This is a genomic window from Paenibacillus sp. sgz302114, assembly GCF_056120345.1.
This window is the reverse complement of sequence record NZ_JBVYOI010000013.1, coordinates 1-115,343: the sequence shown is the minus strand read 5'-3', so window position 1 is coordinate 115,343 and position 115,343 is coordinate 1. Positions and strand designations below refer to the sequence as shown.

At 48.0% G+C, this 115,343-nt stretch carries 85 protein-coding genes and 1 tRNA gene (1 of these 86 running past the window's edge); 65 read left to right on the top strand and 21 right to left on the bottom strand.

Annotated features, from left to right (window positions below; translation table 11 throughout):
- Window positions 1–354, bottom strand: partial view of a helix-turn-helix domain-containing protein gene (locus AC0LWF_RS23520; RefSeq protein ID WP_474653974.1) — the 5' portion only. 36 nt of this gene lie to the left of the window's left edge; only the first 354 of its 390 coding nucleotides appear in the window; it begins with the start codon at window positions 352–354; the stop codon falls past the left edge of the window.
- Window positions 355–863: 509 nt separating this feature from the next.
- On the opposite strand from AC0LWF_RS23520, the gene AC0LWF_RS23515 reads away from it, so the two are divergent.
- The 10 genes from AC0LWF_RS23515 (at window position 864) to AC0LWF_RS23470 (ending at window position 16,081) form a co-directional block, all read left to right on the top strand.
- Entirely contained in the window at window positions 864–1,640 is a 777-nt protein-coding gene (locus AC0LWF_RS23515) for a hypothetical protein (RefSeq protein WP_474653973.1), read from the top strand.
- On the top strand, window positions 1,637–3,715 hold the full coding sequence (locus AC0LWF_RS23510) for a hypothetical protein (protein WP_474653972.1): 2,079 nt from the start codon (window positions 1,637–1,639) through the stop codon (window positions 3,713–3,715). The genes AC0LWF_RS23515 and AC0LWF_RS23510 overlap by 4 nt, the downstream gene beginning before the upstream one ends.
- Window positions 3,712–4,647 carry a TniB family NTP-binding protein gene (locus tag AC0LWF_RS23505; RefSeq protein WP_474653971.1) on the top strand — a complete coding sequence of 312 codons (936 nt, stop codon included), beginning with the start codon at window positions 3,712–3,714 and terminating at the stop codon, window positions 4,645–4,647. The genes AC0LWF_RS23510 and AC0LWF_RS23505 overlap by 4 nt, the downstream gene beginning before the upstream one ends.
- Before the next feature lie 55 nt (window positions 4,648–4,702).
- Window positions 4,703–6,505 carry a TniQ family protein gene (locus tag AC0LWF_RS23500; protein ID WP_474653970.1) on the top strand — a complete coding sequence of 601 codons (1,803 nt, stop codon included), beginning with the start codon at window positions 4,703–4,705 and terminating at the stop codon, window positions 6,503–6,505.
- Between the two features lie 16 nt (window positions 6,506–6,521).
- Window positions 6,522–8,021, top strand: a complete 1,500-nt coding sequence (locus tag AC0LWF_RS23495; protein WP_474653969.1) for a TniQ family protein — start codon at window positions 6,522–6,524, stop codon at window positions 8,019–8,021.
- A gap of 382 nt (window positions 8,022–8,403) precedes the next feature.
- Window positions 8,404–9,216: a hypothetical protein gene (locus AC0LWF_RS23490; RefSeq protein ID WP_474653968.1), complete on the top strand. Its 813-nt coding sequence runs from the start codon at window positions 8,404–8,406 to the stop codon at window positions 9,214–9,216.
- A gap of 164 nt (window positions 9,217–9,380) precedes the next feature.
- A complete protein-coding gene (locus AC0LWF_RS23485) occupies window positions 9,381–11,933 on the top strand; it encodes a hypothetical protein (protein WP_474653967.1) in 2,553 nt (850 codons plus the stop codon).
- Entirely contained in the window at window positions 11,930–12,853 is a 924-nt protein-coding gene (locus AC0LWF_RS23480) for a hypothetical protein (protein WP_474653966.1), read from the top strand. The genes AC0LWF_RS23485 and AC0LWF_RS23480 overlap by 4 nt, the downstream gene beginning before the upstream one ends.
- Before the next feature lie 58 nt (window positions 12,854–12,911).
- Entirely contained in the window at window positions 12,912–15,161 is a 2,250-nt protein-coding gene (locus AC0LWF_RS23475; RefSeq protein WP_474653965.1) for a protein kinase domain-containing protein, read from the top strand.
- Window positions 15,162–15,808: 647 nt separating this feature from the next.
- Window positions 15,809–16,081, top strand: coding sequence for an enolase C-terminal domain-like protein (locus AC0LWF_RS23470; protein ID WP_474653964.1), 273 nt, complete (start codon window positions 15,809–15,811; stop codon window positions 16,079–16,081).
- Between the two features lie 148 nt (window positions 16,082–16,229).
- Here the strand turns inward: AC0LWF_RS23470 and AC0LWF_RS23465 are convergent, their stop codons facing one another.
- The 5 genes from AC0LWF_RS23465 to AC0LWF_RS23445 form a co-directional block, all read right to left on the bottom strand.
- Complete coding sequence (locus AC0LWF_RS23465; protein ID WP_474653963.1) at window positions 16,230–17,336, bottom strand: Ger(x)C family spore germination protein; 1,107 nt, start codon at window positions 17,334–17,336, stop codon at window positions 16,230–16,232.
- Complete coding sequence (locus tag AC0LWF_RS23460) at window positions 17,333–18,442, bottom strand: GerAB/ArcD/ProY family transporter (protein ID WP_474653962.1); 1,110 nt, start codon at window positions 18,440–18,442, stop codon at window positions 17,333–17,335. The genes AC0LWF_RS23465 and AC0LWF_RS23460 overlap by 4 nt, the downstream gene beginning before the upstream one ends.
- Window positions 18,439–19,770: a spore germination protein gene (locus AC0LWF_RS23455; protein ID WP_474653961.1), complete on the bottom strand. Its 1,332-nt coding sequence runs from the start codon at window positions 19,768–19,770 to the stop codon at window positions 18,439–18,441. Before AC0LWF_RS23455 ends, AC0LWF_RS23460 begins: the two co-directional genes overlap by 4 nt.
- A gap of 130 nt (window positions 19,771–19,900) precedes the next feature.
- Window positions 19,901–20,038, bottom strand: a complete 138-nt coding sequence (locus AC0LWF_RS23450; protein WP_474653960.1) for a hypothetical protein — start codon at window positions 20,036–20,038, stop codon at window positions 19,901–19,903.
- Complete coding sequence (locus tag AC0LWF_RS23445; RefSeq protein ID WP_474653959.1) at window positions 20,038–20,181, bottom strand: hypothetical protein; 144 nt, start codon at window positions 20,179–20,181, stop codon at window positions 20,038–20,040. Before AC0LWF_RS23445 ends, AC0LWF_RS23450 begins: the two co-directional genes overlap by 1 nt.
- A gap of 657 nt (window positions 20,182–20,838) precedes the next feature.
- On the opposite strand from AC0LWF_RS23445, the gene AC0LWF_RS23440 reads away from it, so the two are divergent.
- Window positions 20,839–21,093 (top strand): IDEAL domain-containing protein, encoded by a 255-nt coding sequence (locus AC0LWF_RS23440; RefSeq protein ID WP_474653958.1) that lies wholly within the window; start codon window positions 20,839–20,841, stop codon window positions 21,091–21,093.
- A gap of 100 nt (window positions 21,094–21,193) precedes the next feature.
- Here AC0LWF_RS23440 and AC0LWF_RS23435 read toward each other — a convergent pair whose 3' ends face one another.
- Entirely contained in the window at window positions 21,194–22,081 is an 888-nt protein-coding gene (locus tag AC0LWF_RS23435; protein WP_474653957.1) for a LysR family transcriptional regulator, read from the bottom strand.
- Window positions 22,082–22,238: 157 nt separating this feature from the next.
- Window positions 22,239–23,495, bottom strand: a complete 1,257-nt coding sequence (locus AC0LWF_RS23430) for a helix-turn-helix domain-containing protein (RefSeq protein ID WP_474653956.1) — start codon at window positions 23,493–23,495, stop codon at window positions 22,239–22,241.
- 492 nt (window positions 23,496–23,987) lie between these two features.
- Between AC0LWF_RS23430 and AC0LWF_RS23425 the strand changes: the two genes are divergently transcribed.
- Window positions 23,988–29,798: a S8 family serine peptidase gene (locus AC0LWF_RS23425; RefSeq protein WP_474653955.1), complete on the top strand. Its 5,811-nt coding sequence runs from the start codon at window positions 23,988–23,990 to the stop codon at window positions 29,796–29,798.
- A gap of 62 nt (window positions 29,799–29,860) precedes the next feature.
- On the opposite strand, the gene AC0LWF_RS23420 is transcribed toward AC0LWF_RS23425, so the two are convergent.
- Complete coding sequence (locus tag AC0LWF_RS23420; protein WP_474653954.1) at window positions 29,861–32,086, bottom strand: helix-turn-helix domain-containing protein; 2,226 nt, start codon at window positions 32,084–32,086, stop codon at window positions 29,861–29,863.
- Between the two features lie 219 nt (window positions 32,087–32,305).
- Between AC0LWF_RS23420 and AC0LWF_RS23415 the strand changes: the two genes are divergently transcribed.
- From AC0LWF_RS23415 to AC0LWF_RS23365, 11 genes are all read left to right on the top strand, one after another.
- Window positions 32,306–33,262, top strand: coding sequence for an ABC transporter permease (locus tag AC0LWF_RS23415; protein WP_474653953.1), 957 nt, complete (start codon window positions 32,306–32,308; stop codon window positions 33,260–33,262).
- 13 nt (window positions 33,263–33,275) lie between these two features.
- Window positions 33,276–34,145: a carbohydrate ABC transporter permease gene (locus tag AC0LWF_RS23410; protein ID WP_474653952.1), complete on the top strand. Its 870-nt coding sequence runs from the start codon at window positions 33,276–33,278 to the stop codon at window positions 34,143–34,145.
- Between the two features lie 68 nt (window positions 34,146–34,213).
- Entirely contained in the window at window positions 34,214–35,857 is a 1,644-nt protein-coding gene (locus tag AC0LWF_RS23405; RefSeq protein WP_474653951.1) for an ABC transporter substrate-binding protein, read from the top strand.
- 66 nt (window positions 35,858–35,923) lie between these two features.
- Complete coding sequence (locus AC0LWF_RS23400) at window positions 35,924–37,213, top strand: Gfo/Idh/MocA family protein (RefSeq protein ID WP_474653950.1); 1,290 nt, start codon at window positions 35,924–35,926, stop codon at window positions 37,211–37,213.
- Between the two features lie 4 nt (window positions 37,214–37,217).
- Complete coding sequence (locus tag AC0LWF_RS23395; protein ID WP_474653949.1) at window positions 37,218–37,979, top strand: SDR family NAD(P)-dependent oxidoreductase; 762 nt, start codon at window positions 37,218–37,220, stop codon at window positions 37,977–37,979.
- A 43-nt stretch (window positions 37,980–38,022) separates the two neighbouring features.
- Window positions 38,023–38,919 (top strand): ROK family protein, encoded by an 897-nt coding sequence (locus tag AC0LWF_RS23390; RefSeq protein ID WP_474653948.1) that lies wholly within the window; start codon window positions 38,023–38,025, stop codon window positions 38,917–38,919.
- Window positions 38,920–38,934: 15 nt separating this feature from the next.
- On the top strand, window positions 38,935–39,666 hold the full coding sequence (locus AC0LWF_RS23385) for a sugar isomerase domain-containing protein (RefSeq protein WP_474653947.1): 732 nt from the start codon (window positions 38,935–38,937) through the stop codon (window positions 39,664–39,666).
- A 26-nt stretch (window positions 39,667–39,692) separates the two neighbouring features.
- Window positions 39,693–41,624 carry a DUF8034 domain-containing protein gene (locus AC0LWF_RS23380; RefSeq protein ID WP_474653946.1) on the top strand — a complete coding sequence of 644 codons (1,932 nt, stop codon included), beginning with the start codon at window positions 39,693–39,695 and terminating at the stop codon, window positions 41,622–41,624.
- 168 nt (window positions 41,625–41,792) lie between these two features.
- Window positions 41,793–42,731 (top strand): aldo/keto reductase family protein, encoded by a 939-nt coding sequence (locus AC0LWF_RS23375; protein ID WP_474653945.1) that lies wholly within the window; start codon window positions 41,793–41,795, stop codon window positions 42,729–42,731.
- Window positions 42,732–42,756: 25 nt separating this feature from the next.
- A complete protein-coding gene (locus AC0LWF_RS23370) occupies window positions 42,757–43,599 on the top strand; it encodes an NAD-dependent epimerase/dehydratase family protein (protein WP_474653944.1) in 843 nt (280 codons plus the stop codon).
- Between the two features lie 410 nt (window positions 43,600–44,009).
- On the top strand, window positions 44,010–45,191 hold the full coding sequence (locus tag AC0LWF_RS23365; RefSeq protein ID WP_474653943.1) for a GNAT family N-acetyltransferase: 1,182 nt from the start codon (window positions 44,010–44,012) through the stop codon (window positions 45,189–45,191).
- 458 nt (window positions 45,192–45,649) lie between these two features.
- Here AC0LWF_RS23365 and AC0LWF_RS23360 read toward each other — a convergent pair whose 3' ends face one another.
- Window positions 45,650–46,528, bottom strand: coding sequence for a helix-turn-helix domain-containing protein (locus AC0LWF_RS23360; protein WP_474653942.1), 879 nt, complete (start codon window positions 46,526–46,528; stop codon window positions 45,650–45,652).
- A 129-nt stretch (window positions 46,529–46,657) separates the two neighbouring features.
- Here AC0LWF_RS23360 and AC0LWF_RS23355 point away from each other — a divergent pair, with 129 nt between their 5' ends.
- From AC0LWF_RS23355 to AC0LWF_RS23310, 10 genes are all read left to right on the top strand, one after another.
- Complete coding sequence (locus AC0LWF_RS23355; protein WP_474653941.1) at window positions 46,658–47,635, top strand: Gfo/Idh/MocA family protein; 978 nt, start codon at window positions 46,658–46,660, stop codon at window positions 47,633–47,635.
- Between the two features lie 24 nt (window positions 47,636–47,659).
- A complete protein-coding gene (locus AC0LWF_RS23350; protein WP_474653940.1) occupies window positions 47,660–48,646 on the top strand; it encodes a Gfo/Idh/MocA family protein in 987 nt (328 codons plus the stop codon).
- A 581-nt stretch (window positions 48,647–49,227) separates the two neighbouring features.
- Window positions 49,228–50,991, top strand: a complete 1,764-nt coding sequence (locus tag AC0LWF_RS23345) for a sensor histidine kinase (RefSeq protein ID WP_474653939.1) — start codon at window positions 49,228–49,230, stop codon at window positions 50,989–50,991.
- The gene (locus AC0LWF_RS23340; RefSeq protein ID WP_474653938.1) at window positions 50,988–52,073 is read left to right on the top strand and encodes a response regulator; all 1,086 of its coding nucleotides are present in this window, start codon (window positions 50,988–50,990) and stop codon (window positions 52,071–52,073) included. Before AC0LWF_RS23345 ends, AC0LWF_RS23340 begins: the two co-directional genes overlap by 4 nt.
- Window positions 52,074–52,183: 110 nt before the next feature.
- Window positions 52,184–53,872: an extracellular solute-binding protein gene (locus AC0LWF_RS23335; protein ID WP_474653937.1), complete on the top strand. Its 1,689-nt coding sequence runs from the start codon at window positions 52,184–52,186 to the stop codon at window positions 53,870–53,872.
- Between the two features lie 79 nt (window positions 53,873–53,951).
- Window positions 53,952–54,842 (top strand): ABC transporter permease, encoded by an 891-nt coding sequence (locus tag AC0LWF_RS23330; RefSeq protein ID WP_474653936.1) that lies wholly within the window; start codon window positions 53,952–53,954, stop codon window positions 54,840–54,842.
- 20 nt (window positions 54,843–54,862) lie between these two features.
- The gene (locus AC0LWF_RS23325) at window positions 54,863–55,747 is read left to right on the top strand and encodes a carbohydrate ABC transporter permease (protein ID WP_474653935.1); all 885 of its coding nucleotides are present in this window, start codon (window positions 54,863–54,865) and stop codon (window positions 55,745–55,747) included.
- Between the two features lie 29 nt (window positions 55,748–55,776).
- On the top strand, window positions 55,777–58,413 hold the full coding sequence (locus AC0LWF_RS23320) for a GH116 family glycosyl-hydrolase (RefSeq protein WP_474653934.1): 2,637 nt from the start codon (window positions 55,777–55,779) through the stop codon (window positions 58,411–58,413).
- Window positions 58,414–58,438: 25 nt separating this feature from the next.
- Window positions 58,439–59,695: a Gfo/Idh/MocA family protein gene (locus tag AC0LWF_RS23315; RefSeq protein ID WP_474653933.1), complete on the top strand. Its 1,257-nt coding sequence runs from the start codon at window positions 58,439–58,441 to the stop codon at window positions 59,693–59,695.
- A gap of 15 nt (window positions 59,696–59,710) precedes the next feature.
- Window positions 59,711–60,622, top strand: coding sequence for an AraC family transcriptional regulator (locus AC0LWF_RS23310; RefSeq protein ID WP_474653932.1), 912 nt, complete (start codon window positions 59,711–59,713; stop codon window positions 60,620–60,622).
- Between the two features lie 510 nt (window positions 60,623–61,132).
- Here the strand turns inward: AC0LWF_RS23310 and AC0LWF_RS23305 are convergent.
- Window positions 61,133–62,908 carry a glycoside hydrolase family 35 protein gene (locus tag AC0LWF_RS23305; protein WP_474653931.1) on the bottom strand — a complete coding sequence of 592 codons (1,776 nt, stop codon included), beginning with the start codon at window positions 62,906–62,908 and terminating at the stop codon, window positions 61,133–61,135.
- Window positions 62,909–62,955: 47 nt separating this feature from the next.
- Window positions 62,956–63,765, bottom strand: a complete 810-nt coding sequence (locus tag AC0LWF_RS23300) for a sugar phosphate isomerase/epimerase family protein (RefSeq protein ID WP_474653930.1) — start codon at window positions 63,763–63,765, stop codon at window positions 62,956–62,958.
- A 207-nt stretch (window positions 63,766–63,972) separates the two neighbouring features.
- Here AC0LWF_RS23300 and AC0LWF_RS23295 point away from each other — a divergent pair, with 207 nt between their 5' ends.
- Together AC0LWF_RS23295 and AC0LWF_RS23290 are read left to right on the top strand one after the other, a co-directional pair.
- Window positions 63,973–64,476 carry a MarR family winged helix-turn-helix transcriptional regulator gene (locus AC0LWF_RS23295; protein WP_474653929.1) on the top strand — a complete coding sequence of 168 codons (504 nt, stop codon included), beginning with the start codon at window positions 63,973–63,975 and terminating at the stop codon, window positions 64,474–64,476.
- Window positions 64,477–64,513: 37 nt separating this feature from the next.
- Complete coding sequence (locus AC0LWF_RS23290; protein WP_474653928.1) at window positions 64,514–66,697, top strand: MMPL family transporter; 2,184 nt, start codon at window positions 64,514–64,516, stop codon at window positions 66,695–66,697.
- A gap of 527 nt (window positions 66,698–67,224) precedes the next feature.
- Here the strand turns inward: AC0LWF_RS23290 and AC0LWF_RS23285 are convergent.
- On the bottom strand, window positions 67,225–68,379 hold the full coding sequence (locus tag AC0LWF_RS23285) for a Gfo/Idh/MocA family protein (RefSeq protein WP_474653927.1): 1,155 nt from the start codon (window positions 68,377–68,379) through the stop codon (window positions 67,225–67,227).
- 160 nt (window positions 68,380–68,539) lie between these two features.
- Here AC0LWF_RS23285 and AC0LWF_RS23280 point away from each other — a divergent pair, with 160 nt between their 5' ends.
- The 3 genes from AC0LWF_RS23280 (at window position 68,540) to AC0LWF_RS23270 (ending at window position 72,582) form a co-directional block, all read left to right on the top strand.
- Window positions 68,540–69,436, top strand: a complete 897-nt coding sequence (locus AC0LWF_RS23280; RefSeq protein WP_474653926.1) for a helix-turn-helix transcriptional regulator — start codon at window positions 68,540–68,542, stop codon at window positions 69,434–69,436.
- A 283-nt stretch (window positions 69,437–69,719) separates the two neighbouring features.
- Window positions 69,720–71,300: an AMP-binding protein gene (locus tag AC0LWF_RS23275; protein ID WP_474653925.1), complete on the top strand. Its 1,581-nt coding sequence runs from the start codon at window positions 69,720–69,722 to the stop codon at window positions 71,298–71,300.
- Between the two features lie 28 nt (window positions 71,301–71,328).
- Complete coding sequence (locus AC0LWF_RS23270; protein ID WP_474653980.1) at window positions 71,329–72,582, top strand: FAD-binding protein; 1,254 nt, start codon at window positions 71,329–71,331, stop codon at window positions 72,580–72,582.
- A gap of 83 nt (window positions 72,583–72,665) precedes the next feature.
- Here the strand turns inward: AC0LWF_RS23270 and AC0LWF_RS23265 are convergent, their stop codons facing one another.
- Window positions 72,666–72,830 (bottom strand): hypothetical protein, encoded by a 165-nt coding sequence (locus AC0LWF_RS23265; protein ID WP_474653924.1) that lies wholly within the window; start codon window positions 72,828–72,830, stop codon window positions 72,666–72,668.
- Window positions 72,831–73,044: 214 nt separating this feature from the next.
- On the bottom strand, window positions 73,045–73,449 hold the full coding sequence (locus AC0LWF_RS23260; RefSeq protein WP_474653923.1) for a CBS domain-containing protein: 405 nt from the start codon (window positions 73,447–73,449) through the stop codon (window positions 73,045–73,047).
- A 230-nt stretch (window positions 73,450–73,679) separates the two neighbouring features.
- Here AC0LWF_RS23260 and AC0LWF_RS23255 point away from each other — a divergent pair, with 230 nt between their 5' ends.
- From AC0LWF_RS23255 to AC0LWF_RS23245, 3 genes are all read left to right on the top strand, one after another.
- Complete coding sequence (locus AC0LWF_RS23255) at window positions 73,680–74,483, top strand: alpha/beta fold hydrolase (RefSeq protein ID WP_474653922.1); 804 nt, start codon at window positions 73,680–73,682, stop codon at window positions 74,481–74,483.
- Window positions 74,484–74,943: 460 nt separating this feature from the next.
- The gene (locus AC0LWF_RS23250; RefSeq protein WP_474653921.1) at window positions 74,944–75,846 is read left to right on the top strand and encodes a phytanoyl-CoA dioxygenase family protein; all 903 of its coding nucleotides are present in this window, start codon (window positions 74,944–74,946) and stop codon (window positions 75,844–75,846) included.
- A gap of 161 nt (window positions 75,847–76,007) precedes the next feature.
- Entirely contained in the window at window positions 76,008–76,343 is a 336-nt protein-coding gene (locus AC0LWF_RS23245) for a YczF family membrane protein (RefSeq protein ID WP_474653920.1), read from the top strand.
- On the opposite strand, the gene AC0LWF_RS23240 is transcribed toward AC0LWF_RS23245, so the two are convergent.
- The 4 genes from AC0LWF_RS23240 to AC0LWF_RS23225 form a co-directional block, all read right to left on the bottom strand.
- Window positions 76,272–77,405, bottom strand: coding sequence for a GerAB/ArcD/ProY family transporter (locus AC0LWF_RS23240; protein ID WP_474653919.1), 1,134 nt, complete (start codon window positions 77,403–77,405; stop codon window positions 76,272–76,274). The two genes, AC0LWF_RS23245 and AC0LWF_RS23240, sit on opposite strands and share 72 nt — an antisense overlap.
- Window positions 77,406–77,426: 21 nt before the next feature.
- The gene (locus AC0LWF_RS23235; protein WP_474653918.1) at window positions 77,427–78,653 is read right to left on the bottom strand and encodes a Ger(x)C family spore germination protein; all 1,227 of its coding nucleotides are present in this window, start codon (window positions 78,651–78,653) and stop codon (window positions 77,427–77,429) included.
- A gap of 33 nt (window positions 78,654–78,686) precedes the next feature.
- Window positions 78,687–80,288 (bottom strand): spore germination protein, encoded by a 1,602-nt coding sequence (locus tag AC0LWF_RS23230; protein ID WP_474653917.1) that lies wholly within the window; start codon window positions 80,286–80,288, stop codon window positions 78,687–78,689.
- A gap of 176 nt (window positions 80,289–80,464) precedes the next feature.
- Window positions 80,465–81,724, bottom strand: coding sequence for a helix-turn-helix domain-containing protein (locus AC0LWF_RS23225; RefSeq protein WP_474653916.1), 1,260 nt, complete (start codon window positions 81,722–81,724; stop codon window positions 80,465–80,467).
- A 225-nt stretch (window positions 81,725–81,949) separates the two neighbouring features.
- Between AC0LWF_RS23225 and AC0LWF_RS23220 the strand changes: the two genes are divergently transcribed.
- From AC0LWF_RS23220 to AC0LWF_RS23160, 13 genes are all read left to right on the top strand, one after another.
- Window positions 81,950–90,292 (top strand): immunoglobulin-like domain-containing protein, encoded by an 8,343-nt coding sequence (locus AC0LWF_RS23220; RefSeq protein WP_474653915.1) that lies wholly within the window; start codon window positions 81,950–81,952, stop codon window positions 90,290–90,292.
- Between the two features lie 254 nt (window positions 90,293–90,546).
- Window positions 90,547–91,560, top strand: a complete 1,014-nt coding sequence (locus AC0LWF_RS23215; protein WP_474653914.1) for an aldose 1-epimerase — start codon at window positions 90,547–90,549, stop codon at window positions 91,558–91,560.
- Complete coding sequence (locus AC0LWF_RS23210; protein WP_474653913.1) at window positions 91,561–92,712, top strand: Gfo/Idh/MocA family protein; 1,152 nt, start codon at window positions 91,561–91,563, stop codon at window positions 92,710–92,712.
- Between the two features lie 56 nt (window positions 92,713–92,768).
- Window positions 92,769–93,671: a sugar phosphate isomerase/epimerase family protein gene (locus AC0LWF_RS23205; RefSeq protein ID WP_474653912.1), complete on the top strand. Its 903-nt coding sequence runs from the start codon at window positions 92,769–92,771 to the stop codon at window positions 93,669–93,671.
- A 105-nt stretch (window positions 93,672–93,776) separates the two neighbouring features.
- The gene (locus tag AC0LWF_RS23200) at window positions 93,777–94,802 is read left to right on the top strand and encodes a LacI family DNA-binding transcriptional regulator (RefSeq protein WP_474653911.1); all 1,026 of its coding nucleotides are present in this window, start codon (window positions 93,777–93,779) and stop codon (window positions 94,800–94,802) included.
- Between the two features lie 75 nt (window positions 94,803–94,877).
- Window positions 94,878–95,975, top strand: coding sequence for a fatty acid desaturase family protein (locus tag AC0LWF_RS23195; RefSeq protein ID WP_474653910.1), 1,098 nt, complete (start codon window positions 94,878–94,880; stop codon window positions 95,973–95,975).
- Window position 95,976: 1 nt separating this feature from the next.
- Window positions 95,977–96,288, top strand: a complete 312-nt coding sequence (locus AC0LWF_RS23190) for a MocE family 2Fe-2S type ferredoxin (RefSeq protein WP_474653909.1) — start codon at window positions 95,977–95,979, stop codon at window positions 96,286–96,288.
- 203 nt (window positions 96,289–96,491) lie between these two features.
- On the top strand, window positions 96,492–96,665 hold the full coding sequence (locus tag AC0LWF_RS23185) for an aspartyl-phosphate phosphatase Spo0E family protein (protein ID WP_143069339.1): 174 nt from the start codon (window positions 96,492–96,494) through the stop codon (window positions 96,663–96,665).
- A gap of 463 nt (window positions 96,666–97,128) precedes the next feature.
- The gene (locus AC0LWF_RS23180) at window positions 97,129–98,931 is read left to right on the top strand and encodes an ABC transporter substrate-binding protein (protein WP_474653908.1); all 1,803 of its coding nucleotides are present in this window, start codon (window positions 97,129–97,131) and stop codon (window positions 98,929–98,931) included.
- Window positions 98,932–99,018: 87 nt separating this feature from the next.
- Window positions 99,019–99,990 carry an ABC transporter permease gene (locus tag AC0LWF_RS23175; protein WP_474653907.1) on the top strand — a complete coding sequence of 324 codons (972 nt, stop codon included), beginning with the start codon at window positions 99,019–99,021 and terminating at the stop codon, window positions 99,988–99,990.
- On the top strand, window positions 99,987–100,964 hold the full coding sequence (locus tag AC0LWF_RS23170) for an ABC transporter permease (RefSeq protein ID WP_474653906.1): 978 nt from the start codon (window positions 99,987–99,989) through the stop codon (window positions 100,962–100,964). Before AC0LWF_RS23175 ends, AC0LWF_RS23170 begins: the two co-directional genes overlap by 4 nt.
- Window positions 100,931–101,992, top strand: a complete 1,062-nt coding sequence (locus tag AC0LWF_RS23165; RefSeq protein ID WP_474653905.1) for an ABC transporter ATP-binding protein — start codon at window positions 100,931–100,933, stop codon at window positions 101,990–101,992. Before AC0LWF_RS23170 ends, AC0LWF_RS23165 begins: the two co-directional genes overlap by 34 nt.
- Complete coding sequence (locus tag AC0LWF_RS23160) at window positions 101,989–102,966, top strand: ABC transporter ATP-binding protein (RefSeq protein ID WP_474653904.1); 978 nt, start codon at window positions 101,989–101,991, stop codon at window positions 102,964–102,966. The genes AC0LWF_RS23165 and AC0LWF_RS23160 overlap by 4 nt, the downstream gene beginning before the upstream one ends.
- A gap of 614 nt (window positions 102,967–103,580) precedes the next feature.
- On the opposite strand, the gene AC0LWF_RS23155 is transcribed toward AC0LWF_RS23160, so the two are convergent.
- Complete coding sequence (locus AC0LWF_RS23155; RefSeq protein ID WP_474653903.1) at window positions 103,581–104,648, bottom strand: SIS domain-containing protein; 1,068 nt, start codon at window positions 104,646–104,648, stop codon at window positions 103,581–103,583.
- A 168-nt stretch (window positions 104,649–104,816) separates the two neighbouring features.
- Here AC0LWF_RS23155 and AC0LWF_RS23150 point away from each other — a divergent pair, with 168 nt between their 5' ends.
- The 6 genes from AC0LWF_RS23150 (at window position 104,817) to AC0LWF_RS23125 (ending at window position 110,715) form a co-directional block, all read left to right on the top strand.
- Complete coding sequence (locus AC0LWF_RS23150; RefSeq protein WP_474653902.1) at window positions 104,817–105,689, top strand: class II fructose-bisphosphate aldolase; 873 nt, start codon at window positions 104,817–104,819, stop codon at window positions 105,687–105,689.
- Window positions 105,690–105,708: 19 nt separating this feature from the next.
- Entirely contained in the window at window positions 105,709–106,428 is a 720-nt protein-coding gene (locus AC0LWF_RS23145; RefSeq protein ID WP_474653901.1) for a DeoR/GlpR family DNA-binding transcription regulator, read from the top strand.
- Between the two features lie 28 nt (window positions 106,429–106,456).
- Window positions 106,457–107,707 carry a Gfo/Idh/MocA family protein gene (locus tag AC0LWF_RS23140; protein WP_474653900.1) on the top strand — a complete coding sequence of 417 codons (1,251 nt, stop codon included), beginning with the start codon at window positions 106,457–106,459 and terminating at the stop codon, window positions 107,705–107,707.
- 258 nt (window positions 107,708–107,965) lie between these two features.
- Window positions 107,966–109,015: a zinc-binding dehydrogenase gene (locus tag AC0LWF_RS23135; RefSeq protein ID WP_474653979.1), complete on the top strand. Its 1,050-nt coding sequence runs from the start codon at window positions 107,966–107,968 to the stop codon at window positions 109,013–109,015.
- Window positions 109,016–109,043: 28 nt separating this feature from the next.
- Complete coding sequence (locus tag AC0LWF_RS23130) at window positions 109,044–109,892, top strand: AraC family transcriptional regulator (RefSeq protein ID WP_474653899.1); 849 nt, start codon at window positions 109,044–109,046, stop codon at window positions 109,890–109,892.
- 34 nt (window positions 109,893–109,926) lie between these two features.
- Complete coding sequence (locus AC0LWF_RS23125) at window positions 109,927–110,715, top strand: TIM barrel protein (protein ID WP_474653898.1); 789 nt, start codon at window positions 109,927–109,929, stop codon at window positions 110,713–110,715.
- Window positions 110,716–110,797: 82 nt separating this feature from the next.
- Here AC0LWF_RS23125 and AC0LWF_RS23120 read toward each other — a convergent pair.
- Window positions 110,798–110,874 (bottom strand) — tRNA-Met (locus AC0LWF_RS23120).
- Window positions 110,875–111,092: 218 nt separating this feature from the next.
- Here AC0LWF_RS23120 and AC0LWF_RS23115 point away from each other — a divergent pair.
- From AC0LWF_RS23115 to AC0LWF_RS23100, 5 genes are all read left to right on the top strand, one after another.
- A complete protein-coding gene (locus AC0LWF_RS23115; RefSeq protein WP_474653897.1) occupies window positions 111,093–111,656 on the top strand; it encodes a GNAT family N-acetyltransferase in 564 nt (187 codons plus the stop codon).
- Window positions 111,657–111,729: 73 nt separating this feature from the next.
- Complete coding sequence (locus AC0LWF_RS23110) at window positions 111,730–112,212, top strand: P-loop nucleotide/nucleoside kinase family protein (protein ID WP_474653896.1); 483 nt, start codon at window positions 111,730–111,732, stop codon at window positions 112,210–112,212.
- A gap of 97 nt (window positions 112,213–112,309) precedes the next feature.
- Window positions 112,310–113,317, top strand: a complete 1,008-nt coding sequence (locus tag AC0LWF_RS23105) for a stalk domain-containing protein (RefSeq protein ID WP_474653895.1) — start codon at window positions 112,310–112,312, stop codon at window positions 113,315–113,317.
- A gap of 289 nt (window positions 113,318–113,606) precedes the next feature.
- Window positions 113,607–113,699, top strand: a complete 93-nt coding sequence (locus AC0LWF_RS28030) for a hypothetical protein (RefSeq protein ID WP_488656659.1) — start codon at window positions 113,607–113,609, stop codon at window positions 113,697–113,699.
- A 149-nt stretch (window positions 113,700–113,848) separates the two neighbouring features.
- Window positions 113,849–114,628: an SDR family oxidoreductase gene (locus AC0LWF_RS23100; RefSeq protein WP_474653894.1), complete on the top strand. Its 780-nt coding sequence runs from the start codon at window positions 113,849–113,851 to the stop codon at window positions 114,626–114,628.
- Window positions 114,629–115,343: the final 715 nt, after the last annotated feature.

Genomic DNA, 115,343 nt, shown 5'->3' with positions numbered 1-115,343 from the left:
GCTTTTTCGAGAAGTGGCAATTTTAAATATTTCAAGACACATTTCCCTATCATCAGTTGAAATGAGGAGGTCATTCAAATAAACATCTGTTGAGGATAACAGCATGTTTTCAAGATCAATTCTGTCTGGGACCGGGGATTGCTCTGACTTGCGAATGTCACTAATACCAAGGAGATAATCTGTTGAAACATCAAAAATAGTTGCAAGTTGTACAGTGCTTTTTAAATCGGGGGCATTGGTAGCTCGTTCCCAATTTGAAACTACTTGCCCAGAAATGTTTAATATTTCAGCGAGTTCTTGCTGATTCCAACCTTTTTCTTTTCTTAAACTTCTGATTCTTGTACCAAATTTCATTCATCACCACAACCTTTCAAGGTAGCCAGTAGATTAATAATTCGGCGCTATCCTGCAGCCTCTTAGGAAGACTAGGTGTTCATCATACCATACAACATGCTTGTTGGAGAGTTCTCCATACATGTTTGGGAGGGATCTACATATGTGTTGTAGCTATCTCCATGTATGTTGTAGCTATCTCCATCTCTCTTGGAGTATACCAGAATTGTTATTGCATATTCACTAATCAAATAACTAATAATCTAATTAATATACTAGTTAATATGCTAGTTAATATGCTAGTTAATATGTCTCCACAATGATTAAAGAATAACATTATTATAAAATAATTAATGATTGACATTGATACGAAGTGTTGCTATTCTATGTCTGAAATCAGACAGGAAATAAGGGGAAGTCGAATGCGGGGTGTGATTCAAGAAGAGAATCGGTGTTTTTGGATTATTATAGATACAAAATGTATCTTTATTTATCTAATAAAGTCAACTGATAGATTAGGAGGAATGAAGATGACTTCAAGTTTAGATTTAACTTGGGATAATCATGATTGGCTGCAAGAGGATTTAGATTATTCTCCGAAACGTAGAATAGATAACAAGGCTAGCTGGGAGAAACCGCATATTATCGGGAGTTTTAAAAGTAGAAAAATGAAGCGAGATGTTGAATACCATTCCTTGAATGAATGTTTATTTTACTATTTCATGGAGTTAGATCCAGAGGTCATACGCTATTATGTTCAGCCTGTTGAGGTTCCGATACCAATTGAAGTGACGAGAGCAGCGAAGAAGTTTTGGCTTCACGTGCCTGATGTTCTAGTATATAGAAATGGTTATGAACCATTGTTATACCAGATTAAAGAAGCGCCAGGGGACTTAGGCAAAAAATTTGAGACATGTAATAAATTTTGTGAACTCTTGGCTGAGCATAAAAAGTGGAAATATGATGTTATTCACCCCAAAGAACTGCCGCAGATCGTCCTGCGGAATATAGAGAAGCTTCAAGGCAGTCTTAGGGTAAGGCCAGAGTTTGACCTTATTAGGAAAGATGTATTGTTTAAACTAAATCTATGTGGCTCTACATCAATAGAAGAGTTATCAGGGAGTTTCTATCCTTCTCATTCACCAGCCGATATCAAGCCTTTTCTATTCCATCTAATAGCAATCGGGGAAGTTGAAACGGATTTGTTTAAGTTGATTTCAAGACATAGTGTTATACGGAGAAAAAGGCGTGAAGAGAAAGGAAGCTTAAGCTTACTGTATCAATCAGCGTTTGGTGATCAAGAATGAAAATTAACCTAAAACTAAATGAAGTGATTGATTTCATGGGGAGAAAAAATAAAATTGTTTCAATTAATGGGAGACATGTCGTCCTTCAGAGGGTTGAAGGGGATTCTGAAACTTACAGATATAGTCTGGAGAAGCTCATTTCTGATCCAAGCTTTAAAGGTGGGACAATGATAGCACGCACGGAAGAGAAGAAATATGAGTCATTACTTGAGAAATTAGAGGAACCTGAGAGGGTGGAAGTATCTAGGAAGTATGAGCTAATACGACCAGTTCTTCTGCTGAGTAGAATCAAGCAAAATGACACTAAAGCCTTACTTGAGTTTTCTGAGAAATATGCAAAGTTTTACGTGTACAAAAATGAGAATATACTAAAGCTTTCACAAGAAGAATTGATTGATAGAGTAGTAAAGAAAGGCAAAAGAGACGGGCGAAAAGTAGGTAAGTCGACACTTAAGCGATATTTAAAGGCTTACCGAGACGGAGAAAAGCAAGGTATACCCGTTGCCATCGAGTGCTTTGTTAAAGCTGCTGATAGTGACTACATAAAGCGCAAAGATACAACTGCAATTGAAATTTGCAGCCCGAGAAATCCAGATGTAGTGGTTGATGTCATTTATACCAAGTACCCTGAAGAGTATCATCCAATTATTAAAGAAACAATTGAGAATGACTTTTTGAATATTAGACGACATAAGCCAAGTGCCATTTTCCGAATTATTGAAGCGAAATGCACGAAGAGTGGATTAAAAGAAATTCCGGAAATCACAATTCGCTCTATGATTGATCAGTTAAGCGATAGAACCAAGGCAATATATAGAGATGGAAAGAAAGGTATGGAAGCATTTAGTACCATAGAACGTGGATATTCAGAAACAGCTGCGCAGTATCCTCTTCATATTGTACAAATTGACCACACGGAACTCGACATTATCGTTATTAATGAGAAGACCAAACTTCCGATAGGAAGACCTGTTATTACATTAGGAATTGATGTATTTACAAGAATGATATGGTGTATGCATTTATCTTTTGAGGCACCGTCAGCGAATAAGGTCAGGAAGGCTATTGAACAAGGAATATTTCCCAAGGAGGCTAAGATTCGTTACGGCACGACGAACGATTGGGCCATCTTCGGGATCCCCTCCATTATTTACTTAGATAATGGTTCAGACTTTACAAGTAATGCTGTGAAGAGAATGATTAATGAAACTCTGGAATCCGAAGTTCGCTATCGGCCAAGAAGAACTCCACATTATGGAGGGGTTATAGAGCGGCTAATGGGGTCCATTAATACCAAATTAATTCACAATCTTCCCGGATCTACTGGTTCAAATATTAAAGATAAAGGTGAGAGGGACCCAGCGCAAGAAGCGAAGCTCACTCTGGTTGAACTGGAGAAAATTATTGCAAAATACTTCGTTGATGTTTACCACTATGAACCCCACAAAGGACTGCCCAAAGATTGCAATGTTCCACTTCTCAAGTATGAGGATGGAGTAGAAGAGCAAGGAAATCCACCAATGATTGCCCCACATCTAAAGGAATATTACCACATCGAGCTTTTACCTACCGAAGAGAAGCCATACAGCAGAGATGGAATCACAAAGGATCATATACATTATAAGGCCGATCACTTGGACTACCTTATTAACAATCGTGAGACTAAGTACAAAGTGAAATACGATGACGATGATCTTACGCATATTTTTATTCAGTTGCCTGAATCTAAAGAGTATGTAGAAGTATTAGCTTCATATCCATCGTCAGAAGAAATTAAAGGCTTAAATCGATATACATGGAACAAAGTGAAAGAAATTTTGAAGGATGCAGGTAAACAGAAACGCCTAAACAGATTGGATCCTGAGCAAATAAAAAGAGCGAGAGCTGAATTGCAGGATATGATAGCTGCTTCATTCAAAACAAAAATGACAACAAGAAAGATGGTTGAACGGATAGGAGCTAAGGTGGACATAACTATTAATGGTACAATCCCTAAATCTATGGATAGTGATAATCTTGAGGATTTGCTCTTAGGAGCACAAGCCATATTTTCAGAAAGAGAGGGACTAGCATGAGTAGTGAGGATCTGTCGGTGGATTCTTTTGCATCTAGAGTAGCAAATCTAAGCGTTAATTATGAAAAGATGCAGCAGATATGGAATGTGTTAGATTCGATACGTACACAGAACAAGTTCAAACAGGGTACTTCAAAATATGGGCAACGTCATTTGTCCGTCATTGGTCCATCCGGTGTTGGTAAGTCACAAGGGTTGTTGAAATATAGGGATAATAATCCAGGATACACAGAGGTCAGCCAAGATGGTTCTAAGGAAATTGACATTATACCTGTTCTATATCTAGAACTTCCCGATCCCTTTACAATAAAGGAATTATACGAGCAAATCTCCTATGCATTAGGTTTCCCAGAACTGCCGCGAAGAATATCAATTGGTGAAGCTCAGAGACAAGCTTTTCATTTGTTGAAAGAGCAGAAGGTGGAGGTCCTAATTTTAGATGAGTTGGATTATATTTTAACCTCTAATGTCCCGAATAAAGCTGCTATGAATGCAATAAAGAAAATTGCGAATAAGGCTAATATTACCCTTGTATTAGCAGGAACTCCTGAAGCAGAATCACTTCTTAAAATTAATTTTCAGAATTATCGAAGATATCCAAAGTTATACATCAATAGGTTTGAAAAATGTAATGAAGAATGGTTTCAAGTCATGGATGAGATGGAAAAGTTCCTTAAACCCGAGAAGGTAATTGGACTTGGTGATCCTTCAACTAAATTACCTCAAATTTTACATTCTATGAGCTCCGGGTTACTGGGGGTAGTAACCCCAATAATTCAAGAAGTGTATAGTATTCTGGGGTTGTTTAATGGGGAAGGTAAGGATTTTACTTTTAAGGCGGAGACAATAGAAGTACTAAAACAAGCCTATAAAAATATTAATGGTGATTTACCAAAGAAAGAGTTTGAGAGAATGTTAGCAAAAGGCTATTAACTCAGACCTACCGGGGAATAATAGTAATACTATTATTCCCCGGTAGGTGGTTATTTTGACAGTTGCTATTCATATCGATGTTCTACCATCAAGAACAAAACTAATTAAAGGTGAGTCGTTGTTTAGCTTCCTATTAAGGACGGCAGAGAGTAATGGAATCTCGGTTGATTTGTTAATGAATGTGTTCCGAAGTAATAGCAAGTATTTGCTTCATTTTGGGGATTTTCATAGAGCAGATTGGTATCCAGAGAGTGTATTTGATATCGAGAAACTGATTAGTTATACCGGCATTAGTAGATATCATATTGGAGTAAGCAGTTTCACGAACATGCTGCGAATTTATAAACAAATTACAAAAGGTGAACAAGCCCGATTCGCGAAGGAAATGCTTCGAGACATCCTCTACTATTGTCCACAATGTTTAAAGGAGAAGCAGGGTTTTGCATTGATATGGAAAGTTGAAGGGGGCAATCATTGTCATAAGCATCAGTCAAAACTTCTAAATACATGCGGTCATTGCTATGAATCCATTAGATACAATCAAATTCAGAAGATGGATATTTGTCCACATTGTAATCTGAATTTATCAGATGTAATTCCAATATATGAGGGTTCAGATTCTCGAGAACAACTCCTAATTAATAACGTGAATCAGCTTATCCACTCTGGTGAGCCAATGTTTGATGCGCAAGATCTTGCTCAGAAGTTCTTATATCTTCTCAATAGTTCACAGTCGATTTATCAGGCGGAAACTGTTGAAAAAGCTTTGGAAGGATGTACTTTAATTCATCTATTACAATGCGGACGTGGGACAATTAAAGGTAAGAAAGCATTAAGTCTACGTTTTGTTTTAGATATGCTCTATAAGTTCAATTTGAATGTGTTTGATCTTCAGCAGCTAATCATGCCGGAAGCATTTATAAGTTCACTGATGAAAAATAATTCGGTTTCATGGACTCAAAACTCCTCATGTTTCGCTCCATGGTGCAAATCATTTGGGAAAAAAGGTAGTCTCTTACCTACTGCTTCTAAGCACGCCAAGAAAAAAGGACAAGTATTAACTTATTATGTTGTATGTAGTGAATGTTGCTGCGAGTACGCTTTTGACAGAGAAAGGAGTTTGGTTGAGAGAACAAACTTTATCTCAGCGTACGAAACAATTATGAAGCATGATATTCGCAACATGACTTGGCCAGAAAAAGAGAAATGCTTCTCAATAAAGAAAGAGCCTATTCGGAGAGCTATCGCTTATTTTACTGTACGTCAAATCGTTAAAGATGGCTTGCCTTGTTGGAACTGTAAAGTTGAAAAAGAGCTATTATTAAAATTCTCTGAGGCAATTAATAATGGAAACGATTTAGCGGAAATACGTTTTTGGCCTATTTGGAGTGTATATGAGCAGTATCTTCTACATCGATATCATCCAGAAATAATGAGAACACTATTGCAGTTTCGGACAGAGAAAGTAAGGACTGAGGCAAATACACTGGATGTTGAATTGGAAAATAGGATTAAGATTGTATGTGAGAATATGATTGAACAGGGAGTGTTGATTAATCTGCCAAGAGTAGCTGCAGCGGTAGATCTCTCCGTCGTTACGCTTTATAAACGGAGTGGTGTTCTGTGCGTGAAGGAGTATCAAAACATACAGCAGAGAAAGAAGAGGGAGCAGCTGCTGCAGGAGCTGAAGGCGAAGGCATTGGAGTATATTAATAATAGTTCTGACCATGTGTACTCGCAGAAATTATATAAGGCTATGGAGATACGATATGGTTACCTGAAGAAAATTGCTCCAGAACTTGTGGAATGGATTGAGGAGATAAGACTAGAACGAAATCACTGTCTATATGAAAAATAGTCTAAGGGGAACTACGATGATGCTTGAAAAATATCAGATCAGACCCAAGATTGAGGAAGGAGAGGGACTCACAAGTTATTTATTTCGAGTAGCTGATGAGAACGGGACAAAAATCACAACAATTATAAAAAAGGTAAAAATTAGAAAATATTTTCAAACTCCCATTAGAAGATACGCTCATCTAGACATTTTCCCCTATAAGCAAGTAGATGTGCCATATCTAAGTCAGCTCCTTGGCATGGAAGAACATGAAATGTTAAAGCATACCTATTATCCAATCATAGAAAAATTTACTGATAATCCACTTGAGAATATGGATAACTCATCCATGAGTTTAAGTTTATTACTGGAAACTGATACACGTAAATTCTGTACGAAGTGTATTTCTGAGAAGAAAGGCTTCCAGCTAATTTGGCAGGTAAAGGACATTGAGATATGTGATGTACATAAAATTAAGCTGCAAAATTACTGTTCACATTGTCATAAACTACAGCACTATATGAGGTATAAACTAAATCAACCAATATGTGACCACTGTTCAAATCTACTTTATAAAGTTAATGCATATGTCGAAGGTGAGGAATTAAATGAGGATGTAGTTGATTATCAAGAAAAACTCTATGCAATTTGGACTCAGTTAATGTCTCGTACGAAGATCCCTTCAGTTTTTAACTTGGAACTAAAAAAGTCCATTGCACTGAGGCTGCTATACATTGGCCAGATCTATGGTGAATTTTCCGAAAAAGAGTTTTGCATAAACAAAATTAGCTTTCTCAAGAAACATGAAATTTTACATTTAAGGAAATTGGTAAGAGGAGAGCAACCTGTTAAGAAAATATCAATAATTGGGCTTCTAGTTAGGTTCTTACTGGAAAGCAAAATGAGTTTAACATCGATTGCAGATCTACCTGTGAAAAATGAGTACTTAGAATCGCTCCTTGATAATAAGCCATTAGTAAAAATTGGGCCCTGTCTTACTCCGTGGTGTTCTGCAAGAGGCACAAAAGACGAAATGATCAGATTTAAGTATAAGAAGAGAGGTGTCTCAACACATAGCCATCATTCTTTATGTAGGACGTGTTTTATTACATATGGTTACGATAAAAAGACTATAAAATGGTGTGAGATAGGAAATAAGACAACCTTAATAACTGAGATTATCATGCCAAATATTCAGAGGGGCTCTTCTCGAACTAAAATAGCCGCTACCAATCAAGGAATATCAATAGTGAAAATTGATGAATTAATAGGATATTTATATGCTCAAGGGGTTATCCCTTATGATTATAATTTTCATACCAGCATAGCAGGACCTGACGATTTAGTAACTCAATTTGAAGAGTTATGGAAAAAAGTTGGTGGTTACAAAAAGCAAATGGCCCTTCAATCTAAAAAGCAATTTGGATGGACTCGCATTCAATTTTACTATTACTACTATTCTACTGATGTGCAGCTCTATTTATTTATCAAAAGAAAGAAGGCGCATAAAGGAACCACGAGTGCATGTACATCTTAGTAACAGGATAACTGAACTAATTTAGATATGTGATAAAAAGAGAATCGAAGCTTTACATTGAAGGAAATGTAAGAAGTTTTTGGTATTCCAATTGGAATCATTAATTCCTATAAGCTAACTAAGTCAACAAGATTCGAGGAATGCAAAGAATGAATACTTTTCTTTCGATAGTTTAAGACCAAAGAACCTAGGGATTTATTATGATGAGATAATTGCCAATATCAGTGCGAATCGAGTTTCGGTTGTACATGGAAATTTCAGGTTAAATGTAGCGGATATATATTCTGATGAAACAAAGTAGTGATATTGAACTATTCTATATCCTCCGTTTGAATTTTGTACTAAAATTATTTAGTTATTAAATTCATTTGGAGGTAGAATTATGGGTGTAATGAAAATCCTGAAAAAGTTTCACGACAGAAACCTCGATACTGTAGTAGTGCTTGCAGTATTGGTAGTACCTTTGTTAATACTACTATTTTATTTTTATCCACATTATCTTCCTTCTAGTAACAAATCAATTGCACTCATTGGCAACCTGAGGCAAGTAGGTGATTTTTTTGGTGGGACAGTAACTCCGTTAATAACAATCGCCAGTTTCTTTATAATTTACAAGGCCTATCGTTCTCAAGTTGAAGAACTTCAATTAACAAGAAGTACCTTTGAGATTCAGAATTTTGAGGTTACATTTTTTAATCTTGTGAATAATCTGAATGAAATTAGAAGTACTTTATCACTACCAGATGAAAACCAGCCTTTTGATTATCCAAGGGGTAATTTCTCAACAAGAACAAGAGAACGTAATGTTATAAAAAAAGGAAAAGAAGTATTTCAGATAATTGGAGATAGGTTCCTAACTGAAGAGTATAAAATGAACGCTTTTATGGACTTGGATGGTTTAGATCAATATTATAGTGCTTTACAAACAATACTACAGTACATCCTTGAAAAAGGGGGGGCTAAAGAGAAGAAAGAGTTTTATTATTCAATATTAACAACCTATATGAGTAATGATGAAAAAAGATTCTTATTTCTTAAGTTAGTTAAAACACATACTTCTGATAATGATGCAGTTAGGCTGTTAAATTTTGAATTCTTCTCACACGAAGCCCATTCCTATAAATATACTGACCAGAAAGATCTTTATACAAACTATAAAGAAATGAGAAAGATTTATTTGGATTTATTATTATAAGTTAATTCATTCCCATATAGAAATTAAGCAGCCACATTTGGCTGCTTTTTTGTTGGACTAATTGGTTTTCAACTTCTTCAGCCTATATTGAAGCAGTTACTTAATGCAGGGACTTTGGAAAAGTTTGTCGAATTAGTGGAAATAGATTTTTATGGAGGCGTCATATGCAGAAACGATGGTTTCTTGTACTTTCACAATGGAAAATATATTGGACAATTCGAAGCCTTACTAAACGTCTAATCTTCAAAATTGAGGCATTACGGTTTAAGTTTCTTAACGAGGTTCATGAGGAGAGAGATAGTACCAATACGTTGATGAGTCTATTTAAACTTTCTATATCTCAGCTACTTCTTGCATTAACTGTAGCTATCGCCTTACAGTTTTTAGATGAGTCAATGCTACCTCTATATGTAAAGCTACATGTTAAGATTCCTGAAGATGGATTGTATGGTACATTGTTCAGTGCTGTTAGTGCCATTGGTGGTGTTTTTATTGGTTTATATTATGCTGGGATAAGTGCAGTTGGGAATACCATATACTCAAAAGTTCCAAATGAGATCAGGAACCTCTTGGCGAAAGAGAAAATTGGATATGTTTATATGCGTTTTTTAGTATTTACTACTTTTATAAGTTTTTGTTTTATTACCTTAAGGGTGTTAGGGTACCCCAAAATTCATTTGGCAGTTCCAATTATTTGCGTTCTTACGGGTGTGGGTATTATAGGTTTTATAAAACTTGGTCAACGTACTTTTTATCTATTTGATCCTTCTAGTCTCGCGATAACTGTACTTTACGAAACAAATAATACCATTAAGAGAGTCTGTGCAGGTGGTTATCAATGGTCTGATAAATCATTCCAAGAGCATGCAGCCAGACAAGTGAAATTTAACTTGGAGTTGCTTCAGACTTTAGCAGCAATTACTTCAAAGGAACAACATTTATCTGGAAAACCATATATACAACTTATTCAAAAGCTTATTATTTTTATTACTGGCTATGAAAAAAGGAAAAAAAGTATCCCAACAAAAAGTGCTTGGTATTTGCGCAAATATAAACATAAACAATGGTATAGAAGTGCGGACCATGAAGTGACAATTGCCCTAAATACGAGTACAACTTTACAACCATTAACTGAGGTTGACAGATATTGGATTGAAAAAAAAGTGGTTCAACTAGTTGGGAATTGTATAAGAGAAACGATACTAAATGCTCAAACTGATGGTGAAATGAGTTTATTTAGTTATATTAATAATTACATCAATACGATTTCCCATGAAGGAGATTTTACTCGTAGCATAGTTCAGATTGAAAATGTAATGAGGATTATCCATCAAGAGATACCCAAGTTAGAAGTGGGAGCTGCAGAAGAAGAGGCAATTGATAACATTGCAATAATAGATACTGTAGTTTACATGCTTATCGATTCATTTTTGAAATACATAACTTATTTGGATGAACATTTCACAATGAATATTGAGAGAAGAGTTTCCAAAATTAAGTGGACTAGTAAAGTTGGGATCTATAATCAAGGTTTTCCCTCATTTATTATGGAAAGGCTTGAATGGTTACAAGCGAGTCTAGAGTATGAGTGTGAAATCGAAGGGAGAAGTATTAGTCCAGTCTGGTATGTTTCGGAATTAATTCGGCAGGTTTATGCAGAGAAGTTTAAGGAGGATATAGAAACTTTATTTGTGAAATGCTCGAATCTGTTTGAGAGTTGGATTCAACATACAGATTCATTAAATCAAATTCAATTAAGCTCTACAATTCTTAGTCGTGAATGGGAGTTTTGGAATAAAGTCGATTATCATCTTGTACATATTGAGGCAAGATGGGCGGAAATTAATCTTCATAAGAAGATAGATGGTCTGCATTGGCCTAGTATTAACATTGAAGATTTAAAACATAGAAAGGAGAAACGAAAGGAAGCAGCAGTAAAGCAGATGGCTTACCTAGCTAATTATCATAATTTTTATTCTCGATCTGATGAAATTCCAGATTTCGGTGGACAATTCCTTAATATTTGTGGTCAAGAGCTCCTAAATTATTTGTATAATTCTAAACTTGAAGAGTTTAAAGCAGTTTATGGAGAATATTTCTTCGGTTGTCTTTCTGCATTCGAGAAATTAAAGCTAAACACCGGTCAGAGTGTTTCGAGAGTCACACAAATGAAAATAGCATTTGCGCCCCTACTCGATTTATTAGAAATAAGCGGTTACATAAAGATTGTTGGTGAGTATCATCTAGACCCTTCTTGGTGGAAAGAAGTTATAAAAACCTGGGATGAATACTTAAAGAATCACGATCTCAATCACACAATAGATTTAATAGAAACAGCAATTAATATAAGTGAAATGCAATTTGAAATAGCCCACCGCAGCACCTTGCGATTATCGTGGCAGCGAGTCATCGCATCATTAGTAGATAAATTAGAAAGTAAAGAGATCTTTTTCGATAATAGAATTACAGCTGTGACACTAGTTAATCATTCAAGTCCATTGATCCGTTTAATAAGCAAAGATGATGTTCTTAGGTTTAGTGGATTTAGAGATGGTATTGGAATTTTTATTTACTACTATTTTATTAAGTATAAGGGTACTCCAAAATCACGACTAGAAAGTATTAATAGGAATTTTGAAGAAATAGATAGAATGCTTGTTAGGGAAGTTGAGTTTTATCGGGAAAACACTCAATCACAAAAGGATGAGCAGCCTTGAGCAATAATAAAGTTATTCGTAAAACTTTAAAAAAATTTCAGAGTCTTTATTTAAACCGTGAAAATGGCCTCCAACTTCATTTGTTCAAAGAAGATCTTCAATTAGGTATATTGCCCCTTGGTGGTAAAAGTAGTTATCATCCTGAATTTAATGTTCATTTTGAAGGAGAACAAAAAAATTATTCCAAAATAAAAATCATGCTTAATTCTTTAGGAAGATACAGTCAGTATGATTTTACAAGAACTGTATGTGAAGCAGTAGAAACTGTTGCAAACCATTTGGTTGCAGAGGGAGTAAGTTATTTTGAGTTACTGTTAGACAATAATGAGGAGAATCAATATTATCTTGAATCAGTAACATCTCAACGTTTATTTAGGATATCCTCGTTTTATATTCAAGTGGTTCCATTTGCCGATCGGATTTACCACGAAAAAAAAATAAATGTGATACATAAGCGTCACATCTGGAAGGTCGATTTTCCGCCAGCTTTGGATAGTAAGTTTAGGTACAAAAAAATGTTAAAGGGTCTAGAGAGATACAGTACCCCAGTACCAGATTTCTGGAATCAAGATATGCATTCATTCTCCAATAAATCATCATTTGATTTTACTTTATATCGTATGAATTCCGACATCCACATTCAAAAAATAACTCGAAGGTATGGTTGGGATATGCGCTCACAAAATAATAAGACAGAATTTTTTCAAGTTTATCAAAGATTAAAAATAGGCGCGGCCAAAGCAATTCTTAGAGAGCATATTCTTGATAAGTTAAACTCACTATTTGTGCAATTAGGATATGACTCTAAAATAATTGTCTCAGGTATTCCTACATCTGAGGAGATATTAGAAGTTCATCATCTGTTGCTGTCAGGTACGATTGATTTCAAAACTGCCCTTAAATCTGTAACATTATTATAAATTTTAAATAATAAATTAAGAGTAATTTCTAAGAGTTATCAACAGAGAGGTAGTTAAAATGATAAAACATATTAAAGAGATGATTGGAAAGAAAATAGCAAATTATACTATCGTTGGTCATTTAGGTTCAGGGGGAAATGCTGATGTATTTAAAGTTGTCGATTTAAAAGGTAATGTTTTTGCCATGAAGCTACTTGTGGTTACTACTAAGTATTTTGATAAGAAGTATGCTCGATTTAAAGACGAAGTTCATGTAGTTAGGGAGAACCAGGACATATTAAAAGGTATTATTCCAATATTGGATACATATCTTCCTGACAACCCAAACAAACTTGATAGACCGTGGTATGTAATGCCGATAGCTACACCTTTGTATAATTGCACCGAAAAGCTTAGTAATGTAAATAACATTATTTCATGTGTTTCTGAGCTCAGTGAAATTTTGTCTGAGCTTCATGATAGAGATATTGTGCATAGAGATATTAAACCAAGTAACATATATTTTTATATGGATTCTTGGGCATTCGGTGATTTTGGACTTGTTGATTATCCTGAGAAGAATGACCTTACGGAAAAAGGAGAATCAGTTGGACCGAAAAACACAATAGCACCTGAGATGAAGAGAGATGCTGTTAACTCTGATGGGAAGCCTGCGGACGTGTATTCATTATCTAAAACATTATGGATATTATTGACCGGAGTTAAGGATGGTTTTGATGGTCAATACTCGCATAAGATTGAGATGTTCGATTTAGATAAAAGGATAAATTCTAATGAGAATGGAAATAGGTGGTTTACTGTTACCTTGCATAAGCTTCTTGAAAAGGGCACATCTAATAATCCTAAGGAAAGACCTAATGCTGATGAGTTTAATGATACACTTCTTAAGTGGTTTAAGATTATTAGTGCTTATAATGAACGTAATGTTCTTGAATGGGAATTTTATCTCAGAGAGATTATTCCCTATACGTTACCCGAGACTATCTCGTGGACTAATGTTGATGATATTTACCATATCTTAAATTTGATATGTCACTCTAATTTGAATCACATGTTTTACCCAAGTGGTGGAGGTATGGATTTAAGGGCGTGCTCAATTTCAAACGAAGAAGGCTTTATTGAATTAGATGTAGGTTGGACAGTTAAACTAAAGCCTAAACGGTTAACCCTTAACACTTTTAAAGCTTCGTTTGAATGGAATTATTTCTATATAGAGACTGAAGAAATTGATATACCTGATGGAGTAGAAACTGAACCTGAATTATTTAATGTACAAATGATAGAAACGGATTCTGGAAACTATGTCAGATATAGTGAGGAGAGCGGCGCACAGGGTAGACTTATTGAACTACAAATTAAGGGAGGATTTGTTATATTTGCTAAAGGCTCTAAATATAACAGAGTATCTTCAACGTACGACGCTCGGCATAACAAAATGGGTCCGGAAATATTCAGAAAATTTATTGAGGGTGTAATTGATCAGTTAACGTTTGATGAAAAACATCCAGAAATAGCAAGGGAAAGGAAGGCGAATGAAAGACAGAGACGTGAGAGGGAGGAAGAGCTACGTCGACAAGAATATTTAGAAAAAGATAGACAATTTCAAAAGCTTTGGGATGAAAAAATTCAAGAAATTGTAGCTCCCAGTTTGTATAATATTGCAGACTCAAAACAAAAGCTTGAATTTTTTATTACATTACATTTGAGCAATAATGAAAAATATTATTACTTAGCTAAAGACTTGAAAATGGTACATTATGCTACTGGTTGGTTAGAGGAAATGGAAATAAAGCCTGATTACAATAAAGTTCTTTTATTTTCTGATTTTGAAAAAGTAGAGACTACAATAATTGAATTGGAAAAGCAGATTGAAGAATTAAAAAATAACTCTCTTGAGACACTGATTATATATAATTTCGATGTTACGTTAGTAAGAATTAAAAAACCAAGTCTGTTACTAACTAGGGATTCATTGAAATCCGCTATGATCGATCTAACATCGGGTGTTTTTTTAGGGATTGACGCCGAAGGTAAGATACATACTCTTCGGAAAGAAGAGTATTCATCCATAAAGTTGAAACAATTTCCCGTTATTAACATACAAAGTTATTTGGAGAAAATTGATTTGGATTCTAAGAAATTCGAATCGCTGTTCTTAAGTTTATTATCAGCCTGGTTCGAACATCTTAATTCTAAAACTGCTCAAAGAATTACAGATTTAGACTTAGAACTCCATGAGGAAATAGATTTTAATGAGCTTGCATTACTTACGAACATTGAGGAAGTGGTTAGAAAGTATCGTGAATAAAGATTTGTCGATAGTGGCATCTTGGGGCAACATTGTATACCAGACTTAGCTCAAGCATATCTCCAAGTATTCTCATATATCTGGCAATACTCCCATACTTGAGAACCCCCGATCGCAAAGCTGCTACTACCTGGCGTTACATGCCAAATCATCTAAACCAAGATCCAAAATTATATTAGTTAACCGGTTTGTCTGATGAATTAGTATCGAAAACGACGGAAAATATCGGATTAGATTATAGTTATGGGGAGAGCTATGATATAGAAATAGCCTTTATAAGTTCAATTTTATCTCATTTGACCTTATAACCCACAATTATATTATTATTTTGGCATAGCTAAGTCGGTCCTGATATTTAAGAAAACCTTGATATATGGATTATTTTTAGATGAATATAGAATATCCCTAGAGAACTCTCATCGGAGAGTTTTTTATTTCTAATAATGCGTATTTTTCAGGAGTAAGAGATGGAACAGGTGCATAATCGACGCGATTGATATATAGGATAATGTTTTTATGATAGGGTCTTGTGCATCTTCTGCAGCAGGCTAGCGGGCGGCCGAAATTCAAGAACGGCAGATCCTACTAGCGGCTCTGCCGTCTTATTATATCTACAGTTAATAGATATCAACACGAATGGCGGCTGGTTGAATTCGTCGAAGGAACGACTGCTGAAGGATGTAACGGAGATCGTAGAATCGGGCTTTACCGGGGTCAAAATCAAGGTAGGCAAGGCAGACCCGCGTGAAGATTACGACCGGTGCAAAGCAGTAAGGAAGGCGATCGGTGACGATGTGATCTTCATGTTTGATGTGAATCAGCAGTGGAACATCGGCGATCATGCTGGAGTATATCCCATGGATCCGTCATATCTTCGAGGAGCCGGCTACTGTGAAGGAAGGGCACTATGTGCTGCCTGAACTGCCGGGTGCGTCGACTACGATACTTCCAAGGTTCTTTGAGGAATATCGAGTGCGATAATCCATATTGCAATAAAAGGAGCTCCAGTAGGAGCTCCTTTTATATTATTTCTTTATTTGCTTGCCCAAATTACACTGAGTCCACTGCCTACTCCATGATCCCGCTCTTATCGATGCTGACTTTGATGCGGGGTTCGATATCGATCTCGGGATAGACGTTGTCCCACGAGATGGATTTCCAATAGCGGTTATGATGCGCTTTGATGTGAAGTCCGATGCCCAGGGCATCGCAATTCGCTTGCTGAAGTTGCTGGATGACTTCCTTCGCCCTTTCATTCAACAGCTTTTCCAATTCCGATGCAACCTTCTTCAGCATCTCCTCATCCGTGTGAACCATTTTGGGGATTTCAACCAGATTGCAAGTGAAATCGGCGCTGATGACAGCCTTGGCCGTACCCTTATCGGTCGTGACGGTTATGTCCCGCTTATTTCGGGACATAAACAGGGAAACATTGGCGTTAAGCGTATCGCTATATTCCGTGACGGTGAAGTACTCGGGATTGAATTTGGACAGCATGACGAAATTCGCGGATGCTTTGTCGTCCAACTCTCCGGTCATTCGCTTCCCGTGCATGAGCGCGAGTCCCTCTAGTTTTACCCGGTCTTTTCCCAGCGGATTAATGATCGGGAGCGCGGCGTCGGTACCGCGATTGATGAACAAAGAAGAAATGATGTATGGCGAAACTTTCGGAATCAAGCCGTTCTCTTCGCTGCTCTGAAGCAGCTCGTAGAGGTAATCGCTGACCATTAAGCGATCCGCGACTTTCATCTTCAAGATTAGCCCTGAGGAATCGTTTACGATAGCCATCTTGACATTGATCGGGCTGCGGGCTTCCCGGTAGTACGATTCCAGCGCAGGATAGAAGCCTTTCCTTGCGAATCGCTTATTGATTAGAATGATGCGAGCTTTGCCGAAGTCCAACTCCTGCGAAACCGTCTTCTTCATTTCCAGGTAGGCTTCATTGACGGTTCTGCCATCCGCAGAAATGCTTGGCGAGACGATGGAGGACTTGGATTGCTCGGCGGACTTAATGGTTGGAATGGTTATCGTGAAGCGAATGTTGCCGTTATCGAGCAAGTCAAAGGCTTCGGCTTGTTCGATTCGGATTTCCTTCAATTCACGGCTGTCCCAACAGCCGGTTAACCAAGGTAAGAGGAGGATCAACAGGAAGCTTCTTCTTGCCTGCGGCTTCATGCTCGAGCCCCTTTCTTGCCTGATAGCCATTTGTGCAGATAAACCATCATGAGCATCATCAAAGTAATCCCGATCGCCGCTGCCGGCACGTAAAGAGCGATGACGTCCTGCAGTTTCGTTAACTGCGAGACGGTCAGCTTCCAAGCTCCAACCCCAATTAAGACAAGGGCAATCACAAGCAGTGCCGGAAGTCGAACTCCTTTCCGGGCATTGGCCAGCGCAGTCACCGCGGACATGAACAGCAGCAGATAGGTGGATAAGGAAGTCATGATAAACAGAATCCAAATGGTCTGCACCATAAGATCCGTTCGCTCCATGATCTTGAAAGAGACGGTTTTGAACTGAAACAAAAGCGGTTCGCGGATGAAGCCGATCATCTCGGTACTGAAGATGACCGTCGTCGAGAACGCGCAGAGCATATAGACGATGGTGATCGCGATATTGGCGAGAATGGCAATGCGCAGGACGGATTTGGATGGCATCTGAATATGCGGGGACAGCACCATCAGAATGCCGATACCGGCATAGGACATCATCCCACTCCAAGCCCCGAGGCTGATTTTTGATAGGCCCATTGAAAAAACCGGCAATATGAAATCTAGATTTGCATCCTTGAGCGTGTAGCAGATTAGCGCGATGAACAGTGGGACGAACGCCATGGTGAATACGGCGAAGCGGGCGAAAACACGGACCGGATTCGAAACGAGAAAGGCGCATCCGCCGACGAGCAGCAGTGACAGTATCCAAGCGGGCGTATTCTCGTACGCCCAAAGATTGGAGATGAAGACCCAATTCGCAAGGGTTTCATAGCTTACGATTATGGAATATGCGGCAATGGCCAAATTGATTAATCCACCTAACCAGGGGCCAAGCCGCCGCCGCAGCATCTGGAATACGGTCATGCTCTTCTCCTGCTCGCTAAGCTTCCAAATAACAAGCAATAGAACCAAATTAAATAAACCGCAGAATAGGCAGGCAATCCAACCGTCCTGTCCGGCATCAGCATCGACCGCATGCGGAAGGGATAGGACACCTAGGCCGAACTGGGCTTGGAACAGCAAGCAGAATAGTTGAATGGGACCGATCGGGAGAGTCGCAGGTTTCATCGTTGGATGCTCCTAACCGGCAGACAGTAAGGAACGCCGAAAGGTTCCAAGGCAAGGGCATGGATCAGGATGCCGATAAACGCGAACGCGATACCATAAAAGCCTAGGACCGTTGCTCCGAAAATAAGGACAAACTGCGCAATCGTCGTGGCCGATCGGAGCTCCATAGACGGAATGGTAAATTTACTGATGGTCGTCAGCGCGATAACCACGATTAGAATATTGGACACGAACCCGATTTGAACGAGCGACTCGCTGATAATGATACCGCCGACGATACCCGTCATTTGGGCGAGCGCTGAGGGCAAACGCAGCGTGGCTTCGGCAATGAGCTGGAATATGAAAATCATCAGCATCGTTTCAAAGATCGGAGGGTAGGGAACGCTCTCAAGGGAACTTTTGATACTAAACGCCATTTTGAACGGCAGGACTTCATAATTAAAGCCGACAATCGAGATGTAAAGGCCGGGCAGAACGAGGCCGAACAGCAATCCCACAACCCTGACTATTCGCATGAGCAGTGATGACCACGTGCCTTGGATAAGGTCGTCCACCGTCAGCATGAAGGTATAGATAGAAACAGGGATAATAAGGCAGGAACTGCTCTGATCGCAAAGCACGCCGATCCTTCCGCGAGCCAACAGGGCTGAAGCGAAATCGACCCTTTCCGTACTGAAGATTTGCGGAAAGATGGAGAATTTGTTCTCTCGCAACAGCTTGCCAAGAAGACCAGGATGCAAGTCGTGCGTGGTCGACAAAGCGGAAAGGCGTTTAGCGGCTTCATCGACCATGCTTCTGTCGGCGGTTCCATCGAGCCATACCAAAGCAACCCGCCGATTCGCCTTCTTACCAAGCATAAAATAACGCACGCTTAGCTCTCCGGTGGACAGATGCTTGCGAATCAAATTCAAATTGCTCTGCAGATGCTCCACGAAACCATCCCGATTGCCGGCCAAGGAGCGTTCATTCTCAGGCTCTACGGGAGAGCGCCTGTATTGCTTGCTGACATCAAAGCTGTAGCAGCGATTCGCTTCTGCCTCGCAGATCAGGGCACGGCCTTGAATGAGATCGTCGACAGCCTTTTGAATGGAGGAACAACGATCTACTTTGGCTGAGGTAAGCATTTCTTCCAGACGCGGAGAGACATCTCCGTCCATCTTTTCGCGCTGCAGCTGCTTGAACAGGCTGAGTTCTATTTTGGCGGCCTCGCACATCGTATCCAAATAGATAAGCACGGCTTTGGTTTCGCCTATATTCAACTCGCGCACGACTAGATCATCGGTATGAAAAAGAGCCTCTTGAATCGAATCGATTGTAATGGTTGCCAATGGTCGCCACTCCTTCACGATGTTAAAATGCCCAATTATGGGAAATGCATGTGTGAAGAATGGATATCGTATTCACAAAACAAAAGAGGCGCTCATAGGCGCCTCTTTTCAGTAAAATATGAATTCAAGATTAGGCAGCTGTTCCAAAACTGTTTCCATCATTTTCATCGTCTTTTGGAATTGTGACTAAGTAGGCAGGAACCAGCAGCCCGACAAGTACAATAGCAAGCATACCGAAGAAGAAAAGGTAAATGGCCATCGTATCCATTATTGAACACCTCCATTCAAAGTTTGGCCGGTTGGATACGTCTCTTCAATGGATTCCATGTCTAGCGCACACTTCACAAGAACACCTAATACAACGATTGCTGTTACGTTAAATCCCATAATCATGAACAAAACATCCATCATTACCACTCCTTCTTATTGTATAAAAGTCATATAAATTTCAAATTTTAATTAACTATAATCGGTCCGATCTTAATGACTGCTAGCGGGCTTGCATTTTGCACACTTTTTCAAACATTGTTTTTTTGGCGCTTCGGATTTGTGTTCTTGGTCAACATAATTGGCTGATTTCCCATGAACTAACAGCATGCTTGCAGTTCTCTCTTGCTCTGATCAATTTCAACAACACACTTGTTCACTCCTTGTGTTCAAGTTATGAGTTGATTATAAATTGCCTGAGAGAACCTGTATTGTACTACAGAAATCTTGTTGTGAAAAAGTAAGAAAAACAATCGAAGAAAAATATGGCTCTGAATGAAAAAGGGGCAAGCTCCTTAAGGAGCCTGCCCCAGAACCTATGGCGGGACCTAAATTCATCGTTTAGGGTGAGCGAAAGAAACAATAACCAGCTTGATCTTGCCGAATTTGCGAATGAGCATTGGGGCGAGCGGCGCGCAGCATCGGCAGAATCCCAATCTTTATAATAGATTTTAATCTATAAAATATAACGGTTTATATATTATACATGATTTCGCTTCATCCCTATAATTAGATTCAAGTCGGGTGATAAGAATGTATATCAGCTGTTTTATTCAATTGAATGCTGGGGATGTATGCAGAGTGACTTCCGCCAATAACCAAATTTATAATGGGGAAATGGCTGTCTTTAAAGGTGTGGAGTATTATTTTCAGATGCCAGCCTTTGTATTTGAAAATACGAATTCGAACAAAATTATCGTTTCAAGTGAAGAAGGTTTCGAAGTGTTACCCTACAAAAGTAGTTTGCTGTACTTGATTGACTTGGCGTTAGATTTAAAGGATGAGAAATGGTTTGAGGAATTAGTTCATAAATTACAATATGAATCACAATATTAGTAGCACTTAAACAAAAGATGAGACGCAGAGATGAATCCCTGCGCCTCATTTTTCTATCTGATCTCGTTCATAACAGCTCGGCTCATGCGGTTTTTTCGTCTTACAAGCTCAGCTTGGAGAAATACTCGATAATAAACTCGCGAAACCTCTGGGCAGCAGCAGACATGTAATGTCTGTTCGACCATGCCAGTCTGAGGCGTACTTGAGCATCCCAATCGGAAATTCGGATACGATTATTACCGAGATCCATCCTCGTTCTCCAAGCCAGATCAGGCGAGAAAGCAACCCCGTGCCCCTGCTTCAGCAATAGCAGTACGGCATCGACTTCATCCACTTCTATCTTTGTTCTCGGTGTAAAGCCGGCATCACGAAGACAGATGCGATCGGTCATTTCACGGAACCAGAATATCGGCCGCAAACTAATAAAGGACTCATCTTTCAGTTCATTCAGCGATACAGATTCTCGGCCAGCCAGAGGATGCTTATCCGGTACAAGCAGATTAATGTCTTCGGTACGCAATTCCTGACATTCGATGTGCTCGCCAGCGACCTCTGCGAATGTGAGGCACATGTCGAGCTCGCCTCGTTCAAGCATCTGCTGCATGACTGCAATCGGCTCGACTACTTGGTGAAACTCCACATCCGGATGCTTGGCTAAAAATTCGCCCAGTATTTCCGGTAATAGGTTAGTCAGAGAAACGGCAAGCGTTATAACGCCGCGGTCAAGGCCAGCCATGTCGCGAATTTCCCGCTCGGCTTCCTCTAGCTCAATGAAGATGTTCTCTACCCTTTTCAAAAAAGCGTGTCCATATGCATTCAGACGAATATTACGGCCATTCCGATCGAAGAGTGGAACGCCGATTTGCTCTTCCAGTCGGGCAATCGTTTTACTAAGCGAAGGCTGAGCGATGCTTAACTGCTCGGCAGCTTTCGTCATTTGTTCAAGCTTCGCGGTGGCTAAAAAATATCGCAGCTGAAGTAACTCCACGTGATGATGCCCCCTATATATGAAATCGTTAAATCAATTATGTGTTATACATGTATTATTAACAAATAAAAGGAATGTGTTTCATAGCAGCAATCAAATAAAGAGGCAAGCAAACGGATGTGATCCTAATTGCTTGCCTTTGTTCATTGTTGGAGTACTATTTGGCTAGCAGAGCCGGAGTCTGACTCGACTTATTGATGAATAAGCTGGCCGTCTCCAGCGCCAACGCGGTCTGATTGGTAGCTACGTAGTAATTAAACAGCTCTTTCTCGTATCTATGCACAAAGAAGGCGTCCCCTTGCTTCTTCAGAATAGGCAGGGCGGTGCTTTGCAAATAGCTATAGTAATCCGTTTCGTTTTTTTTAAGTAAGAAGAAGAGCAGGTTAAATCTGGCTATAAGGAGGTCGTCATTCAATTCCTGAGAATGGTTCAATCCGTCAACCGCCAGCTTCAATAAGTCTTCATTGGCGAGCAGTTTGCCTTCCATAGATGATCGGACATATCCTTCGAGTGAAAAAAGCTGATTCGCTGACTTCGCTTCCGACATTTCCATGGCTTGCTGATAGCATTGGATTGCCCGCTCATAAGCTTTGTTTTCATGATACAGAAAACCTAGATTATTAAGGGCATGCATCTTTATGCTCGGTACGTTGCAGATATCGCATGACTTAATAATATTTTCAAATCGATTAATAATATCTTGGTAATTACGGTTGTCATCATACACGATTTGAAGGAGCATGAGCATTTCCGTATCCATGCTTTTTAGAAAGTTATGCGTATCTTTGAAGAACCGGAGCGCTTTCTCGCTGTAGTAATATGCCATCATGCGAGACTCAATCCAGTGATAGGAGAGCGCAAGGTAGTAGTAATATTCCGGATTGTTGTATTCCTCATCAATGATTAGGCTAAAAGCTTCAATAGCCTTGAGATATTGCTTGTTGTAGTAGGAGTACAGCCCTGTTATATGCCGAAGCAGGTTCTTTTCATAAGGCGGTAGCTGCGGTTCCAATCGTTCCATATCACGGATGATCTGATTGGCCTTGTTGAGCTTCCGGTGAACGAGGTAATATCTGCCCTGCAGCAGTTTGTAACGTATTTTGTAGTCGGAAATTTGAATTAACGCTTCATTTTCCAATTCTACCTTCAGCTTCTCCATATCCTCATGGAGCATCAAAATCATCGCGTCGTGCCAAGCATGCAGCCGTGTATTGATCGTTGTCAGATGATAAAGCTCCTGTTCGATATGAATGCCAAGCCGATCGGCTAGCATCGATATTACATCAGAAGATATGTCTGTCGAACCTCGTTCAAACTTACTGACATGCGTATCGGAGCAGATGCCTCTGCCGAGCTGATCTTGGGTCATGCCCGCTTTTTCGCGATAAAATCTGATGATTTTTCCTACATGCATCTATAGTCCCTCCATTATTTGATCGTAAAAAGAAGATTTCCCCCAAGTGAAAACATGTAAAGTGATTTCATAAGTTCGGAACTACCGTATTTTAGCATATAAAAGTTCAGTTTCTAACGGCTTGACCGCGAATATTCCCCCGATTTAACCGCGGATGGTTGCTCCATTACTATTAGTAAAAAGCTGGATATTCATACTAATTGTAAAGAGAATGGGGAGAAGCGGGATGATATTTCGAACAGACTTAAGCGAGTCGTGACGTATGAAGAACAACGTTGAACCGAATGCGGTCGCGGATGGAGCGGTTTCTGTCGAGGATTTATTAGTTTTTCTTATTGGAAAAATAATGAACAGAAAGCTGCATTCCTATTGGATGCGCTTATTTTTATGTGCCCAATTCCCCCCATTTACGCCTAGTAGTCTAGCGAGTACTCTAGTAGAATAGAGATCTTTCTATTTATAACTATTCCTTATTGGGACAGGAGACTCGCTATGAAACAAAGTAAATGGAACAAGTTAGTAGCTAAAGTAGCCGTCGGTAGTATGCTTCTATCTATGTCGTTTCCGGTATATGCATTCGCATCGGATGCACATGAGGATGCTAGTCGTATAATTAGCCAATTATCATTCGATCAGAAGAAAGCGCTTCAGCAATTAAAGCTTGAGCAGCCTGTTCTGTCACCAAACTTGAATTTGAAGAGCAATGCGCCTACGAGTGTCATCATTGAGTTCAAGCAAGCACCTGCTGAAATTGAAGTGTTGAAGCAAGCATCCGAGGGCGTGCACATCTCTTTGAGAGAGGCGGCTGAGTATGCTGAGGATAATCATGAGACATTTCAGAATTTCGTTAAGCAGCTTGGCGGTCAGAAAGGTAACAGCGAGGGGGCAGCACCCTTCACAGCCGGTCAAATCGAAATCACAAGAGAATACCGTCATGCATTCAACGGCGTAGCCATGACGCTGCCGGGCAGCGAGATCGAGAGTCTGCTGAAATCAGGCGTCGTGAAACATATTTACAAGGATAACACCATAAAGCTGGACCCGAAAGAGATGGAGGCGCCCACTGATGCGGTGCAGCCGTTAGATGCGCCATCCGCGGATAATACGATTCCGCTGAACGGGATTTATGACCTCCATGCGGCAGGTATTACCGGTAAAGGGATTAAAGTCGGCGTACTGGATACCGGGATCGACTACAATCACCCTGATTTGACGGACGCTTATAAAGGATACCGCGCTCAGGAAGGCGTTGATCCTAAGTCCATCGATCCAACAAGTGTCAAAGGCTGGGACGAAGTCGATAACGATGCCGATCCGATGGAAACAACGTATGCCGATTGGCAAGCTTCCGAAATGCCGGAGCATCAAGGTGATGGCAGCTACTATACGTATCATGGTACGCACGTATCGGGAACAATCGCGGCTCGCGAGAAGAACACGGAGACAGATGCGCCAGCTCTTGGAGTAGCGCCGGAAGCGGAGCTATATGTATACCGCGTATTGGGTCCGTACGGTAGCGGTGATGAGAGCGGGATATTGGCGGGTATCGATAAATCCGTCGCTGACGGCATGGATGTCATCAATCTTTCTCTCGGCGTGATGGTGAATGATCCGCTCATTCCGGAGTCTGTCGCGATTAATAACGCAACGCTGCTTGGTGTCGTCTGCGCAGTAGCAGCCGGCAACGCAGGCCCGAATGAGAAAACGATGAGTTCTCCGGGTACATCGCCGCTTGCCATCACGGTTGGCGCAAGTGATTTCGCTATGGCGATTGCAACGATGACCGGAAGTGCTGCTGATGCATCGGGTTCAGTTCCTCTCCATGATTTGAAAATCATGGCAGTCAACTATAACCCGCTTTCCAGCTTGTTAGGCACGGCGCTTCCCCTCGTCGATGTAGGCTTAGCAGATACAGCTGATTTTGAAGGCAAGGAACTTACGGGCAAAATCGCATTGATTAAGCGTGGTGAGCTAAGCCTTAGCGATAAAATCGCAAATGCGGCGAAAGCAGGCGCTGTTGCTGCAATTATGTACAATAACGTAGATGGTGATATTCCGTATGTGGGCGACGGTTCGGAATATATTCCGACGTTCCGCACGAGCCAAGAAGTTGGGGCAGCCTTGAAAGCATTGGTGGATCCAACGGTTACGTTCAGCTCCATCGGCAGCACCGAGACCGAGGGTGGCCATTTGGCTGATTTCAGCGGAAGAGGACCGGTTGATGGCAGTGATGACATTAAGCCGGACGTTGTTGGACCAGGTGTGAGTGTTTATTCTACCTATCCTGAGTATATTCGCAGTCCGGAAGCAGGCATTGATTACACGCATGCTTATGCGAGAATTTCCGGTACATCGATGGCGACGCCGCATGTAGCGGGTATTATTGCGCTTATGCTGCAGCATCATCGGGACCTATATCCGGATGAAGACAAGAAGCTGTTCACGCCGTTTGATGTTAGAGCTGCCCTAATGAATACGGCAGATGATTTGAATGGCGACTACTCTGTCTATCAAGTAGGAGCAGGCGAAGTGGATGTTCCTGAAGCGGTAAATGCGGACGTATCCTTCCAAGTGAAGAACTCGGCGTGGAGCCGGGATGAGAATGGAATGCCGATTCCAATTGATAACCCGTCAGGATTGATTAATTATGGCATTATGGCGCCAATCGAAGGCCAAATTATGCAAAATAGTAAGAAAATGACGATTACAAATAAAAGCGCAACGTCCAAAACCTTCATCGTGTCGAGCGAGTATTATGCAGGTGGAAATGTAAACGCAGTTGATAACAATGTGAGTATGAATGTGGACGGAGCAAGCACCGTTACGGTTGAAGCAGGCTCATCGGTTACAGTGAATGTGAACATTCTCTTGCCGGAGACAGCAGCGAAGGGCAGTTACGAAGGCTATGTTCATCTTATCGATGAGGGCAATGCCGAAGAGCATTATCAGCTTCCATTTGCCGTCCGCGTCGTGGAACCGGGTATCAATTCGATGTATCTGTTCAATCCGGCATTCATGTCGGAGTATCCGGCGGTTGCCCATCCTTTTCAAGATACACAGAAGTTTATGATGTTCAAGCTGAGCAGCCCGATGAGCACGATCGATGTGGTCGTAAAAGACAAGGGCGGAAATCCCATCGGAAGTTTCTATCCAGAAACATTGGATGCAACATTTGCTTTTATTAACATGGAACTCCCTCTCCAAGTAGGAGAATGGATGTACCCGTATGCAGGCGATCCGGCTGACCAACAGATTTCACCTCAGGCGGTGCTTCTAGAAGAAGGTGAATATTCAGTTGCCTTGGTTGCGAAGGATGCCCAGGGCCGCACCTTTACCAAGGAGCAAATGTTTATCATTGATAATACACGTCCTGAGTTGACGTACCTTGATAAACCACCTGGCGTCTATGAAGTAGATGACTCCATGTTTAAGTCGGAAGACTTTGATGGCAACAGCATTGAAGCTTTTTGGATTCATGCTAACCTGTATGATGAGGGAACTGCTAAGCTAGCTCCGCTAGGTATAACGCAATCCGCTAATCGCCTGCCCTACTATGAGAACACGATCTCAGACTCATATCAGGAGTTCAAAGTTGAAGCGAACGGTGATGTGAAGTTCGGCATCACAAGGGATGATTTGATCGATCCGGAAACGTTACAGGATAAGCCCATGACGCTTGCCCTGTTCCCGATTGATTTGGCGACGAACGGCTATCTGATCGCTGATTTCAAGCATTATGGCTTCATTAAAGCAGGCTCGCCTTATGTTGTGCCTGAGTATGACAAGGACAGAATCTATTTGGGCGACGAAGTCACGATGACGCTCAACCTGAAGAACGTCGAAGACCTTGTAGCAGGCAATTACGACGTGAGCTATTACCCGTTCATGCAATTCGAGAATGTGAAAGTAAATAGAAAATTTCAGAAAATGGCAGATGCTGCAGGGGCAACTGTCTCGGTGGATGAACCCATTATTCACGATGACGAAATGTGGAATAGCAAGAAAGTAGTGAACGTCGGTGCTTCCGTAGCCGGGAACGACTTTGCCGGATTTGACGGCGATATGCCTTTCCTTGATGTGACGTTCAAGCTGGTCGACGACGAGAACTACACAGGTCTCGATAAAATGAACATCGAACAAAATATCGAGAAATTTTACTACACGAAAGCTGGAGCAGTAGACCCTACAGAAATTCCGGTATTCAATCAAATCGATGGCTACCAGGTGATACCGAAACACTCCATGATGCAAGGCTCCGTATACCCTGAAGCGCTAATGACCTTCTATGATGATGGTCGCGGCGAATTGAACTATGAGAAGGACTATACAACCATCGGCGCTAAAGTGACCGCGTCGGTTGACGGCCATACGTATAATGGGGCGATAGAATCCAATGGCAATGTGAAGTTCGATCAAATCCCGGTCAGCAAGCACAAGACCGAATTCCGCGTCGAAATTCCAGGGTATTTAACAAGCGCAAGCTCGGTTAGACTGGGAAGAACAATGTATGACGAGTGGGTCGGAGAGAATGGCATGATGCCTCAAATGCTGAGCTTTGCCGGCGATGTGAACGGCGATGGCATGATTGATACAGTCGATATAGCTGCTATCAATGATCATCTCGGAACCACTGATGATCCGATCTTGCCGGAGGACTTGAATAAAGATGGCGTTGTAGATGAGACGGATCTGCACTTTGTAGAAAATAACTTACTGCGAGTTGCCGATCCATTAACACTAACAAAGGTTACTGACAGTAAAGCGCAATTGACGGTGAAGATGCCAGAAGGCGCTACGGGAGTAAGCCTGGAGAAATCGGTTGATGGTGGTTTCTCATGGACAGCTGCGGCTACAATCGAGCCGATCTCGCTTGAGGGTGGCAGCGTCACTGTGAAGGGACTTGTACCTGGTACATCCTACCAGTTTAGACTGCTTGTAACCGGCGGTCCGGAGACAAGAATCTCCGATTCGGTTGAGGTGAAGACATCGACGCCGCCGCAAGTTGGCAATCCGTCTGAGCCGGATAACACAGTACCGGATAATCCAGTATCGGAGAGCAATAAAGGTGTTGTTCTAACACCTGGCGCTGATCAGATTCATGTCGACACATCCGCTGATGGCAAGAAGCATGTAACGGTAGCTCCTGATGCAGCTGATCTTGCCAAGGCGTTTGAGACGCTTGGGAAAAACGAGGATAGCAAGCAAACGATTGTTATCCATATGGATCAAGCAGCTGACAGCATCCATTTTGATTTGCCGTCAGATGTACTTGCTGCCGCTGCAGCATCACATCCAGGTGCTGTCATTTCCTTCGAAGCAAACAACTCAAGCTTCAAGCTGCCGCTTCGCGCAGCGGACTTACAAGCTGCTGCGAAGAAGCTGGGGTCAGATCTCGAAGGCATGACCTTCACAATCTCGATGTCCTCGCCAACTGCCGAGCAGCAGAAGAGCATTGACGAAAGTGTCAAAGCGCACAATATGAACCTTATAAGTGTTGTCAGCTTTACTGTGTCGGTTAGTGCGAACGGCAAGTCTGAAGAGCTGACGAACTTCGGCAGCACGTACGTGACGAGAACGATTGCAGTTGACGGACAAGATAGCGGCAAGTCGTATATGGCTGTACTGATTGACCCGATTACGGGAGAGCTATCCTTCATCCCGGCAACCGTGTCGAACAAAGATGGCGAAGTAGAAGCTTCTATCTTTGCACCGCATGCAAGTCTCTACGGTATTGCCCAATTCGCACCGAAATCGTTTGCCGATGTGACCGATCACTGGGCGAAGAGCGAAATCGAATTGCTCGCTTCTAAACAGCTTATTAAAGGGGTATCCGCAAATAAATTCTCGCCAAGCAGTACGGTGACGCGTGCGGAATTTGCGGCATTGCTGGCAAGAGCGCTTGGTTTGGAAATGGCGGATACTACGACATCGTTCAAAGATGTAGCAGCGGACAAATGGTATGCAAGCGCCGTTCACGCTGTCGTAGAAGCAGGTTTCGTGAAGGGACGCAGCAAGGAGCAATTTGCCCCGAACGCTACAATTACTCGTGAGGAAATGGCGGTAATGCTAGCTGGCGCGCTTAAGTTTGCGGGCAAAGCGGAAGGTGAGCAAACACTGCTTACCTTCACAGATAAAGACAGCATCGCAAGCTGGGCACAGGCTGCCGTTGCACAAGCGGCAGGTGCCGGTATTCTTCAAGGCAATAAAGAAGGCAAGTTTGAGCCGCAAGCGAATGCAACCCGTGCTGAAGCAGCCGTGTCGCTGCTGCGCTGGTTAACGTACACCGGATTTATGACGAACTAGTAGAAAGAACAAAGGAAGGCCTGCTTCTCTGTCATGGAGAGGCAGGCCTTTTCATGTTTTCATCACGGCTCTGACGGTTTTTTGGTCATATTCAGCCGATACTCGGTCAGCGAGACGCCAAAATATTTTTTGAAAGACGTATAAAAGTAATTGGATTTCTCGATGCCGCATTGCTCTAGTATCTCATTGATCGGAAGAGCTGTCGTTTCCAGATAGGATCTGATCTTCTCCATTCTCGTCATCGTGATATACTCGGCGACAGATTTGCCAGTCGCATTCTTGAACAGTTTGCCTAAATAAATCGCTGAAATCGATAGCTTCTCAGCACAGCTATTCAGCGAGAGGTTCATATCGGGATATTGGGCGTGTATGAGTTCGGTAGCCGACTGAACGATTTCATGCTTTTTCGTATCTTTATTCGTATCCTTTAAGAGCGTAATCTCGTCGATCATCTCGCAAAATTGGTACTCGATCTGCTCCAGCGTCTCGAACGCCGAGATATGATTGAGAAATGCCAGCGTAACACTGTTGATCCGGGCGCTGGTATCGTCTTGCTGCTGCCGCTGAAGCGAATTGTAAATCGAGAATGCCAGATAAAGCGTAGATTTAATGATGTTATCGTACGTTGTTAGCGAGATTGCGTTCATGATATCTCTATAAATGCTTTTCGCGGTTTCACCGCTGCCCAGCCTTAGTGCATCCAGCAGCTGCTTTTCTTTGGAAGCAGGGAAGAAATAAGGACCTTCATCGATTTGCTTCAGAATGTCCGGCGTAATCAGGCTTTCGTGACCATAGGTTAAGCGGTACTTGGAAAGACTGAGCGTCTCTTCATAAATAAGCTTTAGCTGCTCGTAGGATTCGATCATATAGCCAAGCGTTCCAGAAACGGATATGTGAACATACTGCTTGATGCTGGCTTGTATATCGGTGATGATCGAGCGAAAACGCTCGTAGATTTGCTCTTGATCCAGCTCTGAATCATTCAAGGAGACAAGCACAGTCAATTGTTCGGAGTCATGGCTAATGACTTCGCACTTATACCGAGACGATGTAATTTCCTTGGATATATTCCCGGCGGAATACTTGAGCAGCGCCAGATCTTTCTCGCTGTACTTGCTGATGAGCGCTTGGTAATTATCGATTCGGAGTATAAACATAAACAGCTTATCGGTAAAGGAGATATCGAAATTCAGCTCCTTTGTCTTTGCTTTCACCTTCTCAAGCGTTGGCGGAGCAGAGGAAGAAAGCATCTGCTTCAGAAACTCGCTCTTCAGGACGGCCGCGCTATCCCGTTTCTGACTTTCCAGCATTGTCGTCTTGTCCTGCAGCACCGCAAACGGACGATAAAGCTTCTTGGATGCGAAGATCGCAACGATTAAGCCCAGAACGAGGAGCAGCAGACATAGGATAAGCGTGATCCAGCCGTTCCGCTGCACGCTGGAAAAGACGGCACTATAGGGCGTCAAGCTGACAAACTTCCACTTCAGCAACGATGAGGAAACATAGGAAACCACGTACTTCTTGCCGTCAACTTCATCAAAGAAGGTGCCGGATGGAGATACGGAGCTTGCGATTTCTTGCGCATAGGACTGTTTCGCGACAGGCTGCATGAACATGCCAGGCTTGGGGTGGCTAACGATAGTGCCGGTTTCGTCAAAGACGAGAATATCGCCGCTGCCTTTGCTTGCCTTCTCAGAATCAAGAGACGAAATCGTGAACCGCAGCCAGTCCGCATCGACGTTCAGTACAATGGCATTGATCAGTTTTCCGGATCTGTCGCTGGTGTCATTCAGAATATAGGTATATACGTTATGATTATTGATTTTGCGCGGGATCGGGTACAGCATGGGAGCTTTCTTCGCCTGTGCGTCGCGAATGAGCTTCAATGCCTCTTGATCCTCGAACTCGGAAGCATCGAAGAAGGTGCTCGGCGATGAGGAAATGACAGTTGCGATCTTGCTGTTATAAATATAAGTGGAGTAGATGTACGTATTTGGAATCGTTAAGGAGTCTAGCGTTCGTAATGCATTACCCGTAATGATAATATCCAAGTCGTTGCTGTTGGCAAACGCAATGATGTAATTGTTCAGCGAGAGCGATTGGACAAATTTCTTTGCCATAGTGTCCATATACACGGAGCTGTAGCTGATCTTGGAGAGCACATTCACATTCGTTTCCTTCAGTAAGGACATGGAAGAGCTCTTGTAATTGTAGAACAGAACGGATGCAAGGATCACGATTAATGCAGTGATACATACGACAAAGGACAAGAGCAGTTTTTTGTACAAGTAGGATCATCCTTATCGACAGATTGATACTTTAAATTGTGCCAAAATGGTGAGTGCATTACAATCGGTGATCAATTTTTCAAAGAAAAATCATTTTTTAGAGAGCGTCGCGGACCAGAAATCAGTGATATATCGCCAATTATTTGTTTTCAGCCGAAGCGCTCTGAACGTATGCTTAGCCTATCAAATCGCTGCTGCAGCAAGTGAAGGAGGAAGCTCATGCAAGGCGCTAAAGCAAGAGCAAGACGAACCAAGATTCCCATTGTAAGTGAGCTGATCAGGAACAAAACGTTCTATATGATGATGCTGCCGGGCTTACTGTTCATTATCGTTATGTATTACTTGCCGATGATTGGAATCGTCATTGCGTTTCAACAATTCAATCCTTTCAAAGGGATAAGCGGGAGCCCTTGGATCGGGTTTGACAATTTCAAGTTCTTGTTCGAGTCGGACACGGTCTTGAAAGTGACCTTCAATACAATCCTATACAATGTAGTGTTCCTAATCACCGGGATAGGGCTTGCGCTCATCATCGCCATTCTGATTAATAGTATCGGCAATCGTTTCCTAGCCGGCGCTTACAAGAGCATCCTGCTGCTGCCATACCTGCTGTCTTGGGTCGTTGCGGAATATCTGCTGTTCTCATTCCTCAGCATGGATAAAGGGATACTGAATCAACTGCTCAGCTCGCTTGGGATTGAACCGATACAGTGGTATTCGGAGGCAGGATATTGGAGATTCATATTGCCCGCCGCTTATATATGGAAGAACGTGGGGTACTTTGCGGTTATATTCGCCGCAGGGATCGCCGGTATCTCTTCTGAGTATTATGAGGCTGCTGAGCTTGATGGCGCAACAAAATTTCAACAGGCCATGCGAATTACGATCCCCATGCTTACACCGATTACATTAACGCTTGTTCTACTGCAAGCAGGCAAGATGTTCTACGGCGCATTCGGCGACTGGGGCTTGTTCTTCAATTTACCCATGCAATCCGGCGTACTGTATGGCGCAACCGATGTTATCGACACTTATATCTATCGCTCGCTCAAGCAAATGGGGGATTTCGGGATGTCATCCGCAGCAGGCTTGTACCAGTCCGTCGTAGGGTTCGTGCTTGTACTTGCATCGAACGCCATCATTCGCTTGTACGATCGTGACAGCGCGCTATTCTAGGGGGGGGGATACGGTGAAATCATTTTCAATAGGTAAAATTGTTCTGAATGCCGGATTTATGTTCTACTCGGCGCTCTGTATCATTCCGCTGCTCGTTGTAGTCTCGATCTCACTGTCGCAGGAGCAGTCGATTTTTCAAGAGGGCTACAGCATCATTCCCAAGTCATTCAGCTTTAAAGCCTATGAATACATCCTAATGGGGAATACACCGATTCTTCATGCTTATCTGGTGACGATTGCCGTGACGATCACCGGAACGCTGCTCCATTTGATTATCTCATCTATGTTTGCTTATACGCTCTCCAGAAATGAAGTGAAGTATCGTAATATCGTTTCATTTCTAGTCGTTTTCTGCCTGCTGTTCAACGGAGGTTTGGTTCCTTGGTACATCCTGCTTTCCAAGTATCTGCACATGAAAGATACCTTCTTGGCTCTCATCTTTCCGTACTTGGTGTCGTCAGTCAATGTACTGATCATGAGAAACTTCTTCAAAGGAATTCCGGATGAGATCGTCGAGTCGGCGCGAATTGACGGTTCAGGCGAATTCAATACCTTCTTGAAACTGGTTGTACCTCTCTCGACACCGGTGCTCGCTACCATTGCGCTCTTCGTCGGCGTGTTTTTCTGGAATGACTGGTTCACGGCTGCGATCATGGTGGAGAGCAACAAACTCTACACGCTGCAATTTCTTCTTCAGTCCATTATGAACAACATCGCTTACCTGCAAGGCAACTCGTTGGTTGAAGATGTAGCGGCCAATTTGCCTGACGAAACCGCGCGGATGGCGACCTGTGTGCTCGCCGTAGGACCGATTGTGATTGCCTATCCTTACCTGCAGCGATATTTCGTTAAGGGGCTCACCTTAGGAGCCGTTAAATCGTAAACCATCATGGCTATTCCAGGCTTATGCCTGTTACAGCATATATAACAAAAAAACGGAGGTCAAAGAGAATGAACAGAACAAAGAGCAAGATTGGCTTGGTTACGGCTGCATGTCTCATGTCTACGCTCCTTCTCTCAGGCTGCGGCGAATCAAGCAACGATGCCCCGGCTGCTAGCGCAACGAATGATTCTACACAAAAAAGCGATAATACGGCTGCAACGAACAATGCGGATTCCTCCGGCAATGCTTCGAGCAGCGCCAACGATGCAGCGGCAGAGCCGAAGCTTGATCATGTTGATCTCACCTATTATTTTGTTAACTCGCCACAAGCGGATATCGCTACCGTAGAAGCGGCGCTGAACAAGCTCGTAGAGCCGAAGATCAATGCTACGATCCATTTGAAGCTGGTGGATTGGGCCGCATACGATGAGAAGATGAAGCTCGTGAACGCTTCCGGCGAGCCATATGACCTTGCCTTTACGGCTACGTGGACGAATAACTTCTACCAGAACGTAGCGAACGGCGCGTTTGCTCCAATTGATGACCTCCTAGATAAATATGCGCCAGATACGAAAGCCGGCGTTCCGGACATGTTCTGGAAGACCGTGAAGGTCAAAGGCCAAACCTATGGCGTCCCTAACTTCCAGCAGGCAACTGCAGGCTACGGTTACCTCATTCAGAAGACGATCGCGGATAAGTATCAGCTAGACTGGAAATCCGTTAAGAGCTTGAAGGATCTGACTCCTTTCCTAGAAACGATCAAGGCAAACGAAAAAACGCTTATTCCGTTTGGCTACAACCAACCGCAGGATCCGTTCCTGCTCGCAACGCCGATGTTCGGCTTCGAATCGCTTGGCGATACGAAGACGCCTGGCTGGCTCTCTCTGCAGGACGGCAGCAAGGTCGTTAACCAGTATGAAACGCAGGAATTCAGCGATTACGTTCACATGATGAGGGACTGGTATTCAAAGGGGTACATGCGCAAAGACGCTGCAACGCTTAAGGACGGATCTGCCGATGCCAAAGCCGGCAAGAATGCAATCGCGATCGGTCAAATCGATATCGATACGCCGACTGCTGAAGCAGCAGGCCTGAAACCTGGCGGACGGATGAGCAACTTCAACAAAGATGTGCAGTCCTATGACATGCAATTCATTAAGCCGCTGTTGACGACAGACAAGGCTGCTGCGACGATCACGGCCATCTCTGCAAATTCGCCTAATAAAGAACGTGCCATGATGTTTATTAATCTGCTTAATACCGATCCGCAAATCTACAACACGATTGTATGGGGCGTTGAAGGCAAGCACTACAAGAAAGTGGCAGACAACCGGATTGAAACGCTTAAGGACGGCGGGTATCAGACGTTGTCGCCGTGGGAATTCGGGAACATGACCCAGACGCTTTACTTTGAAGGGGACCCGCAAGGCGCTGAAGTGAACGGCATCGGAACGAAGCTCTGGTCCGATCTGAACCGCAACGCTACCCCATCGAACGCACTTGGCTTCGTATTCGACTTTACGCCAGTGAAGACGGAGAAAGCCAACTGTGATGCAGTTATTGACGAGTTGTACTATGCGATCGCTTCCGGCTCCGTTGACCCGGATAAATATTTGCCGCAATTCATCGATCGGATGAAGAAAGCCGGCGCCGACAAAATCATCGCAGAGAAGCAGAAGCAATTGGATGAGTGGAGAGCGGCTAATCAATAACTGCTGGATTGCTTGAGGCTTTCTCTTCGGAGAAAGCCTTATTTACTAAAGAGGGAGCAGATGGTCATGAAGAAGATAACAGCAGCGCTAATCGGTGCAGGACAGAGAGGAGCGGGAGCTTATGCGCCTTACGCACTGGATTATCCCGAAGAACTTCAATTTGTTGCCGTCGCAGATATGGATGGTAGCCGAAGAGAAGCTTTCCAGAGAACGCATCATATTTCGGAAGAACATGGCTACGCGAGCTGGGAAGAGCTCCTCAGCAAACCCAAGTTGGCAGACGCTATCTTAATATGCACGCAAGATAAGATGCATTTTCAACCTGCGATCCAGGCACTAGAGAAGGGATACCATGTACTGCTAGAGAAGCCGATGTCTCCTGATCCATTAGAATGCATGCTAATGGGAGAATATGCGGAAAAGCACAATCGCGTTTTTTCGATTTGTCACGTTCTGCGGTATACGGATTTCTTCGCAACAATCAAACGGCTTATCGCTCAGGGGCGCATTGGAAGACTCGTAACGATTCAACATACGGAGAATGTGGAACACCGTCATCAGGCTCATAGCTTTGTTAGGGGCAATTGGAGAAATGCCGAAGAATCCAGCCCGATGATTCTCGCGAAAAGCTGTCACGATATGGATATTCTGTCTTGGCTCGTGGATGCGGAATGCACAAAAGTGTCTTCGTTTGGTTCTTTGACCCATTTCCATTCTGGGAATGCGCCGGAAGGTGCGCCTCAGCGATGCTTAGATGGTTGTCCGGTACAGGATACCTGTCCGTATTATGCGCCTAAGGTGTATTTCGATAGAGTGGGAGTGGAAAATGATATTTTCCGTTCCATTGTCAGCAGCAGCGATACAAGCGATGAAGGCATGATGAAAGCGTTGAAGGAAGGTCCATACGGTCGTTGTGTCTATCATTGCGATAATAATGTCGTGGACCATCAGGTCGTGAATTTGGAATTTGCTAATGAAGTTACTGTAGCCTTCACAATGACGGCCTTTACATTTGAAGGCGGCCGCTCGGTGAAAATCATGGGAACGCAGGGTCAAATCAGAGCAGATATGGAGAAGAACGTCATCGAATTGACAAGCTTCATTACGAGGGAGAAAGAGACCATTCATCTGAATGCAGACATAGCAGGACATGGCGGCGGGGATACCGGCATTATGCGGGATTTCGTGCGGCTGGTTCAGAGTGACGGGAAGGAGAAAGGACTCACGGAAGCAAGGACATCGGTACAAAGCCATTTGATGGCTTTTGCAGCGGAACAGTCTAGGCTTGAAAGCCGAGTAGTGACTCTTGCCGAGTATATGGATGAACTGAAGAGCGATATGAGCGAAAAGAGGTGAGGGAGTGGAGGATTTAAGAGGCAAAATTGCTCTGGTCACCGGCTCAACGAGCGGAATCGGCAAAGCAGCGGCGGTCGCGCTTGGGCGTTGCGGCGCGAAAGTAACGGTTCATGGTATGAGTGAGCAGCGCGGCTTGCGGGTTGTGGATGAGATTAAAGAGGCAGGCGGAGAGGCCATATTCGTGCGAAAAGATCTATCTCTTCGGGAGTCTCCTAAGCAGTTGATTAAAGAGACGTCGGAGAAATGGGGAGGATTGGATATTCTCATCAACAATGCGGCATTGATCTGTCAGAAGCCATTGGAAGAGATCGAGCATGAGGATTGGGATACTCTATTTACCGTGAACGTGAAGGCCCCATTCTTTCTAACTAAGGAAGCACTCCCATGGTTGAAGCGGAGCGGTGAAGGAGTCGTCATCAACATAAGTTCGATTAATCGGCTGGTGAACAGTCCCAATAATGTTGTCTACGATGCTATGAAAGCCGCTCTCAACCATATGTCGCGGGGATTATCTTTGGATCTGCGTGAGGCACGCATAAGGGTTAACGTGCTTATGCCCGGCGGAACAGCGACACCGCTCTTAAGCGAATGGCTGAAGAGGGCGAATCACACGGCGGATGATATTAACAAGCTCTTAAACGATGCAAAGAACGTAGCCACGCCGGAACAAATTGCAGACGCGATTGTCTTCTTTGCAAGTAAGCAATCGGCTTGGATCAATGGAGCGGAAGTCCCTGTCGATGGCGGATACTTTATTGGGGTGTGAACCGATACGCGAGTCTAAATCAAGGATGGGTCGGAGGCGACAAATGGACAGAATGGCCATCGGTGTCGATATCGGCGGGACGAACTTAAAGATGGGGCTTGTAAACAATCGAGGGCAAATCAGCGCCGAGCATTCGATTCCTTTGCCTCGCAATGAGGACAATCAAGCGGATATCGAATTCGTCTGCGAACTAATATCCGACTATATTGCGGTGCAGAGGAAGTCAACAAAGCAATTGGCAGGAGTGGGGATCGCCTCCCCGGGAATATTGGATACTAGACGGGGTATTGTGAACCACGCTATTAATCTGCGATGGCAACAAGTTCCGATAGTAGCAATGTTGCAGGAAAAACTGCAAATGCCCGTTCGACTAACTTGCGACGCGGCTGCGGGCGCTCAAGGGGAAAAATGGTTTGGAGCCGGTATCGGCTTGGACAGCTTTCTCTATCTTTGTTTGGGAACAGGCGTGGGAGGCAGTTTGATTGTCAACCAAAGCATGTTTGAAGGTGGATGGGGACCTGTCATGAATATCGGCCATACAAGCATTATCCCGGATGGCAAACCGTGCAAATGTGGCAATCGGGGCTGTCTGGAAACCTACGTATCTGCAACGGCAATGAAAGAAAGCACAGGAGTGGATGCCTATCACGTTTGTGATGCTGCTCGTCAAGGCGATTTAAATGCAAAGAAGCTGTTTCAAGATGCCGGAGAGCTGCTCGGAGTCAGTTTGGTCAATTGTATGCAGCTTTTTGGCATAGGAAACGTCGTTATTGGCGGCGGCTTTAGCCAAGCTGGCGATCTATTGCTCAATCCCATTCGGACGACCGTAATGAAGAGAGTATCTGCTTCTGGATCGCTGAACGTTCATATCGCTTTAGCTGAGAATCCAACGACTGCTGGTATTCTAGGCGCCGCAGCGCTGCTATTGAAACCCGAATAGGAGGTGGACTGAGAGATGTTGATAGACCAATATATTCGAACTGTGCAGAATCAGCTCGAACGCATTCTCGAAACACAGAAAGGAAAGATAACAGAAATCGCAGCTATAATTGCAAATTCCATTGCAGCAGGGGGGATCATGCATGTGTTCGGCAGCGGACACTCCCACATGATCGCGGAAGATGTGTTTCATCGCGCCGGCGGTCTCGCCTGCGTGAATGCGATGCTGGAACCTTCTCTCATGGAATTGAATATTGGAAGGGCTACTCTATTAGAAAGGTTGCCCGGCTATGCGGACGTTTTGCTGACTGGCTATGATTTACGCCCTGGCGAAGTCATCGTCGTCGTGTCAAATTCCGGCATAAACGCGGTTCCGATCGAAGTAGCACTGGCTTGCAAACAAAGAGGACTGTATGTCGTCGCATTGACTAATATGGATCATTCCAATAAGACGACGTCACGCCATGTAAGTGGGAAAAAATTGCATGAAGTAGCCGACATCATTCTCGACAATTGCGGTGTGTATGGGGATGCGGTTTTGCCGTATGATGACAGCGGGAGAAAGACGGGGGCAACATCGACGATCGGTGGCATAGCACTCATCCAGGCGCTTACAGTAGCGGTCGTTGATGAATTGCAATTAACCGGATATCATCCGCCCGTATTAATTAGCGCCAATCGAGATGGGGGCGATGGACATAATCGGGAGCTTATAGACCGCTATAGAAGTAGGATACGCTATCTTTAATGCGCTTCAACAAGGAGGAGCCTGCAATGGCTGAGAGCTTGCACACCGAAGCGATGCCGCGTATTGTGGCATCAACGAGAACTGCACCGCCTCAATGGGCGCTGCAGGAACAGCTTCTGTTTGATACGCTGAACGAAGCAGCGAAAGAATTTGTCGCACGTTATACGAGGCCTGATGGAACGCTCATCTGGTTTGACCGCTGGCCGGGCATGGATGGATCGGACGATCCCTATGAGGGGTTTATGAACTTGGCTCTTCTATATGTGCTTGGCGGGAGCGGGGAACTGCACGAGGTTTCCAGGCGCATATTTGATGGCATCACCTGGCAGTGGACGGAGTACGGTCAAATTCATCGCGATTTTGATAGCTATTACGATTGGATGCACCATGGAGAAGGCTATTTGTTCTTGTATTTTCTTGGATTAGCTGGTCCAGCTACGTTGAAGGACCGCCAGAGAGCGCAGAAGTTCTCTGCCATGTACACTGGCGAGGATCAAGAAGCGCCTAATTATGATAAAGAGCGGAAGCTCATCCGTTCACCGCTAAACGGAAGCAAGGGTCCAAGATTCGAAGTGACCGAAGAGGACTGGAGTACCCATCGAGGTATTCTGGATGACTATCTTGCGCCATATGAGGACATACCTGGCGTTGATTTCGCAAGCGGCAAGTGTGCTTGGTCTAACGACGAAGTGTATCGACGGCTGATTGCGATGATGAATGAGCGGATGAATCGGGGAGATGTTCCCCTAAACTTAAATGCAACGGGGTTGATTGCGCACGGCTACATAATGTCCGGTGACGAGAAGCTTCGAGAGTGGATCGTCGAGTACGTTCAAGCATGGCAGGAGCGTGCTGATCGCAACGGAGGCATCATTCCGGACAATGTTGGATTAACTGGTGAAATCGGCGAATATAACGGAGGCAAATGGTGGGGCGGCTACTATGGCTGGCGCTGGCCGCACGGTTTTATGACCATCATTGAGCCATTGACGAACGCATGCATGAATCTGGCGCTGATCACCGGCGACTTGAGTGGTCTCCGGTTGGCAAGAGAGCAGCTTGACCGCAATTGGGAACTTGGAAAGCTGCACGACGGCAAATATGTTGTACCCTACAAGCGTTTCGACAGCGGCTGGGCTGATTATCGTGAAGCGCAGCCCAAATATCCAATCTATTTGTGGTCGATGTCGATGGCAGACGAAGACTTGGAACGAGTTGAACGTATCCCGAGGAATCATGATTGGAATGAAGTAATTGTTCCTGGCTTCTCCGGAAGAGATCCGGGAACAGGCAGGGAAACGAAGCATTATATTGGCAATACGCAGCCTTGGTATCAATACATTCGTGGGTTAAATCCCGATTATCCGGAGCGAATCCTGAGCGCAAACTACGAAGTCATCGGCAATCAGCTTGCTAAGATGAGAGCGCCAGAAGGCGATCCTTGCAATTGGACAGAGCACTTTAATGAAGGGATTTACTCCGCCATTCATATTTGGCAAGAAATGTGCCCCGTATATTTCGAAGGTCTCGTACAGCTGACGCTTGGCGGTCCGATGCACATATCCCATGGAGGGCTTCAATACGGGCGAGTCCGGTACTTCGATTGTATTCGGAAGCGTCCGGGACTTCCGGAGGGAGTATCAGCTTTGGTCGAGAAGATTACAGATGAGTCCGTCACGATTCACCTTGTGAATACAAGTCTATTCGCTGCGCAGTCGCTGATTATTCAGGCTGGCGTGTTCGGCGAGCATCGGTTTACGTTAGGCGAGAGCGTACAGCAGGGCGAGGGAAGCTTCGGTAGTTTTGCAATATATGGAAAGCGGCTTCAAGTTGATTTACCCGAGGGGACAAGCATGAAGCTGCGGCTGTCCATGGATCGGTTCGTGAACCTGCCGACGTATTCGATGCCGTGGCCGGAAAGAGACAATCAGAGGATTCATGGCCGTATGGAAGGGTGAATAGCATACCACTCCTGTTAACCTTAGTAGTTAACTAAAGTATAGTAGGTATATGCTGTATAATTTAGTGATAATATATTCACTTCTTACGCTATTAATCCTACTTACATATAATAGTTAACGAGCCCAGAAGAGGGCAACTCGAGTAGTACGAGAGGGGAGCCGACCATGCAATTTCGGAGATTGGGAAAGAGTGGGGTTAAAGTCAGCGAGATTAGTCTAGGCAGTTGGCTGACTTATGGAGGATATGTCGAGCGGGAGAACGCGGTCAAATCCATTGAAACCGCCTATGGACTAGGCATCAATTTCTTCGATACAGCAAATGTTTACGAGCGGGGAGCGGCTGAGAAGCTCATGGGAGAAACGCTGCGGGCTTTCCCTCGCGAATCGTACGTGCTTGCGACCAAGGTGTTCGGGCAGATGGGCGACGGTCCTAACGACCGTGGACTTTCACGCAAGCACATCATGGAGCAATGTCATGCAAGCCTAAAGCGGTTGGGGGTCGACTATATCGATCTGTATTATTGCCACCGTTTTGATCCGCACACGCCCATGGAAGAAACTCTTCGCGCATTGGACGATCTGGTACGACAGGGCAAAGTGCTGTATGTTGGAGTCAGCGAATGGACGGCATCGCAGATGGCTGAAGCGCATGCGATTGCGGATCGTTACCTACTCGATCGCATAGTTGCCAATCAACCCGTTTACAATATGTTCAATCGCTATATCGAGAAGGAGGTCATTCCTTACGGGGAGCGTGGCGGGATCGGACAAGTCGTTTTCTCCCCACTCGCTCAAGGCTTATTGACGGGTAAGTATGTCTCTGTGCAGGATCTACCGGCAGATAGCCGGGCATCCAAACTAGATGGAATGCGAAAAGGTCTCACCGAGGAGAAAATCGCCAAGGTGCAGCAGCTGAGCGAAGCGGCGGCCGAGCTGAACTTGACAGTTGGACAGTTGGCCTTGGCATGGATTCTGCGGCAGACGAACGTAAGCAGTGCCCTGGTAGGCGCAAGCCGGCCCGAGCAAGTAGAAGAGAATGTGCAGGCAGCAGGCGTTGTGCTGAGTTCCGACATGATCGAGCGCATTGAAAGTATACTGGCATAACGGCCGATAAAGGAGAAGTTAGAACATGTCCAAAGTAGTCGTTACCGGCGGAAGCGGAATGCTGGGAGAATGGGCGGTAAAGCATTTTATCGAAGAAGGATATGAAGTGGTAAATGCTGATGTCAAGCATCCGAAACAAGCTTTGTGCAGAACGGTGATCGTTGATCTGTCCAATTTGGGCGAAGCGTACGGCGTTCTGGCAGGAGCCGATGCAGTTGTGCATCTGGCTGCCATTCCCGTCGCGTATTCGCATCCGAACGAAGTAACATTCCACAATAATGTGATGTCCACTTATAATGTGCTGGAAGCGGCGGCAGGTTTGGGGATTCGCAAAGCCGTCATTGCGTCGAGCGAATCATCTTACGGGTTAGTGTTCGCAAAGGAACGATTCAGTCCTCACTATGTCCCTGTGGATGAGGAGCATCCTCAGCTTCCTCAGGATAGCTATGGACTATCGAAGGTTGTGAACGAACAAACAGCAGATATGTTCCACAGGCGAACGGGAATGCAGATCGTCTCTTTCCGCCTTGGCAACGTTATTGCGCCAGACGCCTATAAAAGATTTCCGCAATTCATACACGATCCTGCTGAGCGCGATCGCATCTTATGGAGCTATATCGACACTAGGGACGCGGCGACAGCGTTCCAGCTTGCAATCGAGGCAGACGGGCTGGGCAGCGTAGCTCTCAATCTTGCAGCGGACGATACGAGCATGGACATCGCGAGTCGTGACTTGATGGCGGCTCGGTACCCGGACGTCGCGGAGTTTCGGCGGGCGTTCCAGGGGAATGAGACGCTTCTTTGCAATGAGAAGGCGAAGCGTCTGTTGAATTGGCAGCCCAAGCATGCTTGGCGTGATCAAATATAGATCTAGTTTATAAACCTTAATCACGGACATAATGATTCTGTTACCTACTGTAAGGGAGGTGAATCGTTCTTGTCGAATCAAAAATGCTACTATTCATTCGAAGATCCATCTGGCACTACGTTTGAATATCGAGCTACCAGTTTGCAGCAAGCGATGGTGATCAAGAAGAAGTTGGCCTTAGACTTGGGCATTTCCAAAGAGGATTTCGAGCTAACGAGCATAAGCAAAAAACGAAGTTTGGACGTTTAAGTAGCTGCCGCGTTAATGAACGCGGCTTTTTTATTGTCGTTATTGCTGATTACCTGCAAGTATGACAGTCTGTCTCGGCAGATGATATAATGCAGTGGTATCTTATAATCCACATTTATACATCTGTTTGTTGTATCTTCCACGAGAAGGAGGGGATATTTGTGACAAAGATTCAACCGCTGACGCTTGAGCATTTCGAGCAACGAATGGAATTACTTCTGTATGCGTTTCAGCAGCAGCAGCTGTCTGCGGATCGCCTCGAAAAGGAGCGTGAAGCCTATCAGCCAGGCGCTGAATGGGGACTTATTGATGAAGACGGTCGCTTGCTCTCGATACTGGCCATCAATCCGCTTCAAGTCTGGATTCAAGGGAAAGCATTCGCGATGGGGGGCATCGGTTGCGTAGCCTCTTGGCCGGATGCGAGGCGACAGGGCGGCGTTTCCAAGCTCATGCTTTATTCGCTGGAGAAGATGAAGGCGGATGGACAAACGGTGAGTATGCTCGCTCCGTTCTCCTTTCCTTTCTATCGGAAATACGGCTACGAGTTGACCATAGACCGCAAGGCGTATACGCTGCAGAAAGAGCAGCTGCCGCCTCGCGTGGATGTTCCTGGAAGAGTCAAGCTCGCACCGAAAAGGACTGAGCTGTTCAGCACGATGTATGAGCAATACGCATCTCGCTATAATGGACCTTTAATCCGGGACGAGAGCTGGTGGGAACGCTCGATCTGGACCAAGCCGGGCCATGCCGCCATCTATTATGGCGAGAATGATGAGCCGGAAGGCTATATCATCTATCAGATCGCGGGCCGAACAATGACAGTGCATGAGTGGGTGGAACTCACGGACGCGGCAAGGCAGGGATTATGGAGCTTCGTCGGCAATCACGATTCCATGATCGATAAGCTGACAATGACTATGCCAATGGACGACTCTCTTCATTTACTCATGGCAGATCCTAGATTCAAGCAAGAGATCATCCCGTTCTATATGTCTCGTATTGTGGATGCTGCCGGCTTCATTGCCAGTTACCCGATGAATCCGCATACGCGCGAGGAATCACTGCTGCTTAAGCTGCATGACACGCAAGCACCATGGAATGACGGATCGTTCCAATTGGAGATTGCTGCGGATGGAGCAGCCGGACTTGAGAGAGTGGACAACACAGCAGCCGGTCTGCCTTCGCTCGAATGCGAGATTGGCGCTCTGACGGCTCTGCTCGTGGGTCATTGGAGTATCGATGTGCTCGTTACCTCCGGCAAGCTAAGAGGGGAATCCGAAGCAATCGAGATGATGAGACGGAGAATTCCTAATCGCACTTCATATCTAATGGATGGATTTTAAATAAGCTCCTCAACGACGCAAACACATCTGATTAATCAGATGTGTTTTTTATTGAGAACGCAAGTCTATACATGAAATCGCATCACGCTCTATAATTGTCATAGCGCTTGTAATGCAGCATACCAATCCACATAGATTGGGCTGAGTAGATGATCCGAAAACCGCTTTCCTTTCAACGCCGATTAATGCTGGTTATCCTCTTGACCGTGCTGCTGCCGTCGAAGAGCTTGAGCAGTCTGCGATTCTGAAGGAAATAGGTTGTTATACGATACAAGGCTACTTATTCAGTAAGCCGCTTGAATCCATTCATGTTCCCGAATTCATTGCCAACTTTGAGCGAAGTCTGACCATTACTTAATAGGGTATAGCAAGCTATCATGCTATCTCAGGTGGGGCTTCTTGTTCAGAAAAAAAGACCTGAATTATCAAGCTACGCTGCATGATTCAGGTCTATTTCATTACTTCTCAGCATGCATCAGTTTTTTCAAATAGTGCTTCGGCGTGCAGCCTGTGAATCGCTTGAATAACTCATAGAAATGAGCCATATTCTCGATTCCGACTTCAGTGGCAATATCTCCGATAATCATGTTCTTCGTTATCAGAAGCTGCTCGGCTCTGCGTATGCGCTGCCTATTGACGTAATAGGTAAACGAAACGCCGACGCATTTCTTGAAAAACCTGGAGAAATAGGTATAGCTCATACCGGCGATTCGGCTAGCTTCTTCCATATCGATTTTGCCGCTCAGATGGCTTTCCACATAATCGAGTATCGGCTGCATCACCGCAGCGTCAACATGCTCGAAGGGCTGAAGCAGCTCACGCCCGTCATTGCGAAGAAGGGTGAGAAGCAGCTGCTTAACGTACATGCTCATCGCGATTTCATAGCCCTTGGTCTTGTTCATCATTTCATCGTGGATGTCAATGATGACCTGCCCGATTTTCTCCTTCACGCGAGGACTCTCGCTAAAGATGTAGTTCAAATCCTCCAGCGGTCTGACCATCTCGGAGAAATGGCGGTAATACCCCATCATCGCTTCGTCAAAATACGGCCCCAGATCCAGATGCAGCACAATATAGACAAGCGGTCCGTTATCAACCTTGTTGCTGAGATGAAGCTGCGAGGACCCGATGAGAACGACGTCTCCTGGAGAGAGGATGTACGTGTTGTCTGGCGTACGGATGTCTAGCAGCCCCTCCTGCACGACGATGAGCTCTACTTCTTTATGATAATGCCATTGACTTGCGAGCGGCTGTTTGGTCCGGAGATCTGTGAACTGCCAAACCTTCATGCACAAGCGCTCATTCTGATAATGAATCGGTTCTTGAAATGTTTCCACCTTAATCGCTCACCTATCTAGTAAGTGCAAATTTGGATATAAACGAGTCAAAACTCGGCATACATGAAGACTAAGAGAATCGTTATGATAGCTTTACTAGTATACACCAACTAAAGGGGCGAATGAGAGATGAAAGTAGCGGTTGTTGGCTGCGGCGGCATGGGACAGTACCATGCACAGAGCTATGCGAAGATGCCCGGAGTTGAACTCACCGGCGTCTGCGATGTTGATTATGAATTAGCCTTGGATGCTGCGAAGAAGGTGAATACGTCCGCATTCGGCTCGTTCGAGGAGATGGCCCAATCTGCCGAATTCGATGTGGTCAGCATTGCGGTGCCTTCCTACCTGCATAAGGAATTGGTCTTGAAGGCAGCCGCTGCGGGCAAGCATATCATCTGCGAGAAGCCAGTCGCGCTTTATCCGCAGGACGCACTAGAGATGATCCGATGCTGCGAGGATAATGGGGTTCGCTTATTCATCGGTCATGTTGTACGCTTCTTCCCGGAATATGCGCAGATCAAGCAGCAGATTGATGCCGGTCTCATCGGCAAGGTTGGAGTTGCCAATGCACGCCGTGTAGGGGGTCACCCAGGCGAAGCGAGAAGCTGGTTCAAGGAAGCGGATAAAAGCGGCGGCGTCATTGTCGATCTCATGGTGCATGACATTGATTTCATGCGATGGACACTCGGAGAAGCGAAGTCCGTGTATGCGATGGGGCATTGTAACGGAGAAATCGAATACGCGTTAGTTACGCTGGTGTTTGAGAGCGGCGCCGTTGCCAATTTGGAGGCATTCTGGGGCTACCCGGGTTCGTTCCGTTATGCGGCTGAATTTGCCGGCTCGGGAGGGTTGGTCAGCACGGACAGCATGAAGTCGCAGTCGTTGCAGATTCGCAAATCCGCCCAAGAGCAGAGCGGAGACAAGGTCGTGGAAATTCCGCAAAGCCCGGGCTTCACCGATCCTTACTATAAGGAGCTGCAGCATTTCCTGAGTTGTATCAAGACAGGCAGCGAACCAATTGTGACGGCACATGACGCGTACAAGGCGCTCGAAATTGCAGCAGCTGCGCGCGAATCCTTGGAGACGGGCAAAGTCGTATTACTGTGATGATGAAACGGGAGGGGCACTAGCATGACAACGTTAAAGGTAGGCATGATCAGCTTCGCGCACGGACATGCTTTCAGTTACTTCAATAGCTTGCAGCAGCTGCCGGATGTGCGGGTCGTCGGCATAGCCGATGACAACAAGAGCCGCGTGGCAGAAATTACGGAGCGTCATGGCATTCCGTACTATGCGGATTACAAGCAGCTACTCGCACAAGATTTCGATGCTGTCGTCATTTGCTCGGAGAATGTGCATCATGCCAAGCTGGTCATCGACGCGGCGAGAGCGAAGAAGCATGTACTCTGCGAGAAGCCGCTTGGCGTATCGGTGGAAGAGATGCAGCAGATGATCGACGTATGCAAGGAGAATGGCGTTCAGCTGATGACGGCCTTCCCATGTCGCTATTTGGCAGCTGTGGTCAGCGCGAAGGAAGCGATCGACCGCGGCGATATCGGCGAGATTGTTGCGATTAAAGGAACGAATCACGGCGGCAATCCGGGCGGATGGTTTGTCGATCCAAGTCTCTCTGGCGGCGGAGCGCTTCTGGATCACACGGTCCATGTCATGGATCTCATGAACTGGGTGCTGCAGTCGCCGGTCAAGGAAGTCTATGCTTATGCCGCGACTCTGTTCACGGAAGGCCTTGCGGTCGACGATGCCGGCATGCTTCACGTCAAGTTCGATAACGGCGTATTCGCCGTACTGGATACAAGCTGGTCCCGCCCGAAATCGTTCCCGACCTGGGGCGACGTTACGATGGAGATTGTCGGCACGAAGGGTGTTATTTCCGTAGACGGCCTCGCGCAGAAGAACGACCTGTTCAGCGACGCTACGGGCAAGGGTGTCTATTCCTTCTGGGGCGACGACATGGACTTCTACTTGGTCAAGGATTTCGTGAACGCCTTGCTGCAAGGCAAGCCGGTCCCGATTACCGGCGAAGATGGCCTGAAAGCCGCGCAGGTGGCGATAGCAGGTTATGAATCGAATAAGCTCGGACAGCCGGTGACGATGTAGAGAGAATTACCGTCAGGTTTTCCACAGCATTAGCAAGAGCCCCGTACATTGAGTACGGGGCTTTTGCTGTATGAACTGTGTATATCGCGCCAGCCATTCCCAACATATGGTTTTAGTGTTCAGCAATTGCTGCTTCGTGCTATATTGTAGGAAATGTTTCTCATATGTTGTAGCTGTGAAACAGTTAGCAATAAATCCACCGTAGACACCAACGCCTGAGCAGTCCCGCATGACATCGGAGATGACAAGAACATCTCCGCCGCTTCCGAACGTCAGCTGGCTACTATGTCCGAGGTCACGGAGACAGCAACCCGCTTAAACGGCATGTCAGGCGAGCTTCAGCAAGCAGTTGATAAATTCAAATTGTAATTATGATAAAGAGCAAAGGCTGGCCTTATCCTGCAGAGGATAAGGTCTTTTTTATGGTTCCAGGGTGAACATCTTCCATCACACAGGGTATAAAATCGTCCGAAATTACGCGCTAAAGCACACTTTCCTACGGATTCCCCTGTAACTTTACATTTTGGCGACCATTTGCGCTATAGTTATTGCTGGTGGACTGCAAGGAGGGCATCATGAGCATGAAGAACAAGTTTCGAGTCTCGGTGGCAAGTCTGTGGCCGAAGACATTAAAGAATAGATTATTCATCATCTTAGGCTTTAACGTTCTCATTCCGCTTCTTCTGGTTATCTTCATCTCTTACAAGAGCGTATATCCGCTGCTCGATCAGCGTATTCGGACGGGCATCCAGAACAACCTGAATTTATACCAGATGACGCTTGAGAATACACTCGCCAACATTAACAACGTCTCTCAAATCCTCGCGTATGACGGCAGGATCGGGAAGAAGCTTAGTCAGTTTCTTACGGAAAAGGACCTCTATAAGAAAACACAAATTAACAACGATATCCAGCAGGATCTTTCGATTATATCCAGCACGAATCCGACACTCGGACTGTTCTTCTATTATTTCGAAGATCAGAAGAAGATCCTTTATCAGAACTATACGGTAAACCCCGGCTTCTCCTTGAGAAAGCTTCCTCGGCTCGTCGAGCTGAACGGGATCACTTATTACGGGCCGCATTTGACGAATCGGCAGTACAGTAACGTTCAAGTGTTATCTGTCGCACGGAAGATTGTGATGCCGGATCAGAATAACGTCTACGTCTATCTCGAGACTGGCTATAAGCTGTGGGATAAAATCAATCAAACGGGCCATGAAGAGAGCATGAACGAGTACCGACTCATTGTCGATCAGGAGAACCGGGTTACATTCAGCGAGAATACGGCCGATTTTCCGATCGGGTCGATTCTGCGCGATAATTCGGCAGGCAAGCTCAAGGAAGCAAGAGGCTATTATGTGTTTGAGACAGCGAGCAATCAAGGCTGGAAAGCCGTCTATCTCATCTCGAAGGCTGCCTATCACAAAGAAGTGACACGCTGGATTGAACAGCTCGTGGTCATTCTAATCATCTCTATCCTGCTGTGCTCCTTATTCGCCTTGGCGATTTGGCGGATGGTTTATGTGCCCTTACGGAAGGTCAATCAAGATATGCGGCTTGTTGAGAATAGTGATTTTGACACGCCATTGTCGCGATTCTCGATTGTTGAATTTGATACGATGATGCGGCATTTCGATACGATGCGCGACCGGGTGAAGGAGCTGCTGGAAGAGAACGCCTTGAAAGAACAGCGCCGGGCTGATTTTGAAGTAGAGAAGCTGCTATACCAGATTAACCCGCATTTCATCCATAATACGCTCGATACGATTCAATGGCTGGCTCGCTTGAAGGGGCAAGAGGATATTGATACGGTCGCGACCTCGCTGAATAAATTGCTCTATTACAATCTTGGCAAGAAGGGACCGCAATCGACGATCGCGGAAGAGCTGGAAGCGCTGAAGGATTATTTGACCTTGCAGAAGATCCGCTACGATTTCGAGTTCAGCGTCACGATCGAAGTCGGGGAGGAGCTGCAGAACTGCTTGGTACCTCGGTTTATTTTGCAGCCGCTCGTGGAAAACTCTCTCTATCATGGCAATTTTGACAAGAACGGGCTGATTGAAGTTAAAGTGGAGCCGGATGGCGATAGGTTTATGATTATCCGTATCCGGGATAATGGACGAGGGATGACGCAAGAAACGATCGCGCGGCTGCTGGAGAAGCAATCGGAAGAACAGAATCGGATTGGGCTTGGAATCGGGGTCTACTATGTGAAGCGCGTATTCGATTCTCAATATGACGGACAAGCCGCATTTGACATGACAAGCGCGATAGGGGAAGGAACATGTATTACGCTTCGGCTACCTAGAATGCATGCAATGAAGAAAGGTGAAAGCTTATGATGCGCGTACTTATCGTTGATGATGATCGTTTGGCGCGGACAGGCTTAATGAACCTGCTCCCTTGGAATCCGTTCGGATTACAGGTAGTCGGTGAAGCGAGTAATGGGGAGAAGGCGCTGGAATTTCTGCAGGAGAATGAGGTTGATCTGCTCATAACGGATCTCGCGATGCCGGTCTTATCCGGGATCGATCTGATGCGGCAGGTTCGAGAGCTCTATCCGAACATGTTTATTGTGGTGCTGTCTTACCATCAGGATTTCGAATTGGTTCAGGAGGCGCTCCGTCTTGGGGCAATTGATTATATTGCCAAGATTCAGCTCGAGAAGGTGAAGCTGGAAGAGGTGCTGGAGCGGATTACGAAGCGGATTCAGTTTGAATTAAAGCAGCGTACTAACCATCCGAACGATCAAGGCGCCGCCCAGCAGCAGTCTGCATTGCCTGAAGAACTGGCATGGATCATGGCGGCAATGACGCCGCTCGACTGGCTTAGAGATCATAGCAAGCACGCCAAGCTGACCGAATATATGAGCCAGCACAAGCTGAAGCTCGAAGCAGTACAAGAAGCTAGAGAGAAGCTGCTCCACAAGCTGAATCCGATCCTTCCGGAAGAGCGGAAGGGGACCTCAGCTTCCATTCTTTCGCTGTCAGAATGGCACACGGATATCATCGCACTGCGAGCTTGGTTCCAAACTGAACAGAAGCTGTCGCAGTACTCGATTGAAATCATCGAGGCGATCCTTCGGGCAGCCCATTATATCCGGGAGCATCTGAGTGAGGATCTTCATCTGGATCAAGTGGCGCGCGAGGTCGGCGTAAGCCGGAGCTATTTTAGCGAATGCTTCAAAGAAATTATCGGGATCTCCTTTCAAAACTATCTGCGAAATGCAAGGCTGGAGTTTGCGCTGAAGCTGCTGGAAGAAACAACGCTTCCGATCTATGCGGTCTCTCAGAAGGCAGGCTATCCGAACGAAAAGTACTTCAGTAAAGTATTTCGTTCTTTATTTCACCTGCTGCCAAGTGAATATCGAGCCAAAGGTATAAAATCGTCCGATTTGATGAAATCGGTCTACCAATTGTCCTAAAAGGAACGAATCGAATAGCTACCTTCAAAGGACCGTTTTTGCTCTCGCAGAAGGTCCTTTTTACTATACGATAGTGCAAGAAAGCCAAACCAAACTATAGGGGGATTAAGATGAATTTGCGTTTGCGAAGTACGGCAATCATGTTAACAGCTTGTTTGGCACTAGCAACAGGGTGCGCTTCGAATAACAACAGCTCAAGCAGCAATGAGCAAAATGCAGCGGCGAACGCCTCGAATACGGCGAATGCGAGCGGGAATGCAGCTAATACTGCAGCACAAGACGCGCCTGCGGATCCGTTCGGTAAATACGCAGAGCCGGTAACGATCAATATCGGCAAGTCGATTGACCCGACTTCAGAGAAGACACTCCCTGCTGGCGACACAGTTGAGAACAATCAGTATACCCGTTATACGGAAGAGAAATTGAACATCAAGTTCAACCATGTATGGCAAGCACAGGGCGATGCTTATACGCAGAAGCAGAAGCTGGCGATTGCGAGCAATGACATTCCGGATGCGATGATTGTAAACTATGCGGATCTCGTGAAGCTGGTGGAAGCTGGCCAATTGGAGGACATGACTGAGGTTTACAAGAACTATGCTTCTCCGCAGATTAAGGAAATGTACGAATCTGCGAGCGAAATTGGTCTTAAGCAGGCAACGTTCGACGGCAAGCTGATGGCGATTCCGAACTCGCAAACGTTGGCGGACTCGATCTACATGCTGTGGATCCGTCAGGATTGGCTCGATAAGCTGGGGCTGCAGCCGCCGAAGACGGTGGATGAGCTTGCAGCGGTCGCGAAAGCGTTCATCGATAAAGATGCAAGCGGCAAAGGAACAGTCGGTATTACGGGAGATAAAGCATTGTTCGAAATGGACAACTCCGTCGGCGGATTGGATCCGATCTTCGCGTCATTCAAGTCCTACCCGCTCAACTGGGTGAAGGATAGCTCCGGTAATGTCATGTTTGGCGGCATTACGCCAGAGACGAAGGAAGCGCTGGGCAAGCTTCGCGATCTGTATGCGCAAGGCTTGATTGATAAGGAATTCGCGCTTCACACTGATCCACTGGAGCTTGTGAGAGGCGGTAAGTCGGGTATTTTCTTCGGACCATGGTGGATGGGCTACGACCCGCTGCCGGATACGATGAAGAATGATCCGAAAGCGAATTGGAAGCCTTATCTAGTGCCTCTTGATTCCGCAGGCACGTTCAATACGCATGTACAATCGCCGACAAGCGCTTACTTCGTTATGAAGAAAGGCTTTAAGCATCCTGAAGCACTCATGAAATATATTAATGTTCAAGTCGCAGCGGAAACGTATGCGGATCCGGATTCGTCGAAGCTTGATCCAGGTGTCGGCTTGCAGAACTGGCCAATGCGCAGCGTGACGACGTATGCAGATAACGTAGAACGCAACTCGAAGGCGATCAACGATGTGATTGGCGGCACTGCAGACGTATCGACACTAAACAGCAACCAAAAACCGCTATATGAAGATTGGCTGAAAACGAAAGACGCTCCGGCAACTGACTTCGGCGCGTGGGGCCCTGCATTCTCCTACATTGTCTCCGGTCAGGAGCTGTTCAAGCCAATGAACAAAGTATTCAGCTTGTTCTATGGTCAAACCAAATCCATGGAAACCAAATGGGCGAACTTGCTGAAATTGCAAAACGAAACGTATACCAAAATCATTATGGGCAGTGCCGACCTGAATGCTTTCGACGAGTTCGTTAAGAACTTCAAGGCGCAAGGCGGAGATGAGATTACGAAGGAAGTTACAGAAGCTCTCAAGGGATAGGAAGAACGAGCTGGCGATTAGCGCTGGGGGCTTAGCTCCTGGCGCTAATTGTTATAAACGAAGGAGTGGGAAAGCAAAGATGAAGAACAAGGCATTCATTACGAACTATTACCTGATGCTGATTCCCGGAATGATACTGCTTGTTATGTTCTCTCTCGTTCCGCTGTTCGGGGTTGCAATCGCTTTCGAGAACTTCAACTCCGGTCTTGGCATTTGGCACTCGGAATGGGTGGGACTCGACAACTTTAAGTATATGTTCCAGCTGTCCGACAGCCGTGTTATTTTTATGAATACCATTTATCTAGCAGTGATGAAGATTATCGCAAACTTAATTGTACCGCTCGTATTTGCCCTTTTGCTGAATGAGGTTCGTAAGATGGCATTTAAGCGTTTTGTACAGACGATCGTTTATTTGCCTCACTTCCTGTCTTGGGTCATTCTTGCCGGCATTGTGACAGACATGTTCTCTTATCATGGTATTGTGAATCAATTTTTCAGTGTGTTCGGCTTTAAACCTGTCCTGTTTCTGGCTGACAATACGTGGTTTCCCGGCATTCTCGTTGGGAGTGACGTGTGGAAGGAATTCGGCTTTAATACCATTATTTATTTAGCCGCGCTGACCGGCATTAATCCATCCCTTTATGAAGCAGCAGCGATCGATGGAGCCGGCAGAGCCAAACAGCTATGGCATGTAACGCTGCCCGGCATCAAACCGACAATTGTGCTGCTTGCAACGCTCAGCCTCGGTAATGTTTTGAATGCGGGCTTCGATCAAATATATAACATGTACAATCCGCTCGTGTACTCGTCTTCCGACATTATCGATACGTATGTGTACCGCGTAGGTCTCTTGAATGTGCAGTACGGATTGGCGACTGCGGTAGGCTTGCTCAAATCGGTCGTCAGCTTGCTGCTGATCGGCATTTCTTACGCATTAGCGTCCAAATTCGCGAATTACCGTATCTTCTAAATAAAGGAAGTGATTGAAACATGGTTAAAACACGCTCATTCGGCTCGATTTCCGCCGATACACTCATTTACCTGATTTTAGGCATCGTTATGATCTCTACGCTTTATCCGTTATGGTATACCGTTGCCGTATCCTTCAGCGACAGCAGCGCAGCGGCGGGGGGGCTCGTCAAATGGCATCCCGTTCATTTTAATCTGGCGGCTTACCATGAAATTATGAGCGATCGGAAGTTTTTTAAGGCGTTCCTGATTTCGATCGAAAGAGTTGTTCTCGGAACGTCGATTAGTTTTGTCATTACCTTATTGATGGCTTATCCGCTATCGAAAGAGAATGCAATATTTCCGGGACGCAATATCATTATGTGGTTTCTGGTCGCCATGATGCTGTTTAACAGCGGGCTCATCCCATGGTATATGACGATCAAATCGTACGGTATGCTAGATTCCATCTGGGCGCTTGTCTTGCCATACGCGGTTCCGGTCTTCAACATTATTCTCGTCATCAACTATTTCAGAGGGCTGCCGAAGGAGCTCGATGAAGCGGGGATGGTCGATGGAGCGGGAGCTTGGTATTTGCTTCTCAAGATCTACCTGCCGCTCGCGGTTCCCGTCATGGCAACAGTCACGTTGTTCAGCATCGTGTTCCATTGGAACGCCTTCTTCGACGGTCTAATTCTCATGAATAAGCCGGATCATTATCCATTGCAATCCTATGTGCAGCAGCTCGTCGTTAACATCAACACAGCGGAGCTTACAACCGATCAGCTGCAGAGTCTGTCACAGCTATCGAACAAAACATTGAATGCGGCGAAGATCGTAGTCACTATGGTGCCTGTACTCATCATTTACCCGTTCTTGCAGCGGTATTTTGTACATGGCATTACGCTCGGCTCTGTGAAAGAATAATGACTCAGTCAAAATAGGGAGAGTGTGAGATGGCAAGCTTTGTTTACCAAGGAGAGAAGACGAAAGAAATCGTGTTTCCGCTCGGCGGCATTGGAAGCGGCAGCATCGGCCTTGCCGGCAACGGCCGGCTCGTAGACTGGGAGATATTCAATCGGCCTAACAAACGGAGCGTCAACAGCTTTAGCCATTTTAGCGTAAAAGCAGAAGCTGGCGGGAAGCTGCTCGATGCCCGGGTGCTGAATGGAGACCTGCTGCCTTCGTATATGGGGGAGCGGCGCGTTGTTCCTCATAGCGGTTACGGATTTGGGCCGGAATCAACGACTATGGCAGGCGTACCGCATTTTCGCGACTGTGTGTTTACTGGGGAATTTCCGCTTGCGAAGCTGGAATTTACCGATGAGAGATTTCCCGGTGCGGCATCCATGCGTGCGTTTAATCCGTTTATCCCGCTAAATGATGCGGATTCCAGCATTCCTGGCGCTTTCTTCGAGATTGAGCTTAAGAATACGACGGATATTCGGATTACCTATACCGTAAACGCTTCGGTGGGTAACCCCCACTCGAGCCCGGTCAGATGGAACCGATACATTCGCGATAGTGGGAACGGGCTTCATCACATCCAGATGGGCACGGATGAATACGCTTCCGAAAGCCCGAAGCGAGGCGACATCAGCATCTCGACAGATGCGGCGGATGTCAGCTATCAGGAATATTGGTATCGCGGCACTTGGTGCGATAACCTCGAGATGTTCTGGCGGGATTTTACCGAAACCTCGAAATATAAGAATCGGACCTATGAGAATCAGGAGTTCAAGGGATCGGACCTTTGCTCACTCGCTGCTCATATCGAGATTGAGCCGGGGCAGACGAAATCCGTCCGATTCGTCATTACTTGGAATTACCCGAACTGCTTCAACTACTGGAGCACGGAAGTTTACGGAGCGAAGGACGATCCCTATTATCATCCCGAGCATCCGACCGTGTGGAGCAATTATTATGCTTCTTTGTTCGAGAATTCCGTGCAGAGCGGCGCATATTCGCTGAAGAATTGGGATCGTCTATATGGAGATACGCTGCTGTTCAAGGAGGCGCTATTCTCCTCCAGCATTCCAATTGAAGCCATTGATGCGATATCAGCGAATATCTCGACCTTGAAGACGGCTACCTGCTTGCGCCTTGCCGACGGTTCCTTCTACGGATTCGAGGGGACCATCGAGCATTCGGGCTGCTGTGAAGGTTCATGTACGCATGTTTGGAACTATGCTTATGCGCTGCCGTTCCTGTTCCCGAAGCTGGAGCGTTCCATGCGGGACTTGGATTACAAGTATAACATGCGTGAAGACGGCCGAATGTCGTTCCGCTTGATGCTGCCGCTCGGCAAGCCGAACTCCATGTTCGCTTGTGCGGATGGACAGTTCGGCGGCGTCGTGAAGGCTTACCGGGACTGGAAAATATCAGGGGATACGGATTGGCTGCGATCCAACTGGCCGTCTATACAGAAGTCGATCGAGTACGCATGGGCGGAGACGAATGAGCACAAGTGGGACCTCAATAAGGATGGCGTGCTTGAAGGTCGCCAGCATCATACGCTGGACCTTGAGCTGTTCGGGCCGAACGCTTGGCTGAACGGATTCTATCTCGCAGCGCTCAAGGCAGGCGCCGAGATGGCACGTTACCTTGGAGATACCGTGAAGGCGGAGGAATATGCAGGCTTGTTCGAGCAAGGGAAGAAATGGACGGATGAGCACCTATTCAACGGAGAGTATTACGTACAGCAAATTGATTTGACCGACAAGTCGATGGTTGAAGGGTATGAGGACCGAGTAGCCGACTACTACTGGAACGAGGAGTCGGGTGAAATGAAATACCAAATCGGGGATGGCTGCGGCGTTGATCAGGTCATCGCACAGTGGCATGCGAACCTGAGCGGTCTTGGTGAAATCTTCGATCAGGCACAAACGAAGCAGGCGCTGCAATCCATCTATGCGCATAACTACCGGGTCGTCGGCGATTATTTCAATGCATGGCGGCTGTTCAGCTTGAACGATGAAGCAGGGGTCATTATCTGTTCCTGGCCGAAGCCAGACTCCATGCCGAGAATTCCGCTGACGTACAATCAAGAAACGATGAACGGCTTTGAATATCAAGCGGCGATTCATATGATTCAGGAAGGCATGGTACGGGAGGGCATGGAGATCGTCCGCGCTATTCGTGCTCGCTACGATGGGGAGCGGCGCAATCCGTGGAACGAATTCGAATGCGGCAGCCATTACGCAAGGTCGATGGCGAGCTACGCGCTTCTGCCGGCATTCAGCGGCTTTGAGTACGACATGGTGGAAGGGATGATCGGGTTTAATCCGGTTCAAACGTCCGAGAATGGCCATTTTACCGCATTTTGGTCGCTCGATTCAGGCTGGGGAACGGTAACGATTACGCCTCAGAATGTTGAACTGCAAGTACTCTACGGCACGCTGCCTATTCGCACGCTGCGCCTGCCTTTCTTGGAGGGGGACTCCGTGCTGGCTGCAACTCTCGCAGGCGATTTGATTCCGGTTACTCAAGCAGCAAACGGCGACTGTTCGTTGGCCACGCCGGTCGTGCTGACTCCGCATTCTTCGTTGTCGATCTTTTTATCCAATGTGTTAGTTGATAGTAGAACAATATAGATATTGCAAGAGGGGGAGCAGCGGCATGAAGCCGATAACAGCAATTCTGCTTGGTGCGGGCAATCGGGGGATGGATTCACTCGCAGCTTACGCGGAGCGGTTTCCATATGAACTCAAGTTTGTCGCGGTGGCTGAGCCGGATGAGTATCGCAGAAGCAAGATGGCAGAGAAACACAACATCCCCGCCTCACAATGTTATGAGACTTGGGAAGACGTGCTGGCACAGCCGAAGCTCGCGGATATGGCGTTGATTTGTACGCAGGATCGGATGCATTATGAGCCGACAATGAAGGCGCTGGGGCTTGGGTATCATGTTCTGCTTGAGAAGCCGATGTCGCCGAGTCCGAAGGAATGCATCGAGATGGAGCAGGCAGCGACGGACAATAACAGGCTTCTGTCGATCTGCCACGTGCTGCGCTACACGCCATTCTGGTCATCGGTCAAACGCGTGATCGACGAAGGCAGGATCGGAGAGATCGTATCGCTGCAGCTGAACGAGAACGTTGGATTCTCTCATATGGCGCACAGCTTCGTAAGAGGGAACTGGAACAACTCCGACATTTCAAGTCCGATGATTCTAGCAAAATCATGCCATGATATGGATATTATCTCCTATCTCGTCGGCAAGCCGTGCGAGCGGGTGGGCTCGTTCGGCTCGCTCATGCATTTCCATGCGGGCAATGCTCCGGAAGGCTCGACGGATCGCTGTTTGAACGGTTGTGCCGTTGAAGCTCAGTGCTCATTCTCTGCGCCGCGTTTCTATCTGGGCGATGGCAAGGGCTGGGCCGGAAGAATTACGAATGACCTATCGAAGGAAGGCATTCTGAAAGCTCTGCAGGAAGGTCCTTACGGGAAGTGCGTGTACCGCAGCGACAATAACGTCGTCGACCATCAGGTTGTGAACATGCTGTTCGAAGGCGGAGCGACTGCTTCCTTCAGCATGTGCGGCTTCACGCATGATATTTCGAGAACGGTTCAGATCATGGGGACGAAGGGCGAGATTCGCGGCTATATGGAGAAGAACGCGTTTACGGTTCATGACTTCGCCAGCAAGCGAGAAGAACAGGTGAAGGTCTATATTTCCGCCGAAGGGCATGGGGGCGGGGATGAGGGCATCATGCGCAGCTTCGTGCAAGAGGTCAGGCAGTATAGCGGCGGCGAAGGATTGACCTCGGCGGCGGCTTCCGTCAGAAGCCATATGATGGCGTTTGCCGCAGAGCAATCGAGGCTCGATGGCGGTAAGCCGATCGTGCTGGATCAATTCAAGCTGCAGCATGCCTAGCGGGAGGAAGCGTTCATGGATCATTTATTTCAGCTTCCCACGATGTACAGTGCGATTCGCATTCCGGGAATGGAGTATGCAAGGAAGCCTGCAGGCTGGTCGTTTCCGAGCCATCGGCATCCGTACTTCGAGTTCCTATGCTGCGTAGAAGGGGAAATTCGGCAGTGGGTCAACGGACAGCCGTATGTGCTGACGCCAGGCGATATGATTCTGATCGGCTCTGATATGCATCACAGGACGGAAATCGTTCAGGATTGCCTATTCTTCGATTTTCACTTTGACGTGGAGCAGTCTGATATTCATTCGATTATGCAGTCCGCGTCCTCTCCGCTGCTTCGATATGCGGATAACGAGCCTCTGCTCGCTCGTATCGAGCAGTTTCTAGGCGAGTTTGGCGAGGACCTGCATCAGATGGGACGGCAGAACGAAGCGGCTTCAGGCGGCAAAAGAGAGCAGCGGCAGGAGCCGTACTTGCAGCAGATCGAGCGGTCGATCCGCACGCTCAGCATTCATGCCCGCCTGCTTGAGATCATAGGCGTGCTTGCAAACCGTCTGATGCAGATGAGCGTCAGCCTATCTGATATGCAAGTTACCCCTTCGCAAATCCGGCTGGCTCGCGAAGCCTCCTGTTATATCGAAGAGCATCTGCTTGAAGACATCCGCGTGCATGACGTAGCGAAGCAGCTCAATGTTCACCGCACGCATCTGCATCACTGCTTCAAGAACGTATACGGCGTTTCGCCAAGCATGTATATCAACAGCTCGCGAATCCGTGAAGCGAAGAACCTGCTGCTGACGATGGATTGGAGCATGGAGGAGATCGGCCTGCATCTGCGCTTCTCCTCCTCCGCTCACTTTAGCCGCGCCTTCCGCTCAGCGGTGGGCATGCCGCCGATCCGGTTTCGGCAGCGTGCTAGAGCGCTGTAAGCGATCATTGCCCCGCCTGCACTTTGAAGGCGGGGCTTCTTCATATCTCGACCGTGACTGTACGGCTGCTTGCTGAACGCTAGCAGCCGTACGCTGTCCTTCGCTCGCCCGGCTAACGGATCGTAAACACCCTATTTGTGCAAATGTAGCGCTCAAATAATTGTAACGGACTCCAGCAGCCACGGAATAGCGTCGCTGGAATCCGTTACAGCACATAAAAGAGCTATATGCTCCAAATAACGCATCTGGAGTCCGTTAGCATCCAATATCGTCCATACGAAGATCGTCCGCCTTCTCGACGCACACAAAAAAGATCACCTTCCAGGCCGTAACCTGGCAGGTGATCTTTTTTATAATGTATAGGAAGTTATGGGATCGTTGGGCGGGTTGAGCCCATCTCACGGAGAAAACTCGGGCATCTTGTGCCTGGGCTATGCCACATCTCTAGTTAAAACCCGACTTGCTCAGGCTTTGTCGGCAAGGAATGATCTTGAGATCGCATTTGCGCATTTACCCCAGATCGGGCTGCTCCTGCAGCGTAACTTGCGGAGCCTTCATGCCGTGAAGCTCGAAGATAACAATTTCATTCTCGCCTTCCCGAAGCAACGGCGCAGGGACATAGAGCGTAACCTGCGGCCCGATCTCCCAGTAGCGGCCGAGGTTAAAGCCATTGATGAACACGACGCCTTTCGTCCAGCCGCTCATGTTCAAGAACGTATCCGCAGGCTCGTCTACTTGGAAGCTGCCTTTATAGAAGGTCGGCTCTTCCTGAGTCGCTGCACCAGCATCAAGCGGGGAATAGACAACACCAGACAAGTCATCGAGCGGCAGCGGATGCATCGTCCAATCATATAGAAACTGCCGCTCGATCCGGACGCCTTCCGTAATCCCCTTCGGATCATGCATTTTCCAGCCATAATTGATGCGTCCCATATTCTCTACGAGCAGGCTTAAGGTCGCGCCTTCCGCAGGCGTCTCGACGGCGATATCGCCATCAGCGATTTCAATCGTCAAATCATGCTTATTCCGCTCAATGACGCCTTGATAGTCCCCGTTATAGTAGACAAGCGCACGATCGCGCACTTCTTGCACAGTCACCTTGCTAAGCGGCCGTGGTCCGCTGACGTGCGTCGTATAGAGCACAAAACCATAGTCCTGCCCCAGCTTCTCCATCGTCTCCGGATAGGCACGTTTCACCGGCTTCGATATCGCCTCGAGCTGACTGAATAATTTTGCTTGCTGGGTCAGCTGAACCGTTCCGTAGCTTTTTTTGACGATCGGCTCGGGGAGAATCCCCTCGGGAATGTCAGCATACTTCGAGATGACATCGCGGATGGCTAAGTACTTGTCCGTAATATCGCCGGATTCGGTAAGCAGGGCGTTATAGTCGTAGCTTGTGACGGTAGGTTCATAGGACGTGAAGAAGTTCGCTCCGTTATAGAAGCCGAAATTCGTTCCGCCTTGGAACATATAGAAATTAACCGATGCGCCTGATTTCAAGATCCGATCGAGCACATCCGCCACATCGTCATGGCCGCGGACATGATGCTCTTCGCCCCAATGATCGAACCAACCGTTCCAATATTCCATACACATAAGCGGACCGTCAGGCTCATACTCGCTTAACTTGGCAAAAGCACTCTCCGGGTTCGAGCCGAAGTTCGCCGTTGCGAGCGTTCCAGGCAATATACCGCCTTGCAGCATATGATCCACAGGACCATCCGAGGTAAAGAGCAGCACATCAATGCCACGGTTGATCATGCCTTCCTTTAGGTAAGCCAGATAGGCCTTGTCGTTCCCGTAGCTGCCATATTCGTTCTCGACCTGCATGGCGATAATCGGTCCGCCGTTGGTATGCAGAAGCGGCACTAATAAAGGCATTAACACATCATAGTAAGCATCCACACGGTCAAGGTAGGGCTGATAATGGCAGCGCAGCTTCATACCGTCTTCCGCAAGCAGCCAAGAAGGCAGGCCGCCGAATTCCCATTCCGCACAAATATAAGGGCTTGGGCGAGCGATGACATGAAGGCCAACCTCGGCTGCGATTTCGATGAATCGAACGACGTCCGCGATGCCGCTAAAGTTGAACTGTCCAGGCTTCGGCTCATGGATGTTCCATGCAAGATACGTTTCAACCGTATTGAAGCCGCATGCCTTCAGCTTCAACAAGCGATCCTTCCAATATTGTGGAACGATGCGGAAGTAGTGGATCGCTCCCGATATGATGAGCTGCTTTTCGCCGTTTATTACAAAATCACGTCCGTCAATCGCAAAGGTTGTCACGTGTTGATCCCATCCTATCTCTTCTAAACTATTGGACTTAATTTATGTCAACTGGTGAGGCTTGTCCCAATTCGTTCTTTCATCCAAAGGCAGGTAGCCCACGGATCGGATACAGGCTGTTTTGTAAAAGGCAATGTGTGCATATAACCCGGCGGGCCGTATTCTGGCGTAGCGGTCGTGATATCGAGTCCGCGCGCCTGTCTGATCGACAAAATGTTCTTCCACCACGCCTCATGAGTACGAAGCTCCAGCTCATACTCCGGGGCAGCCGGATGAGGCACTTGGGGACCTTGCGCGTACCCGACGCGGGCATGAATATGAATGGTACGCTCGCTTGCAATCGCAATCGCCTCCGCTTGATCGTGCAGAAGCGTCTCGCATACGCAGCACCAGTGGCTGAAATCAGCGGCGAGCTTGAGATCGGGGAATCGATGAAGCAGCTTTGCCGTATTCCACGGCGTATACATAGCGCGGTGGCGATGCGTCTCGTGTCCGACAGCGACGCCATGCGCTTGCTCCTCGCTAAGCGCGGCCCGGAAGAAAGCCGCTTGATCCTCATCTGACATGCAATCCCGTGCGCTATGCGAAATAATGAGCTGGGGGTTAAGTAGCGCCGCCCGTCCCATTCCGTTTGCAAAGGTTTCGATATGTTCCTTCAAGGAGCTGCCGGTTGAAGCGATTAAAGCAATGTAACTCAGCCGATGCTCACGCAGCAGCTCCATAAATTCGTCGATATGTTCGGCTCGGGGAACCGGCGCTTCAACACCTTCGTAGCCTGCGGCTGCAATTTGCCTCAAGCTATCTTGATAAGTGAGATGCTCCATGCCCCATAATGATTTATAGATTTGAAGACGCACCTTGTAATCTTCTCCTTTCCAGCTATCTATACTATCGTAGCACTAACGAATTGGAGACTGCTTTTCCGATCGTCCTGACTTTTTGCATAAATGTCGTCTGCCTTCGTATTTGACATGCCAAGTGGGGAACGCTAAAATAAATCCAACACGATACATCGTGTGCGATGTATCGCCCGGGATGTATTTCTTGAGGAGAGGAGAACGAACGTGGAACGAGCAGAGTTTCTACGGGAATCCATTGATTACTTGCACCGGTTCATGATGAAGAGCCTGCAGAGGCATGCCGAGCAGCATGGGGTCACGGTTCCTCAGACGCGAGTCATCGCTGAAGTGCTGATGAACCAGTCGATCAGCATCAAGCAGCTGACGCAGAACCTCAGAATGACGCAGAGCACCGTCTCGGACATTGTAGAACGGCTGACCGCAAGAGGCATTCTTATGAAGACGACAGATCCGAGCGACAAGCGAGCTGTGAAGATATCGCTGCCGGATCCGATTCTGAAGGAAATCAAAGACCGAACACCGGAGCCTTTGAACGAGTATGTAAGAGACGTCCTCAGCTCGCTATCGCCAGACGAACAAGCGACCGTTGAAGAAGGCTTTCGGCTATTCGTGACAGCTGTCAAAGAGAAAGCGAAGGCCGATGGAGCCCAGAACGATCATTATTACGATATCTTGTTTTTACCAAAAGAAAACCCATCCGAGAGCTAGAGAAGAGGCAGCATGGGGAAGAGGAGAACGTTTACGCATGGCAAAATACTTATATAAGTTAGGGATGTGGGCAGCCAAAAGCAGCAAGAAGGTGCTGCTCGGCGCGCTTATTATATTAATCGCATTAGGTGCGATTGGTTTGACGCTGGGACCTTCCTTCAGCAATGAATTAACGATCCCGAATACACCAGCCGACAAGGCGGCTAAGCTTATTAGCAAAGAATTCTCCCAGCCAGGTCTCCAGTCAGCGAAGATTCAAGTTGTCTTTAAGGCACCGGAAGGCGAAACATTGGAGTCGGAGAAGTGGCAGAAGGTGATGGAGGGGGCGATCGGTGAAATAGGCAAATCGCCGGATGTCGCGTCCGTTACTACGCCGATGCAGCTCAAGAATTTGAACATGACGAAGCAGATTGGCTATGGGGAAGTCACGTTCAAAGTGTCAGCCTTGGACGTTTCGAGCGAGACGAAGGAAGCTATCGTGCATCAGATGGATGTGGCAAGAGAAGCGGGCCTTACGACAGAGGCGCGAGGGGATGTCGTACTAACGGAAGGCGGAGAGTTTCCGGTTGAAGTGATCGGGATTGTCGCAGCTTTCGTCATATTGGCGATTACATTCGCTTCTTTCCTCGCCGCTGGATTGCCGATTGTTTCGGCTCTAGTCGGTCTCGGTATAGGCATGCTGGGCATCGTCATTGCATCGAGCTTCATTGAAGTTCAGAGCGTATCGCTCTCACTGGCGGCGATGCTGGGACTAGCAGTAGGCATTGATTACGCGCTGTTCATCATTAGCCGATTCAAGCAGCAGCTGGCTGGGGGGTACTCGGTTCAGGAATCCGTAGCCATTGCGAATGGTACAGCCGGAAGTGCGGTACTCTTTGCAGGCGTCACTGTCGTTATCGGACTGCTTGGATTGTCTGTTGCGGGAATTCCGTTCCTGACCATGATGGGAATCGCCTCGGCCCTTTGCGTCATCACGACGGTTCTCGTATCTATCATCGTGCTGCCGGCTCTATTAGGCTGGATGGGTCACAAGCTTTCCCCGTCAAAAGGTAAGAAGGCATCGGAGCGCATGCGGACTGCCAGCAAGAAGCAATCGACCAGCAAGTGGGGGACATTCGTTACGAAACGTCCATTGCTCGTATCGTTCGCAAGCATTGCGCTGCTTGCAACGATCGCTTCTCCATTCTTCCATATTAATCTCGGTTTGCCGTCAGACGGAACGACGAAGTCGACAGCAACGACGGAGAGAAGAGCTTTTGACCTGCTGATCGAAGGATATGGCGAAGGCTTCAACGCTTCCCTGATCATCGGAGCGCAAGCAGCTAATCCGACGGAAGCGACTGCCGGCGCTATTGCGGGTATTCAGAAAGAGATCAGTGGGCTGGCTGATGTCCAGACTATTACACAGCCCTTTCCTGGACCATCAGGTAAATTGTATATCATGACCGTCATTCCGAAGTCTGGACCGGATGATACGAAGACGAAGGATCTCGTGAAGGCAATTCGAGACCTTTCCAGCAAGACGGAATCCGAGAACGGGATCGAGCTGCTCGTTACCGGCACGACGGCGATGAATATTGATATCGCAAACAAGCTCAACGATGCTTTGCCCGTATTCGCAGCACTTATTGTTGTGCTTGCTTATGTAATCCTGGTGCTCGTATTCAGATCGATTCTTATTCCTTTGAAGGCTGTTCTTGGTTTCTTGTTATCGCTAGGAGCAACACTCGGGTTCGTCGTCTTCGTCGTACAGGATGGCCATCTGATTCATTTCTTCGGCTTCCCGGCGTCCAGCCCTATCTTAGCGTTCTTGCCGGTTATCCTGATCGGTATTTTGTTCGGACTAGCAATGGACTATGAGATCTTCCTAGTCAGCAAAATGCGTGAGGTATACGCTCAAACAGGCGATCCGCGCAAAGCGATACTAGACGGAGTTCGCGACAGCGGCAAAGTCGTAACAGCAGCGGGACTCATTATGATCTCCGTATTTATCGGCTTCATGCTGGCCCCGGATGCGATTATTAAGTCGATGGGCCTCGCGCTTGCCTTCGGCGTCTTGTTCGACGCCTTCGTCGTACGGATGACGCTTGTTCCCGCGGTCATGAGCCTGATGGGCAAATCCGCGTGGTACATGCCAAATTGGCTCGACCGCATTCTGCCGAACATCGATATCGAAGGCGAGAGCATTATGCACGAGATGGAGAAGCGGAAGAGCGCTTAATAGGAAGCTGGGTTAAACCCGTCGTATTGAAAAAAATCTCTATACGAAAACTGGAGTCTCATTCAGACTCCAGTTTTTTTGTGTTCTACCGGTTTAACCAAGCTCAGCCTTTGCAGGAGCTCGTAGATCTCTCAACCGCGAAAAGCCGATTACTCATAGCCACTTTGACGCTGAGAGATCATATACGGACACTCAGCAACCGTTTCAGCGTTATCGAACGCCGAGAGATCTTCCTTCGTATTTTAACGGTTGCAGCAGTGCTTATTTACACGTAATAGCTACTATTTATAATCTAACGGTCGCCAGAGAGGTTATTTGCTCCCAATGGAGTGATTTCAATGCCGATATAGGCAAATAACGATGCTGACAACCGTTAAAATCTAAAAGGGCCATTTGAGACGAAATAGCGTTCGTGGCAACCGTTGAGCATATACCAATTGGATTTTTTGCGAGCCTGACGGTGGTCCATAACAGCATGACGGTCCACGGCAGCATTGCTGTGGACCGTTTCATTTTGATATTGAGTTTTATAGTTTCGCTTCCACAATCGCTCGATCAAATTCCACCGCACAGAACTGCCCCGTCACCGCGGACTCCTTCGCCTTCAGGCACAGCAGCGCGCTGTCGATCCCATCCTCCAGCGGCGATACCGATTTCTTCGTCGTACCGCGCATCAGCTCTACGAAGCTAGCAGCGAGTGCTGCGTCTCCGCCGAAGTGATTCTCGCCTGCCCCGACTCGGTATGTTTCCACGCGAGACGTATGATGCATGTACACGGTGACGACACCCGTGTTGAAGTCGAATTCGACGGTTCCCTTGTAACCCATGAAGCGGGCTCCACGAGCACCGGCTTCGCCCCGCACGAAGAAGTTCTGCGAGTACGACACGTGCATGCCGCTCTCGTAACGGATTAAAGCGCTGCCGGAATCCTCGTTGCCCGTGTCCTCGGCATAGGCGCAATACTCCCAGGAAGCGACCTTCGTCTGCAAGGTGCTGTCCGGGCATGTTCGGTATTGATCGCAATCTACGCATTTGAGGCCTGCCGGCTTATCTCCCTTGAAGATCTGCTTGGAAGTCATCGCGCAGACGGTTACAGGCTTCATGCCAACAACGTAGTTGATATAGTCGAAATCATGCGTTGCTTTCTGGAGAAAGAGCCCGCCCGTCTCGTTCTCGTCACGGTACCAATTCTGGAAATAAACACCGCCGTACGGGACGTTGTTCACTGCCTGGGCATGCTCGATCGTGCCGATTTTGCCGGAATCAACAATTTCCTTGACCAGCTGAACGATGGAGGTTACCCGCAGAGGGAACGAAACGACGACTGGACTTGGATTCGCTTCATAACTCGCTTTGAGCCTCATGAGATCTGCCATATTGGTCGATACAGGCTTCTCCAAAAACAAGGGAAGCCCCGTTGGCAGCACCTTCACCGCTTGTTCCGTATGGCCGGAGCACCTTGTTCCGATCATTACGCCGTCTAACTGCTCTGCATCTAGCATTTCTTCCGCTGTGCTGTAGTAGCGAACGTCCTCGCCAAGCCCAAGACGCTCTCGATCCGCTCGAATCGCTTCGCTTCGCGGATCAACAATAGCGGTAATCCGGCAGCTCGGATCTTGCCGTAATGTATCTTTAGCGACGCCCTGAATGCGCCCTCCGAAGCCAATAATGCCAATGTTCATTGTCGCTGGCAGCCTCCCTCATGTGCTTGATGGTACCAGTATAAGCGGATTGACTATATGATTCTTTATCCTCAAAGCCGTATTTTTTGTCATTCATGTCTGATAGAGAACATGATAAGCTAGTCTCTATAAAATGGTTATTATCCCGGAGGGGAAAGCAATGGAACAATCGCACATAGAGCTGGACGCCTATCATCGCACGCGGCTTACGGAGACGATCGTCATTGAGCAGATGATTACGATGTTCTATTTCGAATTCGGCCGTGATTACGTGTTCAGCGGTGAAAGCCATAATTTCTGGGAGCTGCTGTACGTCGATCGCGGCGAAATCGAAGTGATGGCGGATGAAGAGCGTCATTTGCTCACGCAAGGCATGATGATTTTTCATAAACCCAATGAGTATCATAAATTCAATGCAGTGGGCGGCAAGGCTCCGAACGTGATCGTGATGACCTTCGAATGCCAATCTGAAGCGATCACCCAGTTCCGTGATCTTGTCATTCAATTGGAAGACGAAGAACGCAATCTGCTGGCGGATATCGTGAGAGAGGGCATGAATGCGTTCGAATTTCCGTTCCGGCATCCGCTGAAGCGCCGCGAGGATGCGAGGCTTGGCAGCGAGCAGCTGATCAAATGCTACTTGGAAATGTTTCTTCTTCGTCTGCTGCGGAGACAAACGTTGCATGCACGCAAGCCGTCTCTGTCATCAGCCGCCAAGGAGAGAGCAAGCGACGAGCTGGCGCGGCATATTGCCAAATACTTGGATGACCACCTCGATACCGAGCTGTCCCTGGACGAGATCAGCCGCATGTTTATGATTGGGAAGACTCGGCTCAAGGAGCTGTTTAAGCAAGCGACCGGCTATACGGTCATGGCATACGCTGCGAATGCAAGAGTGGAGCGGGCTAAGCTGATGATTCGCGAGCGTACCGATAACATGACGGAGATTGCAGAGAAGCTCGGCTTCAGCAGCATCCACTATTTCTCCAAGGCATTCAAGAAGCAAACGAATATGACCCCGACGGAGTACGCGCGGACGGTGAAAGCGAGAGTCTAACTGCGAGGATGCTAATAGCATATTTATATCCATTTCCTTCAAGCGGAAGGTGAATTTGGATGGATGTCGTATTATCAATATCAACGTTTGTTGATGTGATCACAGTTAGAGGAGATGAATTCGACGATGGCGATACCGACTCCATTACCGCGTGTAGCGAACTTCGAGAAGCAGGCTTGCACGCAGCTTATATCCAGTCTTTTTTGTCGTAAATGTGAAGGAATTTATAGCTGTTAACGCGAATACTCCACTTTGGTTTTATTTATAGAGAAGGGGTTATATCATGCAGCAAGCTTCCTATTCCGATCCATCTATTATTGAATCCGCGTTTCTCTCGCGAATGGGAGACAAGCGCAATGTCAATTTATACAATGAGCTTCTTGCCGCTGCTGATAAAGGGAGAACAACAACCATTATCGAAGACCCGCTTGGCAAAGTGACGTATAAGAAGCTTCTGCTCTCGATCCAAGTTGTAAGCGCTGTCCTACCGGAGCACCTTGAAGGGCAATCGAAGGTCGGCGTTCTACTGCCTAACGTCATTGGGAATGTCGTTACGTTGTTCTCCTTATTCAAGCTCGGCGTTACGCCATGTATGCTGAATTTCTCGATGGGCGCTGAATCCATTGCGGACTGCTGTGCCACGGCTGAGGTGAAGAAGGTCATTACCTCCAAAGCTTTTATCGAGAAGGGCGGCCTCGATTCCATTGTGAAGCACTTGTCTTCCACGGTTCAATTCATCTACTTGGAGGATATCCAGAAGCAAGTCAATTTCGGCCACAAATTAAACGGGTTTGTCCGGTACGCGCTGAAGAGGCGGACAGCTCACCAAACGAACGAAATCATTCTGTTTACGTCCGGTACGGAGAGCAAGCCGAAGGGCGTTGTGCTGACGCATGATAATCTGTATGCGAATGTGAATCAGATGCTGTCGGTCGTTCATTTTATGCCAAGCGATCTGATCTTTAATGCGCTGCCGATGTTCCATTGTTTTGGGCTCCTGCTCGTATTGCTTGGCGCGATCAATGATTTGCCCGTCTATCTGTACCCCAACCCGCTGCACTACAGGGAAATTCCAAGTTCGATTCGCAAAACAAAAGCGACCATTATATGCGGAACTTCCACGTTCTTCGAGGGTTATGGCGTCAATGCGGGCGACGGCGATCTCGCTTCGCTTCGTCTCGTCATTGCCGGCGCTGAGAAGCTGAAGGAAGAAGTTGCGAGGCTGTGGCAGGAGCGCTTCGGCATTCATATCTTCGAAGGCTACGGCGTTACAGAAACGTCTCCCGTTATATCCACGAATACGCCGGATGTCCGCAAACCGGGAACGGTGGGGAGACTTGCGCCAGGCCTCGAATACCGGATTAATCCGGTCGAAGGCATTGCTCACGGGGGAACGCTTGTCGTGAAAGGGCCGAATGTGATGAAGGGCTACCTGATACATGGCAAAGGGTTCGTGCCTTGTGATGGATGGCATGACTGCGGGGACGTTGTAACCGTGGACGATGAAGGGTTTATTACCATTCAATCGAGGCTGAAGCGGTTCGCCAAGATTGCGGGCGAGATGGTTGCGCTTGGACATGTTGAGAAGCTGGCTAGCCAATGCTTCGAGCATGCCGGGTTCTATGCGGTTTCGGTGTCCGATAACAAGAAGGGGGAGCGCATTGTGCTCTTCTCGACCAAGGAAGATACAGATTTGAACAGCTTGAAGAAATATATCAAGACGCAGAAGATTTCATCACTGTACATTCCGACTCAAGTACACTATCTGTCCGAAGTCCCGATTCTAGGAACGGGGAAGACGAATTACGTTCGGCTTACTGAACAAGCGAAGCTGCTGGAAAATGCAGCTCCGGTATTAGGCTAATTACAAAGTGGAAGGTGTGAAGGGTATGATGCAAGAGGAACGCAATTGGGCGGGGAATTACAGGTTTAACGCTGCGGAGCTGTTCGAGCCTGAAACAGTGGAGCAGCTTCAGGAATGGGTGGCGAATCGCCAGCAAGTGAGGGCGCTTGGGACGCGCCATTCGTTCAATGGCATTGCTGATACGGGGGGCAGCTTGGTATCGCTGAAGAAGATGAATCAAGTGCTGGAGCTTGATCATGCCCGCGGGACCGTCACGGTCGAAGGCGGCATTCGGTACGGAGAGCTGGCTGCGTTTTTGCATAATAACAACTACGCTTTGCATAATCTAGCTTCGCTGCCGCACATCACAGTTGCCGGTGCTTGCGCAACAGGGACGCATGGCTCAGGGGATCGCAACGGAGGACTTGCCACTGTCGTTCGCTCCATCGAGATCGTTACGGCAAGCGGTGAAACGGTTGTTGTCACGCGTGGCGAGCAACCGGAAGCGGACGGAGCTATCGTCGGACTTGGGGCGCTTGGCATCGTGACGAAGCTGACTCTCGACATTATGCCGACCTTTGACATTAGCCAGCTGCTGTATGAGAACCTTGCGTTATCCAAGCTGGAAAACGGGTTCGACGATGTTTACTCAAGCGCGTACAGCGTTAGTCTATTCACGGATTGGAGCAGCGATCGCTTTAATCAGGTGTGGTTGAAGCATCTGGCTGGCGCAGAAGATATGCGCGGCGCAGATGAATTCCACGGAGCGACAAGGGCTGTCACCTCGCTGCATCCCGTGCCGGGTATTTCTGCAGAGCCTTGCAGCGAGCAGCTTGGCAAGCGGGGACCTTGGCACGAGCGGCTGCCGCATTTCCGCATGGAGTTTACCCCAAGCGCGGGAGAGGAGCTGCAAAGCGAGTTCTTCGTGCCGCGCAAGCATGCCTATGCTGCATTAGATGCGATTCATCAGCTGCGGGAGCATATTGCGCCGCTGCTGTATATTTCTGAAGTGCGCACAATCGCCGCCGATCAGCTATGGATGAGTCCAAGCTATGGACGAGATTCGGTCGCGATTCATTTTACATGGAAGCCGCTTGGTGAGGCGGTTCAGCGTGTATTGCCGCTAATCGAAGCAGCGCTCGAGCCTTATGAGGCGCGCCCGCACTGGGGCAAGCTGTTCACGATGGCGCCGGAGCGGGTGAAGTCGCTGTATGAGAAACGCCTTGATTTTCTAAGTCTCGCTGCCAAGTACGATCCGCAAGGAAAGTTCCGTAATCCGTTCCTCGATCGGTATCTGTGGTAGAGATAAAGGGGACATGCACCGCATTCAAGCGCTGCATGCCTTTGTATTGTATACGCTTACAATTTAACGTATAAGTCAAGGTTCTACGTCGCGATATGAAGGACTTGGCTATCGAGATATAGATCGACCTTGTTCAACAGTTGGCTGAGTTGGCTGTGATTGAATTTCAAATTCGGAGCGACAGCGTTATAAGAGTCATCATACTTGTAAATCTGAAAGCCTCTGTAGTTTTCATAAATTAATCTCATGCGAACTCTCTCCTTTGTACAACAAGATTGCGAAGTGTATGTATAAAGGTAGCATGAAATTGCCGGCAGGAGTAGAGGTGTAAAAGGTTGGAAAATGTCTAGTTTTGGTGAAGGGAAAAGCCTGCTTCGGCCGTGTTTGAAATAGAAAAAGAGGACCTACGGCGTGCAGCAGCGCTGTAGGTCCTCCTTTTAGGCTAAAATTAGCATTAGTCCGTTAGTCCGTAATATTGCGAGTGTAATATTCGATAATATCTCTGCGGCGGATGATGCCTAGGAACAGGCGGTCGTCGTCGACAACTGGAACGAAATTCTGGTCAGCCGCGAGCGTGAGCATATCCTCCATATGCGCATCAACGGCGACGCATTCATTGTAAATGCGTTTCTTGACGTCGGTGATGGACACCTCGTGCATGTTATCGAAGTTTAGCCCGGGCGTGCGCTTCAGCTTCCATAACAAATCCCCCTCGGACAACGTCCCGACATATTTGCCGTCCTCGTCGATGAGCGGAATAGCCGTGTAATGACAAGCATCCAGCTTGTCGACGGCCGTCTTCATCGTTGCGGATGTCGTTAGGAATGACACTTCTTCTTTAGGTAACAAGAATGATCTGATTTCCACTGTGAGCACTCCTTTTCACACTATATATTCGAATCGTAATTTCAATTAGAAAGCGTGCTTTGCGTCGTAATACACAAGTTACATTAAACATCTTCGGCAGGTTTTGAATCGCCATCATTCGACAAGCGTTGCAATTGGGCTAAATAAGCAAAATTCGAGGACCGAACCTCAAAGATGTTCCTTTCATAAAATAGGCGTATATCCGCGTCAATTAAGAGAGGAATGTTGTTATGTATTATACAAATGATGGTCATTCGGGCGACTGGCCCTCTTACTACCGTCCCGGCAATCCGGGAAAGCCGCTTACATTCGTTCTCGTACATGGCTCATGGGCGGATTCGAGCTTCTGGAGAAATGTTGGTTCAGAGCTCGCGGCTAGAGGTCACATCGTCTATGCACCGGAGTACCCTGGCCACGGTGGTGATCCGAACACGAACGTGACGCACGGCATGTTATCGAAGGCTGTCGCCGACTTTATCATCGGCCATAACTTGAAGGATGTCATCCTCGTTGGCCACAGCTTCGGGGGCTCTGTCGTCCAGAAGGCGGCGGAGCTTGTGCCGGACCGGCTGAAGCGTATCGTCTTTATGGATGGATTCGTGGTAGGCGACGGTGAATCGCTGGCAGACCAGTTCCCGCCGGCGGCGCGCAGCGGCTTCGAGCAGCTGCGCAAAGCATCTGGCGTAAACGACACGATTATGCTGCCTTATCCGCTGTTTCGGGACAATTTCGTGAACTTGGCCGATGAAGCTCTTGCGCGCAAGCTTTACAGCGAGATCCGCCCCGAGCCTGCGAAGCCATTGTTCGAGAAGCTGGATCTGAAGAAGTTTTATGCTCTGCAGACGCCGCGAAGTTATCTATTTCTGACCGGGGACAACGCCATTCAGCAAGGAGAGGGCTACGGCTGGCACCCGCACATGTCGAGCAGACTGGGCATGTTCCGCCTCGTCGTTGCGGAGGGCGATCATATGACCTATTTCCGTACGCAGCCTGCTTACTATGCGATGAAGCTGATCGAGGCTTCTAGGGATTAGTTCGGTGGGCGGCGGAGGGAGCGGTAGTGCCGGTTCCCGCCGAGTCGGATTCATTGATGCCCGGCAATCCGACCCGTCGTCGCCCGACTCGTCGGCCCGCCGGTTCCCGCCGCCAGTTCGACTTCTAAAGAACCGTAATGACCTTATTGTGCCAGATTTGATGGTTTTAAAATTGTAACGAACTCCAGCGTCGCTATTCGCCACTTTATAGCATGCAGATGCCGATGCGCCATCTTGAGATGCCACAAGGCAGCTCACCGGCGCACATGGCCGTTCACTCTGCAAAAGTATCATTTTCCTACATATGTATCACGTATCAAGGTAGTTTCTCTAATTATAGACTACAATTATGCAACTACTCCATACCATTACGAATGGTTGGCGGCAACAGCCGGTGTTATGATTCGGATAGAGCGTTAGCAAGGAATTGACTACTCAAACCGGAGGTATTAAATAGTCCATGACGACGACAGTGAAGATGGGAAATGCAGAGCTTGCGATGGGAAGCAAGTATATGACGGAGCTGCGCAGCAGCAATGATATCTTCGATGATACGGAAGCGCTGAGACAGCGGCTGCAGGAGGACGGCTATTTGCTCCTTCGCGGTTTTCACAATCGTGAGCAGGTGCTTGATGCGCGCAGCGGGATATTGCGGAAGCTTAGCAGCGCGGGCCGCCTGGACACGAACTTCCCGGTCGAAGACGGAATCATAGCAGAAGGCGCGAAGAGCGCAATGTTCGGTGGACCGGCCAATGATGAGGATGCGGACATGCAGCCATTTTATAACCTTGTGAACGGTGACAATGTTATGCAATTTTTCGACCGGCTGCTCGGCGGGGAAGCGATGACGTATGATTACAAATGGCCGCGTGCTGTCGGCAACGGCGATTTCACTGGCGCGCACTACGATATCGTCTACATGGGCAGAGGCACGAAGCAGCTGTATACAATGTGGACGCCGCTCGGCGATGTCTCTTACGAGCAGGGTCCGCTCTCGATCTGCTTAGGCTCGCAGCATTTTGAGAAGATGAAGGCGACTTATGGGCAGATGGACGTCGATCGCGACAATATCGAGCTTGGCTGGATCTCGAAGGATCCGATTGAATGTGTCGAGAAGTTTGGCGGAAAATGGGCGACGACGCAATTTGCCGCAGGCGATATGATCATATTCGGCATGTTCCTCCTGCATGGCTCGGTCAATAACACGACGAATCAGTATCGCATCAGCTCGGATACGCGTTATCAGCTTCGCTCGGAGCCGGTCGATGATCGCTGGATTGGCGTCAAGCCGAAGGGCCATTATGCGTGGAACAAGGAGAAGCCGAAGTCGATGGAAGAAGCGCGCAAGGAATGGTCGATTTAGCAGAAGCATAACATAAGCATAACATAAGCATAACATGAGTATCCAACATGTGTATGATGAGGCCGCCAGCGAGAGCTGGCGGTCTTTGGCTTTTATGCTAGCTGGCGGCATTTCGGGAAATAATACGTGTTAGCGACAAAGAAACGGAGCGTGCGACGGTTATGAAAAATGTGAAGCCCTACGCGATATTCGCCCTGCTCCTGCCATGCCTCATCGCTGTCGATCTCATCATGGACATGCTGCTGAAGCTGCCGCCTGGCCGAATGCTTCGCAATTTCACTTATCCGTTCCTGATGCTGGATCCCATTGAGAAGCTCATCATGGTGGCTCTCATCTTCATGTTCCTTCGCAAGCCGCTCTACATGATCGTGCAGCGCATGCTGCAGGGCAAACAGACTGACGGCAGCAGCGCCTCAGGCGATGGATCAGGAGGAGGAAGCAGCGGAAGCGGAACGCCTGCGGCGGACGGCGCGACGGATCAGGCCGAGCAGCAATAAGCAGACCGGAATGGCGAACTGCATCGGCAGATGCATATAGTATGGCACGATCTTGAGTCCTTCCTTCAGATGCTCCGTCAGATTGCCGGCAATCGTCAGCGAAGTCAGCAGCACGATGACGCCGATCGGCATGACGAGCGTCTTGTAGTTGCTGACCTTGAACAGATCATGCGCGGCAAGGATGGAAGCGAACATGAACGTGCCGATCTTGAAGAAGCTCGTAATGATGAGCAAGAACAGGACGACGGAGTCCAGCCGCTGCACAATTTCCGCAAGCCTCAGCCGGCTGAGTGAGGTGAAGAGCGGGAACGTTGCCCTTGATGCGATCTCGACGCCGAGCACTGAGATGTTCACGAACGTTGCGATGCACAGTAGAATCGCGCTGAATGCCATGGCGCCGGTGGTGATCCGCACGGCTTTATATTTCTTGTTCAAGTAAGGCAGAAACATCGACATGACGACCATCTCGCCGAAAGGGAAGGTTAAGCCTGTAGGAAGCAGCGCACTCCAGATTGGCTTCCAGCCCTCGCCAAGAACAGGTTCGATGCGATGAAAGTCCGATAAATCCGACAAGAGGACCAGCACGACGATAAACATAAACACAAAGCAGCAGAGCAGGAAGAAGATGAAAGCCGTCCGGCCAAATACTTCGATCCCTAGGCTAATGATGTAGCCGACGGCGATCATCATGAATGCGCCAAGGGCAAACATAGGCGTTGCATCATATGCTGCCGCTGTTAGCAGGTCGATGAAATCGCGCATATCTCGGCTTGCAATGTACATGAAATAGAGCAGATAGCCGAAGCCGATCAGCCAGCCCAGGAACGACCCTGCAATTCTGCGAGCAAATGCTGTAAGCGGCATATCTGGATATAGCCTGTACAGGCCGCCAAACACAAGGGAGAAGAATGTCATGCCGATCAAGCAGCCGGAGAGCGTTACAATCCAGGCGTCCTGCTTCGCATCCATGCCGACGGGAATGACAACGGCCGTACCGAGCTCGAATAACGTTATCCATGCAAAAAGATGCATAGGGCTAATATTCTCAATCGGTTTTTTCATGGAATATGCCTCCTTGCCAGTTTAAGGTTTCTCGAGCAGCGACTTGCCTCTCATACCTGTCCGCAGTATCTGCCCCTGGAAAACGATGCTAACTTCCGCATCGGTGAACTTATCCTCCCACTGATCCTGCACCTTCCGCCACTGCTTCGGATGCTTGCGCTGCAGCACTTCGCCGAAGCCGAAGACGTCGGCGTGGAGCGACTGCGCACTCTTGATCGCACCCATCATGTCCGCAATTGCAACATCGCCCCATTCCTTCTCCATCTTGTTCAGCACTTCAAGATCGCTTAGCGGAACGCCGCATTTCACCTCGGATACGTTACCTTCGGCCATGACGTTGATTTTCACTTTGACGCGGCCATTCTGCATGGAAACGACTGTCTTGGTCTTGCTCTTAATGACTTCGAGTGCAAGTCCCTCCATCATGTCCTGACAGCTGAGATTCATAATGGTGCTGCTCATTCGATTGATGATGAACATGTACCCCCGCGCTTTGTCATTCTCTAGCCAGCCAACGAGCTTGCCTTTGCGGAACATGGCGACGCCGGTTATTTCGAGATGATAGGGTGGACGCGTTTTCTCAAGATTGCTTTTGCTCGATACATCCTGATCGTCACCCAAAAGCCTCAGGCCACTGATGGATGGCTCGACGCCTGGATTAATGAGCTTGCGGATCGCATCATCGATGCCGATTGTTGGCGAGCTTGACCAGATCTTAGAAGTGAATTCGGCTGATCCCATCAGTGCTTCAGCCTGAATAGGCGCGAGCGGAACAAGCGTGCTGACCAGCTTCTCCGGCGTAGCTCCTCTTGCCACAAGCAGCATGGAGGTGAGCCGAACCTCATGGGAGCGTTCGAAGAAATCGAAGATCTCTTCGATCCCGGACTTGGCGAGACGCTCGCCAAGGATCACGACCTGAATGTGGGAAAAGAACAGCTGGCGCGGAACTTGCTTCGACGCTTTACGGATACCTTCGAACAGTGTCTTCGACTTCACGGTGTAGACGGAGAATGGCGCGCCGCCGCCGCCCCCGCCGCCGCCCTTAACCGAATTGCTTAGCTCTCCGGGCATAACGACTTGGAAAGCCAGCGTATATTCGTCTTTATCCGTTTTATCTATCGCCATCGCTGTCACGATGGCGAGCATATTAAGCTCGCGGCTGTTCCAGCAGCCGGTCAAGAGCGAAGTGGAAGCGACAAGGACGGCTGCCGCCAGAATAAGCTTCATGATCCGTATTCCTGCTCTCATCCGTACCTGTACCTCCCTTGTTCGCTCGTCTTTTTATGTTTGAGGCTTCTGCCCCGAAGGCATCCGAGTCGTATTATCCGATGTGTCATCGGGCCGTTCTGTAAAGCTCCAGTGCGGCAGCCGGACGAAGACGTCCTTCAACTGCTTGAATTTGAACGGAACGAGCGGCGACAGGAATGAGACGCCGAACGAGCGCAGCGCGTTCATATGTGCAACCAGCATAATGAAACCGAGAATGATGCCGTAGAAGCCGAGCATGCCTGCTGCAATCATGAAGAGGAAACGCAGCAGCCGTGCTGTAATCGCCAGGTTGTATGCAGCGATGGAGAAGTTTGCGATCGCTGTGATCGCTACGACGATAACCATAATCGGCGAGACGATCCCGGCTTGAACGGCGGCTTCGCCCAGAACGAGCGCACCGACGATAGATACCGCCTGTCCGACTGCCCGCGGCATCCGAACCCCGGCCTCCCGCAGAATCTCGAAGCTGAGCTCCATCGCGAACGCCTCAATCAGCGCAGGGAAAGGCACGCCCTCTCTTGCGCCTGACAGGTTAATGAGCAGTGTCGTCGGCAGCATCTCCTGATGGAATGTCGTTAACGCAATATAGACAGCTGGGCCGAACAACGAAATGATGAAGGCGGCATACCGCAGCAGACGGAGAAAGGTGCCGATATCGTACCGTTGGTAATAATCCTCTGCCGAAGCGAAGAATTGAGGCAGAATCGTTGGCACAACCAAGGCGAACGGAGTGCCGTCGACGAGAATCGCGATGCGCCCCTCAAGCAGGTTCGCCGCAATGACATCTGGCCGCTCCGTATTATAGATCGTCGGGAAAGGAGAGCTCCAGTTGTCCTCAATGAACTCCTCGATATAGCCGGACTCCAGAATAGCGTCGGTATCGATCTTCGCGAGCCGCTTGCGCACCTCTTGCTTGATCTCTTCCTTGACGATGCCTTCGATATAGAGCATAGCAACGTTCGTTTGCGTCACCCGGCCAATCTTAGTCGCTTCGAAGCCGAATCTTTCGCTTCGAATCCGCCTGCGGATAAGCGTGATGTTCGTCGGGAGCGATTCCGTGAAGCTATCCTTGGGACCGCGAATAACAACCTGGGTACTCGCTTCCGATACCGCGCGCTTTTCGCCGCCAATTGTGCCGCAGCTGATGCATTGATCCCAGCCGTCAACGAAGAGAAGCGTCTTGCCCGTTAACAGCTCAAGCAGCATCGTCGTCCAATTATCGAGAACTTCTACCTGCCCAACGGTTAAGGCATTGTCGCAAATATATTTGAAAGCCTCTTCTGGCGTCACTCCGCCCTCCAGCGGCGTTTCTGGCAGAAATGGTGACATCAAGGAACGCATGACGAATTCGTTGACCGCTTCCTTGTCTGTAATCGTTTCTAGATAGACAGCTGCTACATGCTGATGCTGCCCGGTCCGCAGCGTAAATCGGCGCACGATAAGGTCTGGGCTTGCGGCAACCTCGGACTTGATCCGGTCGATGTTCGCATCCAGATTCGTTTCGAGCTGGCCGCGAGGCACAGAGAGATTGCCGCTGTTCCGATTGTTGCCGTTGTTCCCGTTATTCCCGTCGTCATTGCCGCCTTTGGAACGCGCTGATCGTCTTATCATCATCAAACTGAGCCCCCCTTCGCTGCATGAATGGACTGCTTCGCATCCGTTAGTATGCCTCGTTTTTCCTTTTTTACCTAAAAATAAAGAAAAAACCGATGAATGGATTCATCGGTTTGTAAACCGCAAACACTGCTCCGGCTCGTGGCTGGAACGTACTTGCCTGTTCATGCCAATCGTTAATGCGTTGTCGCGGGCTTCGGAACCGGCTTTGCTTTGTTAATGAAGAAGCTAGCCGCTTCAAGTGCCAAGGCGGTCTGATTGGTCTCCATATAATAATTGAACAGATCCTTCTCGTAACGCTGCACGAGGAAGGCATCGCCTTGATTCCGCAGACTTGGTAACGCGGTCGTACGCAGATAGCTGTAATACTCATCCGTTTTCTCTTCGAGGAATAGGAGGAGCAAACGAAATCTAGCAACGAGCACTTCATCCCTTAATTCTTTCGATACCTTTAGTCCGGTTTGCGCCAGACTCAGTAATTCATCTTGGGATAACAACTTCCCCTCGGCGGAACTCCGGACATACCCTTCATATGAAAGCAGATAGAGCACCGACTTCGGTTCTGTCATCCCCATCGTTTCCCGGTAGTATTTTCCCGCCAGCTCGTAAGCTTTGTTCTCGTGGTATAGAAATCCGAGATTGTGCACGGCAATCCGTTTCAGCTCGGGAGCGTGACACAGATCACAGGATTTGATAATGTTCTCAAACCGGTTGGCGATGGCTTGGTAGTTCCGGTTATCGTCATAGATGAGTTGAAGGAGCATGAGCATTTCCGCATCGATGCTCTTTAAGAAGTTGTGGGTATCTTTAAAGTGTTTCAATGCCTTCTCGCTGTAATAGTAAGCCATCATCCGAGACTCCAGCCAGTGGTAAGACATGGCCAAATAATAGTAGTACTCCGGATTGTTGTACTCCTCTTCGTTAATCAAATTCAAGGTTTCGATCGCCTTGAAATAGTCTTGAGTATAGTAATGATAAATGCCCGTTATATGCAAGAGCAGGTTGCTCTCATAGTGAGGCAGCTTTGATTTGTTCCGTTCCATTTCTTTGATGATTGCATGCGCCTTATCTAGCTTCCGATGAACAAGGTAGTATCTGCCCTGCAGCATTTTGTAGAGGGTTTTATAGTCGGAAATTTGAATTAAGCTCTCCTTCTCCAACTCTTCTTTGATTACTTCCATCTCATCGTGCAACAGCAGCATGATGGCTTCATGCCAATCGTGAAGACGCTTTCTAATCGTCATTAAATGGTGAAGCTCCTGTTCGATCTGAATGCCAAGCCGATCGGTAAGAAGCGTTATCACTTCCGGAGAAAAATCCGTCGATCCGCGTTCGATCTTGCTGACATGCGTGTCGGAGCAGATGCCTCTGCCGAGCTGATCCTGGGTCATTCCAGCTTTTTCGCGATAAAATCTGATGATTTTTCCTTCAAGCATGCAGTGGTCCTCCAGTATTTGCTAGAAAACAAATGAATTCCCCCAAGTTATGAGCGGAAAATCATTTCAATGTCGTGCAGTATATGAATTATAGCATACAATCTATTGATTTCTAGAGGTTTGGAAGCTCGGATTCCCCCGATTTACCGCACGTGAGCGCTCCATTACTATAAGTGAAAGCGCTAATATTTTAAACATTCTTTATCAGGGAAGAGGGCGGGACGGATGAAAATTACGAACAGGTTGAAGCGAGTAGTAACGTATTTGTCCATTTCTGCTCTCGTGCTGTCAAACGGTTCAATCGTGTTTGCAGCAGAGGATGCGCCGTTGCGGCCACCGGGAGCAGCAGAAGGAAGCGCTCCGAAACCACATGCAGGGGTTCAGGTGCACAACGTTGACGGCGCAGGATCTAAAGGCGGTTCCTCATATACGCAGGAGCTGCTCGAAGCGTTCAAGGTAAAGGCGCAGCAGAGCTTGAAGGAAGCAGCTATTCGAGACTTCGAGAAGAATCAGAGCAAGAAAGCAATGGCTCCAGAAAAACTGAGCGCTGAGCTCCACAAGCCGGACGAGATTGTCGATGTTATCGTGCAGTTGAAAGGACAGACTGTCTCGGAAGCCATGTCAGATTCAGGGACAAAGCCAGGCATTAATGCTACCTCTGTCGAAAGCTCCGCACAGACCGCAATTACGGCGGAAATTAAGACGGCGAAGAATCTGATTATGAGCACGCTGTCTACCGGCAAATCGAAGAGCGCGGGTCCAACGTTCCATTTCAAACATGACTATGAGAACGTGTTCAAAGGCTTCAGCCTTGATGACATCAAGTATGGCGATATTGAAGCGATAAAAAAACTGCCGAATGTGAAAGCCGTTACGCTTCAGCAAACCTTCCTGCCGGCCGTTAACGAACAGCATGATCTGACGGGCATTAAGAATTTGTGGGACGGCTCTGCAACCGATGAGAAGCCGATTGGCTATAAGGGCGAGGGCATGGTCATCGCGATCGTAGATACAGGGATCGATTACGAGCATGAAGCGTTCCCTGCTCCGCATGATATGAGTAAAGCAAAATACAAGCATGGCGAAGGGAAATTCAGCGATAAAGTCGTCGAGGGCTACAACTGGGCCGATCAGAACGATGATGTTATTCCTCGTATGGAATGGACAAACCTCTCGCCAAGCTCGCACGGCGTGCATGTAGCCGGCATTGCGGCCGGATCAAATGGTGTTCTGCAAGGCGTCGCGCCGGAAGCGCAGCTTATCGCGGAGAAAGTATTCTCCGAAACACAGGCTGGCGCATTGACAGAAGATATTATTAAAGGGATCGATCACGCGACATCGATGAAGGCGGACGTTATCAATATGAGTCTTGGGGCTTCCTCAACGTTTGATACGCGCGATGCGAACGATCCGATGGGCATTGCCATTCGCAATGCGACTGACGCTGGCGTTGTCGTTGTCGTCGCAGCCGGCAATGCTTCCAATGCCTACGATGATAAAGGCGAATCGGGAGCTTCGATTAAGCTTGGCGAAACGCCGGATTTGAATAAAATCGGCAATCCGGGCGTTTATCCGGATTCCTTCACGGTAGCCGCAGCGAACAATATCGTTGTGCAGCATAACGTAACGTTTAGCTACAGCTTTGATGCACCGTTTATTACAGGACATGGCCTAGACGCGTGGAAAGGCCTTGATGTATGGGATAACGATTCCATCTCGCTGGTGGGGTTGAAGAATGACCATTTGGGCTACGACGAGGATTACGAAGGTGTCGACGTAACAGGTAAAGTGGTACTGATCAAACGCGGTTCGCTCACCTTTAACGATAAGGTGAAAATCGCCAAAGAACACGGCGCGATCGGGGCTATCGTCTACAATAGCGACGCGAGCAAGAAGGCGCCAACGCCGCAAGGACAAATGGAGCTTCCATTCTCGTTTCTTAGCTACGAGGACGGTACAGCTTTAGAAGCGGCTCTTGCATCGATGGTCGGTGGAGCTGGCGGAGGCGGTGGCGTTGGTATCGACCCACTCTCCGGCACAGACATTGGTATCGATCTCCCGCCGGAGCCGGGAGCAGGTGCGACGCTGTCGATGTTCATTGAATCCGAAGATACTAGCTCGGCCTTTGAGGCATCCAATCCAGGCAGCCCTACGGACTTCTCCTCATGGGGAACGACGAGCGATCTGCTGCTGAAGCCTGAGGTTATGGCTCCGGGACACAAGATCGTATCTTCGGTAAGAACATCAGATCCGAATGTTCACAACGCGTACGAGAGTGAAGATGGCACATCGATGGCAGCTCCGTATGTAGCGGGAGCAGTTGCCGATGTGATGCAAGCTTTCAAGAAGAAAGGCTTCCAATCCGGTACAAGAAGCTTCGTTCAACTCGTGAAGAACGTGGTCATGAATACGGCGATTCCGGCGAAGAGAGATTATGTGAACGAAGAGAATGCTGCAGATCGCGCGGATTACAATACGGAATATCAGCCAAGACGCCAAGGCGCAGGCATGATTCGACCGGACCTTGCGGTGCAAACTCCGGTCGTTGTTTCCGGACCGGACGGCACAGGCCGTGTGAGTCTGAAGGAAATCGGCGCGAGGACTACATTTACGCTGACAGCTACCAACCTGACAAGCACAGCTGCAACGTATGATTTGAGCGGAACGGTTATGACGGATTTGCTCCATGCGAATTTGGACACCAGCTCCGACAATATCCGCAGCCGTTATTTGGAGAACTCGAAGCTGAGCTTCAGCCCGGCTCAAATTACGGTAGGGGCGAAATCCACCCAGCGTGTGACCGTTACATTGACAGTGGATCCATCCGAGATGAAGAATACCTTCATCGATGGCTATGTGTATCTGACACCGATTGATGCGAGCCTGCCTACATTGAATGTCCCGTACACAGGCTTCTATGGCAAGTGGGATGCTCCGGCCATTATTGATGCGCCATCCGGTCCGGATAGCGTATGGGGGAGTTCAGGTCTCGGAACGCAAATGGCATTTGTAGACATGCACAACGGAATCCCCTTCCTTTATGGTGAACCGCAAAACAACTATGAACGATCACTAGGGGACAAATTCTATGCCTTCTCACCGGAGAACGGTTTGTATCCTGTACCGGTTATTGCACTGCTTCGCGATGCGCGGAATGTAAAAGTCGATGTTGTCGATGCTGAGCATAATCTCGTCACCCATCTGTCGAGTGATGATTGGGTCGTGAAGAATGATCCATACTCCGGCGGCATTCCGGGTTCATTATCCCAAGGCACGATGTGGGATGGAAAGAATGAAGGCGTGCCTGTGCCGGATGGCCAGTACTATTTTGCCATCACAGCTACAGCGGATGCTCCGAATGCAAGGCCGCAGCCGACCATTTACATGCCTGCTTATAAAGATACGCATGCGCCAAGCCTGGATATCCTCAAGCATGTCGGCTACGATGAGCTGAATGAGCCGGACGAGACCAGCACAGGCGAATACACGCTGCGCTTTAAGATGGACGATGACGCAGACGCGCCGAACGGGGAAAGCGGCGGGGAATGGAACATTTATTATGCGATCAATGGTTCGGAGCCGTTTACGAACTACAAGGATGACGTGAAGCGTAACAATGACGGAACCTTTGAAATGCCGATTAAAGATCTGAGAGACGGACTGAACGTCATTTCCATTGCGCCGATCGACAGAGTGGGCAACTATGGCAAAGAATATTCGGTCATCGTGAATAATACGAACAAAGCAGTTTGGATTGATATCCAAACTGCAAGCGTGAATGGTCAACCAAGAAGCGTGTACTATGACGCGAATGTGAACAGAGGGGATTCCTTCGATTTGAGCTTCGATGCCTTTGGCAAAAATTTGGATAGTGTTCAGGTGCAATTCATAAGCACAGACAACGACGGCTCGAAAACGATTGTTGGAACTCCGATCAATAAGGTCGGTAAATGGCCTAAGCCAACAAAGTTTGGTAAAGGGCTCAAGTATTCGGTCTCAGCACATGTTGTCATTCCGGATAACTTGCCGGATGGCAAATACTCGATGAATTTCGTGTGCTTAGGAAAAGGGCAAACTGGACTAGAGCCAAACCTTCCTTATATCAATATCGATACGTATGTCGATACGACGGCACCGAGTATCACCTTCAATACAGGCAGCGGCGACGGCAGTCAAACTACGAAAGCGTATTTCGTACCCGATACGACCAATGTATCGCTCATGCTCAACGCAACCGTGACGGATCTGATCAAGAACGGAAGAGGCTTCAAGGTAGAATACTCGCTTGATGGTGGAGACCCTGTAGCAATGGGCAGTAAAGTCAACGATTATGTGGATAATACGTTCCGTTATCCAGTCGTCATTACAGATGAGGATCCGCATACCCTCGACATCACGGCAACGGATTATATGGGGAACTCGAGCTCCATTCAAGTCGGCTATCATGTGCAGCTGGCAGAGAAGCAAGTTGTAGTATCCGTAGGCGATGATCAGGAAGCTACAATTCCGATTTTGGATGTGCCTGCTAACCTGGCGAGTCATGATGAATCGATTTTCATCGATTTAGGAAGCAGCGTTGACGGTAAGATCCATGAGGAGTTTGCGTCACCGCATCTATACGGAAATATCACCTCCAGATATGGCAATGATGGAACAGTTGGCGAATATCCCTATTACGGAGTGAGGGATTATTATCCAATTCTTCTGACAGGTGATCACGCCATCAAAACACAGCTCCACTATGATCCGCAAACGGACCAATATTATTACAATTATCAGCCTCTTGGCTACGAGGATGCAGCTGATATCATCGAAGGAGAAAGCACGCATTCGGTCACGATGATCGATTTCTTGGGTAATCAGAAGACCATTCCTGTTACCGTGATCAAGAATACGCGTGTCCCTTATGTTGAATTCGATGATACCGTTATCGATCAGGCGACGGGCACAGCTACCTTCTTCACCGATCAAACCTCTTTAGAAATTTCAGGAACGATTCATAGTGAAGGCGGGCCATTCTATACCGCATTGACGGATTATAGAAGAATGTCATCGGGTGATCCATATGTGAGAAACTTGTTTGGCTCAGAGTGGGGCGAGACCATTTTCTATGAAGATTTTACGTTCCCTGAAGGCTTTGAACAGCCAGCCGGAGTACATCCTTTCACGATTAATGTAGAGGATCTCCAGCCTGGACCGAATATGCTGGAACTTGATGGTGATCTCATCATGGATGGCAAGCTATTCTATGGTAACCATCCGCTCGTATTCAATCTGATCGTATACCGTCTGGGCGCTTCGGAAGATCCGGATTCAGTAGTAGCAGCGCAATCGGCTGCGGCGCTGTCGTGGGAACGGATTAAAGGGTTGAATACCAGCGAGAATGCGGTCGAGACGAACCTGAACTTGCCATATCGAGATGAAGCTGGCCAAACGCAAATCAGTTGGAGCAGCAATAAACCTTCGATCATCAGCAGTTTAGGCGTTGTAACAAGACCGGCTGTGGATACGCCTGTTACGCTGACGGCAACCGTTACGAAAGGCAGCGAGACAGCGACCAAATCGTTCAAACTAACTGTACCGGCGAAGCTCGCAAGCAATCAATCGGCTGTCACTCAAGATAAAGGGTTCCTTGACTGGAGCGTGATCAAAGGTGGAAATGGATCACAGGACGATATTGCACTGCCTCTTGAGCTTCCAACGAGCGGTGCAAACGGCACAACCATTACATGGTCTTCCGACGATACGGCACATATCACTAATGCAGGCCGTGTCTACAAGCCGTTGTCGGGTGAAGGCGATGCAGTTGTCGTTCTGAAAGCGACTGTTTCCAGAGGAAGCAGCAAAGCGATTAGAACATTCTCATTGACGGTGAAGCCGGATGCGATTTATGCAGATAGAACCGCGCTCGTTCAAGCGGTTAAATCGTTGACGCTGAAGCAATTGCTCGGTGAGAACAAGAGCGAGCTTGATGTCACTCACGACATTAATCTGCCTACAACAGTCGGTAATGCTTCGGTTACTTGGTTATCCGATGCGCCGGAGGTTATTGCAGCAGACGGTAAAATAACAAGACCTGCTCAGAACCAATACGTTATGGTTGAAGGTTTGTTCAATATCGGTCAGTACTACAAGTATGCTTCCTTCGGGTTCTACGTCAGAAGCGAAGATGAAAACGACAATGCGCCTGTACAAGCAGCGCAAGCATCGATCGTATGGAATCTGATTAAGAAGAACAACGTGGATCAGAATGAAGTAACATCCGATCTGTTCTTGCCGACACAAGGCGCGTATGACACGACGATTACGTGGACCTCAAGCAACCCGCAAGTGATCGGAACAGACGGAACGGTTCACCCGGCCGCAACGGAAGAAACGGTTATTCTTACAGCAACAACAACAAAAAGTGATGCAGCACCATTGACGAAGGAGTTTGAAATCGTCGTTAAAGGAATGGCTGATGCAGCCCTTAAAGAAGCAGAAACCGCTATTGATTGGAGCCTGATCAAGAAAAACAATGTGGACCAGAATGAAGTTCTCTCTGATCTTGCGTTGCCGACTGTAGGCTTAAATGACACCACGATTTCGTGGACATCGAGTAAGCCGGAAGTAATCGGAACCGTCGGAACCGTCCACCCGGCGAACAAGAATGAAACGGTTATCTTAACAGCAACGATTTCGAACAATACGTCAATTCAATTGACCAAGGAGTTTGAGATCGTTGTACTAGGCGATACGGAAGCCGTCCAAGAAGCGCAAGCGGCAATCGATTGGAACACCATTAAGAAAGAAAATATGTATCAAGAGGAAGTTGCAACGGATCTTTCCCTCCTCGCAGAAGGCGCATTCGGAACCACGATTGCATGGTCTTCGTCTAATCAGGAAGCGGTTGGCACAGATGGAACTGTACATCACGCTAATAATGAAGAGACAGTTACGATCACTGCAACGATTTCGAAAAATAATGCAGCCCCATTGACGAGGGAATTTGAAGTAATTGTTCTGGGCGACGATAATGCAGCCGTTCATGACGTGCAAGCAACGATTGTTTGGAACTTGATTAAGAAAGACAATTCGGAGCAGAATGCGGTAACGAGAGACTTGAATTTGCCAAGGGAAGGCGCAGGAGGTACTGTAATCACATGGTCTTCGTCTAATCCAAGGGTGATCGGTACGAACGGATCCGTGCACAGAGGAGCTGCTGATGCTTCGGTTACCTTGACAGCCACAATATCCAAGAATGAGGCAACACCTCTGACGCAGTCGTTTGACCTTATCGTTAAAAAGATTGTTGCAACTACTCCGGGATCTCCGATAATTCCGGACCTTCCGGATACAGGCGAAGGAAATGTCATTCAAGCACCAGTAAAAGAAACTGAAACTGTTGAAGACGGAAGAAATATTACGAACGTTACCGTAGATGAAGCCGCATTGTCTGAATTGCTGGCAAAGAGCGAGGATGGCGTAACGGTTACAATCAGCAATGACAAGGTGACCGATGTAACGAGCGGAGTTCTGACAGGTCAGCTGGTCCAGCGTTTGGTAGACAAACAAGCTACCGTTACGGTTGTAACTCCGGAAGCGACCTATACCATTGATGCCGCGCAGTTGGCAGACGCGCTTAAAGCGCAGCTGGGAACAGGCGTGAGTCTGAGCGATGTTCAAATTGAACTGCGTATCGCGAAGCCGCAAGCAGCGGAACGTCAAGCAGCTGGGGAGGCAGCGACCATCAATGGCGTAGAGCTCGTTGGAACGCCAGTATCCTTCGAAATTATCGCTTCACATGACGGTCATGAAACGGTTATTGATCAGTTTAACAGCTACGTAGAGCGTGACATTGTCATTCCGGCTGGAAATGACAGCGAAGCGGTTACGGCAGTGGTGATTGACGAAGATGGAACCATGCGTCAAGTACCGACCTACTTCGAAACGAAGGATGGCAAGCAGATTGCCAAAGTATACAGTCTAACAAACAGTCTGTATGCACTCGTGAGCAGTCATAAAACATTCACGGACATTAAAGGCTGGGCGAAGGCATCCATTGAGAACCTAGCTTCCAGATTGATCGTAAAAGGTCAAGGTGATGGAATGTTCAATCCGAATGGCGATATGACAAGGGCAGAATTCGCGACCATTATAGTGAACGCACTCGGCATGAAGGCAAACGATGCAGCAAGTCCGTTCAAAGACGTAAGCGCAGATGCATGGTATGCGGGTGCAATCTCTGCAGCTGCTCACTACGGAATTGTGACTGGCGTAACTGCGGATACGTTTGCTCCTGCGAAGAAAGTGACGCGCCAAGAAGCGATGGTTATGCTTACGCGTGCGATGACAATAGCAGGCATCGACACGACGATCGGCGCAAGCGAGATCGAGGCAGCACTTGCCGGCTTCAAAGACGGCAGCTCGGTAAGCGATTGGGCGAAATCCTTCGCGGCAATCAATGTGAAATTCGGCTTGATTACAGGGGATCAAACCCATTCGATCCATCCGAAGAGCAACATTACGCGTGCGGAAGTGGCTTCCATCATCGAGAGAATGCTGAAAAAAGCCAGCTTGATCAACTAAGCGGCCGAAGAGAAAGAGGCAAGCATCGGGAATCCCGTATGCTTGCCTCTTTGTGTCCGCTGCCACCTGCAGCTGCAGAAAGGCTCTCAGCGTTGGAAGCCGCCCTCCTTTTTTTATTTTTCTCGTGTGCGGCAATTACTATTGAAGGATTCAAAAGAGAGGTATATAATCAAATGTGCCCGGGCACAAAAGCATGAGCTAACAGTGCACCAACGCTCTGGCATCCATTTGTTTATAGGCCAGGAGGGGTGGAAATGGGTAGATATTCAGCAGAACTCCGTGTTCAAGACGGCTACAATATTATCGTGCTCAAGGACTCAGCCAGCGATAGCATCGCCAAGCTGATTCCCGATATCGGCAACAACCTATTCAGCTTTCAGCATGGCGGACATGAGGTTATTAAGACGTCCGTTAGCCCACAGACGCTTCAGAATGAAACATTCGCGTGCTCCAAATACGGTACGCCGATTTTATTTCCGCCCAACAGGGTTCGCGAAGGAACTTATACATTTAACGGACGCACTTACCAGCTGCCGATTAATGAACCGCCGCATTTTCATCTACATGGTGAGCTGATTAGCAGAGGCTGGCATCTCGTGGAGTTTGGCGCATTAGATGACTTTGGCGCATGGGCGAAGAGCCGTTTCAGCTTCAGCGAGCATCCGGACATCATGGAGTATTATCCACATCCGTTATCTTTTACGATTACGTACCGGCTCGTTGATGGGAAGCTGCATATGGAGAGCTCCATCGTGAACGAAGGGACTGATGATGCTCCGTTCGCTTATGGCTTGCATCCTTATTTCTCGGTACCATATGAAAGCGGTAAAAAGGCTGTGCTTCAAGTGCCGGCGAAGAACGAGTGGCCGGTTACGAATCAGGCATTTGTCACTGATCTGCCGTCTGTAACAGAGTTTAGCCGAAACATTCGCGAAGAAGGCATTGACCTCGCGGACTATCCTGTTCTAGGCTGTTCTTTGCTGACGCTGGACCAAGCAGCAGAGACGACCTGCCGTATCGCCCTTCCACAGCGGGGCTACACTATTGCATACCAATTGGATGAATCATTCCCATACGTGCTGCTGTTCCGGCCGAATTGGGACGATGCGTTCTCCATTGAACCATACACTTATGTAACTGACGCGTTTAATCTGCCTTATGCAAGCGAGCTGACAGGCGCTCAGGGGATTCGCCCCGGCGAAGAACGCCGGCTGACGACGGCTTTGTGGACGGAGTCGAACGAATTCAAGACGAAGGAGCACTCATAGATGGAGCTTAGCAATAGCAATACCAATACCATTAGCAATAACAGCAGCATCGCTGAGAAAATAGGCATCGATTTCGCAGAGGCCATCAAACCGGAGATGCCGCTTCGTAGAGATTACCGAATCGGCTGTATCGGTTCCGGCTTTATTATGCGAGATTGCCACCTTGTCGCATATCGCGACGCAGGCTTTAATCCGGTCGCAATCGCATCGCGCACATATGAGAATGCGAAGGAGGTCGCGGAGCTGCGCGGCATTCCGAAGGTGCACCGGACGTGGGAAGAGCTTGTCCGCGATCCCGAGATCGAAATTCTGGATATCGCTTTCCCACCGGATAAGCAGCTTGAGGTTGTTCGCGAAGCGGTGAAGCAGTCGCATATTCGCGGCATTCTGTGTCAGAAGCCGCTCGCGATGAATTCGCGCGAGGCGCGCGAAATCGTCGACCTGTGCGAGGCAGCCGGCATCAAGATCGCCGTCAACTCCAACATGCGCTACGACCAGTCGATTCGTGCGCTTAAGGCGATTTTGAACAAAGGCCTGCTCGGAGAGCCGGTGCTAGCGACGATCGAGATGCGGGCGATTCCGCATTGGCAGGCGTTCCTGCAGCAGTACGATCAGATTGAGATTTTGAACATGGGCATTCATCATATTGATTCCTTCCGCTATCTGTTCGGCGATCCGGAGAAAGTTACCGCAGTTACCCGCAGAGATCCGCGCACGCGTTTTCCGCATATTGACGGCATCTCGCAGTACACGTTCCAATATGCGAGCGAGATGATGGCAACGAGCCTTGACGATGTATGGGCTTGGCCGGGCGAAGGAACCGAGAAGGATATTTATATCAAATGGCGGGTTGAAGGGCTGGATGGAATGGCGACCGGTACGATTGGCTGGCCGAAGTATCCAGAGCATACGCCGAGCACGCTTGCGCTCACGACGCGGCAAGCGCCGAACGAGTGGATTCGTCCACAGTGGGACTCGGCTTGGTTCCCAGACGCGTTCCAAGGAACGATGGCGCAGCTGCTCCGCGCTGTAGAAACGGGCAGCGAGCCGGAGATCGGCGGTCGTGACAATTTGCGGACGATGGCAGCGGTTGATGCATGCTACAAGTCCATCGCCGAAGGCAGAACGGTACAATTCAAGGAAGTATTGTAACTAATCATTTAAATGGCCATGTAACTTAGATAAATTATCGTAGGAGGACCACCAACATGCTATCAGTCGGTATTTTTAACGCTTACTATCCTTATTCCCTAGAGGAATCGATTGCTCGAATGAAGAAAGACGGCTTCTCCTGTGTCCAGCTCGATCTTGCGTTCAAAGGGATGGATCTATCGCCTGATGCTCTAACAAAAGAGAAGTGCCGTACGATCCGTGATGCGTTCCGTGACGCCAATCTTCCGATTGTTTGCGTTTCGGGTTACACGAATATTATCCATAGCGATCCGATTAAGCGCCGCGAGAATATTCATGGTTTGAAGAAAACGATCCAGTTCGCGCGCGACCTCGGCAGCCCGTACGTTGTCAGTGAGACAGGCACGTTCAACACAGAGAGCGACTGGGTGTGGGATCCGAAGAACGGCACCGAAGAGGCTTACGAAGAAGTAGTCAAGCAGATTGAAGACCTCGCGAAGTTCGCGTATGACAATGGCGCTATGTTCCTCGTTGAGAACTACGTAAACAACGTAATTGGCTCCGTCGATCAGGTTGCTCGTCTCTTCTCGGACGTGAACCATCCTGGCCTTGGCCTCTTGATGGATCCAACGAATTACTACACGGACACGAACATCGGCCATATTGACGAGACTTTGCACCGCATCTTCAACACGCTAGGCGACAAAATCAAAATCGCTCACGCCAAAGACTGCAAGCCGGCTGAAGATACAGGCGAGAAGCATGCCAATATCGACGCTTCCGAGTCGCACTCGTTCCGCGGCGCTGGTGCAGTTGAGCTGCCGGCTCCAGGGCTTGGCAACCTCAACTATGATCTATACCTGGAGCGTCTGGCAAAGCTTCATCCGAATGTGCCGATTATTATCGAGCATTTGGAAGAGGAAGACATTCCGCGGGCGAAAAAATTCCTCGACGGCAAGCTGAAACAGGTCGGCGTCTAAAAGGTAACGTCATAGCACCTGCTCTTGTAGGAATGAACCATTTCGCTCTATAATGATATTGCCCATGGCACGAGGAGCAACATGCAGCCTTCACAGGAGTGAATTATGACTGTTACGATAAGAGAAATTGCCAAGCATGCAGGAGTATCGAGAGGAACGGTCGATCGTGTGCTGAATGACCGTCCCGGCGTTAAGCCGGAAGTGCGTGACCGGATACTTGAAATTGTGAACGAACTGAATTACGTACCGAATATTGCAGCCAAAGCGCTCGCTTACCAGAAGAAGCCCGTCACGCTCGGCATTGTCATGCCGCCCAAAGAGATTGTGTTCTTCGAACTCATTCGAAGCGGGATCAGCAGCGCGTCGGAAGAACTGAAGGATCTCGGCGTCAGGCTGGAATATCGGTATGTGGACAATAAACGTCCCGAGGAAGGGGCAGCTGCAATCCGCGAGCTTGTAGAAATTGGCGTAAGCGGCATTATGTTCTCCGTGATGGACGACGAGCTTATCCGCGAGAGCATTAATTATGCAGCACAGAAGAACGTGCCGGTCGTTACGTTCAATTCGGACGTAGAGGGCAGCAAGCGCGTCTGCTTCGTCGGACAGGATTTGCACAAGAGCGGCGTCGTGGCGGCAGGGCTGATGAATCGCGTGCTTCCCGCGGAAGCGAAGGTTGTCATCGTAACCGGTAACTTGAAGTTCCATGCCCACCGCTCAAGGGTGGAGGGGTTCAAGAGAGGGCTGGAGGACAGCGGCAGCAGCCTTCAAGTGGAGCGCGTTATCGAAGGCTTCGACCGTTACGAGGATACATTTGCGCAGCTGAATCAAGCTTTAAGCGATCATGCAGATATTAGCGGCATCTATATGGCGACAGGTGATACGGACGCTTGCTTGGAAGTCATCAAGCTTCATCGCAGGGAAGGGAAGATCCGGCTCGTGTGCAACGACATGCTTCCCTCGGTGGAGCAAGGACTTCGCGATAGAATTATAGATTTCACCATTGTTCAAAATCCGGAGAGACAAGGCTACTTATCGCTTCGCTTGCTGTTCGATCTCGTATTTACAGGCAAGCAGCCGGAGACGGAGCATTATTTTACAGAAACCCATATCTATATCCCCGAGAGCCTGTAGGGGGTTCTTTTTTACAATAATTCGTGCCCGGGCACACATTGTCGCATGACAAAATGAGACGAGGAGGAGATTCATATGGCCATCGTTGTACAACGAAGAGATTACAGCTTGAAAGGGCCGGAGAGCAAACGCGCCGATGAGAAGGGTCTCGCATCCGCACAGTGGCATGCCACGCCAATCCCGCGTGCGAAGATGAAAGAACTCATGAAACGTAAGGATGGTCCTGCGATCAGGGATACACTGATCTGGTTCATAGGCTTGATCGTGCTTGGGTACCTTGCGTATCTATCATGGGGAACATGGTGGGCGGTACCGGCGTTCTTCCTGTACGGCACGCTTTACGCATCGCCAGGCGATTCCAGATGGCATGAGTGCGGACACGGAACAGCGTTCAAGACGCCTTGGATGAATGATGTCGTCTACCATATCGCTTCGTTCTGCGTACTACGTTCCGCAACGCCATGGCGCTGGAGCCATGCGCGTCATCATACCGATACGATTATTGTTGGCCGGGATCCGGAGATTATCACCGCAAGACCTCCGATTTGGAAGATCCTCTACATGCAAATCTTCCATCTTTATGGGGGGCCAATTGAGATAAAAAGGTTCATTTTGCACACGTTTGGCAAGTTGGAGGAACAAGAGAAGGAATATATTCCGGCTTCGGAGCATTATAAGGTATTCCGTGAAGCGCGCATCTATATGCTGATCTTCCTCGCGGTTATTGCCGCGTGTATCTGGGCAGGCAGCATTTTGCCAGCGATGTTTATCATTCTGCCTACGTTCTACGGTTTCTTGCTCGTACTGACGTTCGGCGTTACGCAGCATCTCGGTCTGTATGAGGATGTACTGGATCACAGACTGAATACACGGACAATCTATATGAATCCGATCTTCCGATTCCTCTACTGGAACATGAACTACCACACGGAGCATCATATGTTCCCGATGGTTCCGTTCCATGCGCTTCCGAAGCTGCATGAGGAGATGAAGCACGACTGTCCGGAAGCGCGCCCAAGCCTATGGGCTGCTCTTCGAGAAGTAATCGGCGCACTGCGTAAACAGAAGGATGACCCGGCTTATGTCGTGGTTAAGCCGCTGCCATCCACGGCGCTGCCTTACCGCTACGGACCGGATCTAGATGAACTTGAAGAGATAAGGAGTGAAGCCTAATATGGCATGGGTTGAAGTATGTGAAGCAGGCGAAGTCGAAGTGGAAGATGTAATCCGATTCGATCAAGAGGAGCGTACCTTCGCGGTATACCGTTCCGACAAAGGCGACTATTACGCGACGGATGGCTTCTGCACGCATGGCAAATTCCATCTAGCGGACGGACTTGTGATGGGCAAACTAATCGAATGCCCGAAGCATAATGGCCGATTCGACATTACGAGCGGTGCTGCTGTACGCGTGCCGGCTTGCAAAGATTTGCAGACGTACTCGGTGAAAGTGGAAGCAGGTAAAGTATTTATCGACATCGAGTAGGAATGTAAGAGGATGAATAGGTTTTAAGAACTATTTCATACAAGCGGAACGTCCACGGCTTTAGCACCTAGCCAAGGGCGACCGCTTTTTATATAATTTTATGCAATTTTTAGTAGAAACTAATAGACGCCTAATATTTTCCTAAAATCTATCTGTTATAATGAGACCAAGCAAACAACCATACGATGAACGGAGTGATCAAGATGGAATCATTTCTTGCACAGCGGATTGAGTCAATGCGATATGAAATGATCGACAGAGCCTCTACGTACGGTAGTTTCACTCATGAAAAAGTCGTTTCCATCAGCCAGCGGTTAGACCGTTACATCGTGGTCTATCAGAAGCTTAAACAGAAGAAGCTGCACCGGGTAGGCTAGGAGAGTAAAATATATATAATATCAAGACCTGCTGATCGCCGGATTTTCCGGTAGGCAAGCAGGTCTTTTTCTTTTCATTTAATGGTTAAATCGCCGCTATTCGACGAGATTCGTTCTTCGCGATCGCGTAATACCCACAAATTCCCCCCATTTTAAAAGCGGTAGTATCGAGAAAAATTCCAGAATTACTAGCATCTACAAGAGATTTCCTTCGTAAATTCCCCCAATATACGGATGATTCAAATCGTTTACAATAATTCCATGGCCGGACATACCTAAGAGAGAGGAAAGGGGTTCAATAGAACATTTTAACCGGAATGTCAAATAAAGTTTCGTTAAATAATTGTCTGAATTGTTGCAAGATTCTAAAAAATACTTTGTGCAATTTCTAGTTATCTGGTAAATTCTAAAAAGTAGAGATATTTAAACTTTCGAAGTTTAATGACGAGGGAGGACGTAAAGGATGAGCAAACGAATGAAATGGGTATCCAGCTTATCAGTCATCGCGCTAGTCGGAGTTCTACTAAGCGGTTGTGGGGACTCGGGCAACAACAACAGCGGCAACAATGGTACTAAAAACAGCAGCGCGAATTCAAACATCACGTCTAACACTTCGAACAGCAGTACAACCAACAACGCTACCGCAGATGACTCTGCTACGACGAACAACACAGCTACTCCTGATCCAAATGCACCGGTAGATGGCGGTACACTCACAATAGGCACTTTCTCCGACATCGTCTCCGTCAATCCCATTTACATCAACGATACTTCCTCAGGCGATATTGAGAACCTCATTAATGCTAGACTCTATGATGTTGACCGCAATGCGAATTTAGCGGTAGAGCCTTGGTCACTTGCCGCCGAGCTTCCACAGATTAGCGCGGACGGTAAGACCTATACGGTCAAACTGAAAAACACGGCCAAATGGAATGATGGCCAGCCGATTACGGCAGAGGATGTCCTGTTTACATACAACACGGTTCGCAACCCGGACGCCGGTGCACCAGGCATCAGTGCATTCGATAAGATCGATACGATTACCAAAATCGACGATTACACCGTGGAATTTAAGCTGAAGCAGGTGTATGCGCCGTTCCAATACTCGCTGTACAGCTCCCTCGTTCCTCAGCATGTTCTGAAGGATGTGCCTGTGAAGGAACTGAGCAAGAATGCGTACGGCGTTGATCCGACGAAGACGGTAACAAGCGGCCCTTGGAAATTCTCCGAATGGAAGCAAGGCCAGTACATCACGCTTGAGACGAACCCGAACTACTGGGGTGAAGTGAAGCCGCATGTGGCGAAGATCATCTACAAAATTTATGCGGATCAGAACACAGAGGTTCAAGCTCTAATCAAAGGCGACATCCAAATGTCCGAAGCGATTCCGGTCACGTCGATGGATGCGATTAAAGCGAATGACAAGCTGAGCACGATTCTTGCGCCAGGACCGCAATACGAGTACGTACAGTTTAACTTCAAGGATGAGAACTTCCCGGACAAGTATTCGCCGTTCAAAGGCCAGAAGACGCGTCAAGCGATCGCTAATGCGCTGAACCGTCAAGGCATGGTGGACAACGTCCTGAAAGGCACAGGCAAGCTGATGAACTCGCCATTCCTGCCAGGCTCATGGGCGGATCCGGGCGATCAAGCGGTCAACTATGCATTCGATCCAGAGAAAGCGAAGAGCTTGCTCGCGGAAGACGGCTGGGTAGCTGGCAAAGACGGCATTCTCGTGAAGGACGGCCATCGCTTCTCCTTCGAGCTCCAGTACAACGCAGGCAACAGCCGCCGCGAACAGGTAGCTGCCGTTATTCAACAGAACTTGAAGGATGTCGGCATCGAAGTGACGCCGAAGGGCATCGACTTCGCAACATGGATTGACCAGAACATTACACCGGGTAAATTCCCTGCGATTCTGCTCTCCTGGTCGCTGTCTAACCCGGATCCAGATGCGGAGAGCATCTTCTCTTCCAAGTACTACCCGCCTGCTGGTCAGAATGGCGGCTGGTATAAGAATGAAACGATCGACGCGCTCTGGACGAAAGGTCAGACGACAACCGACCAAGCTGCGCGCGCAGAAGTCTATCACCAAATCGGCAAAGAGATCTCGACTGATCTTCCTTATGTATTCTTGTACCAATATGGCTTGCCGCAAGTCATCGATCAGTCGACGCTGCACTGGGCGGATGCTGATAAGCCGGAATCATCGCTTGGCTATGGCTATCTGTTCCATGCGATTAACTGGTGGTCCGACAAGAAATAAGGAATATTCAAATATCGCAGTCTGATCAGGAGAAGAGCCGAGGGGCTCTTCTCCTGTATTCAGGAATAAAGGGGGGGCTAGTTCCGAATGACCGAATACTTAATACGCCGTTTATTCCAATCTGTAGTCGTGCTATTCTTTATCTCCATCCTTACCTTTGCGATGATTCATGCGGCTCCCGGCGGCCCGACGCAGGTGTTTCTCGCGCCTGGACTTTCACCGGAAGCAGCGAAGATTCAAGCACATAACTTAGGGCTGGACCGCCCTGTCTTCGTTCAATATTCGATCTGGCTCGGCCATCTGCTGACAGGCGACCTTGGCTACACGTTCAAGAATCATATCCCGGTTGGCGATATTCTATGGCCGACGGTGAAGAACACGATGGTGCTCATGGGCGCTGCCTGGCTGTTCTCGCTCCTTATTGCTATCCCGTGGGGGATCTACAACAGTACGTCTCAGTACGGCTTCTCCGATCAGACCTCATCCTTCATATCCTATATTGGATTCGCGATGCCGACGTTCTGGTTCGGTATCCTATTACAGGAATATTTCTCGCTAAAGCACGATTGGCTCCCCTTATCCGACATGTATACGATGGGCAAGGAGGGCAATATCGGCGATTTGTTTATGCATCTCATTTTACCCGTATCGGTGCTGACGCTTGGCTTTCTTGCTTCCTACACGAAGTATGCGAAGGCGAGCATGCTTGAGGTGCTAGGGCAGGATTATATTCGTACAGCTCGGGCAAAAGGGCTTCGTGAAGGCCGGGTCATCTTCCGTCACGCGCTTCGCAATGCATTAATTCCGATCATAACGATACTAGGGCTAGACCTCCCGATTCTTGTTGGGGGAGCAGCGCTTACTGAGCGGGTATTCAACTGGCCGGGGATGGGGCGGCTGTTCGTCGATATGGCGGTTGCCCGGGAATATTCCGTATTGATGTCTATTACGCTCGTCGTTTCGGTCATTGTCGTTGTCGGGAACCTGATCGCGGACATTCTGTATGCTATCGTTGATCCACGCGTGCAGCTTGGCGGCAAAGGGAGCGTGGCGCGATGAGCGGGCTGAAGCTTGAGCAAGTGAAGGCTGTGAAGATCCCTTCGGCTGATGTTAAGACGCCTGCAGGGAAGCGTCCGCCGGGACCTTGGCGGACCGCATGGAAGAAGTTCGTGCAGAATCCGTTCGCAGTTATTGGGCTTGTCATTCTATCCATCTTTATCATTGCAGCTGTGTGTGCCAGCTGGATCTCGCCTTACGATCCGACGCGCATCGATATGATGTTACCGAATCTCCATGCTGGGGCAAGCGGGCATCCGCTCGGTACCGATGAGCTCGGTCGCGACATTCTATCCCGCCTCCTGTACAGCAGCCGGATCTCGCTGACGGTTGGCTTCGCGGTCGCCTTCGTTTCCGTCTTCATCGGGACGATTGTCGGCGCGTTCTCTGGTTATTACGGCGGCTGGGTAGATACGATTGCGATGCGCTTCGTCGATGTGATGAACTCGATTCCATCTCTGTTTCTGAACATACTCATTCTAGCGATTTTCGGCTCCAAAATTTCCTATATGATTCTCGTACTCGCCTTCACGAGCTGGATGGGCGTCGCGCGCCTCGTTCGGGGGACGTATCTGCAGCTGCGCGAGATGCAGTATGTGGAGGCGGCGAAGGCGATTGGCGTCTCTCATCTCGGCATTATTTTTCGCCATTTGCTTCGCAATGCGACCGCTCCAATTATCGTGACGGCGACGTTGATGGTTGGCGGTGCAATTCTCAGCGAATCTGCGTTGTCCTACTTAGGACTAGGCGTGCAGACGCCGGATACGAGCTGGGGACTGATGCTGAGCAACGCTCAGGAGTTCATGCTGACCGATCCGCTGCAAGCACTCTACCCTGGCTTATGCATCCTTATCGTCGTGCTCGCTGTGAATTTTATCGGCGATGGCATTCGTGACGGGCTCGATCCAAGGATGACGACAATTCCTCGAAGGAGGGTGACGCAATGGCGGAAAAAGTTCTCCAAATCCGGAATTTAACGGCAGGCTTCCTGACGGAAAAAGGGTTCGTCAAAGCGACCGATCGCGTCACGCTTGAGCTTGATCGGGGACAGACGTTATGCGTCGTTGGCGAGTCCGGCAGCGGCAAGAGCGTCACCGCCATGTCGGTTATGCGGCTTATTGATTATGCCGGTGGCTTCATTGAAGGCGGGGAGGTGCTGTTCAGCGGCAGCGACCTTGTGAAGAAGAGGCAGCAGGAGATGCTGAAGATTCGCGGCAATCGTATCACGATGATATTCCAGGATCCGATGTCGGCGCTGAATCCTGTCTTCTCGGTAGGGGATCAGATTGCCGAAGCGCTGATCATCCACAAACGGATGAGCAAGAAGGACGCATGGCAATTAGCGCTTGAGATGCTGCGCCGTGTTGGTATCCCAGACCCTGGCATGCGCGCGAAGCAGTATCCGCATGAGATGTCCGGCGGAATGTGCCAGCGGGTTGTCATCGCGATGGCGCTTGCGTGTAATCCCGAGCTGCTCATCGCCGATGAGCCGACGACGGCGCTCGACGTAACGGTGCAGGCGCAAATTCTCGATTTGCTGCGGCAGCTGAAGCAAGAATTCGGCATGTCGATGCTGCTCATCACGCATGATATGGGCGTAGCGGCGGAGGTTGCCGACCGCATCGCTGTAATGTATGCAGGCACGGTCGTGGAAGAAGGGACCGTGAAGGAGATCTTCGAGCAGCCGCGTCATCCGTACACGATTGGGCTGCTGAAGTCGATCCCTGGCCTCGAAGGCGAGCGAGGTGGCGAGCTATATACGATCAAAGGCGTTATCCCGCCGATTAGCCAGCTCCCGTCTGGCTGTCGGTTCCATCCGCGCTGCCCGCATGTAATGGAGGTCTGCAAGCAGCGAGAGCCTGCGCTTCTCGCGTCGCCGTCAGGGCATAAAGCGGCTTGCTGGCTTGATGAGCCTGCGCTGAAAGGTACAGCAGAGGCGGAATCGGCTGCGAACAGCCACGCGCTGAAAGTGACGATCAGCAGCAAGACGGAGGTGGAGTTATGAGCAGCAGCGGATATTTGGTGGAAGCAAATCATGTAAAGAAGTATTTTCCGATCAAGACGGGGCTGTTGAATCGGGTGATCGGACATGTGAAGGCGGTTGATGACGTCTCCTTCGGCATTCGGGCAGGAGAGACGTTCGGCCTTGTCGGCGAATCCGGCTGTGGAAAGTCGACGCTCGCCCGTGTGCTGCTGAACCTGAAGAGTGCCACGGACGGTGAGATCAAATATGCAGGGAAGAACATTCTGACTGCGGGAAGCCGGGAGCTTCGCAAGCTGCGCGAGGAGATGCAGATTATATTCCAAGATCCGTTCGGCTCGCTTAATCCGCGGTTTCTTGTGAAGGATTTGATCGGGGAGCCGCTGCGCATACATCGTCGAATGAGCGAGCGTGAGCTGGATAATCGTGTTGTCGAATTGATGGAGCTGGTCGGACTTGATGCCGAGAGGCGCAACCGATATCCGCATGAATTCTCGGGGGGACAGCGCCAGCGCATCGGTATTGCCCGGGCAATATCACTTAATCCGAAGTTCATCGTAGCGGACGAAGCGGTGTCGGCGCTGGACGTTTCCGTGCAGTCGCAAGTACTGAACCTGATGATGAAGCTGCAAAAGGAGCTCGGCTTAACGTACTTGTTCATCGCGCATGGCCTGAACGTCGTTCGACATATTTCGGATCGTGTTGGCGTCATGTATTTGGGGAAAATGGTCGAAGTAGGCAAGACGGAGGAGTTGTTCGCGAAGCCGCTTCATCCATACACCTCGGTGCTGCTGTCCGCCATTCCGAAGCCGACGACGGAGCATCGGGAAGAGCGAATTATTTTGCAAGGTGACGTACCATCGCCGGCGAACCCGCCCTCCGGCTGCCGGTTCCACCCCCGCTGCCCGTTCGTGCAGGACCGCTGCAAGGCGGAGGAGCCGCAGCTTCAGAGCATGGCGGATGAGCGGCAGGTCGCATGCCATTATCCACTGCAGTAAGGGAGATCATAGAATCCCCTCTCACGTTGAAGCGAGATTATAATTTTCCTCTGAAGAACAAGCGAGATTATAAATCCGCTCTCAAGATCAAGCGATATTTAAACTCCTCTCAGGATCGAGCGAGATACAACTCCTCTCAGGATCAAGTGAGATTATAAGATTCCTCTCAAGATCGAGCGAGATCATAAATTCCCTCTCAAGATTGAGCGAGATCACAAAATCCCTCTCACGAATTCGGTGAGAGGGATTTTTTATTTATTAGAGCGATGCTTGTGGGTTTGTGCTGGCGGGAGCCGGTGACCATGCCATTTATTCGCGTTAAATTCTGAGAGCGGGTTTTTCCCGCTCTCGAGTAGATTTTTTGGTGTTTTTGCAGCCGAGAGAGGCTTTTTCCTCTCTCGAGTCGAGCCGTCCTTGGAGCTGAGAGATCCAATATGATCTCTCATGCACGAAACTCTCTCATTTCGCAGCTGAGAGTGCAAATTCGGCACTCTCACTTCAGCAAATGACCGGACTTGAGCTGCTTTTAGAGCTGAGAGATCAAATATGCTCTCTCATGCTCGAAAGGCATCTTTCCCGTGAATAAGGGGTAAGCTGCCTTTTTCCATATAAAACTACAGCTTCACCCAAGCGGTCAGCCCATCCGGCTGATCCGGGTTGAAGCCCTGCCGCTCCGCGCTGCCGAAGGCAACGATCTGCGGGATGAACAGGAACGGGATGCCTTGCGCCGGAATCGCGAGCGGTGACGCCGCAGTAAGGGCGAGATCGACATCCGGCTGCCCGGTCGTCAATGTCGCATCTCCGAATGCGATGACTCTAGCACCGCGCGCGCGAATATCCTGCATGAGCTTGCGCTGATGCTCGGCGCCTCGGCCAGTCAGATGCGCAATGACAAGCGTATCGGGACCAATCGTCACCATCGGGCCGTGGCGGACGTCGAGCAGATGATAGGCATGTGCCTGCACTTTGGCGATTTCCGTCAGTGCAATCGCACCCTCAGCTGCAAGTCCGTTCAACTCACCGTCGGCGAGAATGACGGCGTTCTTCCATGCATAATCGCTCACAGCCCGAATGGATGCTTCGACGCGGCTCATGTAGGCTTCGCCTTGTGCAATCGCTAGACCAATATCTGCGATGACCTCTTCCTCATCGCCTAGAAATGCCGCGAGCATGAGATTCGCAGTGAACAGATTAGTCACGGTCCTCGTCTGGCACACACTGTGATCGAATGCCCACGGCAGGGTCAAGGTGAAATCGGCGATTTCTGCGAGCGCCGAATCGACAACGCAAGAAAGTGCGAGTACGGGTACAGAAGACTCGCCATTGCCGCCATCGCCACCCGGAGCTTTCAGCAGGCGAACCGCTTCGACGATCTCGCTAGTCGAGCCCGAGCGGGAAGGGGCGATAAGCAGCGTATCGCGAAGCATCGGCGCATAGGCATCGGCGTTCAGCAGCAGATCGCCGCCGGCTAGTGCGGATGCGGGAAATTCTGTCCGCAGGCGGAACGAGAATGCGGCTGATGCGCTTAACGTGTAGCTGGAGCCGCAGCCAATGAAAGTCACCGAGCTCTTCCCCTGTGCACGGACGAACTCGGTAATCGCAGTGCGGCGTTCCAGCATATAGTCGTAGGTTTGCTGCAAAGCGGCGTATTGCTGTTTGATTTCCTCATAGGTCAAGCTCATTAATGAACTCCTCCTCCGAATAAGCCAATCTCTTCTATATCCATCATAGATCGTTTCGCTGATGCTATCAATCACAATTTGAACTTTTCGATCAAATAATGATTGTAAAGATCACAAAGCACAGCTATGATAAAACTATAAGGTTCAGCATGGGGAGGAGAAGGTCGAATGCCGCTCATTTCATCTACCGACATGCTTCACAAAGCAAGAGAAGGCCGTTATGCCGTCGCCGCGTTCAATGTTCATACGTTGGAGATGCTTCAAGCCGTAACAGAGGCTGCTGAGGAGATGCAGTCACCGCTCATCATCCAATCGACCGTAGGGACGGTGAAACATCTCGGAGCGGACTATATCGCCGCCGCTACTACAGTTGCTGCGAACCGGACTGGCTTGCCAATTGCTCTGCATCTTGACCATTGCACGGATTTCGACATCATCGTCAAATGCATCCGCGCAGGCTATACTTCCGTTATGATTGATGCATCGATGTTTCCTTTTGAGGAGAATGTATCTCGCACGAAGAAGGTGATGGAAGTGGCGTACGCCGCTGGCGTGAACGTCGAAGCAGAGCTTGGCAAAGTAGGCGGCGTCGAAGATGACATCGTCGTGGCAGAACAAGATGCGCTGCTCGCCGACCCGGATGAATGCGTCGCATTCATGGCTCGAACCGGCGTCCATACACTGGCGCCTGCGATCGGCACGGCGCATGGCATCTACAAAGGAACGCCGAACATTGATTTCAAGCGGATCGCTGCAATTGCAGAACTGGTGACAGCGCCTCTCGTACTGCATGGCGGTTCCGGCATCCCGGCCGAGCAGGTGAAGCTCGCCGTTTCGCTCGGCATGGCGAAGATGAATATTGCGACAGAGCTTCGGATTGCATTCTCGAATGCGATTAAGCAGGTGTTCGCGGAGCGGCCGAACGAGAACGATCCACGAACCTACATGGTACCGGCGAAGAAAGCCGTCAAGCAGCTCGCCATCGAGAAGATGCAGCTCTGTGGCTGCATAGGCAAGGCTGCTCATATCCAACAACGTTAAGCTGGAGGCAAGAGTGATTATGCAATCAAAGGGTGAACTGCGCCGAACGAAAATGCTAGAGCGCATTAAACAATCTGGCAAAGCGTCAATTAGTGAGCTGATGGACATTACCGACAGCTCAATCGCCACGGTCCGCCGCGATCTAGAGGCGCTGGAGCAATCGAATCTCATCATCCGCACCATTGGAGGGGCGGTCTATGATGAAGGCAGCAGCCGGAATAACGCAGCAGAGCTTGCTTTTGCCGATAAACGATCCGTCAGTAAGGAAGGCAAGGAGCGTATCGCTGCCGACGCTGCCGCGCTCGTTGAAGAAGGCGATGTCATCTGCCTGACAGGCGGCACGACAACTTTCCTCATTGCCAAGGCGTTGAAGGAGCATCAGAACATTACGGTCGTCACGAACGCCGTTAATATTGCAGCAGAATTATTTGATGCAGAGGGCGTCCAGGTTGTCGTATCCGGTGGTGTCATGCGGCATAAAAGCTACGAGCTGATTGGGCCGCTGGCGGAGAGCGTTATCGAGAAGCTGAACATTGCGAAGATGTTCCTCGGTGTCGACGGGGTCTCTCGCGAGCACGGTTTTACGACGCATTCCGAGCTGGAAGCCCGCATCGCTCAGTTGTTCATCGCACGGTCAAGCCAGGTGTACGCAGTCTATGACCAGACGAAGCTGCAGAAGTCGGCGCTGTTCACGATCATTCCATACGACGGGGTCACTGGCGTTATTACGGACCTCTAATATTTTCATAAAATAGGAGGATGGAGCAATGATTCACGCTGCAGTAATAGGGGCAGGCAATCGGGGCATGTTCGGTCTCGGTTCTTACGCACTGCGCAAGCCGCATGAGATCAAGTTCGTTGCTGTGGCGGAGCCAAATGACGAGCGCAGACTGAAGTTCGCCGAGATGTACGGCATCGCGCCTGATAAACAGTTCGCAAGCTGGGAGGAGCTGCTTAATCAGCCCAAGCTTTGTGAAGCGCTGCTCATCTGCACGATGGACCAAGAGCATTACGAGCCGACGATGAAGGCGCTTGAGGTCGGTTATCATATCCTGCTAGAGAAGCCGATGTCGCCGAATCCGAAGGAAGCGCTGCTTATGGCTGAGGAGGCGGAGCGCCGCAATCGGATACTCACAATCTGCCACAGCATGCGATACTCGAACTATTTCAGCACCGTGAAGCGGCTGCTTGATCAAGGCGCCGTCGGCAGGCTGATGACGATTCATTGGACGGAGAACGTCGGCTTCGCGCATCAAGCGCACAGCTTCGTTCGAGGCAATTGGCGCAATAGCACCTTGTCCAGCCCGATGCTGCTGCAGAAGTGCTGCCATGATCTTGATTACTTGAAGTGGATCATCGGCGGCAATTGCAAGAGTGTTTCCTCCTACGGCAGTTTGTCGTATTTCCGAGAGGAGAATGCGCCCGAAGGGTCAACGGCCCGCTGCACCGATGGCTGCAAGGTGGAGCATGAATGTCCAGTTTCGGCGATTAAGCTGTATCTGAACGAGAAGGATGAGTGGCCGCAAAATGTCGTCTCGCTCGCCCCGACAATCGAAGCGCGTCTGCACGCTTTAAAGCACGGACCGTACGGCAGATGCGTGTTCCGCTGCGATAACGATGTCGTCGATCATCAAGTCGTTAATATGCTGTTCGATAACGAGGTGACGGTCGCTTTCACGATGACGGCATTTACCCGTGACACGAGCCGTTCCTTCAAAATCATGGGTACGACCGGCGAGCTGCTCGGCCATTCCGGCACGAATGAAATTGAAATACGCCATTTCTCCGGCAAGACGGAGATCATTCGACCAGAGCAGCAGGAAGGCTCGCACAGCGGAGCGGATTCGGTGCTCATGCAGAGCTTCGTCAGGCAGGTGGAGACGGAGACGAGCGGCGTAAGCTCAGGGCTAGAATCCGCGCACAGCCATTTGCTCGTTTTTGCCGCTGAGCAGTCGCGTTTGACAGGAGAGACGGTAAGCTTCGAACGCTACATTGCAGATCTGAAGTCGCTGGCGTAACAAGATCTGAGCCTAGACCTGTAAGATAGACATTTTATGCAAAGTGTCTATCCTGCGGGTCATTTTTATTTTTAGCAAAGCAGCAAATTTGTACATAATTACTAGAGGTGATAGTTTAGCTTCATGCCCTGTAAAACGGTTATATATCTATTTATTACGGCTATATACGGGTTCTGCAGATGTCATTATAATTAGGGCTAAGTCGTCGTAAGCGCTTACTGCGAAACCATAGAAGATCAAAGGAGCATGAATAATATGATGCAGAAATTGATAGCGGTTTCTCCTAGAAAAGCAGCCTTGGTTCCATATGAGGATGAGGTCGTTCAGGCGCAACAAGTGAAGGTCCAAATTCAGTATGCTTCACCGAAACATGGCTCCGAGCTCGCTGAGTTCCGTGGAGAGAGCCCGCATGTGAACGATTACTATAATGAAGAGTGGCAGGCGTTTATTCCGAGGGATGAGACGAACAGGTCCGATAAATTTGGCAAATGGAACTTGGGCAACCAATGGGTCGGCGTTATTGTGGAAGCGGGTAGCGACGTCACTGATTACAAAGTGGGCGATCGGGTGTGCAGTTACGGGGGCATTCGTGAAACGCATATCGTCAATGCAGTCGATAACTATTATTTGCTCAAGATGCCGGACACGATGCCATGGAAAAATGCGCTATGCTTCGATCCTGCCCAGTTCGCGCTCAGCGGAATTCGGGACAGCGGGATGCGAGTTGGAGATACGGTAGCGGTATTCGGACTCGGAGCCATTGGCGCGATTGCGGCGCAATTGGCACGCCTCGGCGGAGCGAGCTACGTGGCGGTCATCGACCCTATCGCCAAGCGGCGGGAAGCAGCGCTTCGGGCAGGAGCTGATGCTGCGTTCGATCCGCTCACGCAAGATATTGGCCTCGAATTGAAGAAGGCAACGGGCAAGCTCGGCGTCGATGTCATCATTGAAACAAGCGCGAATGAGCAGGCGCTCCAATCCTCTCTACGCGGGTTGGCCTACGGCGGGACAATCGCATACGTCGGATGGGCTCGCGCCTTCAAGGGCGGACTTGATTTTGGCCGGGAAGCACATTTCAATAACGCGAAGATTATCTTCTCGCGCGCATGCAGCGATCCGAACCCTGACCATCCGAGATGGAGCTGGAGAAGAGTCGAGAACGAATGCTGGACGATCCTGCAGGGGAATCGAATCAATTGCGAAGAAATCATTAACCCGGTCATCCCGTTCCTTGAATGTGCGGAAGGCTATGAGGAATTCGTCGATCAGCATCCGGAGAGAAGCGTCAAGCTTGGTGTGACTTTCTAATAAATGTTCGGCTAGGGAGGGAAGAAACGTGAGTGAAAGCTTGAACATGCTGCTCGAGCATGCGTCGCTGCATATCCATCAATTCGACATTCATAGCCGAAGAGAGCTGAAGGTGCTCGGTCGCGTCCTTCCCTATTATGTCATGTCTTACCATAAAGAAGGCAAGGCGACATTGCGGATTGGTGACGTCATTTATCCGATCGACACAGGGCATGTCGTCCTTATTCCTCCCAATATCGAGCATGATCATTACAAGGACACGAATGAGGAATCCGTCTTTCTGTGGTGGCATTTTACGTTCCAAATCGCTGGTTTAATTGACGTGTTCCGGTTGTTTCAGCTTCCTCTTATATTCAAGCTGGAGAATACGTCCGAATTCGAGCAAGCGTTCCTCCAATTTCAGAACTCCGCGATTTCCCGCAATGCTGCGCCTGGTTTTCTACCGACCCGTATTCTGGAGAAAGCCAAATCGCTGGAATTGCTGTATCAGATCCTCGTTTCGGCGATGAATGAGAACGCGGTTAATCGCCCAGATCAGCATTCCAACAGCTTTCTGGAAATATTAGCGCAAATTATTCAGCATCCAGAGCAGGAATTGTCACTAGGCAAATTAGCTCAGAAAATACAGATGCACCCGACGTATGTCAGCAATCGCTTCAAAGAATTGTTCGGGAAGTCTCCAATCCAGGTTCACCGCGAGATGCGAGTACTCAAAGCGAAGACGCTGCTTCAAACAAGCGACCTATCCATCGGCGAAATCGCGCTTGCGGCAGGCTTCAGCGGTATCCCGACATTCAGCCGATTATTCAAATCCTATGTTGGCGTCCCGCCATCTCAATATCGGGAGCTCAACAAGCCTTTCGGCTTCCATACATGAACAACAACTTATCCAAGTAAAGGAGTCATGCCCGGTGAGGTTCGCATTGCAGGACAGATTGACCGGAAAGAGCGGCTACAGCGATATCTTCGCGGAAGCTAGACAATTGGGATATGACGGCGTGGAGATTACGCATCATGGAGCGTCCTTAGCAGAGCAAACAGCAGATGAAATTATACTCGCTTCGGAGCGTTCGGGAATTCCGGCGAGCGCCGTATGCGGCGGTTATAAACATTGGATCGGAGATTTTGACCGCGAGCAGCGTCTCGAAGCAGTAGCCGGAATCGGTCTGTCGCTGGAACAAATTCGGCGAATCGGGGCGCAAGGCCTGATAGCTCCCGCTGCTTTTGGCATCGTAACGAGAGGCGTCCCACTGCCGCGCGATTCCGCAGGCGATGAGGAAGCGTTGCTAGATTCCTTATCGAGAATCGCGGAGAAAGCAGAGCAGCTTGGCGTGTATCTATTGCTGGAGCCGCTTAATCGTTACGAGGATCATATGATTAACCGGGTCGAGCAGGCCGTATCGCTCATTCAGCGGACTGGAAGCTCGCACATTAAAGTAATGGCTGACTTCTTCCACATGAACATTGAGGAAGCCGATATTACCGCAGTGATTGAACAGCATTACAGCAACATCGGCTACTTCCACCTCGCCGACAGCGCGCGGAAGGAACCAGGTACTGGCCATCTGGACTTCCGTCAGCCTTTTGCCAAATTGAAGGAGCTGCGTTATGAAGGCTTTTTATCTTTGGAATGCGGCTTGTCAGGAGAACGGAGCAAGAGCTTGTCTGATTCAGTGCGTTACTTGAAAAATAATGCGTGAAAACTAGTTATGCAAAAATGCCTCCAATCCACTGAACGTGGATTGGAGGCATTTTCATATATGTCGAGCAAATCATGTAGGTTGGTTGCGGGGGCAGGATTTGAACCTGCGGCCTTCGGGTTATGAGCCCGACGAGCTACCGAGCTGCTCCACCCCGCGATATTGATCGTATAACTAAGCACTTTATCTTTTAACGTTCATCTAGCCTCTTATGCTACAGCAATTCGAACTAACAAGCAAACTTAATGTAGTGTTTCTACGTAAAAGGGCTGTTTTGCCTCATTCGGCAAGTGGATATAATGTGCGTAGATAACTTTCAGTGAAGTCGGTAACATAGGAAGAAGCAGAATTAGAATAAGAATTGGAGGCGAATTGCCGTGTTAACGCGTATGGCGACAAGAGACGACGCGCCGGCGGTCATTCCGCTGCTGCTCGAAGCGATCGGGGACATCGCGTATTTGCTTACTGGAGCTTCCGATGAGGCTGAGGCGGCTGAACGGCTGGCAGGCTTCTACAATCAGCCAGGCAATCGGATCAGCTGCGACCACGTCCTCGTCGCTGAACAAGACGGGCAGGTCGCGGGCATGCTCGTCGCTTACTCCGGCAATGATGCGCATCTGCTGGACGAGCCTTTTCTGGCGCAGCAGCGCCGCCGGTCTCCGTCGATGGCGGAAAGCGCAATCGTCAGGGAGGCCCAGGACGGTGAATACTATTTGGATGCGCTGGCTGTCGCGGAGCCTTATCGCGGGCAGGGCATTGCGAAGCGGCTTATGACTGCGGCCGAGCAGCGTGCAGCCGAGCTCGGGTTCGACCGCACGGCGCTAATCGTGGAAGCCTATAACGATAGAGCGTACAAGCTCTACGCGGCAAGCGGCTATACCGAAACCGGCACGCTGCGCATCGGAGATAGCGACTATCGCCGCATGGTGAAGCCGATATAAGGCGATGTGTGTTCCGCTCGGAGGAATTCGAACAAAGTGGCTGTATATAGGTTGAAAAAGGAGATGGAATCTCGTGGCGTCCTTACATTTAATGGTTGGCCTTCCTTGTAGCGGTAAGACTACTTTGGCCCGTCAACTCGAAACGAAATACTCTGCACTTCGCCTTACTCCTGATGAATGGCATATCCATCTATTTGGGCATGATTTCGGGGATAACATGACGAAATCTGAGGAAACAGAGCATGATTCCAGACATGATTCTGTGGAGTCCCTGATGTGGGAAGTGGCGGCAAGAGTTTTAATTCTTGGTGTTGATGTTATTCTGGATTTTGGATGCTGGGTTCGAAGTCAACGAGACGAGTTTCGTACTCGAGCTAATAATCTAGGGGCTGACTTTAAAATTCATTTTGTTGATGTGCCTGAAGAGGTGTTGTTTGAACGATTAGAAGCTAGAAATGAGATGAATCGAGAGGGAACCTTTTTCATACCCAAAGATAAACTTAAAGAGTGGATACAAATTTTCGAGCCACCTTCACTAGAGGAACTTGAAACTTGAAACCTCCGGCAATTAGTTATGAAATTGCAACTTAGCACTGTATCTAACGTCTATTAATATATGTATTCAATAAATCCCGAGAGGAGGGTTTATGCCAATGAAAAGATTAACCTTATCGATGGTGTTTATATCTATTTTGTGCGTAACGTTAAGTATTCCTGCTAGTGCAAGTAAAGTCTTAGAGAATGAAGGAACAATACATTCCTTGGTTGGAGGGGACAAGACGTTTGCAGGAAAGCTGATAAAGGGTCATATGTATGTAGATTCAGTAGGTCTTCAAAATTGTTTGCCTTTTCTCCTCAATTCCAAAGAAGTCATGTGGGACCCAGATTCGAAGACTGTTTCTTACGATACAGACCTCGGGGATGAGGAAGAACATTTGAAATTCCAAACCGGTAAGGATTATTTTATGGATCATGGAGAAAAAGTACCTTTGAATTCTAAAATACTTCTAATTAACGGGAGAATTTTTGTTCCGATTAAAGCCGTTGCTCTTTACTACGGGAACAATATAGAGTGGATCAATAAGAGTAAGACCCTAACAGTCAAACCCAATGTTAAATATGACATACCACCTATCCTTGAGTATGTTGAGCTCGATCATTTGACTGTACTCCATGAATATTCAATAGATTTAAACAAGGATGGAATTAATGACGAAATAAGAATAATCACAAGTCATTACGAGAATAATCCAGCCTACTTCACCGCACCTGTATATTTAGAATATCGAACGGATCCTAATAAAATGTTTCAACGGATAGCATTGGATGTAGCTCCCATTGATTTGACTAAAGATAATTTCAAGATTCGTATTGGAGATTTAGATGCCAATAATATTGTTGAAATTGGTTACTCCATAGACTATCCTCAGCCAGAGCACGTTGAAAGATGGCCGCATATTTTGCAGTTTAGAGAAGGAAAGTTTGTAGATATAGATATCACTAAGGAATATAAATTGATTTTAGCCGACTGGGATATAAAGACTTCAAATACGGGGAAAGTACAATTGGACTTATACGAGAAGAAAGGGGTTTATGACGAGCCCACACTGCAGCATTATATGCTCTCAAAAAGCGGAGAGCTTGTATCAATTACAAAATAATCGAATTGTTGAAGGCTGCCGACTTAACGGCAAAGAAGGGGCGGGCACCATCCGCACGGACTGCCGGATCCCAAGCCGATCGTGGATTTTATATTGAAGCATAACAAGTGACCCCAACCAGTAACGATATGAAAAAGAACTGCATGGTTTAATAGAAAAGATCGATTTAGGTGAATAAATGGTGTAAATCGAGAGTTTGTTAAGGTACAAATCAGTGTTTACAGATGAAACTAAGTATAATCTACTAACGAGAGGGAAAGATATCGATAGATTATAGCAGTTTTAGAAGCTGGATTTATATCAGGTGGAGAAAGACGGCACTGTCAGCTCACTTAACGATTTGTTTATAGAAGAAATTCAAATCTATACTGGCTTGCAATGAAATGAGGACTATTAAATTTAGAGGTTAGATCCGCAGCTCTGCTGAGGGTCTCTTTTTTTGGTTGAAGTAACGGGTAGTTTATTTCTTTTGTGTGCTACTATACTGAGTAGTAGCTTCGTACTCATAACTAAGGAAGGTTAGGAAACCGTATGAAAATGAGTGGTAACACCGTTCTTATCACAGGAGGCACATCTGGCATCGGCTTCGAATTTGCAGCACAACTGCTTAAGTTAGGGAATACCGTTATTATTACTGGTCGAGATCTGGCGAGGCTGGATGCTGCGAAGAAAAAACTTCCGACAGTACATACGTTACAGAGCGATGCAGCGGATCCTAAAGCGATAGCCGATTTGTTTGAAACCGTGGTGAAGCAATTCCCTAAACTAAACGTCCTAATCAATAATGCAGGATTCATGCGTAGGATTAATCTTCATGACCAGGACATCGATCTGGAGGATCTCAATCGCGAGATCGAAACGAATTTAAGCGGACCAATTAGGATGACAAAACAATTCCTGGAACATTTAAAAACGCAAGAGTCGGCCGCGATCATGAATGTATCGTCAGGACTTGCTTACGTCCCGCTGCCTATCTCACCGGTGTATTGTGCAGCAAAAGCAGGATTACATTCTTATACGCAGTCGTTGAGAGTGCAGCTCAAAAATACGAAAGTAAAAGTATTTGAGCTAGCGCCTCCGTTGACAGAAACTCCGCTGGTGGACACGTTCGAGCCAGCAGATCTAGCAGGCTCCAAAGCGATGAGCGTGTCCAAAATGGTTGGGATTGCAGTTCGGGGCATGGAGCAGGATAACTTCGAAATCAGGCCTGGGCAAAGTAACGCCTTGAAGCTTATGAACCGGATTGCTCCGAAGTTTATTTTCAACCAGCTAAGCAAGTCTGTGAACAATATGCTGAAGGAGTCGAAGTAAATCCGATTTGAAGATCCAAGCTTATCCGTATAAGCATCACTCAAATGAAAAGAAGGATAGCTTAATCGCTACCCTTCTTTTCTCTATTTGACTGGCAGGAAGGAAATAGGGTTCTCGAAAAAATAGAAGATATCAGAGAAGATATTAATTACTTGATGGTTACAGGCAAAGATTCTGGATTCATTTCATAGAGCCAAGAAAATGATTTATGGAACTTATATCGATATTTTTCAAAGTATCCTACCTACACTGGCTATCCAACGACAACTATTAATAACAATCAAAAAGAGGAGTTAACAAAACTAAATCAGGCAGTTTTTCTTTTTGCCATCGAATATATCGCCGTGCTAGCATGCGAATGCCACAAAAGCCTATGGAGAGCGACAAACAGCAGGAATATTTTAACACTGGACTAGTTCGTAGATATCATGTTAATATTTCATTCTGCCGCTGAGAGATAAGCCAAGCGCGGTGGTCGAAACGAAAACAAGTTGAAAAATAAAGCTTGCAATTGAGTTTCTATACATGATATATTCTAATTCCGGTCGCGAGGCTGGGACGAGAAATAAGCAAGTTTGTTCCTTGAAAACTGAACAATGAGCGACCTGTCAAAAGGTTATAAAAATACGTCGAAACGACGATCGCCATCTGGCGAAAGTGTTTCTGACGAGCTAGTTTTTTGAATGAGCTAACAAGCAAATTCATTTGGCGCAAA

Excerpts from the sequence above, each read along its gene's own strand:
- AC0LWF_RS23515 (WP_474653973.1), top strand. The coding sequence starts at position 864 with ATGACTTCAAGTTTAGATTTAACTTGGGATAATCATGATTGGCTGCAA.
- AC0LWF_RS23510 (WP_474653972.1), top strand. The coding sequence starts at position 1,637 with ATGAAAATTAACCTAAAACTAAATGAAGTGATTGATTTCATGGGGAGA.
- AC0LWF_RS23505 (WP_474653971.1), top strand. The coding sequence starts at position 3,712 with ATGAGTAGTGAGGATCTGTCGGTGGATTCTTTTGCATCTAGAGTAGCA.
- AC0LWF_RS23495 (WP_474653969.1), top strand. The coding sequence starts at position 6,522 with ATGATGCTTGAAAAATATCAGATCAGACCCAAGATTGAGGAAGGAGAG.
- AC0LWF_RS23490 (WP_474653968.1), top strand. The coding sequence starts at position 8,404 with ATGGGTGTAATGAAAATCCTGAAAAAGTTTCACGACAGAAACCTCGAT.
- AC0LWF_RS23485 (WP_474653967.1), top strand. The coding sequence starts at position 9,381 with ATGCAGAAACGATGGTTTCTTGTACTTTCACAATGGAAAATATATTGG.
- AC0LWF_RS23475 (WP_474653965.1), top strand. The coding sequence starts at position 12,912 with ATGATAAAACATATTAAAGAGATGATTGGAAAGAAAATAGCAAATTAT.
- AC0LWF_RS23465 (WP_474653963.1), bottom strand. The coding sequence starts at position 17,336 with ATGAAGCCGCAGGCAAGAAGAAGCTTCCTGTTGATCCTCCTCTTACCT.
- AC0LWF_RS23460 (WP_474653962.1), bottom strand. The coding sequence starts at position 18,442 with ATGAAACCTGCGACTCTCCCGATCGGTCCCATTCAACTATTCTGCTTG.
- AC0LWF_RS23450 (WP_474653960.1), bottom strand. The coding sequence starts at position 20,038 with ATGGATACGATGGCCATTTACCTTTTCTTCTTCGGTATGCTTGCTATT.
- AC0LWF_RS23445 (WP_474653959.1), bottom strand. The coding sequence starts at position 20,181 with ATGATGGATGTTTTGTTCATGATTATGGGATTTAACGTAACAGCAATC.
- AC0LWF_RS23430 (WP_474653956.1), bottom strand. The coding sequence starts at position 23,495 with ATGCATGTAGGAAAAATCATCAGATTTTATCGCGAAAAAGCGGGCATG.
- AC0LWF_RS23425 (WP_474653955.1), top strand. The coding sequence starts at position 23,988 with ATGAAACAAAGTAAATGGAACAAGTTAGTAGCTAAAGTAGCCGTCGGT.
- AC0LWF_RS23415 (WP_474653953.1), top strand. The coding sequence starts at position 32,306 with ATGCAAGGCGCTAAAGCAAGAGCAAGACGAACCAAGATTCCCATTGTA.
- AC0LWF_RS23405 (WP_474653951.1), top strand. The coding sequence starts at position 34,214 with ATGAACAGAACAAAGAGCAAGATTGGCTTGGTTACGGCTGCATGTCTC.
- AC0LWF_RS23400 (WP_474653950.1), top strand. The coding sequence starts at position 35,924 with ATGAAGAAGATAACAGCAGCGCTAATCGGTGCAGGACAGAGAGGAGCG.
- AC0LWF_RS23390 (WP_474653948.1), top strand. The coding sequence starts at position 38,023 with ATGGACAGAATGGCCATCGGTGTCGATATCGGCGGGACGAACTTAAAG.
- AC0LWF_RS23385 (WP_474653947.1), top strand. The coding sequence starts at position 38,935 with ATGTTGATAGACCAATATATTCGAACTGTGCAGAATCAGCTCGAACGC.
- AC0LWF_RS23380 (WP_474653946.1), top strand. The coding sequence starts at position 39,693 with ATGGCTGAGAGCTTGCACACCGAAGCGATGCCGCGTATTGTGGCATCA.
- AC0LWF_RS23375 (WP_474653945.1), top strand. The coding sequence starts at position 41,793 with ATGCAATTTCGGAGATTGGGAAAGAGTGGGGTTAAAGTCAGCGAGATT.
- AC0LWF_RS23370 (WP_474653944.1), top strand. The coding sequence starts at position 42,757 with ATGTCCAAAGTAGTCGTTACCGGCGGAAGCGGAATGCTGGGAGAATGG.
- AC0LWF_RS23355 (WP_474653941.1), top strand. The coding sequence starts at position 46,658 with ATGAAAGTAGCGGTTGTTGGCTGCGGCGGCATGGGACAGTACCATGCA.
- AC0LWF_RS23350 (WP_474653940.1), top strand. The coding sequence starts at position 47,660 with ATGACAACGTTAAAGGTAGGCATGATCAGCTTCGCGCACGGACATGCT.
- AC0LWF_RS23345 (WP_474653939.1), top strand. The coding sequence starts at position 49,228 with ATGAAGAACAAGTTTCGAGTCTCGGTGGCAAGTCTGTGGCCGAAGACA.
- AC0LWF_RS23340 (WP_474653938.1), top strand. The coding sequence starts at position 50,988 with ATGATGCGCGTACTTATCGTTGATGATGATCGTTTGGCGCGGACAGGC.
- AC0LWF_RS23335 (WP_474653937.1), top strand. The coding sequence starts at position 52,184 with ATGAATTTGCGTTTGCGAAGTACGGCAATCATGTTAACAGCTTGTTTG.
- AC0LWF_RS23330 (WP_474653936.1), top strand. The coding sequence starts at position 53,952 with ATGAAGAACAAGGCATTCATTACGAACTATTACCTGATGCTGATTCCC.
- AC0LWF_RS23325 (WP_474653935.1), top strand. The coding sequence starts at position 54,863 with ATGGTTAAAACACGCTCATTCGGCTCGATTTCCGCCGATACACTCATT.
- AC0LWF_RS23320 (WP_474653934.1), top strand. The coding sequence starts at position 55,777 with ATGGCAAGCTTTGTTTACCAAGGAGAGAAGACGAAAGAAATCGTGTTT.
- AC0LWF_RS23315 (WP_474653933.1), top strand. The coding sequence starts at position 58,439 with ATGAAGCCGATAACAGCAATTCTGCTTGGTGCGGGCAATCGGGGGATG.
- AC0LWF_RS23310 (WP_474653932.1), top strand. The coding sequence starts at position 59,711 with ATGGATCATTTATTTCAGCTTCCCACGATGTACAGTGCGATTCGCATT.
- AC0LWF_RS23290 (WP_474653928.1), top strand. The coding sequence starts at position 64,514 with ATGGCAAAATACTTATATAAGTTAGGGATGTGGGCAGCCAAAAGCAGC.
- AC0LWF_RS23285 (WP_474653927.1), bottom strand. The coding sequence starts at position 68,379 with ATGAACATTGGCATTATTGGCTTCGGAGGGCGCATTCAGGGCGTCGCT.
- AC0LWF_RS23280 (WP_474653926.1), top strand. The coding sequence starts at position 68,540 with ATGGAACAATCGCACATAGAGCTGGACGCCTATCATCGCACGCGGCTT.
- AC0LWF_RS23275 (WP_474653925.1), top strand. The coding sequence starts at position 69,720 with ATGCAGCAAGCTTCCTATTCCGATCCATCTATTATTGAATCCGCGTTT.
- AC0LWF_RS23270 (WP_474653980.1), top strand. The coding sequence starts at position 71,329 with ATGCAAGAGGAACGCAATTGGGCGGGGAATTACAGGTTTAACGCTGCG.
- AC0LWF_RS23265 (WP_474653924.1), bottom strand. The coding sequence starts at position 72,830 with ATGAGATTAATTTATGAAAACTACAGAGGCTTTCAGATTTACAAGTAT.
- AC0LWF_RS23255 (WP_474653922.1), top strand. The coding sequence starts at position 73,680 with ATGTATTATACAAATGATGGTCATTCGGGCGACTGGCCCTCTTACTAC.
- AC0LWF_RS23250 (WP_474653921.1), top strand. The coding sequence starts at position 74,944 with ATGACGACGACAGTGAAGATGGGAAATGCAGAGCTTGCGATGGGAAGC.
- AC0LWF_RS23245 (WP_474653920.1), top strand. The coding sequence starts at position 76,008 with ATGAAAAATGTGAAGCCCTACGCGATATTCGCCCTGCTCCTGCCATGC.
- AC0LWF_RS23240 (WP_474653919.1), bottom strand. The coding sequence starts at position 77,405 with ATGAAAAAACCGATTGAGAATATTAGCCCTATGCATCTTTTTGCATGG.
- AC0LWF_RS23235 (WP_474653918.1), bottom strand. The coding sequence starts at position 78,653 with ATGAGAGCAGGAATACGGATCATGAAGCTTATTCTGGCGGCAGCCGTC.
- AC0LWF_RS23230 (WP_474653917.1), bottom strand. The coding sequence starts at position 80,288 with ATGATGATAAGACGATCAGCGCGTTCCAAAGGCGGCAATGACGACGGG.
- AC0LWF_RS23225 (WP_474653916.1), bottom strand. The coding sequence starts at position 81,724 with ATGCTTGAAGGAAAAATCATCAGATTTTATCGCGAAAAAGCTGGAATG.
- AC0LWF_RS23220 (WP_474653915.1), top strand. The coding sequence starts at position 81,950 with ATGAAAATTACGAACAGGTTGAAGCGAGTAGTAACGTATTTGTCCATT.
- AC0LWF_RS23215 (WP_474653914.1), top strand. The coding sequence starts at position 90,547 with ATGGGTAGATATTCAGCAGAACTCCGTGTTCAAGACGGCTACAATATT.
- AC0LWF_RS23210 (WP_474653913.1), top strand. The coding sequence starts at position 91,561 with ATGGAGCTTAGCAATAGCAATACCAATACCATTAGCAATAACAGCAGC.
- AC0LWF_RS23205 (WP_474653912.1), top strand. The coding sequence starts at position 92,769 with ATGCTATCAGTCGGTATTTTTAACGCTTACTATCCTTATTCCCTAGAG.
- AC0LWF_RS23200 (WP_474653911.1), top strand. The coding sequence starts at position 93,777 with ATGACTGTTACGATAAGAGAAATTGCCAAGCATGCAGGAGTATCGAGA.
- AC0LWF_RS23195 (WP_474653910.1), top strand. The coding sequence starts at position 94,878 with ATGGCCATCGTTGTACAACGAAGAGATTACAGCTTGAAAGGGCCGGAG.
- AC0LWF_RS23190 (WP_474653909.1), top strand. The coding sequence starts at position 95,977 with ATGGCATGGGTTGAAGTATGTGAAGCAGGCGAAGTCGAAGTGGAAGAT.
- AC0LWF_RS23185 (WP_143069339.1), top strand. The coding sequence starts at position 96,492 with ATGGAATCATTTCTTGCACAGCGGATTGAGTCAATGCGATATGAAATG.
- AC0LWF_RS23180 (WP_474653908.1), top strand. The coding sequence starts at position 97,129 with ATGAGCAAACGAATGAAATGGGTATCCAGCTTATCAGTCATCGCGCTA.
- AC0LWF_RS23175 (WP_474653907.1), top strand. The coding sequence starts at position 99,019 with ATGACCGAATACTTAATACGCCGTTTATTCCAATCTGTAGTCGTGCTA.
- AC0LWF_RS23170 (WP_474653906.1), top strand. The coding sequence starts at position 99,987 with ATGAGCGGGCTGAAGCTTGAGCAAGTGAAGGCTGTGAAGATCCCTTCG.
- AC0LWF_RS23165 (WP_474653905.1), top strand. The coding sequence starts at position 100,931 with ATGGCGGAAAAAGTTCTCCAAATCCGGAATTTAACGGCAGGCTTCCTG.
- AC0LWF_RS23160 (WP_474653904.1), top strand. The coding sequence starts at position 101,989 with ATGAGCAGCAGCGGATATTTGGTGGAAGCAAATCATGTAAAGAAGTAT.
- AC0LWF_RS23155 (WP_474653903.1), bottom strand. The coding sequence starts at position 104,648 with ATGAGCTTGACCTATGAGGAAATCAAACAGCAATACGCCGCTTTGCAG.
- AC0LWF_RS23150 (WP_474653902.1), top strand. The coding sequence starts at position 104,817 with ATGCCGCTCATTTCATCTACCGACATGCTTCACAAAGCAAGAGAAGGC.
- AC0LWF_RS23145 (WP_474653901.1), top strand. The coding sequence starts at position 105,709 with ATGCAATCAAAGGGTGAACTGCGCCGAACGAAAATGCTAGAGCGCATT.
- AC0LWF_RS23140 (WP_474653900.1), top strand. The coding sequence starts at position 106,457 with ATGATTCACGCTGCAGTAATAGGGGCAGGCAATCGGGGCATGTTCGGT.
- AC0LWF_RS23135 (WP_474653979.1), top strand. The coding sequence starts at position 107,966 with ATGCAGAAATTGATAGCGGTTTCTCCTAGAAAAGCAGCCTTGGTTCCA.
- AC0LWF_RS23105 (WP_474653895.1), top strand. The coding sequence starts at position 112,310 with ATGAAAAGATTAACCTTATCGATGGTGTTTATATCTATTTTGTGCGTA.
- AC0LWF_RS23100 (WP_474653894.1), top strand. The coding sequence starts at position 113,849 with ATGAAAATGAGTGGTAACACCGTTCTTATCACAGGAGGCACATCTGGC.